We start from the raw sequence: 104,541 nt of genomic DNA on the forward strand, positions 1-104,541 counted from the left end.
CCACCGCCCCACCCCGCCCCAGGTCCACGCCTGAAGTGCAGTTTCAATTGAAACTGCGCGCCTAGGACTCCGGTCTGCAGTTTCAATTGAAACTCGGGCCGGGGCCTCAGCCCGTGATCACGCAACGCAGTTGATGGAGTAGACGAACACCCGATGGTGAACCTGGTCAATCTGGAATCGGTCAGCAAGAGCTATGGCGTGCGCCCGCTGCTGGACGGCGTTTCGCTCGGGGTCTCGGCGGGGGAGCGCATCGGGGTCGTCGGCCTCAACGGCGGCGGCAAGACCACGCTGCTGGAGGTGCTCGCCGGCCTCGCGGAGCCCGACAGCGGCCGGGCCAGCCAGAGCCGCGACCTGCGGATGGCCGTCGTCACGCAGCGCACCGAGCTGCCCGCTGACTCCACGGTGCGCAACGCGGTGCTCGACCCGCACGGCTTCAGCGCCGAGCACGAATGGGCCGCCGACCCGCAGGTGCGCTCGGTGCTCAGCGGCCTCGGCATGACCCGCCTCGGCCTGGACACCCCGGTCACCGACTTCTCCGGCGGCGAGCGCCGCCGCGTCGCGCTGGCCGCCGCGCTGGTGCGCGACCTGGACCTGCTGGTGCTGGACGAGCCGACCAACCACCTGGACGTCGAGGGCGTGCACTGGCTGGCCGATCACCTGCTGGAGCGCAAGTGCGCGCTGGTGATCGTCACCCACGACCGCTGGTTCCTGGACACCGTCTGCAACCGCACCTGGGAGGTCGTCCAGGGCCGCGTGGAGCAGTACGAAGGCGGCTACGCCGACTGGATCTTCGCCCGCGCCGAACGCGCCCGCATCGCCCAGCAGGCGGAGGAGAAGCGGCAGAACCTCGCGCGCAAGGAACTCGCGTGGCTGCAGCGCGGCGCGAAGGCCCGCACCTCCAAGCCCCGGTACCGGATGGAGGCGGCCGAGGCGCTGATCGCCGACGTGCCGCCGCCGCGCGACACCGTCGAGCTGGTGGCGTTCGCCAAGCGCCGCCTCGGGAAGACGGTGCTGGAGCTGGAGGACGTCGACCTCCGGATCGCCGACCGCACGCTGATGGAGGGCGTCACCTGGCGCATCGGCCCCGGCGACCGGATCGGCCTGGTCGGCGTCAACGGCTCCGGCAAGACGACGCTGCTGAAACTGCTCGCCGGCGAACGCGAAGCCGACGCGGGCAAGCGCATTGAGGGCAAGACGGTGCGGCTGGCGCACCTGACCCAGGAACTGCACGACCTGCCGGGGCACTGGCGGGTGCTGGAGGCGATCGAGAACGTCGCCGAGCGGGTCACCCTCGGCAAGTACGAGCTGTCCGCATCGCAGCTCGGCGAGCGCTTCGGCTTCGGCAAGGGACGGCAGTGGACGCCCGTCGAGGACCTCTCCGGCGGCGAGCGCCGCCGCCTGCAGCTGGCCCGGCTGCTGATGGCCGAGCCGAACGTGCTGATCCTCGACGAGCCCACCAACGACCTCGACATCGACACCCTGCAGCAGCTCGAAGACCTGCTCGACACCTGGCCGGGCACGCTGGTGGTCGTCTCCCACGACCGCTACCTGGTGGAGCGCGTGTGCGACAGCGTGCACGCGCTGTTCGGCGACGGCGGCCTCACGCACCTGCCGGGCGGCATCGACGAATACTTGCAGCGGCGTCAGTCGCTGCTGGAAGCGGCCGAAGGCAGCGTCGGCAAGCAGGCGACCGACGCGGCGAAGCCGCGAGGGCTCTCCGGGGCGGAGGAGCACGCGGCGCGCAAGGACCTTGCGCGCTGCGAGCGTCAGCTCGACAAGCTCGCGGAGCGCGAAGCGCGGCTGCACGAGAAGCTCGCGGAGGCCGCGACAGCGCCGGAGCGGCTGGCGGAGCTGAACGCGGAGCTGCGCGGGCTCCAGCAGGAGAAGGACGAGGTCGAAGCGCGCTGGATGGAGCTCGCCGACCAGCTCGGCTGACCTGGAGGTGTCCAATTTTGCCTAAAATTGGACACCTTCCCCACGTCCCGGGAGGCGCGGTGCGAGCCCCGAGATAGCTCCCGATTTTGCCTAAAATTGGACACCTTCCCCACGTCCCGGGGGGCGCGGTGCGAGCCCCGAGATAGCTCCCGATTTTGCCTAAAATTGGGAGCTCCGCCGTCGCGCGGTGCTTCGGGACGCTCGATGAGCTGGGCATTGTGGCGAAACCTGTGCGCGCGATCACCGTGCTCGTAAGCTGCGTCACATGAGTCGGTTCGTGGAGACATTGGTGGCGTCCGCGCGGGAGAACTCCGGTCCGCAGGCGCGGGGGCTCACGACGGGCGAGCCCGAGCAGCCGTGGTTCCGGACGTGGGCGGAGGTGCACGCCGACGCGCTGCGGATGGCCGGGGCGCTGGGCGACGACCTCGGGACCGGGCGGGTCGTCGCGATCCTCGCCGCCGATCCCGGCCTGATCGCTCCCGCCGTGCAGGCCGTGTGGCTCGGCGGCGGCAGCGTGACGATGCTGCACCAGCCGACGCCGCGCACCGACCTCGCGCACTGGGCCGAGGACACCGTCCGGGTGCTCAAGATGATCGGCGCCAGGCTGGTGCTGCTGGGCGCACCGTTCGAGGACTTGGCCGGTGTGCTGGAGGAGAACGCGATCGGCTGCCGGAACCTGGCCGGGCTCACCGACGGCGAACCGCTCGCCGAGCCGGTCGACGTCGACGAGGACGCGACCGCGCTGCTGCAGCTGACCAGCGGCTCCACCGCCGACCCCAAGGCCGTGCGGATCACCCACGGCAACCTCTACGCCAACCTGCTGGCGATGGTCAGCGCCGCCCAGCTCGATCCCGCGCACGACGTCGCGGTGTCCTGGCTGCCGCTGTTCCACGACATGGGGATGGTCGGCTGCCTGACGGTGCCGATGGCGATCGGCATGTCGGCGGTCAAGGTCACCCCGGCCGACTTCCTGACCCGGCCGCTGCTCTGGCCCGAGCTGATCAGCCGCTACCGGGGGACCGTGACCGCCGCGCCGAACTTCGCCTACGCGATCGTCGGTCGCCGGATGGCCCGCGCCGACGACGGCGATTTCGACCTGTCGAGCCTGCGGTTCACGCTCAACGGCGCCGAACCGATCGATCCGGCGGCGGCGCAGGCGTTCACCGACGCGGGGGCCAGGTTCGGGCTGAGCCCGGACTGCATGGTGTGCGCGTTCGGGATGGCCGAGGCCACGCTCGCGGTGTCGTTCGCGCCGCTGGGGCGCGGGCTGGAGGTCGACACCGTCGACGCGGATGCGCTGGAGCAGCAGCGGCGGGCCGAACCCGCATCGCCGGACGCCGAGCGGGCGCGGCGGTTCGCGTTGCTGGGAAACCCGTTGCCGGGCTTGGAGGTCGACGTCGTCGACGACTCGGGCCGGCGGCTGGAGGAGCGGCAGGTGGGGCGGCTGCGGATCCGGGGCGAGGCGGTGACGCCGGGCTACCTGACGATGGACGGTCCGCTGTCCACGCAGGACGATGACGGCTGGCTGGACACCGGGGACGAGGGCTACCTGGTCGACGGCCAGGTGGTGATCTGCGGGCGCCGCAAGGACGTGATCATCATGGGCGGCCGCAACATCTACCCGGTGGACATCGAGCGGGCCGCCTGCCAGGTCGAGGGCGTGCGCGCGGGCAACGCCGCCGCGGTCCGGCAGGACGCCGGGAGCCGGCGCGAGCGGTTCGCGGTGGTGCTGGAGTCGCGCCTGGCGGGCGACGAGTCCGCGGAGAAGGCGCTGCGCAAGGAGGTCGCGGCGCGCATCGTCGACGCGGTGGGCGTGCGCCCGTCGGCGGTCGTCGTGCTGCGGCCGGGCTCGTTGCCCAAGACCCCGTCGGGGAAGCTCAGACGAGCTGCCACCGCGTCCCTGGTCCCCAACGGCTGACCAATCTGGACGGTCGCGCCGATCTGATGGTCACCTGGGCGGGGTCAGTGGAAGCGGTTCTGGGCGGCTTCGAGGCCGTCGGTGACCAGGGCCTCCACCGCGTCCGCGCAGAGGTCGATGAAGTACGCGAGCTCCTTGCGCTCGGCGCCGGAGAAGTCCTTGAGGACGTAGTCGGCCGGATCCATCCGGCCGGGCGGACGGCCGATGCCGAAGCGGACCCGCAGGTAGTCGCGGGTGCCGATGGACTTGCTGATCGAACGCAGCCCGTTGTGGCCGTTCTCGCCGCCGCCGCGCTTGAGCCGGATGGTGCCGAACGGCAGGTCGAGCTCGTCGTGGATCACGATCACGGATTCCGGCGGCGCCTTGTAGAACTTCACCGCGCCGGCCACCGGCCCGCCGGAGAGGTTCATGAACGAGCGCGGTTTCACCAGCACGGCGCGCGCGCCGGCCAGCCGCCCCTCGACGACGTCGGCACCGGCCTTGTGCGCCTTGAACTTCCCACCGATCCGGTCGGCGAGCTCGTCGGCGACCAGGAAACCGATGTTGTGCCGGTTCCCCTCGTAGCGCGGCCCGGGATTGCCGAGTCCGACGATCAGAGCGACCGAGTCCGGAGTGCTCACGGGAAGAAGTCTCCTGCTCTGAGGACTGTGTCGAAGGTGGCTTGGGCGGCCCCCTGCGGGATTGCGGCCGCCTTCTCACTGCGGGATCCCCGACGCCGATTCACCACGTCGGGGCGCCGCTTGTGGAACAGGCCTGGATGACACGCAGCGCGCCGCCCCGATCGGATGGATCGGGACGGCGCGCGGTGCGCCCGACGTCGGAGGCTCAGGCCTCTTCGGCGGTCTCGCCTTCGGCGGCCTCGGCGGCTTCCTCGGCCATCGAAGCCGCGGCCTCGCTGACGTTGACGACCAGCGCCTCGGGGTCGGCCTGCAGGGTGACGCCCGCGGGCAGCTGGATGTCGGAGGCGTGGAGCTGGGTGCCGATCTCGGCACCGGCGATCGACAGCTCCAGCTGCTCGGGGATGTGCAGGGCCTCGGCCTCGATCTCGACCTCGGTGATCTCCTGGCTGACCAGGCCGCCGGGGCCGGCCTCGCCGACCAGCACGACCGGCACCGCGACGGTGACCTTCTCACCGCGCTTGACCAGCAGCAGGTCGACGTGCTCGATGTAGTTCTTGATCGGGTGCGTGGTGATGGTCTTGGTGAGGGCGAGCTCGCTGTCGCCACCGGACACATCAAGCGTCAGCACCGCGTTGTGCCCGTTCTCGCGGATCGCGCGGGCGAACTCCACGGAGGGCAGGGACAGGTGCTTCGGGTCGGAGCCATGACCGTAGAGCACCGCGGGGATCTTGCCGGCGCGGCGGGTGCGGCGGGCCGCTCCCTTGCCGAACTCGGTGCGCTGCTCGACGGCGATACGTACCTCGGACACGGTGGTGCACTCCTCATGACGTCGGGCGGAACGTGAATTGGTCGCTGGCCTGCGGCGGTGGGGCGCGCTACTGGCGTGATTACGACGCGGTGCCGAACGGGCACCCGGGGTGTGAGCGACATCAGTGCGCCAACCAAAGTGGTCGGCGGCCACCGTGCCACCGCGCCGATCACGCCGGGCGAACGTCCCGACCTCGCCGAGGCAACCCGAATAGTCTAAACGGTGCTTGCATAGTCGTTTTCGCACGGGTGACCCCACCCGGTTCCGGTCGTGCTCGCCCAATGGTTACCCGCAGGAACTCAGCGCACGTTGAAGTCACCGGTAACCGCTGGTTAGCGTCGGTGACCAGCACATAAGGAGGATGCGATGCGACTGGTCCTGTTCGGCGCGACCGGCTACGCCGGCGGCGCGATCCTGCGGGAGGCGAAGCGGCGCGGCCACGAGGTGATCGGCGTGGCCCGGAGTGCCGAGTCGCTGGCCGAGCCCGGGAAAGCGGGTTCGCTGCACGACGAGCAGTTCGTGCTCGACGTTACGGCGGGAGCGGACGCGCTGCTGGTGGCCATCCCGGCCCGGCCGATGCCCGACGGCACGAAGCTGCTCGACGCGGTGCCCACGCTGTTCGCGGCGGCAGAGCGGCACGGCCTGCGGATCGGCGTGGTCGGTGGCGCGGGGAGCCTCCGCGTGTCCGAGGACGGCCCGCGGGTGATCGACACGCCCGGGTTCCCGGACGAGTTCAAGCCGGAGGCCGGCGCGCACGCCGAGGTGCTCGCGGCGTTCCAGCAGGCGCCTGCCGGGGTGGACTGGTTCTACCTCAGCCCGGCGGGGACGTTCGGGGCCTACGCTCCGGGCGAGCGGACCGGCTCCTACCGGCTCGGCGGCGACGTGCTGGTGACCGACGCCGACGGGAACTCCGCGATCGGCGGCGAGGACTACGCGATCGCGTTCGTCGACGAGCTGGAGAAGCCCGCGCACCGGCGGCGGCGCTTCACGGTGGGCTACTGACCGCCCGTGAGGCCGGTCACAGCGAGCCGGTCCCGGAATATTTGAAAGCTCAAACAATGTTGAGATGGAGGATCCGCCCGCACCCGGTGCGCGCGCGATCCCCGGAATCCCGACCGCTCCAGGAGTGAGTTCATGACCGCGATCGACCAGACCGAGCAGCTGGTGCTCGGCGCGGACGCCCAGAACCTGCTGTTCCGCGATGCCCGCACCGCCAACAGCTTCAGCGACGAGCCGGTCACCGACGAGCAGATCCAGGCCGTCTACGACCTGGTCAAGTGGGCCCCGACGTCGATGAACCAGCAGCCGCTGCGCATCGTGCTGGTGCGCTCCGACGAGGGCAAGCAGCGCCTGCTGCCGCACCTGATGGAGGGCAACCGGGCCAAGACCGAGAAGGCCCCGCTGGTGGCGATCCTGGCCGCCGACACCGACTTCCACGAGCACCTGCCGCGGGTGTTCCCGCACGCGGAGGGCGTCCGGGAGATGTTCGCCGGCAACGACGACCTCCGGCTGACCAACGCGAAGCTCAACGCGAGCCTGCAGATCGCGTACTTCATCCTCGGCGTGCGCGCCGCCGGGCTGGCGGCCGGTCCGATGACCGGTTTCGACAAGGCGGGCCTCGACGCGGAGTTCTTCCCGGGCGGCAAGCAGCAGGCGCTGGTCGTGGTCAACATCGGCAAGCCGGGCGAGAACCCCTGGTTCGACCGCCTGCCCCGCCTCGACTACGACGAGGTCGTCACCACCGTCTGATCCCACACGCGGTCCGCTGCGCGGTCCCCACGAGTGGTCCGCAATTTCCATTGAAATCGAAGATCCAATTTCAATGGAAATTGCGGACCATCGGCGTGTCGGGCTCCGACACGCCGATGCCTGTGGACAACTCCCGCAATTTCAATGGAAATCAGAGGTTCGATTTCCATTGAAATTGCGGAACCTCGAACCTGGAACCTGGAACCTCGAACCTCGAACCTCGAACCTCGAACGGCCCCGGTCCGAAGTGGACCGGGGCCGTTCGAGGTTCGTGGCCGTTCGAGCGGGGGCGCCCCGATGTGGATCAGGCGCGGCCGTCGAAGAGGCTGGTGACCGAGCCGTCCTCGAAGACCTGGTGGATCGCCTCGGCGACCAGCGGGGCGATCGACAGGACCGTCAGGTTCGGGAACCGGCGCTCCTCCGGGATCGGCAGCGTGTTGGTCAGCACGACCTCCTTCGCGCCGCAGGACGACAGCCGCTCCACCGCCGGGCCGGACAGCACCGCGTGGGTGGCCGCGATGATGACGTCCTTCGCGCCCGCCGCCAGCAGCTGCTCGGTGGCCTTGGTGATCGTGCCGCCGGTGTCGATCATGTCGTCGACCAGCACGCACAGCCGGCCCTCGACGTCACCGACGACGCGGTTGGCGACCACCTGGTTGGGCTTGCTGGGGTCGCGGGTCTTGTGGATGAACGCCAGCGGCGTGCCGCCGAGGTCGTCGGCCCACTTCTCCGCCACCCGGACCCGGCCCGAGTCGGGGGAGACCACGGTGATCTGCTCGCCCGCGTAGGTGTCGCGCATGTAGCTGGCCAGCAGCTTCTGGGCCATCAGGTGGTCCACCGGGCCGTCGAAGAAGCCCTGGATCTGATCGGTGTGCAGGTCCACCGCCATGATCCGGTCCGCGCCGGCGGTCTTGAACAGGTCCGCCATCAGCCGCGCCGAGATCGGCTCGCGGCCCTTGTGCTTCTTGTCCTGGCGGGCGTAGCCGTAGAACGGCATGACCACGGTGATGCGCTTGGCGCTGGCGCGCTTGAGCGCGTCCACCATGATCAGCTGTTCCATGATCGCGTCGTTGAGCGGGTTGCAGTGCGACTGGATGACGAACGCGTCGCACCCGCGAACCGACTCGTCGTAGCGCACGAAGATCTCGCCGTTGGCGAACTTGTAGGCAGCCTGGGGCGTGACCGTTACGTCGAGCTGCTTGGCCACCTCCTCGGCAAGTTCCGGGTGACTGCTGCCGGAGAAGAGCTTCAGGCTCTTCTTCGGAGTCGCAGACATCGCACTCACGGTCATCGTCCCTCCCCGTAAGACGCCCGTCATTGGGCGCCATTCGTCGGATTGGTGGTTGGTTCTTTCGACAAAGCCTGTTGTGCGGCCTGGTCTGCGGCGGTACCGGGGCGGCGTCTGGCGACCCAGCCTTCGATGTTGCTCTGCTTCCCGCGGGCGACCGCCATCGCGCCGGGCGGGACATCCTGGGTGATCACCGAGCCGGCGGCGGTGTAGGCGCCGTCGCCGATCTCCACCGGGGCGACGAACATGTTGTCCGCGCCGGTCCGGGCGTGTGATCCGATCACGGTGTGGTGCTTGGCCACCCCGTCGTAGTTGACGAAGACCGTGGCGGCGCCGATGTTGCTCTGCTCGCCGATCGTCGCGTCGCCGACGTAGGTCAGGTGCGGCACCTTGGTGCCGTCGCCGATCTCGGCGTTCTTGGTCTCGACGAAGGTGCCGATCTTGCCCTTGGTGCCGAGCCGGGTGCCGGGGCGCAGGAACGCGAACGGCCCGACCTTGGCGTCCGGCCCGATCTCGGCGCCCTCGCCGTGGGTGCGCACGACCGACGCGCCGGGGTGGATCACGCAGTCGGTGAGCGTGGTGTCCGGGCCGACGACCGCGCCCTCGCCGACCTTGGTGCCGCCGCGCAGCTGCACGCCCGGCTCCAGCAGGACGTCGCGGTCCAGCTCCACGTCGCAGTCCAGCCACACCGATTTCGGGTCGATGATCGTGACACCGGCGTGCATCCAGCGCAGCAGCAGCCGGCGGTTGAGCTCGGCGCCGAGGCGGGCCAGTTGCACCCGGTCGTTCACGCCCTCGACCAGCCACGGGTCGGTGCAGATCAGCGCGCCGACCGGGCGGCCGTCCCCGCGCGCGATCGACAGCACGTCGGTCAGGTAGAGCTCGCCCTGGGCGTTGTCGGTGGACAGCCGCTTGAGCGCGTCGGCGAGCACTTCCGCGTCGAAGGCGTAGACGCCGGAGTTGATCTCGGTGATCGCCGCCTGCTCGGGGGTGGCGTCCTTCTGCTCGACGATCCCGGTCACCTGGCCGTCGGCATCGCGCAGCATCCGGCCGTAGCCGGTCGGCTCGTCGACGACCGCGGTCAGCACGGTGACGGCGTTGCCGGCTTCGCGGTGTTCGGAGAGCAGGGCGCGCAGCGCTTCGCTGTCGAGCAGCGGCACGTCGCCGTAGCTGACCAGCACCGTGCCCGTGAGGCCGGCCGGCAGCTCGGAAAGCCCGCAGGAGACAGCGTGTCCGGTGCCGAGCTGCTCCTCCTGCACCGCCGTGACGACCGTGCGGTCCAGGGCGTCGGCCAGGCCGGTCAAGTGCTCGGCCACGGCGTCGCGGCCGTGTCCCAGCACGACCACCAGCGAGTCGGGGTCGAGACCGGCCGCGGCGCGCACGGCGTGTTCGACCAGGGGCCTGCCCGCAAGCTGGTGCAGGACCTTCGGCGTCGCCGATCGCATCCGAGTGCCCTCGCCCGCGGCGAGCACGATCGTGCTGACGGTTTCCGAAGACGCATCGCTGCGGGAGGAGGGCTGGGCGGTGTCGCCCTGGAGCATCAGCGCTCTCCCTTGATCTCTAGATGCGGCTCGGCGGCGTGGTTCAGCCGTCGGGCCGACGGTGCCTGTTGCGTCCAAGCGGGTGAAGAGTAACCGGCCCGGTACCCCCACGGCTCCGGTGCCCCTGCGCGCCTGTCCGGCGGATGTGATGGTACCGCCGACCGGCCCTAATACGTGCTCGAAGCCAGCCTTCTAGCTGCGGTTATGTGATCTTCGATGCACTCGGCGCGGTCCGCGGCGGGCATCGCTGTGGCCGATCACACGGGTGTTTCCGCGCCGACCGAACGGCAGGTCCGGCGGGCGCTGCCCGGCGGGGGAGGCCGCCGGGCAGCACCTGATCGGGTTAGAGAGCGTCCGGGGGAATCCACACCGAGTGATCCGCCGGGCCCTCGGCCGGCGGGTTGCTCGGCGGCGCGGCGGTCACGCCGGAGAACGCCGAGACGCGGTTGCCGCCGCCGCGCTTGGCCTGGTACATCGCGGCATCCGCGCGAGCCAGCACCTGCGCGGCCGATTCCTGCGGGCGCATCGCGACGACGCCGATCGACAGGGTCACCCCGTACGAGACCTCGCTCGGCAGGCTGTCGACGGCCTCGGTGGTGCGCTGCAACGCCGCCTCGGCGGCGCCGAGCGTCGCGCCCGGCAGCAGCACGACGAACTCGTCACCGCCGTAGCGGGCCACGAAGTCGTCGACTCGCAACGTGTCGCGCAAGGTCATCGCGACCGTGCGCAGCACGTCGTCGCCTTCCGCGTGCGAGCAGCGGTCGTTGACGCCCTTGAACCCGTCGAGGTCTACCAGCGCCACCGCCAGCGGCTGGGCGTCGGGCGCGTTGAGCATCGTCTCCAGCCGGTCGTCCAGCGCGCGGCGGTTGGACAGGCCGGTGAGCGGATCTTGCAGCGCCTGCCGGGTGATCGCGTCGTGCTTGTGGGTCAGCCGCGAGTTTTCCAGCCTGATGACCAAAGTGGACAGCCGGGCCTGGCGCATCGCCCACAGCTCGGTCTCCAACTCCAGCGCGTAGTCCCGCAGCGCGGCGGGGCGGCCGCCGGGGTCGACCAGCTGCGCGTGCTCCCGGGCCAGCGAGATCCGCAGCGTCGGCTCCGAAGTGTCGGTCTCCATGTCGGCGCGGGCATCGGACAGCACCTGCACCGCCTCGTCGCTGCGATCCGCGCGGGTCAGGCATCGGGACAGCGCGATCGCGACGATGATCTCCTCCCGCGGGTGGATCGCCCGGTCCAGGCTGCGCAGCACCTCCAGCCGCTCGATGTACTCGATGTGCGGCTGGGCCAGCGCGTGGGCGGCACCGAGCACCGGGACCTGTTCGGCGGCGGGGCGGTCGGACACGCGGGGGAACAGCGACTCCCGCCACGGGCCCTCCACCGCGACGGCGATCTGCGAGGCGGTGTCGAACCGGGTGTTCGCCTCTTCGTACTGCCCGATGCGCTCCAGCCGCAGGCCCCAACCGAGCAGCATCCGGCACCGGTTGATCATGTGCACCGCGATCTCGTGCGGGCCGCCGCTCTCCCGGATCCGCTGGTGGGCGCGGGTCATCACCTCGTCGGCCGTCTCGTAGACGCCGAGCTGGGTGAGCACCAGGCCGATGTCGATCAGCGAGGTGGCCAGCAGCCGCTCCCACGACCGGCGGCCCAGCGTGCGGTCCGGGACCAGCTCGTCGTCGAGCATCGCCAGGCCGTGCGCCACCTCGGTCAGCGCGCTGTCCTCGCTGCCGCCGATCAGCGCGCGCCGGCTGCGCAGCGCGTGCGCGTCGGCTTCCAGGACCCTCAGCCCGTGCCGACGGGTGTGCATGAGGAGTTCGTCGAGCAGCGGATCGGCGCTGTCGACCAGGCCGGGTGTCGCCAGCCGCATCGAGGCGCAATGCCGCAGGAGCTGGCCGACGATGCGCGGCTCGCCGCGCCGCTGGGCCTCGGCGAGCAGGTCGTCCGCCTCGCGGATGGTGCTTCGCTGGCCGGACGCATCGCTGTGCTGGCCGACTGCGTTGAGTTCGCGTGCGCGCCCCACCAGCCAGGCGTCGGACACCTCGCTCAGCGTGGTCATCGGGTCTTCGCGCACGGCGGTCGTGTCGTCGCGCAGCGGCGCACACCCCCTGTTCACCATCGCTCCCCGGCGGCCCGGGCGGCGCGCTGGGCCTCACGAGGGGCTGCGCGCCGCGCCGGGTCCGGGAGGACCGCTCGCTCCGCCGCCAGGATTCGAACCTGGACCATCGGAACCAAAATCCGAGGTGCTGCCTTTACACCACGGCGGATCGGGCGCTGTCTGCCCGCGATGCCGGTTTGTGATCCCCGGCACCGCGGCCCGAGCTTACCGGCCCGGGCCGACAGGCGGTGGTACCCGGCCGACATCGTGACATGCCCCGGCCGCCGGGTCGGCGTCGGGCTTGCGGGTCCTCGGGCTTCCTCGCGCGCTGGCACGTGAATGGGACGTACACCGGCATCCACCGGTTGCGTACAAGATCGCCGCTGTTCGGGTGAACAAGGGCGATTCGGACACGCCCGGAGGCACGCGACACGCCGCAATGTTGCCGCTCGGGGGTGACGATTCGGCATCGAATAACTTACGCTTGCGTAGGTTACGGTCCCGTAGGGTGGAGGTGTTGCGGGGCCGTGCTCTCCCGGCGCTGACCGCAGTTTTCCCACCTCCCCAACGCTATTCGAGGTAGTGAGTATGACCGCAGCAACCGAGCGCGTGGCCACGTCAGAGGCCCGCGCCGAGTCCGGGCCGAAGCCCCTGATCGCGGGTAGCCGACCGTGGGTGGCGCAGCTGTCGGTGTATGTGTTCGTCCTGGTGCCGTTCCTTGCCCTCGTGCTGGCGGTGCCGGCCGCCTGGGGCTGGGGCCTGGGCTGGGTCGACATCACCTTGGCGCTGGTCTTCTACTTCGCGTCGGGGCTGGGTGTGACGGTCGGCTTCCACCGGTACTTCACGCACGGCTCGTTCAAGGCCAAGCGCGGGGTCAAGATCGCGTTGGCCATCTTCGGCATGATGGCCGTGCAGGGACCGGCGATCACGTGGGTCGCCGACCACCGCCGGCACCACGCCTTCTCCGACCGCGAGGGCGACCCGCACTCGCCGTGGCGCTTCGGCAGCTCGCCCGCCGCGCTGGCGAAGGGCTTCTGGCACGCGCACATGGGCTGGCTGTTCGAGCGCGATCTGACCAACGAGGACCGCTTCGCGCCGGACCTGCTCAAGGACGCGGAACTGGTGAAGGTCAACCGGCTGTTCCCGCTGTGGACGGCCCTCAGCCTCGTGCTGCCCGCCGTGCTGGGCGGGCTGCTCACCTGGTCGCTGTGGGGCGCATTCACCGCGTTCTTCTGGGCCGGGCTGGTCCGGGTGTCCTTCCTGCACCACGTGACCTGGTCGGTGAACTCGATCTGCCACATGATCGGCGAGCGGCCGTTCAAGAGCCGGGACAAGGCGGCGAACTTCTGGCCGCTGGCGATCCTGTCCTTCGGCGAGTCGTGGCACAACCTGCACCACGCCGACCCGACCTGCGCCCGGCACGGCGTGCTGCGCGGCCAGATCGACATCTCGGCGCGCGTCATCTGGATCTTCGAGAAGCTCGGCTGGGCCTGGAACGTCCGCTGGTCCAACGAGAAGCGGCTCGCCCGGATCTCGGTCACCGAGTACAAGGGCTGATCCCCACCCGGTTCGAGGTGCCCGCGCGGCGAGATCGCGCGGGCACTTTTTCATCAGGCCTGGACATGCGTGTCGGGCCAGCACCTTAGGGTTGTGCGAGTGGTATCACGGCGACGCGGGCGGACTGCGCCCGAACCCGAGGCGCGGCCGAAAGGGCGCACCGCACGGGTCAGGATGACGGGCAAGGAACGTCGGCAGCAGCTGCTGGACGTCGCTAGGGCGCTGTTCGCGGAGAAGGGCTTCGACGGCACGTCCATCGAGGAGATCGCGCACCGCGCCGGGGTGTCGAAGCCGGTCGTCTACGAGCACTTCGGCGGCAAGGAAGGCGTCTACGCGGTGGTGGTCGACCGCGAGATGCGCAACCTGCTGGACCTGGTCGTCTCCGCCCTGTCGGCGGGGCATCCGCGGGACCTCCTGGAGCAGGCGGCGCGGGCGCTGCTGGACTACATCGACAACAACACCGACGGTTTCCGGGTGCTGGTGCGCGATTCGCCGGTGGCCAGCAACAGCGGCACCTTCTCCAGCCTGCTCAACGACATCGCGAGCCAGGTCGAGCACATCCTCGCCCTGCAGTTCAGCGCGCGGGGCTACGACGCGAAGCTCGCCCCGCTGTACAGCCAGGCGCTGGTCGGCATGGTCGCGCTGACCGGCCAGTGGTGGCTGGAGGCGCGCAAGCCGAAGAAGGAGGAGGTGGCCGCGCACCTGGTCAACCTCGCCTGGAACGGCCTCTCCCACCTGGAGCACAAGCCCCGCCTGTCCACGAAGTGACGCAAGTTCCATTGAAATCGAACCTTCGATTTCAATGGAACTTGCGGGTTGTCCACACCATCCCCGCGTGTCGGGCGACGACACGCCGGAGGAGTGTGGATGAGCTCTTCGATTTCAATGGAAATCAGAGGTTCGATTTCCATTGAACTTGCGGGTCACCGGGTGGTCAGGTCGTGGTGATGCGGAGGACCTTGTCGTCGGTTCCGTTGGACGTCGTCACGTAGAGGGCTCCGCCGGGGCCTTGGCGGGCCGCCCGGAGCCGGCCGTGGGTGTCGTTCAGCTCCGGCGGGATCGCCACCTCGTCGATCGTGCCGTCCGGTCGCACCTCGAAGAGCAGCAGCTTGCTGCCCTTGAGCGCGGTGACCGCGAGCATCCCGTCGAAGCGGCCCCACTGCGAGCCGGTCAGGAACGCTGCCGCGCTGATCGCCTCGGTGCGATCGCCGGACGACCAGACCGCCTTGGCCGCGTCCGGGAAGCGGTGCAGGTCGGTCATCGGCACCGACTCGTCGTAGCTGTGTTCGGCCCCGCCGCGCGACGGGTCCCAGCCGTAGTTCCCGCCCGGCCGCAGCAGGTTGATCTCGTCGTCGACGTCCGGCCCGTGCTCCGCGACGAACACCTGACCGCCCGGCCGCGGCGCGACGCCCTGCGGGTTGCGGTGCCCGTAGGTGTACAGCAGCCGCTCGCGCGGGTTCGGCGAAGCGATGAACGGGTTGTCCGGCAGGGGAGCGCCGGTGTCGATGTTCATCCGCAGGACCTTCCCGCCGAGCGAGCCGCGGTCCTGCGCGATCGCGGGCCGTGCCGTGTCCCCGGTGCTCACCAGCAGCGCGCCGTCCTCGGCCACCGCCAGCCGGCAGCCGGAGTGCCGCCCGCTGGGATTCACCGGCAGCCCGGTGAGCAGGTCGCCGACGCGGTCCGCGCGCGAGCCGTCCTCGGCCAGCCGCCAGGTGATCAGCCGGACGTCGACCGCGGCGCCGTTCTCCTGGTGCGTCTGGCAGGTGATGAACCGCCGGTTGTCGGCGAACGACGGGTGCACCAGCAGGCCCATCAGCCCGCCTTCGCCCTCCGCGAGCACGTCCCCGAGGCCCGCCTGCACCGGCCGCACCAGCGCGCCTGGCCGGTGATCGGCGAGCAGGGCCAGCCGGCCCGGGCGCTGCCCGACCAGCGCGGTGCCGTCCGGCAGGAACCCGATGTCCCAGGGGTGTTCCAGCCCGGCCGCTACGACCTCGACGCGCAGCGTCGACGGCCCCGGGTCGGCCGTGCTGACCGGTGCGGGCCGATCATCGCTGCTCGCCATGGTGCAGCCGGTCAAGGCCCCGATCAGCGGGAGAAGCAGGATGATCGCGGCGAACCGGCGCATGGGCATGCGCACAGTGTGACACCGGCCATGCGGTGCGTTCGGGTCGTCGCATTCGTGTCGCACCGGAGTCGTAGTCTGGAACGCGTCGCCCCTGCGGTCTCGGCGTTCGTCCCGGGCAGGGGTGTGCCCGCATTCGCCATGTCTTGCTGCGAGGTAGCTCCATGAGCCAGGCCGGTCCCCTGCGCGGACTGCTCGAAATCGTGCTGCGCGATCCCGCCATCCGGCAGGTCGTGGCGGCGGCCGGGCGTCCGCGCCTGGTGCTGGAAGGCCCTGTCGCGGCCCGGTCGCTGACCGCCGGCGCGCTGGCCGCCGAGGGTGGTGCCGGGCGGCCGGTGCTGCTGGTCACCGCCACCGGTCGGGAGGCGGAGGAGGCCGCGGCGGCGCTGTCGGACCTGCTCGGCCCGGTCGGCATCGAGGTGTTCCCGTCCTGGGAAACCCTGCCACACGAACGACTTTCGCCCCGCGCCGACACCGTGGGCCGGCGGCTTTCGGTGCTGCGCCGCCTCGCGCATCCCGAGGAGCACGCGCACGGCGCCGTCCAGGTGCTGGTGACCACGGTGCGCAGCCTGATCCAGCCGATCGCGCCCGGGCTCGGCGAGCTGGCGCCGGTGCGGCTCGCGGTCGGCGTCGAGCACGACTTCGAGGAACTCGTCGAGCGGCTCGCGTCGCTGGCCTACGACCGGGTCGACATGGTCGAGAAGCGCGGCGAGTTCGCGGTGCGCGGCGGCATCGTCGACGTGTTCCCGCCGACCGAGGAACACCCGCTGCGGGTGGAGTTCTGGGGCGACGAGGTCACCGAGATCCGCCCGTTCGCCGTCGCCGACCAGCGCTCGCTCGCGGACTCGCAGAGCACCGAGCTGTTCGCCCCGGCCTGCCGGGAGCTGCTGATCACCGAGCAGGTCGCCGAGCGCGCCGCGAAGCTCGCCGAGCAGCACCAGACCGACACGCACCTCGCCGAGATGCTGGAGAAGATCGCCGGCGGTGCCCCGGTGGAGGGCATGGAGGCGCTGATCCCGGCGCTGTGCGAAGGCGAGATGCGGCTGCTGACCGACCTGGTCCCGGCGGGCACGCACGTGCTGCTCGCCGACCCCGAGAAGATCCACGCCCGCGCCGCCGACCTGGTGCGCACCGGCCAGGAGTTCCTGGAGGCCTCCTGGATGGTCGCCGCCGACGGCGGCAAGGCGCCGATCGACCTGGGCGCCTCGGCCTACCGCAGCCTCGCGGAGGTCGCCGAGCACACCCGCTCGCTCGACCTGCCGTGGTGGCCGCTGACCCAGCTGACCAGCGAGGAGGGCGAGGACGACGACGAGGTCATCCGGCTCGTCCTGAAGCAGGTCGACGCCTACCGCGGTGAGATCGAGCGAGCCTTCGCCGACCTGCGGGCGCACACCGCCGCCGGCGGCGCGGCGGTGCTGGTGCTGGCCGGTGCGGGCACCGCCCAGCGCGCGGTGCAGCAGCTGCGCGAAGCGGAGCTGCCCGCGCGGCTGGCCGAGGACGGCCTGGCGGCGGAGCCGGAAGCCGGCGTGGTGACGGTGGTGCGCGGCGGGCTGGAGGACGGCTTCGCGGCGCCCGGGATCGCGCTGGTGGTGCTCACCGAGGCCGACCTGACCGGCGGCCGGGGCGGCACCTCCACGAAGGACATGCGCCGGATGCCGTCGCGGCGGCGCAACGCGGTCGACCCGCTGGCGCTCAAGAACGGCGACTTCGTGGTGCACGACCAGCACGGCATCGGCAAGTACGTGGAGATGGTGCAGCGCACCGTCGCCGGTGCGACCCGCGAGTACCTGGTGCTGGAGTACGCGGCGAGCAAGCGCGGCCAGCCCGGCGACCGGCTGTTCGTGCCGACCGACCAGCTCGACGAGGTCACCCGCTACGTCGGCGGCGAGGCGCCGGCGCTGAGCAGGCTCGGCGGCTCGGACTGGAAGAACACCAAGGCCAAGGCGCGCAAGGCGGTCAAGGAGATCGCCGCCGAGCTGGTGCAGCTGTACGCGGCCCGGCAGTCCTCGCCCGGGCACGCCTTCGGCGGGGACACGCCGTGGCAGCGGGAGCTGGAGGACGCCTTCCCCTACACCGAGACCGGCGACCAGCTGGCCGCCATCGACGAGGTGAAGGCCGACATGCAGCGCCCGGTGCCGATGGACCGGGTGATCTGCGGCGACGTCGGTTACGGCAAGACCGAGATCGCGGTGCGCGCGGCGTTCAAGGCGGTGCAGGACGGCAAGCAGGTCGCCGTGCTGGTGCCGACGACGCTGCTCGCCCAGCAGCACCTGAACACCTTCACCGACCGGATGCGGTCGTTCCCGGTGGCGGTCAAGGGCCTGTCCCGGTTCACCGACCCGATGGAGTCCGAGGAGACCATCAAGGGCCTGGCCGACGGCGCGGTCGACATCGTGATCGGCACGCACCGGCTGCTGCAGACCGGGATCCGCTACAAGGACCTGGGCCTGGTGATCGTCGACGAGGAGCAGCGCTTCGGCGTCGAGCACAAGGAGCACATCAAGGCCCTGCGGACGCACGTGGACGTGCTGACCATGTCGGCGACGCCGATCCCGCGGACGCTGGAGATGAGCATGGCGGGCATCCGGGAGATGTCGACCATCCTCACCCCGCCGGAGGAGCGGCACCCGATCCTGACCTACGTCGGCGCCTACGACCAGAAGCAGGTCGCCGCCGCGATCCGGCGCGAGCTGCTGCGCGACGGCCAGGTGTTCTTCGTGCACAACCGGGTGCACGACATCGAGAAGGTCGCGCGCCAGCTGCGGGAACTGGTGCCGGAGGCGCGGATCGTCACGGCGCACGGGCAGATGAACGAGGACCGGCTGGAGAAGATCATCCAGGGGTTCTGGGAGCGCGAGCACGACGTGCTGGTGTGCACCACGATCGTCGAGACCGGCCTGGACATCTCCAACGCGAACACGCTGATCGTGGACCGCTCCGACCTGCTCGGCCTCGCCCAGCTGCACCAGCTGCGCGGCCGCGTCGGGCGGGCGCGGGAGCGCGGCTACGCCTACTTCCTGTACCCGCCGGAGAAGCCGCTGACCGACACGGCGCACGACCGGCTGGCGACCATCGCGCAGAACTCCGAGCTCGGCGCGGGCATGGCGGTCGCGATGAAGGACCTGGAGATCCGCGGCGCGGGCAACATCCTCGGCGCCGAGCAGTCCGGGCACATCGCGGGCGTCGGCTTCGACCTGTACGTGCGGCTGGTCGGCGAGGCCGTGGAGAGTTACAGGGCCGCGTTCTCGAAAGACTCCGGTGCGGAGCCGGGCGAGGCGGAGGAGGAGCTCACCGAGGTCCGGGTCGACCTGCCCATCGACGCGCACATCCCGCACGACTACGTGCCGGGGGAGCGGCTGCGGCTGGAGGCGTATCGCAAGCTCGCGGCGGCGGTCGACGTCGAGGCGCTGGAGGCGGTGCGAGCGGAGCTCGTCGACCGGTACGGGCAGCTGCCCGAGCCGGTGGAGCGGCTGCTGAAGGTGGCGCGGTTCCGGCAGGCCTGCCGCGAGCACGGGGTCCGCGAGGTGACCCTGCAGGGCGCGTCGCTGCGGCTGGCGCCGCTGGAGCTGCCCGACTCGAAGCAGGTGCGGCTCAAGCGCCTCTACCCGAAGGCGGTGTACAAGCCGACGGTCCGCACGGTGTCGGTGCCGAGGCCGACGGAGGGCGCGGCGGGCGGCCGGATCGGCGCGCCGCAGCTGCGCGACGAGGCGCTGCTGGACTGGTGCACCAAGTTCCTGGAGGACCTCACCACCGCCCCGGCCCCGGTCGCCTGAGCCCGAGGCCGGTGTCCTCCCGATTTTGCCTAAAATTGGAAGACACCGGCGCTGACCTGGCCTTTCGTGGCTGGTCGCGGGCTTCCGATTTTGCCTAAAATTGGGAGCACTCCGCGCTGGACCGGCGCCTTCCGCCCTCGGGAGTTCCGGGATTTCGCCGGGCGACTCATCGCGCGCGCTTTCGGTCGTCGTGGCGGCCCAAAGCTCGCGGCGCTTGGCGCGCAGGGACGCCGTGCTTCTGAGTTGCCGGGATCCCGCCCTGGCGTGACGGTTGATCCGGCTTCGCAGGGCGTCACGAGGAGGCGCGGCATCATGACCAGGAAGTCCTCGGAACCGAAGAAGGCGGGCAGCGGCATTCCGCAGTCCCCCGCCGCGTTCGCCGTCGAGCAGGCGCCCCGCACCGATTTCGTCGTCTTCGGGGTCACCGCCGCGATCACCGTCGTCTTCGTCTGCTGGGGCGTGTTCTCCACCGAATCGCTGGCGCGGATGTCGTCCGCCGCGCTGTCCTGGCTGGTCATCAACATCGGCTGGGGCTTCGTGCTCGCCGCCACCGGGTTCGTGGCGTTCGCGCTGTGGCTGGCGATCAGCCGCTACGGCGCGATCCCGCTCGGGCAGGACGACGAGCAGCCGGAATTCCACACCGTGTCGTGGATCGCGATGATGTTCAGCGCCGGCATGGGCATCGGCCTGATGTTCTTCGGCGTCGCCGAGCCGCTGGCGCACTTCGTCAAGCCGCCGCCGGGCACGGTGCCGCCGCTGAGCGAGGAGGCGGTGGATACCGCGATGGCGACGTCGCTGTTCCACTGGACGCTGCACCCGTGGTCGATCTACGCGGTCGTCGGGCTGGCCATCGCCTACGGCAGCTTCCGGCGCGGCCGCAAGCAGCTGATCAGCGCGGCGTTCACGCCGCTGCTCGGCAGGCGCAACGCGGAGGGGTGGGTCGGCAAGCTGATCGACATCCTCGCGCTGTTCGCGACGCTGTTCGGTTCCGCCGCGTCGCTGGGGCTGGGGACGCTGCAGATCCAGAGCGGCATGCAGTCGGCCGGCTGGATCGCCGGCGTTGGCACCACGGTCCTGGTGCTGATCATCGTGGTGCTGACGATCTGCTTCATCGTCTCGGCGGTGACGGGCGTGGCCAAGGGCATCCAGTGGCTGTCCAACATCAACATGGTGCTGGCCGCGCTGCTCGCGATCTTCGTGTTCGTGGTCGGCCCGACGGTGTTCATCCTCGACCTGCTGCCCACCACGATCGGCGTCTACCTGCGCGACTTCGGCGAGATGGCCTCCCGGTCCGGCGCCACCGGCGGCGCGGCGATGAACGACTGGCTGTCCAGCTGGACGATCTTCTACTGGGCCTGGTGGATCTCGTGGACGCCGTTCGTGGGCATGTTCATCGCCCGCATCAGCCGCGGCCGCACCATCCGGCAGTTCGTGGCCGGCGTGATCCTGGTGCCCAGCGCGGTGAGCCTGGTGTGGTTCGCGATCTTCGGCGGCAGCGCGATCCGGGTGCAGCAGAGCGGTGTCGACGTGTACCGCAGCGGCGGCGAGGAGGCGCAGACGTTCGCCGTGCTGGACACGCTGCCGCTGTCGGCGATCACCACGGTGCTGGTGATGATCCTGGTGGCGATCTTCTTCGTCTCCGGCGCCGACGCGGCGTCAGTGGTGATGGGCACGCTGTCGCAGCGCGGTTCGATCGAGCCGAAGCGGTGGATGGTGGTCTTCTGGGGCTCGGCGACGGGAGCGGTGGCCGCGATCATGCTCATCGTCGGCGGCGAGAACGCGCTCAGCGGCATCCAGAACCTGACCTTCCTGGCGTCGGCGCCGTTCGCGGTGGTGATGGTGCTGCTGTGCGTCGCGCTGATGAAGGACCTGCGCGAGGACCCGATGATGCAGCGCGGCGTGAAGGGCGCGCAGGTGCTGGAGCAGGCGGTCATCCACGGAACGGAGCGCCACGGCGGGGACTTCCAGCTGGAAGTGGGTCCGGCCGAAGACGGTTCGAAGGAGTCCTGATCGTCCCCTGTGGATGGTCCACTGAGGATTTCTGGTCGCTGGTCCCCGGTTCGGTGGATCGCGCGCCAGATGTCCGGAAGATCAGTTCGGTGCGATGCGGAACCTCCCGCGCCGGGGTGCGTCTATGGGAGAAAGGCTTTCCTGGCGAGAGGTTCTGACGATGTCGTTGCGCAGCAAGCTGGTTCTGGCGACCGGTTCGATCGCGCTGTCCGTGCTGGCGTTGACCGGATGCGCCGCGGGCGCCGAGACGCCGGCCCCCGCGCCCTCGGCCGGTGGTTCCGCGCCGGTCGGCGGCGTGTCCAACCTGACGTCGTCGGCCGCCAAGCCGGAGATCCGCGCCGGTGTGCACGGCGGCGAGGAGCGGGTGGTGTTCGACTTCAGCAAGCTCCCGAACGCTTCGGGCCTGAAGGTGATGAAGCACGAGATCAACTCGCAGTCGCCGGCCTGGGGCGGCTCCGGCGAGCCGGTCGAGGGCATGACCGGCAAGGCGTTCCTGCACATCTACGTGGAGATCGCCGACCAGGACCGCAGCACCGCCGGGCCGGAGCAGCTCGGCCAGAAGCTGGCGAAGAGCGCGGTCGTCAACGACAACTCGCACGGCACCGGCGAGCTGACCATCGGGCTTTCCCAGGGCGTCGACTACGAGGTGCTGGTCGAGGGCGAGAAGGTGATCGTCAACATGGCCGAGGGTCCGTTGGGCCGTTGAGTCCAACCGGTGTCACGAGCGTCGACTTCGGACTGTGTCGAGGCTTCACCGGAACGTGACTTCGTGAGAGGGTGCCCGCTGTGAGGTTCCGCATGCCGCGCCACGGGCGCCTTCTCGCATCGATCGCCGCAGCCGGCCTGCTGCTCGCCGGTTGCGGCTCCGGCCCCAGCCAGGTCGGTGCCGCCGCCATCGTCGGCGAAACCCGAATCCCGGTCTCCGAAGTCCAGTCCTGGTTCGGCGAGGTGCTCGCGAAGGAGCCGGACCTCAAACCGCAGCTGCAGCAGCAGGGGAACCTCGACGAGCTCGGCAGGCAGCTGGCCGCGCAGCTCGTCCGGCAGGAGTTGGTCGACCAGGCGGCCCGCGACGAGCGGCTGACCGTCACCGATCAGCAGATCACCGACCGGATCAACCGGATGGGCGGTCCGCAGGCGGCGACCGAGGGCAAGATCTACACCCCGCAGAACCTCCGCGACGTGGTCCGGACCCAGCTGCTGACGACGGAACTCGGCCGCAAGTACTTCGACCGGCTGGAGATCACCTTCGACTACACCCAGGCGACCACGCGCGGCGAGGCGGAGGAGAAGGCGCGCCGCATGGCGCAGGGCCCGGCGGGGGCCGCCGCGGTCGTCAACGAGGCGGCCAGGGCGGGCGTCCCGGCCGCGCTCGACCAGAAGTTGCGCGCCACCGACAGCCCGCAGCTCGCGGCCTCGACGCCGCTGTTCGGCGCGCAGCCCGGCACGGTCCTGGCCTTCGAGCCGGAGCAGAACTCCGGCCAGTGGCTGATCGCGCGGATCAAGGAGCGCCGCACCGACGTGCCGCCGATGCCGGCTGCGGGCGGCGCGGACGAGGAGACGCTGCAAGGCGTCGGCGCGTACCTGCTCGGCATCACCGCGGACCGCGTCGGGGTGCGGCTCAGCCCGCGCTACGGCACGTGGGACCCGGTGGGCCTGACCGCGGTCCCGAGCGAGGGCGAAACCACCGGATTCCGCCTCACCGGCCGGCCCGCGGCCGGCTGACCTCGGGGCCTGCGGTTTCAATTGAAACTGCCGACCTCGTGTCCGCGGACCGCAATTTCCATTGAAATCGAAGATCCAATTTCAATGGAAATTGCGGACCGTCGGCGTGTCGGACCCCGACACGCCGACGCCTGTGGACAACTCCCGCAATTTCAATGGAAATCGAAGGTCCGATTTCCATGGGAACCGCAGGCCGGGGCATGGTGACCAACGCCTCTGCACCTGCGCCCACGGCGCGGGTTGCGGCTGGGACAATCGCAGCATGAGGGAGGTCCGAGTGGCGGAAGGTTCTGCGGTCGTCCTGGTCGACGACCGGCTTGGCGAAGTCCTACCGGCCGCGGCGTTGCCGCTGCTGCGCAGCGCGGCCGCCGTCTACGCCGAGCCTGGTCTTGCGCCCGCTACGCGCGCGGCGCTCGACGCTCCCGCCCCGCCTCCCGTCGCGGACCTGCTGGCGCAGGCCGCCCGGGAACCGGTCGTGCTGGTCGCCGGCGAGCTCGACTCCGCCGAGGCCGACGGCTTGCGCGCCGCTGGTGCGCGGGTGATCGCCGCCCCGGCGCCGGCCGGGATCGAGCTGCTGGACGCGGTGACGGTGATGGACCGGCTGCGCTCGCCAGGCGGCTGCCCGTGGGACGCCGAGCAGGACCACGACACGCTGCGCAAATACCTCGTCGAGGAGACCTACGAGCTGCTCGACGCGATCGACCTCCGCGATCGGGAGGCGCTGCGCGAGGAGCTGGGCGACGTGCTGCTGCAGGTCCTGTTCCACGCGCGGGTGGCGACCGAGGATGCGGCCGATCCGTTCGACATCGACGCCGTTGCCGCGGGCCTGGTCAGCAAGCTCGTGTCCCGGCACCCGCACGTCTTCGCGGGCGACCCGGAGCTGCTGGACGCCGAGTCGCAGCACGCCCGCTGGGAAGAGCTGAAGCAGCGGGAGAAGCAGCGCGAATCCATTGTGGATGGTGTGGCGCTGGGGCAGCCCGCGGTGGCCCTGGCCGCCAAGCTGGTGCAGCGCGCGGACCGCGCCGGGATCCCGGCGGACGCGATGCCGCGCGGCGAAGCGCCCGGCGAGGCGCTGTTCGGCATCGCCGCGCAGGCGAAGCTCGCCGGTCGCGATCCGGAGGACGAGCTGCGCGCGGTCGCGCTGGCCTTCGCCGAGCGCATCCGGGCGGCCGAGCGGCGGGCTCGCGAGTCCGGCCGGGAGCCGGCGGCGCTCTCGGTGGCCGACTGGCGGGAGCTCATGTCTGATTTGCCGGACCCTGCGGGTGTGCGCTCGGAGTAGTGACGCACACTGATCGCGGGCGCATCGGCTGACGAAACGGCGACTCGCGGCGATATCTCTCGATGGGGCATGCCTGCTGGATCGGAGCCCCGTGCATCTGGGTGCGTTGAGGAGGTTGGTCTTGCCGCGTCGGTTATGGCTGCTGCTGGCTCCCGTGATCACGTTGTTGGCGTCTTGCGCGCCGCAGGTTCCGACGTCGTCGACGCGGAGCAGCGGCGAGTTCACGCTGCCGTCCGCGGTCGCGCCGCCCGACCCGGGCGTCGATCCGCCGTCGGTGCGGCTGCTCGCACCGGGCGGGCCGCCGCTGCCGGTGAGCGCCCGGCCGCAGGGGCAGCTGGCCGGCTGGGCCGAGTCGATGGCCGACGAGCTCAACATCCCGCGCGCCGCGCTCCAGGCCTACGGCTACGCGCAGCAGCTCATCGGGGAGAACTCGCCGAACTGCGGCCTGAGCTGGTCGGTGCTCGCCGGGATCGGCGCGGTGGAATCCAGCCACGGCCGCTACGGAGGGGCGCGGCTGGACGAGACCGGGCGGCCGAGCATCCCGGTCGTCGGGCTGCCGCTGGACGGCAGCACCGGGGTCAAGCGCATCCCGGACACCGACGGCGCCGAGTTCGACGGCGACCGGGTGTGGGATCGCGCGGTGGGGCCGCTGCAGTTCATCCCGAGCACCTGGCGCGACTGGCAGTACGACGCGGACGGCGACGGAGTCGCGGATCCGCAGGACATCGACGACGCGGCCGTCGCGGCCGGCAACTACCTGTGCAGCGTGGGCGGCGACCTGCGCGATCCGGAGCGGTTCTGGAAAGCGCTGCTGACCTACAACGAGAGCCGCAGCTACGGCCAGGAAGTGCTGGACTACGCCGACTACTACGGCAAGGCGAGCCGCCGCATCCCGATCGAGGGCTGAGCACTGCGACCCTGGGCAACGCCCCGCCTGGGCATCCCGCAGTTTCAATTGAAACTGCGCATCTCCGGAACGGAACCTCTCCGGTGCGGTCTGCGAGGAGGTCCCGACGCACTTCGGGCCGTCCGGAGCGGGGTGGCGATTTCGCGCGAAATCGGCGCGCGCGACGAGTCCCGGACGGACTGATGCGGCCGTGAACGGGAAACCCGGGTCTGGTCGGTGCCGTCGTGGGGTGGCGCGCGGTCCGGGGCGTGGAACGACTGATCGGACGCTGGAGGTCCGGGGCTACTAGCAAGTAGCCTGGGCGGCGTGATCAAGACCACCTCGCCGCTGTCGGCCGCCTCCGGGCGGCTCGCGGTCGCGGTCGGGCTGCTGGCCGCGATGGTCGGCGGGGTCGGGCTGGTCAGCGCGTTCGCCGAGCCGCAGGCCGCCCCGGTGGCCGCACCGCCGCCCGAGCAGCAGGAGGTCGAGCCCGCACAGGTGGCGCCCGGCTCGGTCGCGCCCCCGATCGAGGAACCCCTCCCGCAGCCCGGCCCCGACCTCGACCCGGTGCGCGCCGACCCGGTGCGGGAGTGGGCCGACGAGGTGTCGGCGGTGGTGGACATCCCGGCCCGCGCGATCGTCTCCTACGTCAACGCCGACCTGGCGATGCGCCGGTACCAGCCCGGCTGCCGGATCTCCTGGGCGACCCTCGCGGGCATCGGGCGCATCGAATCCAACCACGGCCGCTTCGCCGGCCGGCAGCTGCGCGAGGACGGTCGCCCGTCGAACCCGATCATCGGGGTGCCGCTCGACGGCGGGCCGGGCATCCGGCTGATCCCGGACACCGACGGCGGCGCGTTCGACGGCGACACCGTGCACGACCGCGCGGTCGGCCCGATGCAGTTCATCCCGTCCACGTGGCGGAGGTGGGCGACCGACGGCAACGGCGACGGCCTCGGCGATCCGCAGAGCCTCGACGACGCCGCGATGGCCGCGGCCCGCTACCTGTGCGCGGGCGGCCGGGACATGACCACCGGCTCGGGCTGGTGGGCCGGGGTCTTTTCGTACAACAACTCGGTGGAGTACGGCCAGAAGGTGTTCGCGCTGGCGGAGTCCTACGCCGAAGCGGGCAACCGCCGCCGCTGACCGGCCCGGTCGTGCCGGCGATTTCGCGCGAAATCGCCAGCCGCCAGGCGTGGCGAACGCCGATTTCGCGCGAAATCGCCCCGGGGTCAGATGTCGCGGGTGGCGATGTGGGCGTTGATCTCGCCCAACGCTTCCTGGTAAGCGGGCACCGGGTGCATCGTGGCGGCCAGCCTGATCTGGGCGCGCGCCTCGTTCAGGCGGCCCAGGCGCTGCAGCGTTCGGCCCAGCACCAGGCGCGCGTAGTGGTCCGACGGATCGAACTCCAGCACGCGCAGGAACGCCCGCTCTGCACGGCGCAGCTGGGCCGAGAAGTAGTAAGCCCGCCCGAGCAGCAGCTGCACGCTCGGCTTGTCGGCGGCGACGTCGAGCACGGGTTCTAGGACGCGGATGGCTTCCAATGGACGGCGTTGCGCGAGCAGTTCCTCCGCTCGGCGGAACGCTTCGACGGTGCCTTCGGTCGTCATGGCGGGGACAACGTTACGTGTCGATCGGCTGTTCCGAGACGTCCGTCCGGATGGTCTTCCGGTGTCTTCGATGCGAACGCGGGCCGAACGCCGGCTTGCCGGCCGGGGGCGAAATGTCCGGCCGGGGGCGAAGGCGAGCGAGCCTGCGGCGGCGGCTCTACCGGCCCGGTTAGGCTCGTAGGCGGTCGTCGGGCGTTCGGCCGATTCGCTGCGTGCGGGAACGCCGGGGCGGCCCGCTTCGTCCATAGTTCAAAGGCTGGTTAGGAGCACACGTGGCGATCATCGAGCAGGTAGGCGCCCGCGAGATCCTGGACTCCCGCGGGAATCCCACCGTCGAGGTCGAAGTGGCATTGGAGGACGGCACGCTGACCCGCGCTGCGGTCCCCTCGGGTGCCTCGACCGGCGAGCACGAAGCCGTCGAGCTGCGCGACGGCGACGCCGGCCGCTACGGCGGCAAGGGCGTTGAGAACGCAGTCGCGGCGGTGCTGGACGAGATCGGCCCGGAGCTGGCCGGGCTGGACGCCACCGAGCAGCGCGTCGTCGACCAGAAGCTGGTCGACCTGGACGGCACGCCGGACAAGTCCCGGCTGGGCGCCAACGCGATCCTCGGCGTCTCGCTGGCGGTGGCCAAGGCCGCCGCGGAGACCTCCGGGCTGGAGCTGTTCCGCTACGTCGGAGGCCCGAACGCGCACGTGCTGCCGGTGCCGATGATGAACATCCTCAACGGTGGTGCGCACGCCGACACCGGCGTCGACATCCAGGAGTTCATGATCGCGCCGATCGGTGCGGACACCTTCTCCGAGGCGCTGCGCTGGGGCGCCGAGACCTACCACGCGCTGAAGTCGGTGCTGAAGGCCAAGGGCCTGGCCACCGGCCTAGGCGACGAGGGCGGCTTCGCCCCGGACCTGCCGAACAACCGCGAGGCGCTGGACCTGATCGCCTCGGCGGTGGAGAAGGCCGGTTACAAGCTGGGCCGCGATATCGTGCTGGCCCTGGACGTCGCCGCGACCGAGTTCTTCAGCGAGGGCACCTACAACTTCGAGGGTTCCAAGCGCACGGCCGAGCAGATGGCGGCGTACTACCAGGAACTGCTCGGCGCCTACCCGCTGGTGTCCATCGAGGACCCGCTGGCCGAGGACGACTGGGACGGCTGGGTGAGCCTGACCGAGCAGGTCGGTGGCCAGGTGCAGCTGGTCGGAGACGACCTGTTCGTCACCAACCCGGAGCGCCTGGAGGACGGCATCAGCCGGGGCGCGGCGAACGCGCTGCTGGTCAAGGTCAACCAGATCGGCACGCTGTCGGAGACCCTGGACGCGGTCAGCCTGGCCACCTCGTGCGGCTACAAGAGCATGATGAGCCACCGCTCCGGCGAGACCGAGGACACCACCATCGCCGACCTGGCGGTGGCCACCGGCTGCGGCCAGATCAAGACCGGTGCCCCGGCCCGCAGCGAGCGCGTCGCCAAGTACAACCAGCTGCTGCGCATCGAGGAAGCCCTCGGTGACGCGGCCCGCTACGCGGGCGAGCTGGCCTTCCCGCGGTTCACCCCGGAGAGCTGAGCCATGCCGGTCGGGCGCGCATCCGATCCACAGCGGCGAAACCGCCGGGGGGACTCCCCGGCGGAGCGCCGCAGTGAGCGCGCCCGCCGGGACGGGACCAAGACCTCGGGCCGGAGACCGGGGCGGCCGACGCCGACCCGGTCCCGCCCGAAGTCCAGCACCGGGGGAGCGTTCAAGCTCTCCTCGACCAGGCGGGCCGCCGGCCTGGCGATGCTGGTCTGCGTGATGGCGCTGAGCGTGTCGGTGCCGCTGCGCACCTACCTGAGCCAGCGCGCGGAGCTGGCGGCGCAGGAACAGCAGCAGATCGAGCTGTCCCGGCAGGTCCAGGAGCTGGAGCAGCGCAAGGAGGAGCTCTCCGACCCGGCGCAGCTGGAAGCGGAAGCGCGGGCCCGGCTGGGCTACGTCCGGCCGGGCGAGACGCCGTACATCGTGGAGGTGCCGGCCGCGCCGCCACCGCCGCCTCCGGTCACGTCCTCCGACGACGGCGTGCCGTGGTACGAAGAATTCTGGAATTCGGTGATGGGAAAGGGATCTTGACGGTGAACTCGGGCGTGCCGGCGATCAGCGATGCGGATCGGGAGTGCATCCGGCGGCAGCTCGGTCGGCCGCCGCGCGGGCTGCACGCGATCGCGGCGCGGGACACGGCCGGAGATCCCACGGTGGTGCAGACCTGGCCCCGGCTGGAGGACGGCACCCCGTTCCCGACGCTGTACTACTTGACCGCGCCGCAGCTGGTGGCGCACGCCTCCACCTTCGAGGCCGAAGGCCTGATGCGGGAGATGGCCGACCGGCTCACCACCGACCCGGACCTGGCGGAGCGCTACCGCCGGGCGCACGAGTCCTACCTCGCGGAGCGCAACGCGCTCGAATCGCTGGGCACCGAGGTCAGCGCGGGCGGCATGCCGGACCGGGTCAAGTGCCTCCACGTGCACATCGCCCACGCCCTGGCGAAGGGCCCCGGGGTGAACCCGTTCGGCGACGAGGCGGTCGACCTGATCGCCGAGCGCTGGCCCGAACACCGCTACCTGCTCAACCGCTGACCCGGCCTGGAGCGCCGGCCCGGAGGTTCGGCGGCTCGGAGGTCCGCAATTTCAATGGAAATCAGAGGTTCGATTTCCATTGAAATTGCGGGTAGTCGTCCACAGGCGTCGGCGTGTCGGGGTGCGGCATGCCGATGATCCGCAAGTTCCATTGAAATCGAACCTTCGATTTCAATGGAACTTGGAGTGTCACCGCATCGGAGCGATCCGGTCGAGGAGGGCGCGGGCGCCCGGGATCGACGTCGCACCGAAGGTGCGCCCCGCGGCGCCGAGCCGCGTAGCGGCGAACGCCTCCGCGACGTGCGACGGCGCGTAGCGCAGGAGCAGCGACGCCTGGAGCGTCAGCGACAGGAGCTCCGCGAGGCCGCGCGCCCGTTCGGGCGCCGGCGCGGCGAGCTCGCCGCGGAGCGTGCGCAGCGCAGCGTCGTAGTCGGCGTGGCCGCCGGAGGCGGCTTCGAGCTCCGCGAGGACGGCGTCCAGTGTGGACGGTTGCTTTTCCAGGGCGCGCAGGAGGTCCAGGGCGGTCACGTTGCCCGAGCCTTCCCAGATCGAGCTCAGCGGTGCTTCCCGGTACAGGCGCGGCATTCCCGATTCTTCGACGTAACCGTTGCCGCCCAGGCACTCCAGTGCTTCCGCCACCACCGCCGGGGCTCGCTTGCAGACGTAGTACTTCGCCGCCGGTAGCGCCAGGCGCAGCAGGTCGTTCTCGCCCTGCTCGACCGCCGCCGCCAGGCGCATCGCCAGCGTCGTCGCCGCTTCCGATTCCAGCGCCAGGTCCGCCACCACGTTCTGCATCAGCGGCTGGTCCGCGAGCCGGTGGCCGAACGCGCTGCGGTGCCGCACGTGGTGGGCCGCCTCCGACAGGGCGATCCGGACGTTCGCTGCCGAGCCGAGCACGCAGTCGAGCCTGGTCATCGACACCATCTCGATGATGCAGCGGACCCCGCGCCCCTCCTCTCCGATCAGGTGGCCCAGCGCTCCCGCGTACTCGATCTCGGCCGATGCGTTGGACTTGTTGCCCAGCTTGTCCTTCAGCCGCTGCAGGCGGATCTCGTTGCGGGTGCCGTCCGGCAGAACCCGCGGCACCAGGAAGCAGCTCAGCCCGCCGGGCGCCTGCGCCAGGGTCAGGAACAGGTCGTTCATCGGCGCCGAGGTGAACCACTTGTGCCCGACGAGCCGGTAGGTGCCGTCCGCGAGGGGTTCGGCGGTGGTGGTGTTGGCCCGCACGTCCGAGCCGCCCTGCTTCTCCGTCATCGACATGCCCGCCAGCAGCGCCGACTTCTCGTGCGGCGGGCGCAGCCCGAACTCGTAGGCGGAAGCCGCCAGCTTCGGCTCGTACTCGCCGGCCAGCCCCGGCGCGTACCGCAGCGCGGGCACGGCGGAGTACGTCATGGAGATCGGGCAGCCGTGCCCGGCCTCGACCTGCGACCAGAGGTAGAAACCCGCCGCGCGGCGCAGGTGCGCGCCCGGCCCCAGCGACCACGGCGCCGCGTGCAGGCCGTGGTCGATCGCGCGCGACATCAGCCAGTGCCAGGACGGGTGGAAGTCGACCTCGTCGACCCGGTTGCCATAGCGGTCGTGGGTGCGCAGCACCGGCGGGTGCTCGTTGGCCAGCCGACCGTGCTCGCGCGCCTCGGCCGAGCCCGCCTCCAGCGCCAGCGCGGTGAGATCGCCGACGGCGTAGCGGGTGAGCGCTGCGCCCAGGGCCGGGTCGCAGGCGAGCGGGTCGAACCCGGCCAGCGGCGGCGGCTGGTTGGCCACGCGGTGGGTGGTGAACGCGGTCGGCTCGTCGATGAGCGTCATGCTCGGAGAGTAGGCGCAAACCCCCTCCGGACAGCACGGGTTCGGGTGATCATTTCCGCCCGCACGGAGCAATGGGTCGGTTGGCCGGGGCCGCCGCCAGTCGTACGGGTGATGTGCCCGCCCGCCATCCGGCGTTCCTCGAACCGGTGGTGTATCCAGGGACCCGTCTCGGTTTTTCCGGTGATGTTCGGTCTGGGGATGGAGCTAGTGACGGCTCGCAATAAACGCCACGGCAAGCACGAGTGGAAGTCGGTGCCGCGGCTCGGCGCCGCAGCGCGGCGGAGGGCGCGGAGGTGGGTCGCGCTGACGGCCCTGGCTCCCGTGCTGCTGGTGCCGACCACGTTGATGGCGGCGTCGAGTTCGTTCCTGGCCGAGCCGCGCCATCCGGTCCTGGGGGATCCGGACTCGCGCGAACTGGGCGTCAGCGGGAACCTCCCGCAGGCCCCGCTGCTCAGCCCCGAGGTGCTGGAGCGGGCGGCCGATCCGCAGCGGCTCGCCGCCGAGGCGGAACAGCTGGTGGAGCTGCCGACCGGGCCGCTGGGCATCCCGGAGTCGATGCTGGCCGCGTACGTCAAGGCCGCGCGCCAGGTGGAGCGCGGCTGCGGCCTGCACTGGTCCGTGCTCGCGTCGATCGGCCGGATCGAATCGGGCCACGCGCGTTCCGGCAGCGTCGACGTGCTCGGCACGACGGTCCGGGCGGTCCTCGGCCCGCGGCTGTCCGGTGGGCCGGGCATCGCGGCGATCCCGGACACCGACGCGGGCCGCTACGACGGCGACCCGGTGTGGGACCGGGCGGTCGGGCCGATGCAGTTCATCCCGTCGACGTGGAACAAGTTCGCCGTCGACGGGAACGACGACGGCGTCACCAGCCCGCACAACATCCACGACGCGAGCCTCGCGGCGGCACGCTACCTCTGCAGTGGCGGCGGTGACCTGCGCGAACCGCAGAGCCTCGCGGCGGCGGTGTTCCGCTACAACCACTCCGACAGCTACGTGCGGACGGTGCTGATCTGGGCGGTGGCGTACGCGAAGGGCGTGACGCCGACGCCGTCGGAGCTGGCACCGGAGGTCGGCGACGTGCTCGACGGCGAGCGCCTCCCGGACGGCCCGCAGGTGCTGGCGATGGCCCCGCCGGCCCCGGCGCCCGCACAAGCACCGGCCCCGGCGTCTGCGCCGCCTGCCGCACCCGCGCCGACCGGCCCGCCGCCGCCCGCGCCGGAATCCCGTCCCGCGGAGTCGCAGATCAGCATCACGCCGCCGGAGATCGCGCGGCCGTCCGCACCGGATCTCAACCCGCCGGTCGCGACCCCGCCGAACTCGACGCAACCGGGCCACCTGCCCATGCCCCACCCGGCACCGCCGGGCGCGACGCAGCCTGGTCCGCCGCCGAGCACGACGCAGCCCGGTCCGCCGCCGACGGCGCCCCAGCCCGGCCCGCCGCCGAGCGGGACGCAGCCGAGCCCGCCGCCGACGGCGCCCCAGCCCGGTCCGCCGCCGAGCGGGACGCAGCCGAGCCCGCCGCCGACGGCGCCCCAGCCCGGTCCGCCGCCGAGCGGGACTCAGCCGGGTCCGCCGCCGGGCGCGACGCAGCCGGGTCCGCCGCCGAGTGGGACTCAGCCCGGCCCACCGCCGGACGGGACTCAGCCGGGTCCGCCGCCGGGCGCGACGCAGCCGGGTCCGCCGTCGACGCAGCCTGGCCCGCCGCCGACGGTGCCCCAGCCTGGCCCACCGCCGAGCGGGACTCAGCCGGGTTCGCCGCCCGACTCGTCCCAGCCCGGCCCGCCGCCTCCGGCGGAGCAGCCCGCGGCTCCGCCGCCGGAACCGACGAGCCCGCCCTCGTCGACGCCGGACGAGGCGCCGAAGGCTTGCGATCCGACGGTTCTCGCCAACGGCGGGTTCGCCACGTCGCCGGGCGCGGTCCCCGGCGCGAGCGATCCGCACAGCGCGGTGCCGGGCCAGACCGTCTACGTCGATCAGGGAACGGCGGGTCAGCTCGAACCCTGCGTCGTCCCGGACGGCTTCGCCGCCCCGCCTCGGTGAGCCTTCGGGGCTGCGGCAAGGACTGTCGGAGCCTCGTTCTGCGCCGGTTTCGCGCGAAAACGGCGTTCGCCATGCCTGCCGGATGATGGTTTCGCGCGAAACCGGCGCCTCACGCCGCGCGGCCACCGGGCGGCATAGCCACGTCTGGAACAGCCTTCGCAGCGGGCCGAAGGGCTCGTGGCCACCGCATGTCGGGGTCGTCCGGGGTGCTCGGGGTGGCCGGTAGCGTTAGCGGTGGGTGCGCGGTGGGCGGCCCCGGCGAGCGAGGAGGACGCGGATGTCACGGGTGGCGGCTATCGACTGCGGGACCAATTCGATCCGCCTGCTGGTGGCAGACGTGACTGTGCATGACGACGGCCGGCGCGACCTGCGCGACATCTACCGCACGATGAAGATCGTCCGGCTGGGGCAGGGCGTGGACGCCACCGGGCGGCTGGCCGACGAGGCGCTGGAGCGCACCCGGGCGGCGCTGGTCGACTACGCCGCGATCGCCGTCCGCAAGGGCGTCGAGCGGATCCGCATGGTCGCCACCTCGGCCACCCGGGACGCGTCCAACCGCGAGGACTTCTTCGCCATGGTGCGGGAAACGCTCGGCGTCGACGCCGAGGTGATCACCGGCGACGAGGAGGCGCGGCTGTCGTTCACCGGCGCGGTCGGCGACCTCGCCCCGGAGGACGGGCCGTTCGTGGTGACCGACATCGGCGGTGGCTCCACCGAGCTGGTCGTGGGCACCTGGGACGGCGTGCGCGCGGACATCACCGCGGCGCATTCCGCCGACGTCGGCTGCGTGCGGCTGACCGAGCGCTGCCTGCACAGCGATCCGCCCACCGACGAGGAGGTGCGGGAGGCGGAGAAGGTGACCCGGCAGATCCTCGACGACGCGTTCGCTGCCGTGGACTGCTCGGGGGCGCGAACTTGGGTCGGGGTGGCCGGCACGGTCACCACTTTGTCCGCCATCGCGCAGGAACTGCCCGAATACGATCCGGTGGCAATTCATCTTTCCCATGTTTCCCAGAAAAGAGTCGAACAAATCACCGAGGAGCTGCTCGGGAAGTCGCACGACGAGCGCGCCGCGATCGGTTCCATGCATCCGGGGCGGGTAGACGTGATCGGCGGAGGTGCGCTGGTCGTGAAGGTGTTGGCGGAGGAATTGGCGGAGCGCGCGGGCATTTCCGCCATGACTGTCAGTGAGCATGACATTCTCGACGGTATAGCCCTGTCTATCAGCTAGTTCCCGGGATGTGGACACCACATTCCACCTTTTGGGTGAAGAATCGACTACACCGATTCAGAAAGTGACGGCTTTGTGACAGGGCATTGCCGTGAACGGGTTCTCACTTATGTTTACGCTCGTCTGACGCGGCGGTGAATGATCCGCCGCGCGTGATGACCCCGGAAATCACTGCTGGGGCACGCGTGGAAGCGGGAGGACCTACATGCGAAAGGGACGTTTGGCCGCAATGGTCGCGGCCCCGCTGGCGGTGGCGATGCTCGCCACTGCTTGCGGTGGCGGCGGCAGCGGCTCCGGAGAGGACGGCATCATCACCCTCGACTGGGGTGAGCCGGAGAATCCTCTGGTCCCGGCGAACACCACCGAAGAGAACGGTGGCTTCATCGTCAACGCCATGTTCACCGGCCTGGTCGACTACCGGGCCAGTGATCTGAAGGTGGAGAACGCGGTCGCGGAGTCGATCGAGTCCACAGACCACCAGAACTACACGATCAAGCTGAAGCCGGGCTGGACGTTCCACGACGGGACCCCGGTCAAGGCCAAGAACTTCGTGGACGCCTGGAACTACAACGCATACGGTCCGAATGGCCTCCAGGGCGCGAGCTTCTTCGAGCAGATCGACGGCTACGACCAGATGCAGTCCGAGGACCCGGACGAGGACGGGCCGGCGCAGGCCCCGGAGCCGGCGGCCAAGGAGCTGTCCGGTCTCAAGGTGGTCGACGACAACACCTTCACCGTCAGGCTGAAGGCGCCGTTCACGATCTTCCCGGTCGTGCTGGGCTACTCCTCTTACATGCCGCTGCCCGACTCGTTCTTCAAGGACCCGAAGGCCTTCGAGGCTCACCCGATCGGCAACGGGCCGTTCAAGTTCGAGTCCCGCGTTCCGAACCAGGAGCTCAACCTCGCCGCGTACGAGAACTACGCGGGTGCGGACAAGCCGACCATCAAGGGCGCCAAGTTCAAGGTCTACGAGCAGCTCGACGGCGCCTACCAGGACCTGGTCTCGGGCAACCTGGACTTCCTGCGTGCCATCCCGGTCTCCGCGCTGGTCGGCGACAAGTGGAAGCAGGACCTCGGCGAGCGCGCGAAGCAGAAGCCGGGCCTGCTGACCCAGACGATGGGCTTCCCGATCTACGACGAGAAGTTCAAGAACCCCTTGCTGCGCAAGGCGATCTCGATGTCGGTCGACCGCAAGACGATCACCCAGCAGGTGTTCGCCGGTGGTCGTGACCCGATGGACGGCTGGGCCACCCCGGCCGTCGAGGGCTACCGCCCGAACCAGTGCGGCGAGGCCTGCGAGTTCAACCCGGAGAAGGCCAAGCAGTACCTGCAGCAGGCGGGTGGCTTCCAGGGCGTGCTGACCGTCGAGACCAACGGCGACGGCGGCCACAACGAGTGGGCGCAGGCCGTGGCCGCGAGCATCAAGCAGAACCTCGGCATCGAGACCCAGTTCGTCCCGGTCCCGACGTTCGGCGAGTTCCGCCAGAAGGCCAACGCGTTCAAGTTCACCGGCCTGTTCCGGACCGGTTGGAAGGCCGACTACCCGAACATCGAGACCTTCCTGACCCAGCTGTACCGCACGAACGCGTCGTCGAACGACTACAAGTACGACAACCCGGCGTTCAACGCGGCGCTCGACAAGGCGAACGCGGCTCCGACCATCGAGGCCGCCACCGCCGCCTACGCCGATGCGGAGAAGCTGCTGGCCGAGGACCTGCCGCTGATCCCGCTGTGGTCGCAGCCGGTGCAGTACGGCTTCTCGGAGCGGATCGCTGAAGGTGAGGTCAAGGCTTACCGTGAGCTTGACCTGACCACGGTGCGCCTGAAGTAAGAACCGAGCCGGAGCCCGGCCCGCCGTGATCCGGCGGGCCGGGCCCTGCATTGGCTGTGATTAGGAGGCCCGAATGGGTCGCTACGTGTTGCGGCGGCTGCTGCAACTGATCCCGGTGTTCATCGGGACAACTCTGATCATCTACTTGCTCGTCTGGGCGATTCCGGGTGACCCGTTCGCGGGAAAGTGCGGCGACCGCGGCTGTCCGCCCGCCTACATCGCCGAGATGCACGAGAAGTACAACCTGGACGACCCGCTGGTCATCCAGTACTTCAAATACTTGGGGAAGCTCCTCACCGGTGACTTCGGGGAGACCTACGCGGGCGTGGAGATCAGCACGCTGATCCAGAACGCCTACCCGACCACCATCAAGCTCGCCGTCGTCGCGCTGATCATCGAGGGTGTCATCGGCCTGGCGGCCGGCATCCTGACCGGCCTGCGCGGCCGCGGCTTCCTGGACAACCTGGTCCTGGTGTCCACCCTGTTCCTGATCTCGCTGCCGGTGTTCGTCACCGGTTTCGTGCTGCAGATCACCCTGGGCAGCGAACTCGGCATCATCAAGCCGACGGTCAGCTCGGACCCGTCGATCGGGGAGCTGATCGTGCCCGGCTTCGTGCTCGGCTCGCTGTCCATGGCCTACGTGGCGCGGCTGACCAGGACCAGCATGATGGAGAACCGCCACGCGGACTTCGTCCGGACCGCGACGGCCAAGGGCCTGGAGCCCAGGCGCGTGGTCGGCGTGCACCTGCTGCGGAACTCGCTGATCCCGGTGATCACCTTCCTGGGGACCGACCTCGGCACGCTGATGGGTGGCGCGATCGTCACCGAGGGCGTGTTCAACATCCGCGGTATCGGCGGCCTGGTCTTCAAGTCGATCCTGACCAAGGAAGGCGCCACGGTGACCGGGATCGTCACCCTGCTGGTGCTGGTTTACCTGCTGATGAACCTGCTCGTGGACATCCTCTACGCGGTTCTCGACCCGAGGATCCGATATGACTGACCCAAGTTCTGGCACCTCCGGGCTGGTGAGCGCGGCGAGCGCGTCCGCGGCGGGTGGAGCGGCCGCCGAGATCGCGGAGAAAGCCCCGCGGAACAAGAACGAGAAGCCCCGCGGCCTCTGGGGCGACGCGTGGCTGGACCTGCGGCGCCGCCCGCTGTTCATCGCGGCGTCGCTGATCATCCTGGTGCTGCTGTTCATCGCCGCGTTCCCGAGCGTGTTCACCTCGGCCGACCCGGCCTTCCAGGACCTCTCCAAGGTGCGGCAGACCCCGTCCGCGGAGGCCTGGTTCGGCTACGACAACCTCGGCCGTGACATCTTCGCGCGGGCCGTCTACGGCACCCGTGCGTCGATCGCGGTGGGTCTGCTGGCCACGCTGCTGACCGTGGTGCTCGGCGGCACCGTCGGCATCATCGCCGGCTACTTCGGCGGCTGGGTGGACAACCTGCTGTCCCGGTTCTCCGAGATCTTCCTGGGCCTGCCGTTCGTGCTGGGCGCGATCGTCATCCTGACCACCTTCAACGCCGAGGTGGTCATCCCCAGCTCGACGCGGATCATCGCCCAGGTGGTGCTGACGATCGCCGTGCTGTCGTGGCCGATCTCGATGCGCATCATGCGGTCGGCGGCGATCTCGGCGAAGCAGCAGGACTACGTGAAGGCGGCTCGGGCGCTCGGCGCCAGCGCGCCGCGGATCATCATGCGGCACATGCTGCCGAACTGCCTCGCGCCGGTCCTGGTGTACTCCACGATCGCGCTGGGCGGCTTCATCGGTGCCGAGGCGACGCTGTCGTTCCTGGGCATCGGGTTGCGCGACCCGGTCGTGTCGTGGGGCGTGATGATCGCCGAGTCGCGGAACTACATCCAGGCGGCGCCGCACCTGCTGTTCTTCCCGGCCGGGTTCCTGGTCGTCACGGTGCTGGCGTTCGTGATGCTCGGTGACGCCGTGCGCGACGCGCTCGACCCGAAGCAGAAGTAGGAGAAACCGCTTTGTCTACTGTGGACAACAAGGCCCCGGCGGAGCGGCTGCTGGAGGTCGAGGACCTGCACGTGGAGTTCCGCACCCGGGACGGCGTCGCCAAGGTCCTCAACGGCGTCAGCTACCACGTCGACGCCGGTGAGACCCTCGCGGTGCTGGGCGAATCCGGCTCGGGCAAGAGCGTCACCGCGCAGACCATCATGGGCATCCTGGACATCCCGCCGGGTGCGATCACCGGCGGCTCGATCAAGTACCGGGGCGAGGACCTGCTCGCCGCGTCGGACCGCCGCCGGCGGGAGCTGCGCGGCGAGTCGATGGCGATGATCTTCCAGGACGCGCTGTCCGCGCTGAACCCGGTCTACACCGTCGGGTTCCAGATCGCCGAGCAGCTGCGGACCCGCCGCGGCATGTCCCGCAAGGACGCCACGATCAGGGCCGTCGAGCTGCTGGACCAGGTGAAGATCCCGAACGCGAAGCAGCGCGTGAAGGAGTACCCGCACCAGTTCTCCGGCGGCATGCGGCAGCGCGCGATGATCGCGATGTCGCTGGCGCTGGACCCGGACCTGCTCATCGCCGACGAGCCGACCACGGCGCTGGACGTCACGGTGCAGGCCCAGATCATGGACCTGCTCGACGAGCTGCGCCGGGACCGCGGCATGGGCCTCATCCTGATCACCCACGACCTGGGTGTGGTCGCCGAAGTCGCGGACCGGATCGTGGTGATGTACGCGGGCCGGATCGTGGAGAGCGCGGACGCGTACTCGCTCTACAAGCAGCCGGGTCACCCTTACACCGAGGGCCTGATGCGGTCGATCCCGCGCCTGGACCTCAAGGGGCAGGAGCTGGAGACCATCAAGGGGCTGCCGCCGAACCTGCTCGCGGTGCCCTCGGGCTGCCCGTTCCACCCGCGCTGCGCGCGCGCCGTGGAACGCTGCAGCCAGGAGGTCCCGACCTACCACCAGCTGGGCCTGGGGCGGGCCAGTGCCTGCCACTTCGCCGAGGAGTTGATTACCCGTGGCTGAGCCGATCCTCCAGGTGCGGGACCTGGTCAAGCACTTCCCGGTGACCCAGGGGGTGCTGTTCAAGCGCACGATCGGCCACGTGCGTGCCGTCGACGGCGTGTCGTTCGACCTCAACCGCGGCGAAACGCTCGGCGTGGTGGGCGAGTCCGGTTGCGGCAAGTCGACCCTGGCGCAGGTGCTGATGCGGCTGGAGAAGCCGACCAGCGGCAGCGCGCTGTTCGAGGGTCGCGACATGTTCAAGATGCACGGCGCCGAGCTGCGCAAGCTGCGGCGCGATCTGCAGATCGTGCTGCAGGACCCGTACACCTCGCTGAACCCGCGGCGCACCGTCGGCGACATCATCGGGGAGCCGTTCGAGATCCACCCCGAGGTGGCGCCGAAGGGCGAGCGGCGGCGGAAGGTGCAGGAACTGCTGGAGGTGGTCGGGCTCAACCCGGAGCACATCCAGCGCTACCCGCACCAGTTCTCCGGCGGTCAGCGGCAGCGCATCGGCATCGCGCGGGCGCTGGCGCTGCGGCCGAAGGTGATCATCTGCGACGAGCCGGTGTCGGCGCTGGACGTGTCGATCCAGGCGCAGGTGATGAACCTGCTCGGCGACCTGCAGCAGGAGTTCGGGCTGTCGTACGTGTTCATCGCCCACGACCTCGGCGTGGTCCGCCACCTGTCGGACCGCGTGGCGGTGATGTACCTGGGCAAGGTCGTGGAGATCGGCTCCGACGAGCAGATCTACGAGCACCCGCAGCACCCGTACACGCAGGCGCTGCTGTCGTCGGTGCCGGTGCCGGACCCGACGCTGCGCGGCAAGCGCGAGGTGATTCGCCTGACCGGCGACGTGCCGAGCCCGGCGAACCCGCCCTCGGGCTGCCGCTTCCGCACCCGCTGCTGGAAGGCGCAGGACATCTGCGCGGAGCAGGTCCCGGAGCTGGAGGTCCGCCTGGGCAGCCACCCGTCGGCCTGCCACTTCGCGGAGGAACGGCCCCGCGTGGTGTCCTGACGGGAGAGTTTCGAGGCGGAGGGCGCCTTCGAGCCGCTGGCTCGGAGGCGCCTTTCGCTTGTCCGATGGCCCGGGTCGGAGTCGTGAGCGGTTTGGATCGCTGTGGCGCTCCAAAGTGCTCACGAGCCAGGGGGTCCGCCGAGCGGGCGGAGGCCTGCGTAGAGGACCGCCAGTTCGCTGGCCGGGCGTTGTTCGGCGACCGCTCGGCGGTACATGTTCAGGCCCCCCACGATCAGCGATCGCAGCTCCGCCGTCGTCAGGTCCGCGCGTACCGCGCTCGCCTGCTGCGCGCGTTCCAGGAGGGTGCCGATGGCGTCGTTGAAGTCGGTTTCCAGGCAGGCCGTTTTCGGTGGCTGCCCGGTCGATTCCAGCGCGTCGCAGATGTCCTTGTTCAGCGCGGCGTACTCGATGACGCGCTGGAAGTAGTCGAAGAACGCGCGGCCGGGATCGCCGGACTCCGCCTGGTCGCGGGCTTCGTCGACCATCGCCCGGATCCGTTCCGCCACGACGGCCTCGAAAAGCGCTTCCTTGGTGGGGAAGTGGCGGTAGACGGTGCCGGGGCCGACGCCGGCGCGGCGGGCGATGTCGTCCAGCGGGACGGCCAGTCCTTCGGCGGCGAACAGCTCCTGGGCCGCGGCGAGGACCCGTTCGCGGTTGCGCTGGGCGTCCGCGCGCAGCCGTTTTCCGGGGGCGTTCTCGGTCGTCACGGGTCGAGCCTACCGCTTTCGTGGACAACCGGGGCGCACGTTCCGTATCGTACGAACCGGGGCGCGCGTTCCGGTTGTGCCCATCGATGCGGAGGCCTAAGTGTCCAAACCAGAAGGAATCGTGCTCGTCGTCGGAGCCACCGGGCAGCAGGGCGGCGCCACGGCCGCCAAGCTGCTCGCCCGCGGCTGGCGCGTTCGAGCACTCACCCGCAACGCCACCGGAGCCGCCGCGCGGCGGCTGGCCGAGGCCGGCGCGGAACTGGTCCAAGGCGACATGGACGACCAGGAAGCGCTCCATGCCGCGATGCGGGGCGTGCACGGCGTTTTCAGCGTCCAGCCGACCTTCATCACGCCCGAGCTGTCCCCGGGCATCAGCCACGAGGACGAACGCCGCTGGGGCAAGAACGTCGCGGACGCTGCGAAAGGCGCCGGCGTGCAGCACCTCGTCTACGCCTCGGCGGTCAACGCGGATCGGCGCACCGGCGTCGTCACGCTGGAGAACAAGAGGGAGATCGAGGAGCACATACGCGCGCTGGGAATTCCGGCCACGATGCTGCGGCCGGTGTCGTTCATGGAGAACTACGTGGCGATGATGCCCGGCCAGGCCGCCGCGGGCGACGAGCTGGTGAGCGCGGTCCGGGCCGACGTGTCGCAGCCGCTGATCGCGCTCGACGACATCGGCGAGTTCGCCGCGCTGGCCTTCGAGAATCCCGGCGACTACATCGGCCGGGCGGTGGAGATCGCCGGGGATTCGCTGACACCGCCGGAGATCGCGGACGCGCTGTCCCGCGCGACCGGTCGGCGGCTCCGCCACGTCGAGCTGCCGCTGGAGCCGCTGCGCGAGCAGAACCCCGACCTCCACCGCGCCTACACGGCGATCAACGAGCTCGACATGACGGTGGACATCCCGGCCCTGCGCCGCCGCCACCCGGGCCTGATGACCTTCGAAACCTGGCTGACGACCCGGGGCCGGGCCCTGCTCGGTGCCTGAATGAGTCGTGAGTGCTGGGTCCGGTAAGAACCGGACTCAGCACTCACGAGCCGGCTCAGGCGGAGCGTTCTCCCGTGCCGATGCGGGGGAAGGGGTGGATGGAGAACACCACTTCGACCGGCACCTCGAAGTGCTCCGCGATGCGCAACGCCAGGTGCAGGCTCGGGCTGTACTCGCCGCGCTCCAGGTAGCCGATGGTCTGGTAGTGCACGCCGAGCGCTTCGGAGAGCTGCCGGCGGCTGATCCCGCGTTCGGCCCGCAGCATCGCGATGCGGTTGTAGATCGTCTCGCTCATGTTCTCCTCCGCCACATCAGCGAATTCGCTGGATGGCCTTCTCGCGACGCGCGGCCACGCTCGACCCCGACTCGCGCCGCGCCATCCGGCGCAGCACCACAGGAGCCACCACCAGCCCGATCACGGCCCACAGGCCGAGCACCCCGACAGTCTCCAGGTGTCGCCAGGACTCGCCGATCTCGGCCGCCGCCATCGCGTCCGGCAGCAGCGCCGAGCGCATGCCCAGCCCCAGCCAGTACATCGGGAACGCCTGCGCGATCCACTGCAGCCACTCCGGGTACTCGGTGATGGGGTAGAAGATCCCGGAGATCGCGATCAGCCCCATCATCGGCACGATGACCAGGCCCAGGCTCCGCGGGCTGGAGAACAGCGAGCCGATGATCGCCCCGATCGGCATCGTCGCGACCAGCCCCAGCACCAGCACCCACGCGAGGGTCAGCCAGGTGTCGGCGCCGGTGGCGAGGCCGTCGAACATCACCAGGCCGGGCACCAGCAGGATCAGCAGGCTGACCAGCGACATGCAGCCGACCATCGTGATCTTGCCGATCAGGTAGCCGAGCATCCCGTCGGGGGTCGCCTTGGCGCGCAGCAGGGTGCCGTCCTCGCGCTCGACGGTCAGCTGCTGGGCGATGTTGATCAGCCCGGCGAACCCGATGCCCATGCCGAGCACCCCGGGCAGCGTCATCGCGCCCAGCGAGAAACCGGCCACAGTGGACCCGCTCTGGAACGACATCACGACCAGCAGGATCACGGTGGGGAACAGGTAGCCCCACAGGTCCTGCGCGGTGGTCAGGGTCTGGCGGAATTCGATCCAGCCGCGCTGCAGGCCGGCTCGTGCTGCGGTCGCCTTCACCGGTTCGCCTCCTCGGTGCTGCCGTTGTTCTCCGCGGAGAAGGTCAGCGCGACGTTCTCGCCCCGCCCGGATTCGTGGGCGCGCACCATCGCCATGTAGGTGTCCTCCAGGGTCGCCCGGCGCACCTCCAGTTCGGTGATCTCGTCGCCGTGCTGCGCGAACAGGTCCCGGACGAACCGGGTGGCGTCGGCGGTCGGGTGCACGAAGCGCCGGCCGTTGCGGGTCCACTTCACCTCAGACTCGGCGGCCACCTGCCGGGACAGCTCGTCGGCGGAGCCGTCGGCGACGATCCGGCCGCCGGCCAGGATCAGGATGCGGTCGGCCAGCTTCTCGGCCTCGTCCAGGTCGTGCGTGGTGAGCAGGATGCCGGTGTTGTCGTCGTCGGCGAGCCGGTGCACGAGGTCGTGGAACTCGCGGCGGGCCTGCGGGTCGAAGCCGACCGTGGGCTCGTCCAGGAACAGCAGTTCCGGGCGCCCGACGATGCCGATCGCCACGTCGAGCCGGCGGCGCTGGCCGCCGGAGAGCTGCCCGGCCCGCTTGTTCGCGTGCTCGGACAGGCCGACCGCCGCGACGAGTTCGTCGACGTCCCAGGGGCGGGTGATCCGGTCCGTGGAGTACGGCGCGTAGTAGGTCCCCAGGTGCGCCAGCAGTTCCCGGACCCGCCACTTGCTGTGGTCGCGCCAGGACTGCAGCACGACGCCGAGCCGGGCCCGCCAGCGCTCGTCGCCGTGCGCCGGGTCGGCGCCGAGCACCTGGACGTCGCCGCCGGAGCGCATCCGGAAGCCCTCCAGGATCTCGATCGTCGTGGTCTTGCCCGCCCCGTTCGGCCCCAGCAGCGCGACCACCTCGCCGCGGCGCGCGGTGAGGTCGACGCCCTTGAGGACATCGGTCGTGCCGTAGCGCATCCGCAGGTTGCGGACGTCGAGCACGGTGTCCGCGTCCGGTAACCGCACCGGCGGCGGTGGCGCCTCCGATTCATTCGCGACTGTCATAACCCCAGTGCCTCTCGTAGCAGTGATAGCCCTGCATGTAGCACACATACTACATACCGAAGGATCATTGCTTCGTCGAAGTGGGGATCGGATCGGCCGTCGTTCAGGGGGAGATCGCCCGGCGGGCGGCGGCGATCAGCGCCTCGGCGGTGGCCCGGTCCAGCGGTTCGCCGGTGCTCAGCCAGTGGTAGACCAGCGACCCGAACAACAGGTCCCGGATGGTCTCCGCGGCGAGGTCCGGGTGGAGCGCTCCTTGCTGCCGGGCGCGTTCGATCGCCTCGGTGATCGCCGCGTCGCGCGGCTTCAGGTAGCGGTCGCGCAGCGGCTCCGCGAGCTGCGCGCGACGGCCGCTTTCGGCGTGCACGCCGAGCACGACGCGGCCGAGCGGTGACTCGGAGAGCTGGAGCACGAACGAGATCGCCAGTTCGCAGAGGTCGCCCAAGGCGTCGCTGGTGTCCGGCAGGTCGAGCGGTCGCACCGCGTGGGCGAGCGCGTGGACCGCGAGGTCGTCCTTGGTCTTACGAGCCGCTCCGGGCGTGGCTGAGCGAATCGCGGCCCCGCTCCGATCCGAGCGGGGCCGCGATTCGCACCGGCGCTACGGGCGGGTGTTCACGAACGCCGCGAGGTCCGCCGACTGCTGGATCCGGGACTCCTCGTGGACGTACATCATGTGGCCCGCCGGGTAGTAGCGGACGTCGATGTTCTCCCGCAGCCGCTCCGGGATCGGCACCTGCGCCAGCACGTGCTCGGCGGCGAAGTACGGGGTCGCGCCGTCGGTGTAGCCGCAGCCGACGTGGACCCGCAGGTGCGGGTTGGCCTGGAACGCCGCGCCGAGTTTGTCCACAACGGACACGCTCGCGCCCTCGAACTCCTTGTACGACCAGGGATGCACCCGGCTGGACAGCGTCTCGTACGGCAGATCGCTGGCGTAGTCGAGCTCTTCGCGCAGGTAGTGGTTGATCGCCGCCGAGTAGGCGCCGCGGATGCCGGAGATGCTCGGGTCGTCGGTGAAGTGCTCCCCGGCGGCATCCCGCTCCCAGCCGGTGAACCGGCCGTCCATCCGCCCCACGGTCTCCCGCCGGTCGCGCAGCAGCTCGGTGAAGAACCGGATGTGCTCGATGCGCAGGTTCGCGCGGTCCACGTAGTCCTCGGACAGCCCGGACAGCGAGGCGACCCGCCGCACGATGTCCTCGCGCTCGGACGCGCTCAAGCGCGCGCCGCGCGCCAGCGCCCACGGGTAATCCTCGGCGGCGAACTTCTCCGCCTCGTCCAGCACCTCGCGCAGCGGCCGGTCGCCGTGCTTGCCGTGGTAGTGCGCGATCGCCGCGTACGTCGGCAGGAACAGCGAGTACGGCAGGTCGTTGCCCTCGGTGAACCGGATCGTCCCCATGTCCAGCACGGACGAGATCAGCAGCAGGCCGTTCGGGTAGAGGCCGTGCCGCGACTGGAGGTGCTCGGCGAGCGCGGCCGCGCGCAGCGTGCCGTAGGACTCGCCGGCGAGGTACTTCGGCGACATCCAGCGGCCGTTGCGGGTGGTCCACAGCCGGATCACCTCGGCGATGGACTCGATGTCCTTCTGGTATCCGTGGAAATCGCCGGGCGTGCCGCCCTCGACCGCCCGCGAGTATCCGGTGGACACCGGGTCGATGAACACCAGATCACTGTGCCGCAGAAGGGTTTCCGGGTTGTCGGCCAGCCCGTACGGCGGCGGCGCGAGGTCGCCGGCGTCACCGGAGACGACCCGCCGCGGGCCGAGCAGCCCGACGTGCAGCCACACGCTGGAGGAGCCAGGACCACCGTTGAACGCGAACGTCACCGGGCGGCTGCCGGGTTCGCCGTCGGCCACGTACGAGGTCAGGAAGACCTCGGCCTTCGGCTTGAAGCCCTCGAACTTGCCGTCGGCGTGGACCTCCTCGCGCAGCACGATGCGGCCCGTCGTCGCGGTGTAGGCCAGTTCCGCGCCGTCGGCGGTGATGGTGTGGTGGGTGCTCACCAGATCGTCGACCGGCTCGGCCGGGGTGGTGGATTCCTGCTTCGCCTCGTCGGCCTTGTCCTCGCTGGCTGCCATGCCGCCCACATTACGTGCCGTCGAACGGGTTTTCTGCCACTTTTGGGAGGTGCCAGAAACGACCTCCCGGCTGATCGACAACCCCATCGACGACCCCTCCGCCGCGGCCCCGGGGGCCGCCGACCTGGCCGGCCTGGACGAGCTGGTCACCCGCTGCACGGCCTGCCCGCGGCTGGTCGAGTGGCGGGAGGAGGTCGCGCGGGTCAAGCGCGCGGCGTTCCGCGACCAGGAGTACTGGGGCCGGCCGGTGCCCGGCTTCGGCCCGCCGGACGCGGCGATCGCGATCGTCGGGCTGGCGCCGGCGGCGCACGGCGGCAACCGGACGGGCCGGATCTTCACCGGCGACCGCTCCGGCGACGTCCTCTTCCAGGCGCTCTACGACGTCGGCCTGGCGTCCCAGCCCGAGGCGTGGCACATCGACGACGGTTTGACGTTGCACAGCACCAGGATCACGGCGCCGGTGCACTGCGCCCCGCCCGCCAACAAGCCGACGCCGGCGGAGCGCGACACCTGCCGCCCGTGGCTGGTCCGCGAGCTCGACCTGCTGCGCCCGACGCTGCGAGCGGTCGTGGTGCTGGGCGCGTTCGGCTGGCAGGCCCTGCTGCCGGTGCTGGCGGACGCGGCCTGGCAGGTCCCGAAGCCGCGCCCTAAGTTCGGCCACGACGCCCACGCGGAACTCCCGGCCACGGACGGAGGAGCACCCCTCCACCTCCTCGGCTCCTACCACGTCAGCCAGCAGAACACTTTTACGGGCAGGCTCACCCCGGCGATGCTGCGGGCGGTGCTGGAGCGGGCGAAGGGGCTGGCGGAGCTTCGGTGAATGGGGTCATGGCGAGTGCAGCAACTCATCCTCAAGTTCCGTGTCCTGCGCACGTGACCCATCGGACTGGCTCTAGTAGGTCTTCAAGCCAAGGTTCTTCTGCAGTGCCCCTGCCTGCTCAGCAGTGGCGAGGACCATTGTGTCGTCGTAGATGCCGTGGTTCTCGCGTTTGAAGCTGACGCGGCGGAACGCGCGATGGCGTTGCAGGCTGCCGCCGGGTCGTAGTAGTCATCCGAGAGGTGTTCGGCCGGGATCGATACGAGCTGGCCGTTCCGTTCGAACTCCAGGACGTCGTAGCGGGATCCGTCGACGAATTCGCCTTCATGCAGCCGGACGCTGGTGACGGTGACTGCGCCGCGGGTGAGTGCGGCTGCCGCTTCCAGGAGGTCTTCGTAGCCTTCTTCCAGGTAGTCGATGTCTTCGGCGTGGACCGAGACCGCCACGTCGAAGGTTTCGAGGGCGCATGCGACGTTGTAGGGCGTCAGTTCGTCGTGCGCATAGTCGACGTATTCATCAAGGACGGTCTGCGCCTTTTCCTGCGGCACCATGCCGATCTCCTGAAGGACCATGACTACACGTTCGTATGTCATCGATGAAGCGTTCGACATGGAGGCATCTTGTCAGCCGAGGGACTTCTTCGTGGCTGCATCCGAGAAATCGCCCCGCCGGCACGGGAAAACGTTCATCCCCCGGCGAGCTCGCCACGATCTCCTGCACACCCGGCAGATCCGGGTGTGCAGGTAGCCGCCCAGCCCATCCGGCTCGGTCATCACATCCACCTCGGCACCCAGGTGCCGCAGCCGGCAAAACGTACAGACTGGGGGCTCACCTGCGATGTTGCCGGATTTCCCCGGGCGAGCGAAGGCGGTGGCAGGACTTCCGTAAATCCGTTCACTTCAGCCAGCAGAACACTTTCACGGGAAAGCTCACGCCCGCGATGCTGCGGGACGTGCTGGAGCGGGCGAAGAAGCTGGCGGGGTATCTGACGCCTCACCGATGCGCTGCCGCGTCGAACCCTGATGGCCTAATTCGCGTACCAGGGATTCACGAGTTCGATGCCCGTCTCTTCGAAATCCTTGGTATTGCGAGTGGCCAGTGTTGCCCGGCGTGCACGGCAGATCGCTGCGATTTGCGCATCAGCGGCGCTGATGGGGCGGCCGAGCCTCTCGCGTTCGCTGACCACGACGGCGTACTCGGCGGCAGCAGGCGCATCGAACGGCTCGACCCGCCCGTGGAAATCGTCGTTGATCAGCGCGTGAACTGCTGCGTTCAGCGACGTTTTCCGGTGTCCGTCGGGCAGTCGTGTCACGCCGTACAGCAGCTCGGCGGCAGTGATCGCTGTCGTTGCGACCTCTGCCGCAGGGAGCGAGTCAAGCCATGCCAGTACGTCGGCGTCTGGCGCTTGGCGAGTGACTTCTGACAGGACGTTGGTGTCGAGAATGATCACGAGTCGAAATCCGCCGCACGAGGAGGTTCGCTACGGGTGGGGAGTTCAAGTTCGGGCTCGCCGAGGCCAGCGAACCGGGCGTGGATGCGACTGCCCAGACCGCGGGAGGGCGGGGGCGGTGCCACGGCGGCTTGCAGGATCGCCCGGACCTCGGCTTCCATCGAGTGCCCGTGTTGCGCCGCTTGGACACGGAGTCGTGCGTGTGTCTCGTCGTCCAGACCGCGAATCGTCAAGGTCGACACGATGACTACCTCCTCCCAGTGCTGTCGTTGACTGCAATGCTAGCACTCGTGGGCGTCTCGGCGTACCTGCCACATCAAGGGTTTTGGCGGGGTTACGTGACCCGTTGCGGTTGATCCGGGCGCCATGGAGCGGCCTCTGGCATCACCAGATCACTCGTCGTCCGGCTCCGGATCAGCGAAGAACTCAAGGTGAGAACACTTGCGACAACGGAATGCGGCAATCGGCAGCCGCCTCCTTCTCCGCAACTTGATCCCGCCGAACAGGGCGTGCTCCACAGGGCCCTCGACCCAGTGCGCCTGTCGATGCGATGCAACGTCCACGCTGTTCGGCAAGAAGCCTTGCTCCAGGTCGTTTGCCCCGCAGAAGGTGCATTTCAGATCCGTTGCCATCCTGGAGAGGCTAGTGCCCGCCCGTACCACCCGGAGCATGAACGCCGCAATCGCGCGCTCGTCGGCGGATCCGTGAATCCGTTCACGTCAGCCAGCAGAACACCTTCACGGGAAGGCTGACCCCGGCGATGCTGCGCGGCGTTCTGGAGCACGCGAAGGAACTCGCGAGGGTGGGGCGAGGTCCAGCATCTCCCAGGGCATAACGCTTGCCGTTATTAACGTGCTACGTTAAGCTGATGCTGCGATCTTTCGCTGACAAGGAGACCGAGCGTGTATGGCAACGGCGTCGTTCGCGGGTCCTCGACCCAAATGTCCAGCGGGCGGCTCTGCGCAAGCTCGCCATCCTTGACGCGGCGGAGACCGTGGAGGACCTGCGGGTCCCTCCGGGGAACCGGCTGGAGAAGCTGAATGGAGATCGAGCCGGTAAGTACAGCATTCGGATCAACCAGCAGTGGCGCATTTGCTTCGAGTGGACGCCGGCTGGTCCGGAGAACGTTGAGATCGTGGACTACCACTGAAGGGAACGAGGATGTCTGACGAGTTCGTCATGCCTCCGGTTCACCCGGGGGAGGTCCTAGCTGAGGAGTACCTCGAACCACTTGGTGTCACTCAACATCGACTGGCCGTCGCGATTGGGGTTCCGCCCCGTCGTATCAACGAGATCGTGCACGGCAAGCGTGGAATCTCGGCTGACACCGCATTGCGGCTGGCGCGCTTCTTCGGTACGTCCGAGCGATTTTGGCTCAACCTCCAGTCGCGTTACGACCTGGAGCGGGAGAAGAATGCGCTCGCCGACACGCTGGCTCGCATTCAGCCACTGTCTGCCTGACGTGAAGATGAGCCCGCCGCTGGCCGCGGGTCCGCCACGACCGGCGCTCTCCGCTCCGCCGCGTCGCTACCATCTGCCGATGGTCCGCAGCAGGAAGAAGGCTCGACGCCTCGTGATCGATGACGTGACCTTCTTGTGGTCGGTGCGTCACCAGCACCACGTCGAGCAGGACCGGGGCCAGGTCTGCCGCGAGGTCCTCGCGATCGGCCGTGCCGGAGCGCCTGGGCGAGTCCGGATCGTCTTCCAGGGAGGCGCCGGGCGGCTGGTCCCCGATGGCCTGCTGCACTCCGGAGGCGTTGGCACCGGGGGAAGTTGGCTCAACCTGCACGAGCCGGGCACCGTGCGAGCCCTGCTCGACGAGGCTTTGGCCGGCGGGTGGGACCCGACCGATCCGTCGACCGAGCAGATCGACGGCTGGCTCCTGTTCGACGCGGTGTCTGCGCTCCGGAACGCGCCCCAGTCCGTCTGACCGTGCCCTGGCGAACGGTTCTGTGAAGACCTCGTTACGCGTCGAGGCCGGTCGGCCGGTTCCTGACAGCATGTCGGGATGGCCGCGAAATTGGTGGTCCGGGACGCCGAAGCCGGTGACGCGGAAGCGATCGGCGAGCTGTTCCGGAGGTACGTCGAGACAACGGTGACGACTTTCGAGGAAGTGCCGCCGACGGCGCAGGACTGGCGGGGCAAGATCGGCGCGATAGCGCGAGACGGCTGGCCGTTCCTGGTGGCAACGCTGGAAGACGATCTGGTCGGTTACGCCTACGTGTCCCCGTGGCGACCCAAACCCGCCTACCGCCACACCGTCGAGAACACGATCTACCTGCACCCGGGCCACGTCGGGCGCGGCATCGGCCGCCACCTGCTCGGCGAACTCCTGCGGCGCGCGGCAGCGGCGGGCGCGCACCAGGTCATCGCGGTGATCGCGGATACCGGCAACCCGGCATCGGAGGCACTGCACCGCAAAGCGGGGTTCGAGGTCGTCGGGAAGCTGAACGAGGTCGGCCGCAAGAAGGGGAAGTGGATCGACACGACCCTGATGCAACTCGACCTGACGACCCAGAACGCCGGCTGACCGGCTTCCGGAGGCGTTCCGGTGACTCGAACGGGTGGACCTCCATTCAGTCATCGCCGCAGGTGGATATGCGTTTACCACTGGCGGTAGCATTGCTGCATGAATGCCGTGCCGCATGAGCCTGCAGGTGGGCTTCCGGGTAGAGATGCCGACTTCGCCGAGCGGTTGGCCTGGCTGTTGAGCCAGTACCGCGAACTCGACTCGAGAACGGCTGGGCCCGAAGGTGCTCCGGATCTCGACTCCGCGCGCAACGTGCGGTCGCTCGGGCGGGCTCGCAAGGTCAGCGTGTCCATGCCGGAGGACCTGACCTCGGCCGTCCAGCATCGGGTGGGGCGGGGAGCGTTCAGCCAGTACGTCACCGACGCGGTAGCCAAGCAGCTCGAGCTCGATCTCGTGGCCGAACTCGCCGAGCTGCTCGAGGCGGAGCACGGGCCGGTGCCGGAGGAGTACTTGGCGGAGGCAGGGGCGGCATGGCCGGACGCCGAGTAGCCGCAGGCGGGGCGCTCGTTCTCGACAGCGAGGGCCTGTCGAAGCTCGCCACCGGGGATGGCCGTGCCCGCGCGTACCTCGAGACTGCGCGGCTTCGGCGCTCCAGGGTTGTGGTCAGTGCGATCACGCTGACCGAGGTGCTTCGCGGCTGCGCGCGAGATGCCCTGGTGCACCGCGTGCTGTCCCGGGTCTCGGTCGTTCCCGTGACGCCCGAACTCGCCCGCGCCGCCGGAGAACTCCTTGGTACGACTGGATTGTCGGGGCATCGCTGCGCGATCGATGCGGTGGTGGCCGCCACCGCGATGGAGCTCGCGCGGCCGGTGGTGCTGCTGACGAGCGATCCCGACGGTCTGAGCAAGCTCGTCGAAGAGCCTGCGCGCCCGAAGCCTGAGCGGGTGGTCGTGGTGCACGTGTGAGCTCGGGCCGTGGTCGGAGCTCGTACGTTCGGTCCGGTGGGGGCGATCTTCCCGGAAGAATTTTCGCGGGCGTGGGCATCGGCGCTCAAGATTCGGTAGGGTGGCCTGAACCAGCCTCCATGACACCTCGGTGATGTCAGTCTGACGTCACCCGCCGCCGCCCCTGCGGTGCGCGTACGCAGCGCGTTTGTTCGTGCACAACGCGTTGACCGTGATCGATGCCACCCGCGACTGGCGTCACATTAAGGGGGGTCGGCGCAGCGCGAATACGGTCAGTGGTGCGACCATGAAGGCATGGCTGGTAAATCCGATCCCACGCGGATTCTCATCCTCGGCGGCGGTTACGTCGGCATGTACACGGCACTTCAGCTGCAGAAGAAGCTGGGTCGCCGCGAGGCCTCCGTGACGGTCGTCGATCCTCAGCCGCACATGACCTACCAGCCCTTCCTCCCGGAAGCGGCCGCGGGTTCGGTCGAACCCCGGCACGTGGTAGCGCCACTGCGACGAGTGTTGAAGCGGTGCCATGTGGTCACCGCCGCTGTCACCGAGATCAAGCACGACGAGAAGGTCGTGACGGTCGAGAACCCGCAGACCGGTTCCGAGGACATCGCCTACGACGTGCTGGTCGTGGCGCTCGGTTCGGTTTCGCGGCTGCTGCCGATCCCCGGCCTCGCCGAGGAGGGCATCTCGCTGAAGACCGTTGGCGAAGCCACCTACCTGCGCAACCACGTGCTGGGCAAGATGGACGCCGCGGCCAACACCGACGACCCCGAGCTGCGCAACCGGCTGCTGACGTTCACCTTCGTCGGCGGCGGCTTCGCAGGCGTCGAGGCGCTGGCGGAGCTGGAGGACATGGCCCGCTACGCCACGCGCTACTACGACAACATCAAGCCCGACGACATGTCCTGGGCGCTCGTCGAGGCCGCCGGCCGGGTGATGCCCGAGGTCAGCGAGAAGATGGGCGTCTACGTCGTCAAGGCCCTCGAAGAGCGCGGCATCAAGGTCTACCTGAACACCTTCCTGAAGTCCGTCGAGGGCGGCCACGCGATGCTCTCCGACGGCACGGAGTTCGACACCGACACCCTGGTGTGGAACGCGGGTGTGAAGGCCAACCCGGTGCTGAAGAACAGCGACCTGCCGCTGGACGAGCGCGGCCGGGTCAAGGCCACCGCGCACCTGCAGGTCGAGGGTCTGCCCGGCGTGTGGGCGGCCGGTGACTGCGCTGCGGTCCCGGACCTGTCCAAGACCGAGGAGAACCCCGGCGCCACCTGCGCGCCTTCCGCGCAGCACGCGGTGCGGCAGGCCAACCAGCTGGCCAAGAACATGCTGGCCTCGCTGCGCGGCAAGTCGACCAAGGAGTACCGCCACGCCTACGCCGGCTCGGTCGCCGGCATGGGGCTGTACAAGGGCGTCGCCGACGTCTACGGCTTCAAGGCCAAGGGCTTCATCGCGTGGTTCATGCACCGCTCGTACCACGTGAGCCGGATGCCCACGTTCAACCGCAAGCTGCGCATCATCATCGACTGGACGCTGGCGTTCCTGTTCAAGCGCGAAGTCGTGTCGATGGGTCAGATCGAGAACCCGCGGGCCGCGTTCGAGCGGGCCGCCGAGAGCTGACCGGCGCCGAAGGACCGGGCACTCGCAGCTACGGGGCCGCGTGCCGGAATGGGCACGCGGCCTTCTCGTCCCCGACGCCGTGCTCCGTGCGGGCTATCTGGAGGGCGGCTAACCTTGACAATCCGTAGCGGGAAATCGAAGACTATAGCGAGTTCGTCACCTGAAAGGATGCGTCACACGGGGGAAGGGGTGAATCCCTTGACGCTGAAAGAACTTGCCGCCCTACTGCGGAGCGGTGCTGTTGAGGAAGGTCCGCTCGCAGACTTCGCGGAGGACTACCAGGAAGCAGCTCGGGTCTTCTGGAAGAAGGACGACTGAGCATGGACGAGGCCGAGGGACGGCCCGCCGACCTCGGAAACCCGCCCGGGGCGGCCGCCCAGCCGTTCCTCCGCCCGACCCCGATGCTGTTGCAGGGGCAGGACTACTTCTTCCGCTCGCCGGACACGCTGCTGGACTTCCAGGAGCGGATGTTCGGCGCGGACCTCGTCGCCGATGAGCCCGGCGACCCGGTGCCGTGCGTGCTGGTGCTGGCGCGCGCCGCCGACATGGAGATGAACGAGCTGTCGCTGGCGCTGGCCGAGCACGACATCCGCATGGTGCGCATCGATGCCGACCGCAGCCTGGACCTCGCCCTCACCATCTACACGGACACGCCGCTGATCGAGTTCCAGCGCTGGCTGCTGCGGCCGGTCCTGGTCTGGCGGCGGCACTTCGACATCAGCGCAATCCCGGTGGACCCGACCACGGTGCACGGCGCCTACGTCCGCGAGCAGTGGAGCGCGGTGGCGAACTGGCTCGCCTGCCGGGGTGACTGGGATCAGGTGAACTCGGTGCGCTCCACCGAACACCTCGACCGGCTGACGCAGCTGCAGGGCGCGTCGGCGGTCGGCCTGCGGGTGCCCCGGACCGCGGTGACCACCATGCCCGGGCGGAGCCGTCCGGGCGGCGGCCGGTGCATCGTCAAGGCGGCCGGGCACCACCTGCTCGAACCCGAGCCGGGCGCGCTGCGCGGCCTCTTCCCGCGCCCCCTGGACATCCGGCTCACCGGCGAGGCTCGCGAGCCGGCGCCGGTGCTGGTCCAGCAGTACCTCGACGCGGATCACGAGCTGCGCGTGTTCGTCATCGGCGATCGGGCGATCGGCTTCCGGGTGCAGAAGCTGGACCCGGCGCAGCTGTGGGTCGATCCTGATTCGGTAGTGGTGGAACGCGTGGAGGTGCCCGAGGACCTGGTCCAGCGGCTGTTGGCGCTGTGCCGGCAGTGGCGGCTGGACGTGGCCGGCTTCGACTTACTCGGCGTCGGCGGCGAATGGGTGTTCCTCGAGGTCAACGTGAACTGCGACTGGCGCTGGTTCGAGCACCGGGCCGACTGCGCGGACGTCTCGACCGCCGTGCACGACTGGGTGCGGAGCCGCTTCACCGAGCTCTCGACCGCGAAGAACGGCTGGGGGAGCTGGTGACCCAGCGCCCGCCGGCACACCGAGGTGTCCTTCGGCGGTTCGAGGGAACCGAGCGAAGCGCCACTGCGTCGTAACGTGTGCGGCACCCGCCGCGACGAGCAGTGCTGACCGCCCCCGTAGCCCAACTGGCAGAGGCAGACGACTTAAAATCGTCCAAGTGTCGGTTCGAACCCGACCGGGGGCACTAGTCCTCGCAGGTCAGTGACCTGGAGAGGCGTTTTCGGGGCTAGCGGGACGGTGGAGGTATCCATCGTCTACTCATCGCTTTGGTCCTCGGCAAGGGAGTCGGAGATGGGTCGACCGCCCCTCCAGATCGGCACTCGCGGCAAGATCAACACGACGCGGTTGGACGGTTGGACGACGTCGCCTGGCGGGCGCGCACGCGGTTCCGGGCCTTCGACGGCAAGACGCGGCTCGTCGAGCGCTCCGGCCCGACGGAGAAGCGAGCCGTCGAACGGTTGGAGTCGGCGATCGAGCAGCTGCAGAAGTCCAGGGCTCGGCTGACCGTCGACTTTAAATTCCGTGACGTGGCGGGGGTATGGCTTGAGAAGGTCGCGCAGCGCCGGGCGGAGACGACCCGCGACAACTATGAGCAGACCCTGAAGAGGATTGTGCTCGACCGGATCGGTGATCTGCGTCTGCGGGAGATCAGCGTTCCGGTCCTCGAGGAGTTCTTCGAGAAGCTGGAAGCGGACGGGTATTCGGCGGGCTACCGGCGATCGCTGTCAGCCTCCAGCGCACTGGACAGGGAAACGCCGCATCGTTTGCCATCCCTACGAATGGCGACACGACTTCCAGAACGTTGGCTTGGACTTGGATGAGCAACTACGAGCCAAAGTCGCCGTCCGTCAGCACCTCAACGGTCCAGGCGCAGCTGCAACGTGTAACATCCAACAGCAGAAGCTTCAGATCGTGCGCGCTCCTCAAATCCACTGGCGCAGAGCCTGAAACCGCCTGTGGCTGACAGTCATTGGAAGCGCAGCAATGACAGCCCAACATCACAGAGTGTGACTATCTCTGTTGTGGTGACCGAGATCCGAATGGGCCGCTCTGGGATGGCGCTGTCGCCCCGATCTTGAGGCCGGGTATAGCTGACTCGCCGATATCTGTGAACAGCATGATGTCTTTGCTGACGATGGCAAAAGGGTGAATCTATCAGTGCCTCAGGGCGTAGGCCTTGTCTAGCCCGTTCCGGGCTGACAACATGATCTCGAGCTGCGCGGACGCATTCTTGGCACTGACTGGGCAGATGCTGAAGAAATAGGAGAATTGATGGAAGCGGATCCATTGGGAACGGCATGGAAAATGCATGCTGCACTTGTGGAATGGACAGGTAAAGCGGACCTTAAAGCATCATTCTCCTTGACTGTGCAGTCGGTGACGCTGGTTCTTATGGGGATTCTTACCAGTTCCGGTCGGTTAGCCATGGGATCCGGGTCTGGGGCTTCGCAGATCTTGCTGTGGGCAGGATTCCTACTCATGGCAGGGGGAGCTTCGTGTGCTGCGGTTACGATATCTCCCAATCTGCGCAAAGAGCGGAGAGGGCCGAATAAGAATGATGATTTCCTCTTCTTCGGCCACCTGCGCACCTGGGAACCAGGAGAGCTAGAGGCTGTATTGCGGGAGACGGACCCTTTGCCAGCGTTGTCCCGGCAGTTGGTAGTCATGAGTGAAATTGCCTGGGTCAAACACCGCTGGGTGCAGTGGTCCTTCATCTTAGCAGTCGTCGGAGCTGCGACGCTCGGTGTCGGTGCTGTAGTTAGATAAGGCGGTAGCCAGAGAGGCTGGCAGGGTGAACTTTCGAGAAAAAGTTCCCGATCAGGTTTGGCAAGATCTAATTCAGCGTAGCCAACGGCGGCTTTATCGGCGCGGCGTACCACTTCTGCGGCAGGGAGAATCGTCGACCTCGGTAATAGCCTTGACCGAGGGAACGGTGAAGGTAGTCCAATCCGTAGAGAGCGGTGAGACTCTTACGCTGATGCTCCGCGGCCCCGGAGAGGTTCTGGGGGAAATGGGAGCCATTTTGGATAGGCCTCGATCGGCTACGGTTAGCGCGGTCTCCGCGTGCGTTGGCCACGTAATGCCGGCTCATGCTTTCCGTGGGTTCATGGAGCGCCATCGGCTAGCGGATACGGTCTACCAGTTGGCAGTGGATCGCATGCAGGAGATTGAACGGCTACGCGCTGATCTTGTGAGCCTGACACCAGCTGCGCGAATAGCGCGGGTGGTGCTCCACCTGGCTATGGAAATCGGGCGTCCGGGCAATGACGGAATTCTCGTGGAACTGGGAATTCCGCGCGATGAGTTGGCCGTAATGGCGGCGATGAGCCGCTCAGTTGCGGTTCCTCTGCTGAGCCAACTGCAAGGAGCGGGCATTCTGGGCCTCGGTCGTGGCCGCATCACAGTTAGAGACCTGGGCCGCCTCCGGATAGCTGCTACAGGCCGAGTAGAGCCAGATTACCCAGTGATGTGACGTTCCTCACTGCCGAAGCGTCCGGTTCTAGACGGAAAGGCCTGCCAAGACACGCCAAGGTATCCGCAGATCGGACTGGGAGCCACAGTCAAGTAAAGGGGAACTGACCATGACGCCATCCTGGGAGACGCTATGGCCCTACCGCGCGGTGCTGGCAGTGGACGCGCGAGGTTTCAGCGCGCACACCAGCAAGACGATGCAGCAACTGAACGCAGACATCCAGCAGGTGCTGGCTCAGACGCTGTCTGCCATTGGCATGAGCGGCCGTTGGGAGCAGCGGATGTTCGGGCAGCACACGGGCGATGGGTACGTCGCCGGTCTTGAGCCGGAAGTTCTCCCTGGTCTGGTCGGATGTTTTCCGGAAGCTCTGCGACAGGTCTTGTCGGCATGGCGGAACGGCCATCCTGGCCAGCCCCCGCTACAGCTCCGGGTCAGCATCCATGTTGGCCCATTGCCAACCACTGGACTGGGTGTCCCTATGGTCCATACACATCGCCTACTGGACGATCAGGCTCTGAGAGATCTGCTGGCGCGGGCCAATCCGGAAGTCACCAATACGGTGATGATCATCTCCCAGCGAGTGTACGAGGACGTATTCCAAAGTGGCTGCGCGACCGGAGACACCCTCTCTAGCAACTTTTCCCGCCGCCTGGCAAGGGTCAAGACCTTTGAACAGCCGGCCTGGCTTCATGTGCCGGGCTTGGATTGGCGGCTCGCGGACCCTGCCATCTTCGAGACGCCCGATGCCGAACCTGCCTCTGAGGCCTTGCCGGCGCCTTCGGCTTCAGTGAGTGCGACTGCCGCTCCGGGCAGTGTGACTTTCACTCAGCACGGTCCCTACAGCATTTCGGGCTACTCGCAGAACATCAACAACACCTTCGGGGGGAATGGCAGGTGAACAGCGGTAACTACCGTGACGAGACTACGGGGAACACGCCTTTAGAAGGGCAGCAGCTGGAGGCTGGCACGAAAGGTGACGGCGATCGGTTTCGAAATAGCTGGTGGCCGCTGAAACGGAACCAATCCTTCCGTGATGCTCCAGAGCATTCCGATCAGCAGCCCGTGCCGCAGCGTTCAGAGATCGGCGCATCGGGCCTGGAGGGTTCGTACCCGAGGGGCGACTTTCCTGCCACGCCGAACGAGCATCCCCAAGCGCTGACCTCCGCATCGCACAACACCATTGGGGAGGACGACGACCTCACCGCCTTCGGTGTGCATGCGGCACAGCCAGCACAATCTCAGGAAGAGGCTGCTTCCGATCCTGGGAACGAAAGGCCAACGCATGGCCCTCATTGGGCTCCGAACCGGGCATTCAGTGCCGAGAGAGCTGACTGGTCAGATTCACGGCATTTTAGCCCGCTTGAGCCGGCAGAAGATGGCGAGAAGCGAAACCCATCGCAGCCTTCCGTAGCCATGGAAAATGGTCTCGCATCGGTCGGCCCGGAGATATCTCTGGGAAACTCCGGACAAGGTGAGTCGTGCTCGGCTGATCAAGCCAGCGGGCAAGTCAACGCCCAACAAGATGTTGAGGGCCGCCCATCAAAGGTGCCGACACATGTCTCATTTTTTTCCCAAGGAAATGGTTCGGGTCCCACTCATCAGGCCTTCAATCAGAACGTCAACAACTACTGGAAAGCGGATTTCGTCAGGAAGATTCCCGTTCCGGCCGCCGGCCTCGAAGCATGCTCCGATCGGCGCTTTGTGGAGCCGCGACAGGCTGGCCAGCTGGCAGACGCGGCCAGGGCTCTTGAGCTTCACGGCGTAGTAGTCCTTAAGGCGCCACCTGGCAATGGTCGTCGTACGGCGGCGCTGAGACTGCTGGCGACTCTGCGATCCGTCCGTGAGCCGCTGGCGCTTTTCGATCTTGAGCCCGAATGGTCCAAGCCCAGTGTCGAGTTGCTACCCAAGACCGTGGGTGAGGGCTACGTGCTCGATCTTTCGGAGTTCCCAGAGGGCGAGCCGGACGATCGCTTCGGTCGCGACTTGGCCAACTACGGCGCTGACGATAACCAAAAGGGCTGGTTCCTGGTAGTCCTCGCGAGCCCACAACATTGGAAGGGTTCTTGGTTCGAACCTACTTCCAATTTAACAGTGAGCCTGTCGTCGCCGGACGCGAAGCCGCTGGTTGAGCGCGAACTGTCGGCACGATCGTGCTTCGATCGCGTGGAGTGGCTTGCGCAGCCTGCCTTTGAGGAGATTTGGCGATCCAACCCGTCCGCCCAGGAGGCCCGCCGCCTCGGACGCATCATCGCCAACGCGGATCACCAGAACCTGCAAAAAATCGTAGATGAGTTCAAAGGCTGGCACGATCACATCGAAATGCTCCTGAATAAAGAGCCTAAAGGCCAAGGGCATCCCAGCCTTCTCTCTACCCGAGCCACGGTGTGGGCTGGTGCGCTGCTCCACGGAGGACAGTCCCGATCAGTCCTCAAGGCTGCGGACGCGTTGCTGGAGACACTGGAAATTTCGCGCACGCCGGCAGAGGTACTGGCGGACGCCACGTCGTCGCGCCGTCTGCAGGCCGCCAGCCTGAGCCTACGGGGCGACCAGGCGTTCCATCAGGAGGACAAACACGACCTCGCACATGCCATTCTGCAGAATCTCTGGGAGGAGTTTCCCACCCAACGTGAGCTTCTTCGTTCGTGGGCGGTATCGGTAGCAGCGGACCCGTCGATCCCCGATGAGGACGCCGAACTGATCACAAAGATGTTGCTGCGCCTCTCGACAGCCCGTCGCGATGGCGACATCTTGGATAGCATTGGCTCAGGGATTGTCGGTCGACGCCGTCCCTTGGCTGTCGAGGCTTTGACCGATGCGGCGCTCGATCCGCAGATCGGTGCCTATGTCAGAAATCGTCTCTATTTGTGGGCTAAGCAGGGCAAAGAGGAGAGTGAGACGCTCAAACTTGTCGCAGAGGTCTGTGGCGGGCGGTTAGGCGAGGAACTCCCTGAGATAGCCTTGACGCGACTCCGTTGGGTCGCGGGACGCGCTCCTCTCGGGTCCCGGACGGTCGCTGATGCGTTCAGCTGCCTCGTGACGACCCGGCCCGATGAAGTCCGCAAGGCAATGGATACCTGGTTTGACAACGACAAGCTGAAGTGGCAAGCGTTTGTCGTGTTTCTTGCGCTCGCATCCAGTGATCCCGGCATCGAATTTCTTCTCCAAGGTGTCGAGGATGCAAATGGTCGTCGGCGCTTCGTCGCGGGATGGCAATGGCTACTGGCCCAGGAAGCGGATAGGGAGGTTGTGAATCGCCAACTGGACAAGTGGGAGAAGCGCGCGGAACAGGGGAGTCTGTCGCGAGAGCTGCTGATCGATTTGTTTGCTGATGTGTACGAACCGGAGATTTACCGTGGCGGGCTCAACCGATTCTTCTCCGACACCCGCGACTTTTTCAGGTCTTTCTGGGGTCAGGTTCTGGACGAGGCAATTTATCGCAACCGTCGTCGTCGTGAAGGGTGAGCAGAGCACCAATGTGGAACCTGCGGCGCTATCCGTGGACGCGCGTTGCGTGCACATGGCAGTCCAACCTTCCGGGAGTCCGTTTCGTTGCCACGGGCAGACTGGCGTACGCGCCCTCAGCGGAGCTGCGTGAGAAAGGCCGCGCTGCAGGGCGGGCGGCTGCAAGGTTGGCACTCGACGCTGCCGCCAGTGCTATCACTTCTCGACACTCACCGGCCCAGTTTCAGGTAGCTCAAGAGGAGTTGGCGCTGGCTTTCGCGCGATGGACCGAAGTCGATGGCCACCCCCACCTGAAGGTGAAGGCCCGTATCGCCCTGGGCCTCACCCCGGACGATCGCGCTCGTGCACAATCGTTTGAGGATGCACGGCGTGAGGAACGTCTTCGACAAGAAATCCATCGCGAGCGGCTGATACACCTTCGCGATGCTGTGTTCGCCGACCCAGTCCTGGCACGATCCTGGTGGCTTGATCGCCAGAGAAATGCGCTCATCCAGATGTCTTGGAGGGACTTCAACGAGAAGGTTCTTTCGTCGGTTGGGGCTGTGGATGACACCCACTCCCGGGCGATGCGAGTTGCTCACGTGCTGGCCGGGGTCATGGAAGACCTCGGAACCGACCCAGGGCGGCAGAAGCAGTTCATCGCGACCGCCCGCGTGGTCCTGGAACAGATGGGTTGGAATTCCACTGCGGAGAAGCTGCCGCAGGATTAGTCACCGTCCCGCGGCCGAGTCGAGGTCTGCCAGGGCAGCCTCCAGCGGACGTAGGCCGGGGATGCTGAGCACTGATGGCGTCAGCGGCGAAGGTATCTGGTGAGCTTGGGAAGTCCGGATTATGTCGACGACAACCATCGCTTATCCATGGTTTATGGCCCGCTGCCCGGCGTGGTGAGCCGCGATGAGTCACATGGCGAGATTGGTATCGCCGCAGCTCAGCGCGATCAGGTACGCTGCAGCACGGCAAGCTCTGGAATCGAGCAGCTGCAGAAGTCCCGGGCTCGACTGACCGTCGACTTCAGGTTCCGTGACGTGGCTGAGGTATGGCTGGGCAAGGTCGCGCAGCGCCGAGCGGCGACGACCCGCGACACCTATGAGCAGACCTTGAAGAGCGTCGTGCTCGACCGGATCGGCGACCTGCGTCTGCGGGAGATCAGCATTCCGGTCCTAGAAGAGTTTTTCGAGAAGCTCGAAGCGGACGGGTATTCGGCGAGCTACCGGCGATCGGTCCGCACGACCGTCCGGGGCACCCTCCAGGTGGCCGTTCGCTATGGGCTGCTGGGCAGCAATCCGGTGCGGGAGGTCAGCCCGATCGAGGGCCGTCCGCGGAAGGTCCGCACGCTCACCACGGACGAGAGGCGTCGGCTGTTCGAGGGCATGGACAGGTTCGTCGTCGAGAGCTGCTACTCCAGCGGGTCGGATCTCCCGGACCTCGTCCGGTTCCTGCTTGGGACCGGCTGCCGCATCGGAGGAGCCGTGGCGGTGCGGTGGAAGGATGTCAATCTCACCGACAAACCCGTGGTCGTTGATGGCACGGAAATTCCGCCATGCTCAGTCTGGATCAACGGCAACATCGTCAACGTCAAGGGCAAGGGTTTGGTCCGGCACAACGGCAAGACGGAGAACGCCGTCCGCATGGTTGCCCTGCCCGAGTTCGTTGTCACGATGCTGACGGTGCGGTGGCTCATTGTGTGATCGGCAGCCCAGGCGGAGCGGCTCCGTGTGGACCCGCGCGGGACGCTCGACCAGGCGGACAGGCAGGAGCATCCGGCTGGGGGAGCGGAGGGCACTGTTCAGGTCGAGCGCGGCCAGGCGTTCATGGCCGACCGTCTCGAGGAGTCTGTGTTCCCGTCCCGAACGCTGGGGTGGAAGAACCCGAACAACGTGCGGCGCGGCTGGCGAGTGATCCGGGAGGCGATCGGTCTCGGGTGGGTCACGCCGCACGTGTTCCGGAGGACGGCTGCCACTCTGCTCGATGATGCGAAGCTGACCGCACGTCAGATCGCCGACGTCTTGGGCCATTCCCGGCCGTCGATGACCCAGGACCACTACTTGGGGCGTGGATCGGTCCATCCGGCAGCTGCAGCTGCCCTAGACTCCGCCTTCCGGCAAGCGAGCAGGATGCCGCTGTGACGTCGGGTTCGCCTTGCGTCGCGACAAAGCCCTTTTCTCGCCACAACCCTCTCAGCCCACACCCGTTCAGGCGGTTAGGCAAACCCGTAGAGACTCCGGCGGCTCGACGTGACGCCCTCGCGACTTTGGAAGCCCGACTTGGGTGTCACGGTGGTCAGTACCGACACTTTGCCGTGAGCAGGGTGTCCCAGCGTTGGTCGTGGGCGCGAACAGCCTGCCCGCGGCCAACGCTCTGCAGACACAGCCCGCGTCACTGACGGTATGCGGTGGTGGTTCCGGTGGTGGCGTTCCATTCGATGTAGCCGCCTTGGAAGTCGATTCGGCGTCCGGCGGGCACCGGGTATTCGTTGCTGGTGGGGTAACCCAGCCAGGACGTTTCCCAGCCAAGAGCGCTCCAGCGCTCCCGGATGGCTCCGTAGACGAGGTGGGCGCCGGTGGTGGGTGTCCAGTAGATGGAGGCGTTCTTGGTGAAGTGGTTGTAGCGGCCGAGTCCGTCGGGTGTGCCCAGTTCGTCGGTGGCGGGGTAGCCGGCGGGGCCTGTTTCCCAGCCGCTGGCGGCCCAGGCGTTGCGGATGGCTCCGTGGACGGCGTGCGCGCCGGTGTCCGGCGTCCAGTAGATCGAGGCGTCATGGGTGAAGTGGTTGAAACGGCCGATCGTGTCCGGCGTGGCCAGTTCGTCGGTGGTGGGGTAGACGCCCGCGGTCGGTCCGCCGAGCCGGTGGTAGGTGGCGTGGATGTCGCCCTTGACCCAGTGCGCTGCGAGGTCGCTGCGCCAGGCGATGGTGGAGAAGCCGCTACCGAACACCGTGGCTCGGCCGCCCTCAGGCCAGTTGGTTTCCACAGCGTAGACCGGGCCTGCCGCGTTCTCGCCACCGACTGTTTGCCATTTCTGGTGGATTGGCCCGCTGCGCCAGTCCCCGGCCAGTTGCGCGGCGCGGTCGCGGACCGATCCGAGGGAGTTGTAGCCGAAGTTGCCGGGGCAGCTGGTTCGTCCGACGTCGCGGTGGGCGAAGATGGTGGGCAGCGTGACCGGCGTTCCTGCGGCGTACTTCGAGGTGCCACCGCCGGCGCTGACGAGTGTGACGCTGCCGAGCGGATCGACGTAGCTGTTGGCGATCTTCCACGCGATCATTTGTGACACGGATTCCAACATCTCCGTGCTGGGCGAGACCGCGTCGTAGTCACCGATCATCGAGATGCCGAAGACGTGCCGGTTGAATCCACCGGTGTGGGCGCCGATGGCAGGCAGGTGCAGGCCGCCGGTGCGGCCTTCGAAGATGGTGCCGCACTTGTCGACCAGCGCGTTGTAGCCGATGTCGCCCCATCCGTTGGTCACCGAGTGGTAGTAGTAGATGCCGCGCACCAGTGCTGGGGATTGGTCGCAGGTGTAGTCGTTGCTGTCGGCGGTGTGGTGCAGCGCGGCGGCCTTGACCGTGGTCGCGTATTCCGGGGCCCAGGTCATCAGTGATTCATCGGCACCCCACTGCGCGCGCGTGACGACCGTCGGCATGGTGGAGACGCTGCTGCCCGCGGCGGAGAGCTGGCTGATCTGGGTGTCGTTGGTTGAGGTCCCCGGGTCGATGGCGACCAAGGTCAGCTCGTCGGTGGCCGGTCTGCCCGCCCGCACGGCGCGGACCTGAACGCGGGTGGCGGGCCCGGTCCACAGCGGTTCAGTCGTCTTCGGCGACTGGCGGCGGTCCGGACCACCGTCCTGCTGGTCCAGGGTCTGCCAAGAGCTCCACGAACCGCGCACCGACCGGGTGCGGAGTTCGATCGAGTCGGGCTCCGCGCCCTGCCAGGTCAGGCCGACGAGCGAGAACTGCCGCCGTGGCGCGGCTTCCCGCATGTCAGCCGGGGCTCCCGGTGGCCGCTCCGCATCGGCCAGCGGGACCTTCTCCGCTCTCGGGGTGACCGGGTTGGCAGCGGGCAGCGCCGCCGGATGAACGGTTTTCTCCGCGAGTACGGCTGGAGTCGCCTGGGCTTGGGGAAGGCCACGGACCGACAACGCCAAGACGATGGCGAAGAGGGCGATTCTCGGGCGACGATTCGTCGTCATTGCTACCTCGGCAGGTCAGAACCAAAGAACAGCAGTATTTTTCGCGAGCGACTACCTCAGAACCGCTGTGGCTCAGTCGGTTCGGGTGGCGGTAAGGGCGAGTGCCGGGCCGTGGGGGTGATCGGGGGTGTCGAAGCCGATGTTGGTGACCGTCCAGCCGAAGTGTTCGAGGGCGGCGAGCAGGTCGGCACGGGTGAGCCAGTTGCTGTAAGGGGCGCTGCCGCCGCAGAACCCGTTGCGGTGCAGGGCTTCTGCGTAGTCGAAACGGTGCAGGGTGTGTGTGAAGCCCTGGTGGGTGGCCGGTTCGTGGCTGGGGAAGCGTGGTGCGAGCAGTTCGCTGCGGGTGATGACGTCTTCGTCGTAGACGTGGGTCCACAGGAAGAGCTTGGTGGCGACTTTCGCGGTGAGCGCGATGGTTTCGACGGGGTTGCGCATGTGGTAGAGCACGCCGCTGGCGAAGCAGATGTCGAAGCGCTCATCGGTGTCGCGGAGGTACGGTGTGAAGTCACCCAGCAGGAACCGGGCCCGGGGCATGCCGAGCAGTTCCTTGGCGATGAGGCATTTCAGGTAGGCGCGGCCCTGCGCCTCGACAGCGACGATGTCGGCACCGGCGGTGTGGAGCTGGTAGGTGTGCCCACCTTCGAGCGGTCCGAGTTCGAGCACGCGACTGCCTGCCACACCACCGAAGCACTCGATGGCCCAGGAGACGCGGGCGTCGTCGAACAGCGGAAGGGGGCCCGCCTGGACGTGCTGCAGCGGCGCGGGCAGCTGGGAAGACCACTCGCCGGTAAACACGTCGACGGCGTTCTGCGGTGAGGGCGCACTGGTCACGTACTCGTCCAGGATCGACGGCGCGGCCAACACCGGGGCTTCCGGTGACGGTGGCGTGGATGTGCGAGACCTGCGAATGAGCGAACGCACGGCCTGGCCCTTTCTGCTCCTGGTCAGCAGCGGCCAGGTATGCGGTTGTCGTTCGGTGCTGCCATGGCACCGAAAACTGGGGTGTCGCGGCCTCTATCGACGCGACCGCATCGGGCGTTACTCGAAAAACCCTCTCCTGCAGGATCTTTCGTTTTCGACACATGCGTGGCCGTCCACGATGGCCGTTACGTAACGCGTCGGCGACGTCGCTGTCAGCTATCACCCTTTTGTCGTATTGGTGTTCCGATGGTCAGCTGGTGAAGATTTGAGCGCTTTCTTGGCGCGGGCTGTGGGGTCTGCACCGATTCTTCGAGGAGTTTCGGAATGGTCCCTGCTCGTCCTGGTGCTGACGCGCGCTCTCGTGTCCGCCGGTACTTTTCTCGTTGGCTTGCCGTTCTTCTCGTGTTCGCGGTCGGTGTCTCGATCGTCGAGGTCGTAGTGCCGCCTGCGGTGGCGTCGGCCGCGCCGGATCCTGCACGCGATCCGCGAGAGAATCCGATGCTGCCCGGGCATCCTGCGGTTAACGAAATTTCTCCTGGCGGGACCGATGCCGACTTCGGACCGTTGACCGGGCGCGATGGATACGCGGGGTCCCGGTTCGATCCGGCGCGATCGAAACCGGTGTCGCGGTCGATGTTTCTCGAGGAGTGGGAGAACCCGGACGGGACCCGGACGGTGCGGCAGTCGACGGTGCCGCTGAACGTCCAGGACGCGGCGGGGCAGTGGCAGCCGGTGGACACCACCCTGCAGCGCGACCAGCGATCGACACGGGCACACGCGCAGCGGCATGTGCTGCATCCCTCGGTGGCAGCCAAGGCCAACGACCCGGCAGTGGTCGCCGTAGAGGTCGAGGGTAAGAAGGCGTCGTTATCGCTGGAACAGGCCGCGGACCGACCGGCGCGACTCGACCGGGACACCGCGACGTTCTCCGATGTCCAGCCGGACACGGACCTGACCTACGAGATCACGCCAGGCGCTGTGAAAGAGACCATCGTCCTCAAACGTCAGGGCAGGTCGTCGTGGCGTTTCCGCCTGAATACCGAGGGTCTCACGCCTGAGCTGGATGCTGTCGGTGGTGTGTTACTCAAGGACACCGGTGGTGTGGTGAAGGTGGTCCTGCCGCCGATCGAGGTGTGGGATTCCTCCGGCAGCGGCGACAAGGCACCCGCGATGACCGGCGGTCGCTACGAGCTGAGCCAGGACGGGCCGCAGTGGTTCCTCACCGTCGTGGTCGATGAGAAGTGGCTGCAAGCGCCGCAGCGGCAGTACCCGGTGTTCGTGGACCCGACGATGTCGTTCGGTGTGATCGATTCGCGTGCTTACCGCTCTGATGGGGATGAGTGCGTCAACTGCGGGCTGCGTATCGGTAACAGTCAGGCGGCGGGGGATACCTACAACCGCAGCGTGTTCAAAGTGGACTACTCGCCGCTGTTCGGCAAGACGGTGGTGGGTTCGCGCCTGGACGTCTGGAAGGTGCCCGGCTACGTCGGGTCGGTGAAGTCGTGGAACACCGACCTCTACCATGCCTCCGGTTTCGACTTCAACGGCGTGGGCGGCTACGTCGCCAGCACCTACGTGGGCGACACCGGCCAGTTCTCCGGGGAGGGCCTGACCGGGTTCATCCGCTACCTCGTGGAGCGGGGAGACCCGACCGCATGGTTCATGCTCATCGGCCACGAGCAGGCCGGGGTGTGGACCTACAAGCACCTCGACGCGACACTGCTCGTTGATGTGGGATCGGCGCCGCCGGCCGCCCCGCTGGTCGCACCGGCGGACAACGCGACGGTGACGACTACGACTCCGACCTTGCAGGTGGGGGCCGTGTCGGATGCCGATGGGGAGGCGGTGAAGTACTGCTTCCGCGTCGCCACAGGCCCGGACGCCAAGACCGGAGTGGTGGTCGAGTCCGGCTGCCTGGACACACCACAATGGACGATACCGCCGGGGGTGTTGCAGGACGGTGTGGCCTACACCTGGCAGGTCACCACAGTGGCGAACCTGACCAGCACGACCTCGTCCTGGGTGGGGCATGTCAAGGTCGATCTGCGCATCGGTGACCACGGCCCGTCCCCGACCGACGATGTCGGACCGGTCGAAGTGGACCTGGCCAACGGCAACGTTTCCACCCAGGCGTCGTCGCCGACGTTCACCACGGTCGGCGGCACCGCGGGTGTGTCGTTCTCCTATAACTCGCAGCAGACCGATCCGAAGGGGCTGCGCGCGTCGTACTTCAAGGATCTCAACCGCAACACGGTGATCGACGACGGCGTGCAACCGACGCTGATGCGCACCGAACCGCAGGTCAACGTCGACTGGGGCACGGCCTCACCGTTCGCCCCGGCGCTACCGGCGGATGACTTCATCGTCCAGTGGAACGGCTTCTTCCAAGCGCCGGCGACCGGCAGCTACCTGTTCGCCGGGGTACACGATGACAAGACCACGGTGTGGATCAACGGTACCCAGGTGTATCTCGGTGAGGGCCCCAGCGATGTGAACTGGGCCCAGGCCACGGGTGTGTCGTTGACGGCGGGGCAGCGGGTGCCGATCAAGGCCGAGCTCGCGGAGAAAGCCGGTTCGGCGCGGTTGCGCTTGTTCGTCAAGACCGCCGACGACGTGACGGTGCCGTCGCAGATCGTGCGCTCGGACTGGCTCTACACCGAAGACCTCCCGGCGCTGTCAGAGGGCTGGACGCTGTCGGCCGATTTGGATGGCAACGGCGGCAGCTACGTCTCCGCGCAGGTCGCCGACCAGACGGTCGTCCTGACTGACGCGACGGGTGCCAAGCACACCTGGACCAAGGCCGCCACCGGCGGCTACACCCCACCCGCCGGGGAAGACGGCGTCCTCTCGTTGGACACCGCCGGGCGCGTCACCCTGACCGACGGCGGTGAGGTGTTCGTCTTCCGCGCCGACGGGAAGCTGGAGTCGCAGAACTCCGTCGCAGACTCCCGCAAACCCGCTGCGCTGCAGAACATCTACGACGGCAGCCCGGTGCGCCTGCGGGAGATCAAGGACCCGGTCTCGGGGCGCTCCCACGTGCTGCACTACAACCGGCCCGGCGACGACTGCTACGGCGGAACACCAGTGCCGCCTGGCGGGGACGCGTTGCCGCCGGCGCAGATGCTATGCCGCATCACCTACTGGGACGGCACCGAAACCCGCCTGTGGTACGTGGCCGGAAAGCTCTCCCGAATCGAAGACCCCGGCAGCGAACTCAAGACTTCGGCTACAGCCCCACAGCCGGCAAGATCGACGTGATCCGTGATCCGCTTGCCAACGACTGGATCGCCGTGGACCCCGCGACGCGCGAGTCGAGCACCGAGGTGTTCACCGCCATCAACTACGACACCGCTACGGGCAAACCGAAAGCCACGTCGGTGACCCAACCTGCACCCGCATCCGGCCAGGCCCGGCCCGCGCACACCTACCGCTATGTCAACGGCGGTGAGACTCAGGTTGATGTCGCCGGGCTGGCTCCGGCGTCGGGCTTTGCGCGGAAGGTCACCTTCGACGCCGGGTACCGGAAGCTGACCGACACCGACGCGACCGGCAAGACCAGTCGGCAGGAGTGGAACGTCAAGGACCAGGTTGTCGCCGCGATCGATCCGGCGGGCCGCAAGACGACGACGATCTACGACCACGCCGACCGGCCCACCGACACCTACGGGCCCGCGCCCGAATCCTGTTTCAACGGCCTGGCCCCCACGGCGGCGTGCGCCTCCACTGTGGACCACAACCGCACCGAATACGACGGCGGAATCAACAGCCTCGCGGTGTCTCTCTATGACAACCGTGAACTCGCCGGAGCGCCCAAGGTCTACGTCACCGGAATCGGCACCGCGGATGGGAGTTTCGCCCGCAACCTCGGCAGTGAGGCACCCGTGCCGGGGTTCCCGGCCGACCACTTCTCCCTGCGTGCCACGGGCGAGATCGTCTTCCCGCAGGCCGGGACGTACACGCTGCGGGTGCTGGCCGATGACGGGGTGCGGCTGTGGGTGGACGACCAGATCGTCATCGACGACTGGCGCAACACCACCGCAGCCTGGCGGCAAGGCAACGTCACCAGCCCGACCGCGGGCGCGATCAAGCGCATTCGTGTGGAGCACTACGAGTACGACCTCACCGCGCAGTTGGAGCTGCACTGGACCACGCCGTCCGGTCTCCAGCAGGTCGTGCCCGGCACCCAACTCCGTCCGCGCTACGGGCTGACTACCTCGGCCACCGAGGACGAATCAGGCGGGGTGCCCAACAAGGTCGCCACTACCCGCTACAACGACAACGGCGTGGACCCCATCTACGGGCTGGCCACCGCCACCGTCGCCGACCCGGGTGGGTTGAACCTGACCGCTGGGGCGGCCTATGAAACTCCCGGCACCGGGTATTTGCGGCGCACCAGCAAAACCATGCCCAGCGGCGTGCAAAGCGGAACAGTCTACTATGGAGACGCCGAGGCACGGGACAACCCGTGTACCCCCGCGGTTGACCTAGCCAACCAGGGCGGCCTGCCGAAGCTCACTACGTTGCCGGCACCAGCGACCGGCCCCGCCCGGGTGGACGAGCAGGTCTACGACGCCTCCGGCCGCACCGTCGCCGAAGCGGTCAACGGCACGTGGATCTGCACCCGCTACGACGCCCGTGACCGGGTCATCGAGAAGACCTACCCCGCCAACCCCGCGGCTGCGGCGCGCGCCGTCACCACCAACTACGCCGCTGGCGGCGACCCGCAAACCACCACGGTCACGGATTCCACGGGAACCATCACCGCCCGCGTGGACCTGGTGGGCCGCACCGTGCTCTACGTCGATGTGCACGGCACCCGCACCGAAACCAGATACGACCAAGCAGGCCGCGTCACCAGCGAGATCGTCACACCACCCGATATCGCCGACTCGCCGCAGACCACGGAGTACCGCTACGACGACGCGGGCCGCGTTCTGGAAGTCAAGCTGCTGGCCACGGTCAACGGAGCCCCCACCACCACGGTGCTGGCGATGCCGGGCTACGACGCCGCCGGCGAGCTGGCCTCGGTCAACTACGGCAGTGGCACCTCCCTGACCGCGATCGGCAAAGACCAAGCCGGCCGGGGCACGTCGTTGACCTGGCGCAAGCCCGACGCCACCCAGGTCGTCTCCACGGTGACCCGCAGTCGAGCGGGCACCATCACCGACGAAACCCTCGCCGGAGTCGATGCCCGACCCACTGGCCCGAACTACCTCTACGACGCCGTCGGACGCCTCACCGACGCGTGGGTGACCGGACACCACTACACCTATGACTTCACCACCGCACCCACCGGCTGCCCGACCGGAACCCAACCCAACGCCGGTACCAACACCAACCGGCTACGTCTGATCGATGCCACGGGTACCGGCACGACCGAGACCGGCTACTGCTACGACGCCGCCGACCGCATCCTGGCCACGACCGGTGCAAATCCGGTCACCGGCATCACCTACGACGACCACGGCAACACCACCCAACACATCCAGGGCGCGGTCACCACTCAGCTCGGTTGGGACAGCGCCGACCGAAACCTCACCGCCAGCACCACCAGCACGAACCCCGCTGACGTGGCGCAGGTGACCTACGGCCGCGACGCCACCGACCGCATCACCCGCCGCGACACCACACAAGGCGACACCCCCGCCGCGGTGCTCTACAGCTACACCGCCGACGGCGACACCGCAGACCTCGTCCTCGACGCCAACAAGCGGGCTGTCTCCCGCACCATCTCCCTGCCGGGCGGTGTGCTGTGGACCGCCACCCTCGACGCCCAGGGCAACACCACCGCGCGCTACGACCACCCCACCGTCCGCGGCGACCTCACCTTGAGCACCGACGCCGCGGGTGTCCAACTCGGCGACCTGCGCACCTACACTCCCTTCGGCGAACCGTTGACAGCGGCGGGTGTTGTCGATCCGGACAACGTGCCGGACAACCAAACCGGGCAACTCGACTACGGCTGGCTTGGCCAGCACCAACGCCCCTACGAACACGCAGGAGCGTTGTCCCTGGTCCAGATGGGAGCCCGTCCCTACTCGCCCCTGCTCAGCCGGTTCCTCTCCGTCGACCCCGTCGAAGGCGGCTCCGCCAACGACTACGACTACACCAACGCCAACCCCATCAACACCACCGACCTCGACGGCCGCTGCCCCCCGTGCGCGGCCGCGGCTGCGGCCGCAGGCGCCATCCCAGCCAGTGCCTTCATCGCTGTCGGCGCGATCGTCGTCGGTGCCTTCGGCGTAGCGATGGCGAGCCGGCACTCCTTCGCGATGCCCGCAAGGTGGACAAGCAACCGCCGCTCGCTCAGCTTCAAAGGCCGCTCCTACGGATACCGGATCACCTACGGTAACGGCAAGACGTGGAAGTACGGCATTACTTCCGGTAGCAACCCCTACGCGAGGCCAAATAGGCAGCTGAGGACTTGCATGCGTCAAATGCGCTCGGAGTGTAAGGTGGGACGCCTGAAAGGCCCCTTCCCAACCAAGTGGCAGGCCAGAATGTGGGAACACGCCCGGATCATGCACTACAAGCGGATCCACGGTGTTTGCCCGCCTGGCCAACGGAAGAGTTGTCGATGAGTGAAATCAGTGAGATTGCGGTAGTCAACGGCATTCCTGGACTACGTGAGGGGGAGAAATGGTCCGATGCGTGGTGGACGGGAAACATGTCGGGCGGTCTCCCCTATCCGGTTCTCAACGCTGTCTCGCGGGCACTGAACACCAGTGTCGATGTCCGTTCCTGGATGGGGAAGTACTACGGGAAGGGCGACATTACCATCATTCTGGACTTTCCGTGGCGTGAAGAGAATCCTGACTTCATCGTGCCAGATGGCGCTCTGGGAAGAGATGAATACGGATACTCGTGTAATGTTCACGTCCCCCCGGAGATGGCTGCCGAGTCTGATCCCGGGACTGTTTTCGCGTGGCTGTACTCGAAAGGCTTGGAGGCGCTTGAACACATAGGGAAAAAAACCAGACTGGGAAGGCCTCTGTACGGGGCTCACATGGATCTTCCGTTGGAATTCGCGCCCGAATCCGGTGCTGTCAGGCTCGTCGCACTTCCTCGGCTGGTGAAGAAGATCGCTAACCTGGACGACGAGCAGAAAGCTGTTCTTGTTCCTGTCGACAAAATGCGCGGGGCTGATGCTTGGGCGGTAGACCTGGGCGCGGTTTCTGCGGTCGTTCCGCGGTCTGTACGTGGCCGAGCAGAGTTCGTCGAGCCAAGAGTCAGGGCGAGCGGTGTGTTGCCAAAGGAGCAGGGAACCTGGGGGCATTTCCGGATCAACTCAGAAGGCTTGAGCTACCGATCTGTTGTGAAGGACCTCAAGCTTCTGGAACGCTGGGCGATCTATCAGCTGTCCTGCGAGGTCGTTGATGTGGGCCGCGTCAACCACGTGTACTGGATGACAATCGCACCAAGCCGGGAGCCGCGTCCACGAAAGAACGTCTCCTCCGAGCTAAGCAGATCCCAGGACGTCTAGGGTACGGAGTGTCTGCACAGTACGTGCGCGGGCGAGTCTGCTGCCGGCCTCGTCCCAGCTTCGAGGCATTGCAACGTGCAGTGGAGCATGGGGCTGGGTCCTGAGCTCGAGGCCTCCTCCTCCCTACTCATGGCCATGGCTGGCCGCTGCCACGGCAGCCGGTCGGAGATCCGGTACATGGCCAACCGTGCTTCGAGCTCCTGCGAAGCCATGACTTATCCATGGTTTATGATCCGCCGCGTGGCATGCTGAACTGCGGTGAACCACGTGTCGGCGTCGGTATAACCGCAGCTCAGCGCGATCAGCTACACTCCAGCACGGCTAGCGGTCAAAACGTCCAAGTGTCGGTTCGAACCCGACCGGGGGCACTCATCATCCCAGGTCAGAGCCCTGTGGATGGTTCGGGACCAGCGTGGCGGTGGAGGTATCGATCGCTTTGGTCCTCGGCAGGGGAGTCGGAGTCGGGTCGACCGCCCCTCCGGATCAGCACTCACGGCGAGATCAACGCGACGCGCCTGGATCCCTGCCTCGCTGTTCATGTCTGTGACTCTCCCTGGTCTCCCAATGTCAAGCATTGCCGACCGGGCCGCTCGATCAAAGCAAAGCAGCGGAGGATTGCCCGTAAAGCAGCGGGAACTGCCTTTTCGTGCACTCGAAACGCAGGTCAGTCCGGGACATCGTCACCTCGTGCTGCGGGCGCCGACGAGTTCGGCGAGCAGTGACAGTCCACGGTGGACTTCGGCGAAGCTGGTGCCCAGTGGTGCCAGGCCGATGCGGATGCCGTCGGGAGCGCGGAAGTCCGGGATGACGCCGCGTTGCCAGAGCCGGTCGTTGATCTCGCGGAAGTCCTCTCGGCGCAGCGTGATGTGGCCACCTCGGCGTTCGGGGTCGCGCGGCGAGGCCAGTGCCACGCCGTGGTCGAGGAGCCAGGCGTCGACGAGTTCGAGGGCGTAGTCGGTCAGCCGGAGCGATTTGGCGCGGACCGCTTCGATGCCGGCCTCTTCGAGCATGTCGAGGCCGGTCAGCAGCGGCAGCATGCCCAGGATCGGGGGAGTGCCGCTGAGCATGCTGCGCACGCCGTCGACGGGTTGGTAGCCGGGGCCCATCGCGAGCGGGTCGCGGTGTCCGATCCAGCCCCAGATGGGTTGTCGCGCGTGACCGTGGTGGCGCCGGTTGAGGTAGCCGAACGCGGGGGATCCGGGGCCGCCGTTGAGGTACTTGTAGGTGCAGCCGACGGCGAAGTCGGCGTTCCAGGAGTCGAGGTGGACGGGGACGGCGCCGACGGAGTGGCTGAGGTCCCAGAGCACCAGAGCGCCCGCGTCCTGGGCGGTGCGGGTGATCGCTTCGGCGTCGGCCACGTACCCGGATCGGTAGGCGACGTGGCTGAACACGACGAGTGCGGTGTTCGGGCCGACCGCGCCCGCGACCTGTTCGGCGGTGATGCCCTCGGCGGGGTCGGTGTCGATCCACCTGAGGTTCAGGCCTCGTTCGGCGGCGATGCCTTCGAGGACGTAGCGGTCGGTGGGGAAGTTGTCGGTGTCGATGACGATCTCGTCGCGGCCGGGCCGGGCATCCACGGCGGCGCGGGCGAGCTTGTAGAGCAGCACGGTGGTCGAGTCGGCGACCAGGACCTGGCCGGGCGCTGCGCCGAGGGCCACCCGGCCGAGGCGGTTGCCGATCTCTTCGGGCCAGTCGAACCAGCCGTCGGTCCAGCCGCGGATCAGCTGCCGCCCCCACTGCTCGCGGATGAAGCGGTCCATCCGCTCGGCGGTGGCCAGGGCGGGGCGTCCCAAGGAGTTGCCGTCGAAGTAGGCGACGACATCGCTGTCCTCCGGGATCAGGAACCGGTCCCGGAAGCCGCGCAGCGGATCGGTTTCGTCCAGAACGTGCGCCTTCTCCAGGAGATCGGCGTGGCTGAGCATGTGTTCCTCACCTTCCGATGACGGATCAGGCGGGGAGGTCCGGTGCGACCGGATCCACTACCTGTGCGGAGCTGAGCGAGTCGGCGAAGCGCGAGGGGGTCGGGTCGAGTCCGCCGGGAACCCAGCACGGCGGGACCGGACTGCGCAGATCGGTCATGGCGGTGAGCACGTCGTCGGGCGTGAGCCCGGCGGCCAGCAGCGCGGTGACCTCGCGGGGGTTGACACCCTGCGGCAGCGGCCCGTTGCCCAGGTCCGTTCCGTAGTGGATGGTTCCGCCGTGCTCGACGAAGCGCCGCAGGTTGTCCGTCGCCGTGCGCAGCTGCGGGGTGTCGGTGCCGAAGCCGTGGATGTCCAGGGTGCTGATCCAGCTCATCCGCTGTGCCGCATCGGCGAGGAGCCCTTCGTCGACGCGTTCTGTCCACGGGGTGTGCGCCAGCCGGTCGATGCCGTTGTCGTAGGCCTGCCGCAGGGTGCCTTCGCCTTCGACGTGCGCGATGACGGGGAGACCGGCGGCATGTGCGGCGGCGACGATCGCCGCGAGCACGGAGTCCCGAAGCACGGGGCCCGCGTCGGAGTTCAGCGCGACCTTGATGGCATGTGCGCCGACCTGCTGCTGCTCGCCCACAGCGGCCTCGGCGTCGAGCGGGGAAAGCACTTCGCGGAAACTCCCGGCAGCGGCCCAGGACCTGTCACTGGGATAGCCGCGCGGAGCCGTCAGGAAAGCACCGACCACCCGCGCCCTCGGCAAGGTCGGGTCGTCGACGCGCAGGGCCTCCAGCACATCGGGGGCGCTGCCGAGATCGTGCACTTCGGCGATCCCCCCGGAGCGAACCGAACGGAGGTCCACCAGCCCGGAGTGCACGTGCGCATCGCGCAGTCCAGGAAGGACAGTTCCACCGAGTCGTCTCGTCCGGGCGCCGGCCGGAACATCTTCGGGGGCGACAGGCGTGGAACCGGCGGGTTCGCCGTTGCGGAGGCGCAGGGCGCACCGGCCGAACCAGCGGCGGACGCCCCACCAGGCGGAGTCGGCCAACAGCCATTCCTCTGCGATGTCCATGTTCTCCAGCCCTATCCCCGTGCGCGTCGCGAAAGCAGGTCGATTTGCGTCACGCCGCGCTTCTCGCGGGAGTGGTGTGCAGCTGGAGCCGCCGCAGCAGCGGTCCCGTGACCGCCGTGGTCACCAGCGCCATGCAGGTCAGCATGGTGAACAGGCGAGGCGACAGGACCCCGAGGGACAGCCCGATCTGCAACACGATCAACTCGGTGACGCCTCGGCAGTTCATCATCAGCCCCAGGCCGGCCGACGACCGCCAGTCGTGGCCGAGCAGCCGGGCGAAGATCGCGACGCCGGCGATCTTGCCCACCGCCGCGACGACGATGATCAGCGCGAGGATCCCCCAGTCCGCGGGCCCGCCGATGCTCGCGAGATCCAGCTTGAGCCCGACCACCGCGAAGAACAGGGGGAGCAGCAGCCACATCGTCAAGCCCTCGATCTTGCCGAGCACCTCGCGGACCGTGGCCGAGTCGCGCGGCAGGATCAGACCGGCCAGGACCGCACCGAAGATCGCATGGGCACCGATCGAATCGGTGATCCACGCGGAGGCGAACACGCAGCACAACAGGAACGCGGCCACCGCCGTGTGACCGGACCGCTCGAACGCCGCCACCAGCCGGGGCATCGCGGGACGCACGAAGGCGATCAGAGCGCCGCCGTAACCGATCACCAGCGCGCAGGCGACGAACGCAGACAGGAGCGATCCATTGCCGATCACCGCGCTGACGACCATGAGCAGGCACCACGCGATGGCGTCTCCCGCTCCTGCCGTGGCCAGACCGAGCGTGCCGACCGGCGTGTCCGCCAGCTTCTGCTCGTGCAGGATCCGCGCCAGCACTGGGAAAGCCGTGATCGCGAAGGCCACGCCGACGAAGAGCACCAGCGCCAGCAGAGGCGTGCCGTTCGTCCGGTAGTCGCCCAGCGCCCAGGCCGCGAGCAGTGCGCCGAACAGGAAGGGGATGACGGTGCTCACCTGTGCCAGCGCCAGCGCGGTGCCACCGCTGCGGCGGAGCAGGTCGATCGGCATCTCCCTGCCGACCAGGAACATGAACAGGATGACGCCGAACTGCGACAGCGTTTCCAGCGAGGGCACCACATCAGCGGGGAACAGCCACGCCGTTGCCTCTGGGAGCAGCAGCCCGAGGACGGAGGGGCCGAGGATGATCCCCGCGGTGATCTCGCCGACCACGCTCGGCTGGCCGACCAGCCGCAGCAACGCGCCAAACAGCCTGGTCACGGCGAGGATGACCGCGATGGCCAGCAGCAGACGGTGCCCGCTGGACACGATCGAATCCGCTCCCGGCAGCGCGGCGACACCGTTGTTCCCCAACGACTGGACCAGCGCGACGACCGCGACGAGGGGCAGCACCACCAGGAACAGGTAGCCGGGCAGGTAGCGGGTGCCGACCGACAGCCGGGGCGACAGGGGAGTTTCTTCGTTGTTCACGCGGTGGGTCCTTCACTGCGGGATGCTGCTCGGCTGGTTGTTCGCGGCCAGGGGCAGGACGGCGAGGACGAATGCCGAGGGCGCCGCCCGGTCCGGTCGGCTCAGTCGCCTTCCTCGTCGCCGACTTCGCGCAGCACCACCAGGGACAGGTCCTGGACGGTTCCGTTCATGAATTCGGACATGGGGAGGGAGACCCCGTAGTCCCGTTCGACGTCGTGGCGCAGCCTGATCATGCGCACCGACTCCATGCCCAAGCCGATCAGCGGCTTGTCGTCGGGCAGCGCCTGCCAGCTCACACCCAGCGCGGAGGCGATCCGCTTGCGCAGCTCCGTGGTGACGGCGGAAGCCCGGACCTCGGGCGGCAACGCGAGCAACAGGTCGCCCATGGCCGACCTGGCGGCGGTGGGTTCGGCGGCAGGCGCCACCCACGTGCTCGTCGCCAGCGGTACGAGCTCGCCGTTGAGGTAGGACTCCCGGCAGCCGCGCCTCCGGACCTTTCCGCTCTGCGTGCGCGGGACCGCCGCCGGTTCGACGAGGACGACCTCGTACACCTCGACCTGGTGCGCGCTCGTGACCCGCAAGCGGATTCGCTCGGCGAGGTCGGCCAAGTCGGCGTCGGCGCTCGACTCCACCGCCTGCACGACGATGAGCCGTTCCCCGTCCTCCGAGTCGACCGAGAAGGCCGCGACCGGGAGGCTCGCCAGCGAGGGGGAGACCTGCTGGGCCGCGCCCTCGATGTCCTGCGGGTACAGGTTGCGGCCGTTGATGATGATCAGTTCCTTGAGCCGGCCGCAGGGCACGAGGTCGCCGTCGTGGAAGAACGCGAGATCGCCGGTCCGGACGAACGGGCCGTCCCCGTCGGCCAGGGTGCCGCCGAAGGTCTCGGCCGTCTCCGTCGGCCGGTTCCAGTACTCCTGGCAGACGACCGGGCCGCTCACCCAGACCTCGCCCACCTGGCCGGCGGCGCACTCGGTGCGGGACTCGGGGTCCACGACGAGCACGCGCCCGAACGGCCCGGCGCCCCCGCACCCCACGAGTTCTTGCGCACGCGTGGAGCCCTCCGCCGGCACCAGCTCGGCGCGACCCCGCTCCAGCTCGGTGGCATCGACCGCAACGCTGAGCGCGTCGGGTTTGCGCTTGCCCACGACGATCTGCATGGTCTCGGTGAGGCCGTACGCCGGGAACAACGAAGTGCGCCGGAAACCGGCCGGCCCGAAGGAGCTGACGAACCGTTCGAGGGTGGCTTCCTGAACTCGCTCGCCGCCGATGAGCGCGACCTCCCAGCCGGACAGGTCGAGCTCGGCCCGCTGGTCCTCGCCGATCAAACTGCAGCACCGCTCGTACGCGAAGTTCGGGCCTCCGCTGAACACCGGTCCCTCGGTCGCCGAGATCGCCGCCAGCCACCGGAAGGGATCGGCGACGAAGTCCTCCGGCGTCATCAGCACGGCCTCGCCGCCCGCCAGCTGCGCGAGCAGCACCTGTCCGAGCCCGAGCGCGTGGAGGGACGACATCCAGCACACGACGTTGCCGCCCGCCGGGAGGTCGGTGAGCGCCCGGAAGTTGGCGATCTGGGCCGCGAGGTTGCCGACCGACACCGCCACGCCCTTCGGCCGGCCGGTCGATCCCGAGGTGTACTGCAGCAGCGCCAGGTCATCAGCGACGGCCCGGGGCGGAACCCAGAGCCGTGCGTGGTCCTCGCCCAGTGCATCGACGTTGAACCACACCCCGGGGGGTGCGAGGTCCCCCCACCTGTCGCGCAACGCCGGCGCGAGATCTTCGGTGGTGAGCACCGCTGCCACGTCGGCGTCCGCTGCCATGGCGATCAACCGGTCGGCTGCTTCTTGCGTGGCGTCGCCGGTGTCCGGTGAGCACGGCACGGCCGCTACGCCCGCGTACAGGCATCCGAGGAATCCAGCGAGGAAATGCGGGCCGGGCGGCAGCAGCAGCAGTACCCGCGCGCCTGCGATGCCCTCCTGCTGCAGCGCCGCCGCGACGGAGCGCGCCCGCAGGTCCAGCTCCCCGCGGCTGAGGACCACGCCGCGCTCGCCTGGCGCGTGACCGGGAGGTAGGAACCGGAGAGCCGTGGCACCCGGCGCGCGCTCGGCGTTGTCCCGGAGCACCTCGAACAGCGAATCGATCCGGGCGTCCAGGCGGCGCGCGGCGAGATCGGTCATGCCCAGGCTCCTGTCCATCGGTTGCGTGCCACGTGGCATGCCGAGGATCACCAGCGCGGGAGGATCTGACCAACCCCGGAAGGAGCCGCCGAACGACTACGGGTGGGGTAGCCGTTCGGTGATGCTCCATTGGAATACACCGGCCGGGGACTCCCCTGTGGTGCCGCCGCACCAGCACTTCGGTGCCCTTCGCGCGACTTCCCAATTGAGCGTCTTTTATCCTGGTCGGCCCGCAGTCGCGGGTCGCAAAGCTGCACGTCGATGGGGTGCCGCATGCGCCGCAGGCGCATAACCCACCTACGACACCTGCACCGCCGCGGGTTCACTGTGCCCGTGCCCCTGGGGCACTCCTGGGCGGGACGGCCCTGACGCCGTGTATTGGACATACATAAGTCAGGGCACCCACAGACCAGGGAGCCTCTGAGGTTCCGCTACCCGCACCGCCACGCAAATTGAGGTTGGAAAAACCTCATTAATGCCCATCTCGGGGGGCGCCGTTTAGGCACTCGCGGACTCCGCGCGGCTCTATATCGTCTTGATCGGCAGTCCGTCAGGGCGAGTGGACCGACGACCGAAGGGACCCACCTGATGCCAGACAGCGTGCCGGCCAGTGCCCTCGACAGCCCGGTGCAGCAGGACGCGGCAGCGTTCAAGGAACTGATGAGCGCGTTCCCCAGCGGCGTCGCCGTGGTCACCGTCACGGACCGCACCGGCGAACCCCACGGATTCACCTGCTCATCGCTCTGCAGCGTCGGCCTGGCGCCACCGACGCTCTTGATCTGCGTTTCCAACCGCAGCGGAACCCTCGCCATCATCCGGGACCGGGGTCGATTCGCGGTCAACCTGCTCCACAGCCAGGGACGTCACGCCGCAGAGGTCTTCTCCTCGGGCGCCCCCGACCGGTTCTCCTCGCTGCCCTGGGCGCCGACCCAGCGGTTGGGTCTTCCCCATCTCGTGGAGCACGCCCATGCCATTGCCGAGTGCGAGGTCACCAAGACCACGGTCGCCAGCGACCACGTGATCGTGCTGGGCGAAGTCGCGGCTGTGACGTACCGCCAGGAGCCGCCGCTGCTGTACGGCCTGCGGCAGTACGCCACCTGGCCTTCGGGTGCGTGAGGGGGCACTGCTGCTGGTGCCCCCTCACACACCGCGTTCGGCACCAGCACGACGCCCTCCGCCGCGGATGTCGATCCGGTGCACCGAGTGCACGTGATCAGCGCAGACCTCCTCCGTTGACCTCATCGGCTGCCGAGCAGGCGGGGAAGGCTCGGCCGGGTCACGCTCTGAGCGAAAGTGGGCGGGTTCGGCGTTCCGCGCCGCGCATGTTGGTTAGGGTTGGTCACGTAATGTCGCAAGATCAGTCAGTCCTGACCGGGCGGCATGCGGTACGGGCGACGAGAAGGTAGGTAGACGTGACGCACGACCACAAACTGAGCATGCGGACCGGTGGTCTCAACCTGACCGACTCGGTGTACGAGCGACTGCTCCAGGAACGCATCGTCGTGCTCAATTCCCAGGTTGACGACGACGCGGCGGGCCGGATCACCGCACAGCTGCTGCTGCTGGCGGCCGAGGACCCGAAGTCCGACATCCGGTTCTACATCAACTCGCCGGGCGGTGCGGTGTCGGCCGCGTTCGCCATGTACGACACGATGCAGCTCATCGAGCCGGACGTGGCGACCTTCGCGCTGGGCATGGCGGCTTCCGCGGGCCAGTTCCTGCTCTCCTCGGGGACGCCGGGCAAGCGGTACTCGTTGCCGCACGCGCGCATCCTGATGCACCAGCCGTTGGCCGGCGTCGGTGGTACCGCGTCCGACATCGCCATCCAGGCCGACCTGTTCGTCAAGCAGAAGCACGAACTGGCCCGGCTCACCGCGGAGCAGACCGGCCAGCCCATCGAGAAGATCCTCGCGGACGCCGACCGGGACCGCTGGTTCACCGCGACCGAGGCCCAGGAGTACGGCCTCGTCGACCACGTGGTGAGCCGCGTGTCGATGTCCGGGGCGGCGAAGGCGGACAGCTGAGCCTCGATCGTTGAGCATGAACTGCGCCTTCCCCCCGCAGGCCGGCGTCGGCACGACCACGCTGCATTGGGCGAGCTGAGACCGCTTTCGGGTGGTCGCCGGGGTCGGCGTGCGGGGTCGGCGTGGGGCATGCCCGTACGAAGCGGGCGTGAGGTCTGCTGGTAGCGGGAATCCGGCCAGAGATATCTCAATCCGGTTGAGGACCCCACGTGCTCGTGAGCGAGCCGCGCTCGATGCGCGGTGGTTCGCAGCGGGCTGCTCACGGCTCGGTTCTCCCGGGTCCTGAATCCGGCCGACTCCCTCCATCCGATGTGGACTGCACGGCTGGGCCGGCGAGCGATGATCCCGCTCGGTACGCGGTCGACCTCGCCGTGCCGGGCGAGGGACCCGCGCCGACGCAACGTCCTGCCCGTGACGACCGGTCCGTTCCGGTGCGACCGGCTGCTGATATCTCACGAGGTCGTCGACGTGCCGCCGACCAGGCCCCGGAACCGCACGACGTCCGGTGCCGGATGGCGGCCCCGCATATCTGATCCGGGCGGAAATCATTCGCCTCCGGCCTCGTCGATCACATGGCGAACTCCGCATTCGGTGCCGAACGCGTTGAGTGGCCGTGCTGAAAACCGGTATCGAAATCAACGTGCCGCCATGCTGTTTCATTGAGCGCTTCTCATCTTGGTCGGCCCGCAGTCGCGGGTCGCAAAGCTGCACGTCGATGGGGTGTCGCATGCGCCGCAGGCGCATAACCCACCTACGACACTTGCACCGCCGCGGGTTCACTGTGCCCGTGCCCCTGGGGCACTCCTGGGCGGGACGGCCCTGACGCCGTGTATTGGACATACATAAGTCAGGGACCCCACAGACCAGGGAGCCTCTGAGGTTCCGCTACCCGCACCGCCACGCAAATCGAGGTTGGAAAAACCTCAATTCCGTTTCAAAGAGGGCGACGGCGTGGGTGGCCATACGGGCACCCCTGAAGGACACGCCACCGAGGCGGTGTCGCCCTCCCTGGAATCTGTCAGCATCGGTGGGTACGGCAGCCAGCCCAGCGCGGTTTCTTCCAGAAAGGGCACTCATGCCTTCCAGTCGCCTACCTGAGAACAGGTCCGGAGGTGCCGGCGGCAACCCGGCCGTACGGGCGGAGGATCTGCCTACCGCGTCTGATGGGCAAGTTGGCATGCCACTTCGTGAAATCGTTCAGCGGTACGACGAGGGTACGCTTTCGACAACGGATTTGCTCACCGAGTTGGTGGAGCACGCAAAACGTCCCCTGTCGGAAGGGCAGCGCGGTTTGTGGGCGCTGCACAAGATGGAACCGGACACGTATTCGTACAACGTGCCGGTATGCCTATCGTGCGAGCACGTCGACCAAGCCGCTCTTGAGGACGCATTCCGCGATACGGTGTCGCGGTACCCGATTCTTTCGGCAGCCGTCCGGGAAGGGGACGGCGGGCCTTCTTTGTCGCCTGGTGGCGCCGATCGTTTCCAGGTCGAATATGCGGACATCTCGGATGTTCCCGCCGATGACGTGCTCGAGCACCTGAAGCGGAGAGCGCAACGGCCGTTCGACCTGGCCGGCGAGCCCCTGATCCGGCTGTCCGTGCTGCGCCGTGCCGAGTCCGAGGTGTACGTCCTCGTGGTCGTCCACCACATCATTCTCGACGGGCCGTCGCTGTGCCTCGTGCTCGACACCTTCCTGCGCGCCTACCAGGCACGGGTCGGTGGCCGGGAACCGTCGTCCCAGCCCGGTGCTGCGGAGTTCGGCGAATTCGTCGCGTGGGAGGACGAGTACCTCGGTGATGCTCGCGCCGAGCGCGACCGGGATTTCTGGCAGCGGGAACTCGCCGGCAGAATTCCGCTCACCGGTTTGCCCACCGAGGCGACGCTGGCTCCTGACGCGCCGCACGAAGGCGAGGTGTGCACTCGGCGGTTGTCGAAGGAGCAGGCCGATGTCATTTCCTCGTTCGCCGCGTCGAACGGGATCATTCCCGGCGTTTTCCTGCTCGCCGTCTTCAAGACATTGCTCCACCGGTACACGGGGCAGGAGGACATCGTCATCGGAATGCCGGTGTCCGGGCGCCCGTCGGAACGCTTCGACTCGTCGGTCGGCTATTTCATCAACGCCCTGCCCATTCGAAGCAAACCGGTCGCATCGGACGAATTCGCGCTGTTCGCCCAGCGGCTGCAATCAACGGTTTTCGAGGCGATCGACCACGCGGCCTATCCATTCCCCCGCATCGTGCGAGATCTCGGTGATCGCGATGCGGACCTCCGGTCGCCGGTATTCCAGGTCGCCTACAACTACCAGAACTTCTCCCTGGTCGGGACTTTGCAGAACCTGGCGGACGAGCTCCGCGACACCTGGCCGTTCCGGGTGGTGGAAGGTCTGCACCAACTCGGTGAGTACGACCTAACGCTGGACGTGGTTCCCGGTGACGGATTCGAACTCATCTGGAAATACCACCCCGCCGCTTTTTCCGCCGCCACCATTGCGCGGATGGCCGACCACTTCGTCAACCTGATCGATGACGTCGTGGCTTCGGGCGGCCATGCCGAACTCGGCCGCCTGAACCTCCTGGACACGGCTGAGCGACGACTCCTCCTCGACGAGTGGAACCGCACGGACGTCGACCATCCCGAGGACCGGACGGTCTGGGATCTCTTCGCGGAGCGGGCGGAATCGGGGCCGGACGCGCCTGCGGTGACCTGCGGGGAGCAGACCCTGACCTACCGCGAACTCGCCGATCGCAGCTCGGCGCTGGCCGATGCGCTGCTGCGCCGAGGCGTCGGGGCCGGGGACAACGTGGGTGTCTGCTTCGAGCGTTCGCTCGATCTGATCGTGGGTCTGCTCGCGATCATGAAGCGGGGCGCGGCGTACGTGCCGTTGGATCCCGACTTCCCGGCCGAGCGCCTCTCGTACATGATCCGGGACAGCGGGGCCGAGCTCGTCGTCTGCCACGAGGCCGTGATGGGCGCGTTGTCCGCGGTGGAGACGCACGGGGCGAGGCTCTACGTGACGGACCGCCCCGACGACGGTGACGAGGTGCGGGAACCGCGGGCCGCGCATCCCGAGTCGACGCCTGGTGTTGCGTACACCATCTACACCTCGGGCAGCACTGGACAGCCCAAGGGAGTGGTGGTTCCGCATCGGGCGCTGACCAATTTCCTGCTGGCCATGGCCGGAATCTTCGAGGCGACCGCGAGCGACCGGTTGTTGGCCGTCACCACGTACAGCTTCGACATCGCCGGCTTGGAGCTCTACCTGCCGCTGATCACCGGCGGACATTGCCGCATCTGCGATTCGACGACGGCCAAGGACGCCACCTTGCTCGCGGCGGAGGTGGACGCGTGGCGGCCCACTCTCATGCAGGCCACCCCTGCTACCTGGGCCATGCTGCTGCGCGTGGGGTGGCAGAACGCCTGCGGGGCCAAGATCCTCTGCGGTGGGGAGGCGTTGCCGGAGAACCTCAAGGACCAGCTCGTATCCCGTGGTGAGGCTTGGAACCTGTACGGGCCGACGGAGACCACGATCTGGTCGACGGTGCGGCGGTTGCGCCGCGACGAGCCGGTGACCATCGGAACGCCGATCGCGAACACGCGGTTGTACGTCCTCGACGAGAACATGCAGCCGGTGCCCGTTGGGGTGCCGGGTGAACTGTGTATTTCGGGCCGTGGTGTCGCGCTGGGATACCACGGGAAGCAGGACCTGACGGAGCAGCGCTTCGTCGAGAGCCCGTTCGTCGGCGGCGAGCGCCTCTACCGGACCGGCGACGTCGCGCGTCGGCTGCCCAATGGCGAAATCGTCTTGCTCGGGCGGATGGACAACCAGATCAAGCTCCGCGGTTACCGCATCGAGCTCGGTGAGATCGAGGCCGTGCTCAACGGCCATCCGGACGTCGCGAACAGCGTTGTCGTGGTGGAGCGCAAAGGCCGATCGGAGCGGCTCGCCGCGTATTTCACGGTGCACGGCGACAGTCGGCGTGCCATCGACACCAAGGCGCTGCGCGCGCATCTGGAGAAGTCCCTCCCGGCCTACATGGTGCCGAGTGCGTTCGTGACGCTGGAATCCTTCCCGCTCACGGCCAACGGCAAGATCGATCGGGCGCGGCTGCGCGACTCCGGTGAGCAGGCGCCGGCCGTGCGGTCCACCTCCGATGCCGCCGCGGGTGCGGCCCGCGTCGAGCGGAGTGTGCGCAAGATCTTCGGCGAGGTGCTCGGCCGCGAGGACGTCGACCGCGACGAAGGGTTCTTCGAAGCGGGCGGCGACTCCTTCTCGGCCATCGAAGTGGTGGAGGAGATCAACCGGACCTTCGGGTGCCGGCTGCGGCCGGTGGCGCTGTTCTCGAACCCGTCGATCGCGGCGATGGCTCGGCATCTGGCCGGGCTGCTGCCATCGGAAGCGGCGTCCCCGGCGCAAGCAGCAGCGCAGAGTGCGCCCCGGCAGCTCGATCCGCTTCCCGACGGGCGTGCGGCCGAGCCTGCCATCGACGGCGGATACCTCGACGACTCGATCGCAGTGGTCGGCATGTCGTGCCACTTTCCCGGGGCCGAGAACCCCCGGGAGTTCTGGCGCAATCTTCAGGAAGGCAATGGCGGCAGCACGTTCTGGTCGCCCGAGGAGCTGCGTGCGCTCGGGGTGCCGGACGAACTGATCGGTCGGCCCGGGTACGTACCGCAGCGGGCGGTCATCGAGGGCAAAGCGGAGTTCGATCCGGCGTTCTTCGGGATCTCGCCGCGCGACGCCGAGCTCATGGACCCGCAGGGACGGCTCCTGCTGCTGCACGCGTGGAAGGCGTTGGAGGACGCCGGATACCGCCCGGAGGACGTTCCCAACACCAGCGTCTTCACGTCGACGAGCAACAACTTCTACCAGGCGCTGTTGCCGAGCCTGATGGAGAACGCGGCGGGCGCGCGAGTTCTGGCCAGCAATGAGGGGTACGTGGCCTGGCTGCTCTCGCAGGGCGGCAGCGTGCCCACGATGATCTCGAGCAAGTTGGGGCTGAGCGGCCCCAGCATGGCTGTGAGCACCAACTGCTCCTCGGCGTTGAGCGGACTCCACCTCGCGTGCCAGGGATTGCTCGCCAGCGAGGTCGATCAGGCGCTGGTCGGCGCGGCCAGCCTCTACTCCACGATGGAGCTGGGCTACGTGCACCAGCCGGGCCTGAACTTCTCGAGCGACGGGCGTTGCAAACCGTTCGACGACACGGCCGACGGCATGACCGGCGGTGAAGGGGTGGGCGTCGTCGTTCTCAAGCGCGCCCGCGATGCGTTCGCCGATGGCGACCACGTCTACTGCCTGATCCGCGGGGTGGCGGTCAACAACGACGGCGGTGACAAGGCCGGGTTCTACGCCCCGAGCGTGCGAGGCCAGGTCGAGGTCATCCGCAAGGCGCTGGACAAGTCGGGCGTGGACCCCGAGTCGATCCGCTACGTCGAAGCGCACGGCACGGGCACCAAGCTGGGCGATCCCATCGAGGTCGCGGCGTTGACCGAGGCGTACCGGCACTTCACGGATCGGAGCCGGTACTGCGGGATCGGGTCGGTCAAGAGCAACATCGGCCATCTCGACGCCGCCGCCGGGATCGCCGGTCTGATCAAGCTGGCCCTGAGCCTCCACCACGGCGAGGTCCCGAGATCCCTGAACTGCGACGTGCCGAACACGCAGATCGATTGGGAGAACTCCCCGTTCTTCGTGGTCGACCAGAACCTGCCGCTGAGCAGGACGGGCTCCGAGCCTCCCCGGGCGGGGCTGAGCTCGTTCGGCGTCGGCGGCACCAATGTGCACGTGGTGCTCGAGCAGGCGGCCCCGCGTTCGCGTGCGGTGCCTTCCGCCGAGAGGAGCCCGAGCGAGCATCTGGTCGTCCTCTCGGCACGGGACGGCGAACGCCTCGAAGCCCTCGCCCGGGACCTCCTGGCGTTCCTGCCGGAGTACCGGGGTGCAGGCGGGGACCTGGCGTCGCTGGCGTACACGCTGCAGACCGGACGGCGGGAGATGGCCAGCCGGATGGCGTTCATCGCCGCCGACTTCGAGACATTGGCCGCGCAGCTCGGCGCCTACGTCGAAGGGAGCGTGCCGGAAGCGGCTTTCGCCGGCACCGTCCGGCGCCAGGACGACGAACTGGTATCGCTGTTCGCCCGAACCGAGCAGCTCCAGGAGCTCGCGGCGGAATGGTTCGAGCGCGGCGAGTGGGAGAAGGTCGCACCCCTGTGGGTCAGCGGCATCGACGTCGCCTGGAACTCGTACTACGGCGCGCAGGTGCCGGGACGGGTGAGCCTGCCGACGTACCCGTTCGACACGAAGCCGTTCTGGCCGACCGCGGCAGCGGAACCGGTGAGGCAGAGGCAGCCCGCGCAAGCGGCCGTGCCCCACGAGAGCGTGCCGGTCGACGCTGATGCTCTGCTCGGGGCCGGAGCCGGTGGAGTCGAACAGTTCCTGGCGCGGCACCAGCAGAGCATGGCCGAGATGAACGGGATCCTGCGGCAGCTCATGCTCGCGCAGCTGTCGACGATCGGGCTCTTCCGCGAGCCCGCGCGGTACGAGCAAGCCGGGGCGGGCGTGATCGCGCCCGGCTTCGCGAAATGGCTCGGTCACAGCGTGAACGTGCTGGTGGAGGGCGGTGAGCTCGTCCGCGAGGGCGACTTCCTGCGGACGCGGGACGGCGCGCCGGACGCCGAGCAGGCATGGCGCACGTGGCGTGCGTGGAAGGACGGGCGCGGCAGCGATCCGGAGCTGGCAGCCAAGACCGCGCTGGTCGAGCGCATGATCGAGGCCATGCCGGCGATCCTGACGGGAGAGCTGCCGGCCACGAGCATCATGTTCCCCGGTGGGACGCTGGACCTCGTCGAGGCGGTCTACCGGCGGAATGCGACCGCCGACTACTTCAACGCGATGACGGCCGGCGCGGTGCGTTCCGAGGTGGCGGAGCTCCTTCGCGGAGCGCGATCCGAGATCCGGCTGCTGGAGATCGGCGCCGGCACCGGGAGCGCCAGTGATCGCGTGTTCGAGCAGCTGGAGAGCTTCGAGCGCGATATCGCGGAGTACTGCTACACCGACATTTCCAAGGCGTTCCTGATCGAAGCGGAAAAGCGGTTCTCGCCACGCGTTCCGTATCTGACGTGCAGGACGTTCAACGTGGAACTGCCTCCCGGCGAGCAGGGATTCGCGGCAGGGCACTACGACATCGTCATCGCCAACAACGTGCTGCACGCGACCAAGGACGTCGTGGAATCCGTCGAGCACGCCCGGGCGCTGCTGCGCCCTGGTGGTGTTCTCCTGCTCAACGAGCTCGCCGAGAACGAGTTGTGGTCGCACCTGACCTTCGGATTCCTCGACGGCTGGTGGCGCTACACGGACGGCTGGCGCATCGATGGTGGCCCTGCGTTGTCGTCGGCCTCGTGGCGAGACGTGCTCCGCGACAAGGGATTCGACGCGGTGCACTTCCCAGCCGAGCGGGCCCGGTCGTTGGGACTGCAGACCGTGGTGGCGCGGGTTGGTGCGCGGGCGTCGCTTCCCGCCCCGAGGAAGGTCGATCGGGAACTCTCGCTCGAAACGCACGTCGAAGAGGCCCTCGTCCGGAGCCTGATGGCTTCGTTGAAGCTCCGCCGGGAAGAACTGGAGGACGACAAGCCGTTCGCCGACTACGGGCTGGATTCGCTCACGGGCGTCAACCTGGTGCAGCAGCTCAACGAATCGCTGGGCACCGACCTGGATCCCAGCGTCCTGTTCGACAATCCCTCCATCCGGCGCCTGGTGAGATTCGTTCTGGCGGAGCACGGCGACGCGATCACCGCCGACGAGGAACCGGAGACGAGCCCGCTCCCCGCTCCGGTCGAACCTGCGCGCGTGGAGGCGCCACGGACCATCGAGGCGCCACGCACCGTCGAGGCGCCACGGACCATCGAGGCGCCACGGACCATCGAGGCGCCACGCGTCACCGAGGCGCCACGGGCCACCGAAGCGCCTCGGGGGAGCGACCCCATTGCCATCATCGGCATGAGCGGCCGGTTCCCGGGTGCGCGGAACGTCGATGAGTTCTGGCGCCAGTTGGTCGAGGGCCATGATCCGGTGACTCCTGCATCCCGCTGGGACCTGTCGTCCCTCCGGAGCCGGTGCGCGGACGGCGGATTCATGGACGGCATCTACGAGTTCGATCCGCTGTTCTTCGGGATTTCCGGGGTGGAAGCCTCCTACATGGAGCCGCAGCAGCGGTTGTTCCTCCAGGAGGTGTGGAAGGCGCTCGAGGACGCGGGCCACGCGGGCGAGTCGCTCGACCGCGAGCGTTGTGGGATCTACGTCGGTTGCGGCGCCGGTGACTACTTCGACCTGACGACTTCGTCCGATTACCCGGCGCAGGCGTTCTGGGGAAACATGAGCTCGCTCGTGCCGTCCAGGATGGCGTACTACCTGGACCTGCACGGACCGGCGATGGCCGTCGACACCGCGTGCTCCAGTTCGCTGGTGTCCATGTACCTGGCGTGCCAGGGATTGTGGGCGGGGGAGGCCGATCTGGCCATCGCCGGCGGTGTCTTCGTCCAGTGCTCGCCCCGGCTCTACATCGCGGGATCGCGCGCCGGGATGCTGTCCCCGACCGGAAGGTGCCACACGTTCGACCAGGCCGCCGACGGATTCGTCCCGGCCGAAGGCGTCGGAGCGCTGGTCCTGAAGCGGCTTTCGGATGCCGAGGCAGACGGGGACCACATCTACGGCGTGGTGCGCGGGATCGGCATCAACCAGGACGGCACGACCAACGGGATCACCGCGCCGAACGGGAATTCCCAGGAGAAGTTGATCCGGCAGATCTACCGGGACTTCGAGATCGACCCCGAGGGGATCCAACTGGTCGAGGCGCACGGCACCGGCACGAAGCTCGGCGATCCGGTGGAGTTCAACGCGCTCGTACGGGCGTTCCGGGCCCACACGAGCGAGGAGCACTTCTGCTCGCTGGGGTCGAGCAAGGCCAACATCGGCCACGCCCAAGCCGCGGCCGGCGTGATCGGGATCATCAAGACGCTCCTGGCCATGAAGCACGAGACGATGCCCGGGCTCCTGCACTACCGGACGACCAATCCCGGCATCGCGCTGGAGGGCAGCCCGTTCTACGTGCACGCGGAGCCGAAGGAGTGGGTCGTTCCGCAAGGCGGCAAGCGGCGCGCTGCGATCACGTCGCTCGGCGCCAGCGGGACGAACGCGCACGTCGTCATCGAGGAGGCACCGGCATCGCCCCGGCGGAGCAGGCCGGGAGGCCTCCGGCTGATCGCGCTGTCGGCGCGAACGGGGGAGGCCCTGCGCCAGCAGGTGGCCGATCTCGCGCGTGCATGCCGGGAGCGCCGGGATCTGGATCTCGGCGATGTGAGCTACACGCTTCTGCTCGGGCGGACGCACTTCGAGCACCGGTGGGCCCGCGTGGTCGACGATGTGGTCGAGCTGGAACGCGCGCTCACCGCTTGGCTTTCCGGAGATTCCACGGAGACTGCAGTCGGGACGGCCGGGCGGCCGCACGACCTCGCCGCGGAGTACCTCGACGGACGGACGCCCGATTTCGGCGAGTTGTTCCGGGACGGGCGCTACGGGCGCGTGCCGCTGCCGGTCTATCCCTTCGACCGGACCCAGTACGAATTGCCGAGCGATGTATCGCCCAATGGCGCGCTGCTGAGCGGCATATCGCCGAGCGGCGCATCGCCGAGCCACGACCGCCAGCCGGACCGCACGACGCTCACCGGTGACGAGTTCTACCTGCGCGAGCACCGGGTGCAGGGAACCGCCATCGTGCCGGGAGCGATGTACCTGCAGTGGGCCTACGCGGCCGCCCGGCAAAACGCCGGTGCCTCGGACGGGGACGCGGTTTGCTTGCAGGACATCGTCTTCCTGCGTCCCCTCGGCGTGGCGGAGGGGCCACGCGCGGTGCAGGTGGAGCTTCGTCCGGAAGGCAGCGGGACCCGCTTCGAGGTGCATTCCGCGGCAGCGGGTGCTGCGAACGCCGACGGTGGGTCGGTGATTCATTGCCAGGGCGGGGTTTCGCGCCTCGAGCGGTCGGCGCAGCCGGTGATCGACCTGTCCGGGATGCTCCGGGACTTCCGGCGCACCGCGACGGGACCCGAACGCTTCTACGCGGAGTACCGGGAGCTCGGGATCGAGTACGGTCCGGCGTTCCAGGGCCGCGGCGCGGTGTACGAGGCGGAAGGGGCGGTGCTCGCGGAGCTGAACCTGCCGGACGTGGTGAGGGACACCGCGCGCAGCTTCGCGCTGCACCCGGCGCTGGTGGATTCGGCGATGCAGTGCATGAGGCTGCTCGTCGGATCCGGCGACGAGGACCGCGACGTCGGGTTGGTCTTCTCCATCAAGAAGGCGGAGATCTTCGCGCCGTGCTCCGAGAAGATGTGGGCCTGGGTTCGCTGGAGCGACGACGCCCGGGACGCCGGACGAATCGACATCGACCTGGCCGACGATCGCGGCAAGGTGTGCCTCGTGCTCCGGGGGATCACGGGCCGCCGCACCGCGCGCACCGCCGCCCCCGACGAGGAGGCCGTCGCACTGCTCCCCACGTGGGACCAGGCCCGCGAGGCCGAGACCGAGGCCTGGCCGCGGACTGCCGAATCGGTCGGCATCATCGCGGCGACGCAGGACGCGCGCGACGCCCTGGTCGCGAGGTACCCGTCGGCGCACGTGCTGGCCGTTCCAACGCACGGTTCGCAGCACGACATCGAAACCGCCATTCGGTCCGCTCCCGAGCTCGACCACCTGATCTGGGTGGCACCCGAGTACGCGGAGGCGGCATCCGGTGAGGGCATCGTCGACGGCCAATCCGCTGGAACGCTGCAGGTCTTCCGCACGGTGAAAGCGCTGATCGGGGCCGGCTACGGCAACCGCTCCCTGGGGTGGACCGTGATCACGAACCGCGCGCACCAGGTGCACGAGGCCGAGCCGATCGATCCGACCAACGCCGGCGTAGCGGGCCTGGCCGGCTCGGTGGCGAAGGAGTACCCGAACTGGAAGATGCGGGTGGTGGACGTGGACGCGTACGACACCGCGTCGTTGTCCGCCGTGCTGAGCCTGCCCGCCGATCCGGACGGCAACATGCGGATTCGCCGGGGCAGCACGTGGTTCCGGCAGCACCTGACGACCGTTCGCCCCAGTGCGCCGACGTCATCTCGGCTGCGGGAAGGCGGGACCTACGTCATCGTCGGCGGGGCTGGTGGATTGGGAACGGCCATCAGCGAGTACTTGATCCGCCAGTACGGCGCGCAGGTGGTGTGGCTCGGGCGAAGCCCGCGGGACGCGCGCATCGACGCCGCCATCGCCGCAGCAGCGGGCTCCGGCGGACCTGAACCGCTTTACCTGCAGGCCGATGCCACCAGCACCGAGTCCCTCCGGCAGGCGCGGGACGAGATCGAACGGCGCTTCGAGAGCGTGCACGGCGTCATCCACTCCGGACTGGTCTTCTCGGGTGCGACCCTGGCCAAGATGACCGAGGCGGAATTCCACGACGTGCTTCGGGGCAAGGTCGACGCGAGCGTGCGGCTGCTGGACGTGTTCGGCGGCGACTCGCTGGAGGTCGCGCTCTTCCTCTCGTCCATCAACTCGTACCTCAAGGCCATCAAGCAGGCGAACTACGCCGCCGCCTGCACGTTCGTGGATTCCTTCGCGCACGCGGTGGAACGCCGCTACGGATTCGCCGCCAAGGTGCTCAACCTCGGTTACTGCTTCAACAACGCGGTGGCGGAGAACGACCGTGCCGCGGTGGTGGGCGCCGGCGTTCCGCTCATCCAGGCGAGCGAGCTCATGGCGGCGATCGAGCTGCTGTGCGCGGGGCCGGTGGACCAGCTGAGCCTGATGAAGTTCAGCCCCGCCTTGAACACCCGGGGAATCACCGTGGGAGATGACGAAGTCGTTCTCCACTGGGACGAGCCTTCGTCGTCGTTGGCCGCGGTCCACTCCGACCACCGGGAGCTGCGAGATGCGTTCGACGACCTCGAGCGGCTGCGTGCACGAACCAAGGAACTGAACGCGCTCGTGATCTGAACGCGCAATTTCGGAGGGACCGATCATGAAACGGCTGCTGTGCGACTTCCTGTGGTCTCACCTGCGTGTTCTCGGGGCGTTCAGCCGATCCGAGCAGACGTTGGGTGCGGCGCGGGAAGCGGCCGGTCTGCTGCCGGTGTACGACTTGTGGTTCGCCGAGTGCGTTCGCGTCCTCGAGGTCGAGGGCTACCTCGAGCGCCGGGACGACAGCATCCTGGTCGGCGAAGCCCGGGGGCACCGGCCGCTCGATGAGCTGTGGCGCGAGTGGGAGGCGGAAAAGCCGCACTGGCAGGGGAATCCCGACCTGGCCGCCACCCATCTGCTGGTGGAGACGACGCTCCGGGTCCTGCCCGACATCGTCACCGGGAAGCGGCGTGCCACGGAGGTCATGTTCCCGGGTGCGTCGGTGGAGCTGGTCGAGAACGCGTACAAGTCCAACCCGGCATCGATCTACTTCAGCACGGCACTCGCCGCCAAGCTGGTCGCCCACCTGCGGCGCCGGGCTGATGCCGAGGCCGGTTTCGAGCCGAGGATCCTGGAGATCGGCGCAGGAACCGGTGCGACGAGCGCCATCGTCCTGGACGCCATCCGGGCCGAGGGCCTGGCGGTGCGGGAGTACCGCTACACGGATCTCTCCCGGGCGTTCCTGGAACACGCCGAGCGGTCCTACGGGCCGACCAGCCCGTTCCTGACCTACGGCATCCTGGACATCGAGCACGCGGTGGCCGAGCAGGGAATCCCCGTCGGCGAGTACGACGTGGTCATCGCCGCCAACGTGCTGCACGCCACCCGGAACATCCGGAACACGTTGCGAAACGCCAAGGCGCCCCTGAAAAGGGGCGGAATCCTGCTGCTCAACGAGGTGACGGCGAACAACTTCCTCAACGCGTTCACCTTCGGTCTGCTCGAAGGGTGGTGGCTCTACGACGACGCGGAGTCGCGGATCCCGGGCAGCCCGCTCCTGTCGGTCGAAGGCTGGCAGCGCGTCCTCGCCGAGGAGGGGTACGGGCCGGTCACCCTGCCGCTGCGGGAAGCCACTGATCTCGGTCAGCAGATCATCGTGGCCGAGAGCGACGGAGTCGTGCGGCAGGCGAGCACGGCGGCGCGCGAGTCCGTGCCGGATCAAGCGCCGGAGTCGGTTGAGAGGGCGCCGGTACGCGAAAACCCGGCCCCGGTCAGCCAGAGCGGTGAGTCCGCGCCCGCGGATCGCCTGCTCGACCACGTTGCGGGGACAGTGCTCGACGTGCTGGCGGAATCGCTGCGCATCGACCGCTCCCGCATCGCGCGTGACGAGCCGTTCTCGAACTACGGTCTCGATTCCATCTTCGCGGTGAACGTGGCCCGTGCCGTCGGTGAGCAGCTCGACATCGACCTGGACATCACGGTGCTCTTCGAGCACGGGACCGTAGCGGAGCTCAGCGAGTTCATCGTCACCGAGTACGCCTCCGAGATCCAAGCTCCGCTCCAGCCCGAAACCCCGGGCCCCAGCGGAGAAAGCGCCGGAGGCGCTCCCCCGGAAGTGAGCGCACCTGCTGGCGCGGTGCCGATCGGGGAGGAGGCCGAGCCCGAGGCGATGGCCATCGTGGGGATGTCCGCGAGGTTCCCCCAGGCCAACGACATCGAGGAGTTCTGGCGAGTCGTCGAACAGGGCGTACGCTGCATCACCAGCCCGCCGATGCGGCGCGCTGACTGGGCCCTCCAGGGCGACGGCGTGGACACGGCCGCGATCCGGGGCGGGTTCATGGACGAGATCCACGAATTCGACCCGCTCTTCTTCGGCATGTCGATGACCGAGGCGCGGCAGGTGACCCCCGAGCTCCGCTTGATGTTGATGGCGGCGTGGAACGCCATCGAGGACGCGGGTTATCAGCCTGCAGAGCTGCGGACGCGGCCCACGGGGGTGTTCGTCGCCGCCACCGCCAGCGAGTACGAGCCCGGAGCGCCGGACGCCGACGGCGGGCCGAGCCTGATGAGCTCGCCGGCGCCCGCGCTGATCCCCAATCGCATTTCCTACGTGTTCGACCTGCACGGTCCGAGCGAGCAGTGCGACACGACGTGCTCGTCGTCGCTGGTGGCCCTGCACCGCGCCATCCGGTCCATCCGCGACGGGGAATGCGACCAGGCCCTCGTCGGCGGCGTGAACCTGATCATGTCACCGGCCCGCTTCGCCGGAATGCGGGCGGCGGGGATGCTCAGCCCCAGCGGGGACGTGCGCCCGTTCCAGCAGGACGCCGACGGCACCGTGCGCAGCGAGGGTGCCGGCGCCGTGCTGATCAAGCCGCTCAGCAGGGCGATCGACGACGGGGACACCATCTACGGCGTGGTGCGCGGCACCGGCGTCGCCCACGGCGGCAAGGGCGTGTCGTTCACGGCGCCGAACGTCCGCGGCATGAAGTCCGCCATCGCACGCGCCTACGCCGACGCGGGTATCGACCCCGGCACCGTCTCCTACGTCGAAGCCCACGGCATGAGCTCGATGCTGGCGGACAGCGCGGAGATCGCGGCGCTCCGCGCGAGCCTGGGAGGCGACACCGCGGCGCCGGACGGCGAAGACTCCGCCATCTACCTCGGCAGCGTGAAGCCGTCCATCGGGCACACCGAGGTGTTCTCGGGTCTGGCAGCGCTGGTGAAAACCGTCCAGGCCGTGCGACGCGGCGTGGTCCCGGCGATTCCCGGCTTCGGGCGTCTGCACGAGAACATCTCCCTGGCGGGAACCCGGCTCCGGGTGGCCGCGGAGACCGTCCCGTGGCCCGTCCGCACCGGCGACGACGGCCGTGCGCTCCCGCGTCGTGCGAGCATCAACAGCTTCGGGATCGGGGGCGTGAACGCGCACGCGGTGCTCGAACAGCACCTGCCCGTCCACGGCGAGGACGCGCAGGAGAGCACGCATTCGCCGCAGATCCTCGTGCTCTCGGCCAAGACCGGGAACGCCCTCCGCGAACGGGCGAGGCAGTTCGTCGACTGGTCGACGAACGCGGTCCCGGAGAATTGGGCGGACGTCGCATACACCCTGCAGGTCGGGCGCGAGGCGATGGACTGCAGGCTGGCGCTGATCGCGGCCACCGCTGACGAGGCGGCCGAGGTGCTCCGCGGATGGCTCGACGACGACCCGGAGATGCGCGCGCGGGTGGCCGTCGCCGACGGTGCGCAGCGCGACCGCGGCATCGTCGACTCGTCCGCCGACACCGACGAGTTCCTCCGTTCCCTCGTGTCGCAGCGGCGCATGGATCTCCTGGCCGACCGCTGGGTGGCGGGCGCGTCCGTGGATTGGAGCCTGCTGCACCAGGGGGCGCGACGCCGGAGGATTCCGCTGCCGGGCTACCCGTTCGAACGGCGGATGTGCTTCGACATGCAGTCCCCGGGCCGGTCGGTCCCCGCACCGGCGGCCGTCGGTGAACGCGTCGGCGCGGTGGGGCCGGAGGACTTCGTCACCGGTCTCGTGGCGTCGGTGCTGGGCCTCGAAAAGCACGAGGTCGACGGCTCGAAGGCGCTGGCCGACTACGGTCTCAACTCGCTGCTCCTGGTGGCGGTGCTGGGCCGCCTCCGCGGCGCGTTCCCGGCGTTCCAGCCGGATTGGCTGCAGCCGAACGACACCCTGGACGACGTGGTCGCCCGGCTGTCGACCGTGGCCGCGGACGGCAGCCTGCCCGAGGGCCCGCAGTTCCCGGAGCTCGTGCACTTGAACGGCGTGACCGAGGGCAGGCCGGTGTTCTGGATCCACGGCGCGTTGGCCAGCGTCGAGACGTACCGCACGATCGCCGCGAAGATCGACCGCCCGTTCTACGGAATCCAGGCCCGTGGCTTCATGACGGAACACGCGCCCGTCGAAGGCATTCCGAAGATGGCCGAGTACTACACCGAGATCATCCGCGCGGTGCAGCCCGAGGGCCCCTACGACGTCGGCGGGTTCTGCCTGGGCGGAATCGTCTCCTACGAGATCACCCGCCTGCTCCAGCAGCAGGGGCACGCGGTGAACTCGCTGATCATGGTGGACTCGCCGGACGGCACCGGCCTGGCGAAGTCGAACGCCAGCGGGTCCGCGACGGCCCGGAGCGCGGCCATGCAGGTGGTGAACTCGTTGCTCTGGCCGGCCGGGGAGAAGGACCTCGCCGAGGTGACGCGACTGCTGATCCACCAGGACGAGGTCGACGCCACGGTGGACGAGGCCGAACTCGTGCGGCGGCTCGCCGATCTCGCCGTCGAGCGGGGCCTGTCCATGAGCCGCGAGCAGATCGTGGACTTCACCCTCCGCAACATCGGGGTGCAGCTCGCCTACGGGCTCGCCGACTACGAGGTCCGGCCGCTGGTGGACCCGACGGCCGTGGACTGCACGTACTTCCGGAACCGCCGGGGGCTCTTCCTCGGTGATCTCGAACCGTACTTCCAAGTGGCCAGCGAGACCTTCTCCCTGGACCACGTCAACTACCGGCAGGACTGGGAGCGCGAGCTCCCGGCGCTGCGAGTGGTGGACATCGACGCGGCCAACCACATGACCATCCTGCACGACGACGGTCCGCTCGCCGCGATCGAGCAGACGTGCGTGGAGACCTACGTCGAAGGCGGCGCCGCCTGATGAGCCTTTTTCATCCCGCTGCGACCGTAGCCGCGACGCTTGAGCGCCCAGCAAGTGCGAGTTCTCGCAAGCGCGAAGCGCTTAGCCCACTCTCGCAACCGGCACCGCCGCGGGTTCTCAGAGCTTTCCTGGCGAGGACGGCCCCTCCGCCGTGTATTGGACATACATCAGGAGGGGCACCCACAGACCAGGGAAGCTCTGAGGTTCCGCTACCCGCACCGCTATGCAAAACGAGGTTGGAAAACCCTCATTTTCGATGCGAGGTCAGCTGATGCGATCCTACGTCTTCCCGGGTCAGGGAGTGCAGAAGAAGGGAATGGGCAAGGGCCTGTTCGAGCACTTCCCGGAGCTGTGCCGGCAAGCCGACGAGGTGCTCGGGTATTCGATCGAGGCGCTGTGCCTGGAAAATCCCGACCGGCAGCTGAGCAGAACCACGTACGCGCAGCCCGCGATCTACGTCGTGAACGCGCTGCACTACCTGACGGCGCGCCGGCAGGACGCGGCGCCCGCGGATTACCTGGCAGGCCACAGCCTCGGCGAGTACAACGCGCTTTTCGCGGCAGGCGCCTTCGATTTCGAAACCGGCTTGCGGCTGGTGAAGCGTCGCGCGGAGCTGATGGGCCAGGCCGACGGCGGCGGGATGGCGGCGGTGGTCGGCGTGTCCGGGGAAACCATCGCGGAGACGCTGGAAGCGCATGGCGTCGCTGGGGTCGTCATCGCCAACTACAACGCTCCCGAGCAGCACGTGCTGTCCGGGAGCAAGGAAGAATTGGAGCGGATCAAGCCGGTCTTCGAAAAGCTGGACGGCGTCCGGGGATTTGTTCCGCTCCGGGTCAGCGGGGCCTTCCACTCGCCGTGGATGGCGACGGCCGCCGAGGAGTTCCGGGCGTTCCTGGACACGGTCGAGTTCGGTGAGATCCGGACGCCGGTCGTCTCCAACGTGACCGGCCTGCCCTTCGGATCGGGCGCGCAAGCCATCCGGGAAACGCTGGCCGATCAGATAACCCACGCGGTCCGATGGGTGGAGTGCGTGCGGTACATGCGAAAAGCCGGCGTGTCGACCTTCGAGGAACTGGGCGGGAGCAAGGTCCTGACGTCCCTCATCGACCAGATCCCGGCGGAGGAGCCGAAAGACGCCGCGCCCTGGCGCGAATATCGCGACGAGCGCGTATTGGCACTGCTTCGCGGTTGCGCGAACGGAACCCTCAGCGTCGACGAAGTTATTGCAACGATCCGCGCCGGCGGAACGTCTCATCGGTGAGCGACCGAGCCTGCCGGGCTCGACCCCGTCGCTGAAGCGCACATCTCGCAGCAATGGAGTTCTTCCAGTCATGATGTTCATCGATTACCTCGACCGAGGTTCCAGCATCAACCCCCAGGCGCCGTGCATGGTCGATCCCGACGGCACCGTGTTGATGACGCACGAGGAGTTCACCTCGGTCAGCCACCGGGTCGCGGTGGGGCTGTTGAAAGAGGGCTTAGAGCAGGGCGAACGCGTGTCGATACTGAGCCCGCCCGACGCGTACGCGTTCGCCTGCGCGGTCGGCGTGATCCGCGCCGGCGGCATCTGGATGGCGGGGCACGCGGCCAGCGCGGCGGACGACCTCGTCGACTTCCTCAACCTCGCGAAGTGCACCCGGCTGATCTACCACGGTTCTCAGGCCGAGCTCGCCGCAACGCTCATCGAGCGCGTCCCCACCCTGCGGACGACGGTTTCGATCGGCCCCGGCCGCGAGGGCGACCCGGAACTGACCACGTGGATGGCACCGGAAGGCGCGACGGCGCCGCTGCTCCCGGTGGATTCCAGCCAGAACATGCTGTTCATCAGAACCGGTGGCACCACCGGCAAACCGAAGATCGTGCCGATCAACAACCGGCAGGCGCACCTGATGTACGTCGCGGTGAGCGCGCACGCCGCCGAACCCGAGCCGCCCCGCTACATCTGCGCGACGCCGCTGGCCCACGCCGGCGGTTCGTTCGCCTTCCCGGCGATCGGCGCAGGGGGATCGGTCATCATCCACCGGGAAGCGGTGCCCGAGGAGATCCTGACCTCCATCGAGCGCAACCGGGTGACCCGTCTTTTCCTGCCGCCCTCGAACCTGTACGAGCTCCTGGCACATCCGTCGGTCCGCGACCACGACTACTCCTCGCTGCGCCACTTCTTCCTGACGGCATCGCCCGTCGCCCCCGAGCGAATGGCCGAGGCCGTGGACGTGTTCGGGCCGGTCATGACCCAGTTCTACTCGCAGTCCGAGGCGCCGCTGGCCCTCACGGTGCTCACCGCCGAGGACGCCGCACGGGCCGTGGCCCCGGACGGTGACCGCAGGCTACTGGCCTCCTGCGGCAAGCCGACGGTCGTCGCCCGCGTCGAGATCATCGACGACGACGGCAACGTCCTGCCGCCCGAGCGGACCGGCGAGATCGCCGTCCGCTCCGACCTGGTGTTCCCCGGCTACTGGGAGAACCCGGAGGCGACCGCCGAAACCCGGCGGCCGGGCGGCTGGCACGGCACCGGCGACATCGGCCTGCGCGACGCGGACGGCTACATCTACATCGTCGACCGTAAGAAGGACCTGATCGTCACCCGCGGCGGGCTCAACGTCTTCTCCTCGGAGGTGGAGGCGGTGATCCACACCTTCCCCGAGGTCCACGACTGCGCGGTGATCGGCCTGCCGGACGACGAGTGGGGCGAGGCGGTCACCGCGGTCGTCGAGCCGAAGCCGGGTCGGGACATCGATGCCGAGGCGATCATCCGGACCTGCGAGGAGCGGCTCGGCCCGGTGAAGGCGCCCAAGTCGATCCTGGTCCGCGGCCTGCCCCGGTCGCCCGCCGGCAAGGTGCTCAAGCGCGAGCTGCGCGACGAGTACTGGAACGCCCAGGCGCGGAAGGTGTGATGGCGGCAGTGCGTCAGGACCCGCCGGCGGCGGACTTCCGCCCGGCCTGGCGGTGGAAGTCGAAGTACGTCGCCAGGAGGAATCAATGAGTGAAACAGTGGGGGGCAGGCTCGGCCGCGATCAGGTGGCCGGGCCCGGTGCCGAGATCCTGCGCGGCTGGCGGCCGTTGACCGCCGCCACGATCGGCATCGGTCTCGGGATCGCGTCGCTGCCGTTCTACACCTTCGGGTTGTTCATCCCGGAGCTAGAGGCGGAGTTCGGCTGGAGCCGCAGCCAGATCTCGTCGGTGCTGTTCATCGGCTCCATCATCAACATCATCCTGTCGCCCCTGATCGGTTTGGTCGTCGACCGCTACGGCGTGCGGATCCCGTCGGCGCTGTCGCTCGCCGCGCTCGGCGGGATATTCATGGCGCTCTCGGCAGTCGGGCAGCCCTTCACGAGCTTCCTGCTGCTGTCGGCCCTGATGTACGTGCTGGCGGCGGCCTCTTCGCCGGTCTCGTTCACCCGCGCGGTCAACGAGCGGTTCGACCGGGCTCGCGGGATCGCACTCGGCATCGCCTTGGCAGGTGCGGGGCTCGTCGCGTTCCTCGCACCACAGATCCTCGGTGCGCAGATCGCGGAGGACTGGCGCGCTGTCTACCGCATCCTGGGGATCGTGGTGCTGGTGGGCGCGGTGGTCGTCGGCGTGCTGATGCCGCGCTCGCGCGGGCTCGCTCGCGCGGCAGCCCGCAAGGAGGTGTCCGCCGCCCCGCGGCTCGCGCCGCTGCTGCGCACCGCGCTTTTCGGCCGCCTCGCGGTGACTTTCCTCCTCCTCGCGCTCGCCCTCGGCGGCATGTCGGTGCACTTGGTCCCGCTGTTGCGCGACGCCGGTGTGTCGGCCGCTTCCGCGGCGGGAACGGCCAGCCTCGTCGGTGTGGCGCTGATCGTCGGGCGGCTGGTGGTGGGTCTGCTCGTCGACCGCTTCTTCGCGCCGAAGGTCGCCGCCATCGTGCTCGCCGTCGCCGCGGCCGGGTTCCTCGCCCTGCTGCTCGGCGGCCCCGACCTCGCCGTCGTGGCCGCGATCGGCCTCGGCCTGTCGCTGGGCGGCGAGGTGGACGTCATGGGGTACCTCACCGCCCGCTACTACGACCTGGCCTGCTACGGCCGCCTGTTCGGCGTGCTGTACGCGATCTTCGTGGTCGGGATCGGTGCAAGCCCGTTGCTGATCTCGTGGCTGCGCAGCGCGACCGGTGGTTACGACATCGCCCTCGTCGCGTCCGTGGGGCTTCTCGCCGTCGCGAGCGTTCTGCTGCTGACTGCACCGCGGTTCCCGGACAAGAGCACGGCAGAGCGGGAGGAAGTGAGCGTGTGAAGCAGCCTCCTGAGGTCTGCTCATCGCGATCTCGTTGATGACGCCTTCTGCGGCGCCGTCCCGTCGGGCAGGGTGAGCCCGGCGGTGACGGCGCCGCAGTCCTCGTGCGAGTCAGCGAGTCGAGGACGAGGGGAGCGTCACCGGCGAGGATCGCCTGCGCGGGAAACGCCGCAATCGCCACGCGTCGTGAACGTCGGGATCGGACAGGGCGAACACGGTCACTTCCTTCGCATCAGGCCGGTTTCGAGGTACTCCTCAGACTGGATAGCCGCGGTGCCGGAAAATGATGAAGCGCCCCGGCGGGCCTTAACGCGCTGGTAGCTCTGGAGGCCTTCAGCTCAGCGATTGTTGATCTCGACTTTCATGGGACGGGGTGCCAGCCTGGCCAGGGGCGTGTTCCGTGCTCACCGCGTAAACAGGCGAGGCGGTGGGCCAACTGAGGCTGGACCGTGGGGTTTGTGCTGGCTACTTGCGCTGCCATAGTGGTCATTCGAAGCTCGCGGATGTTTCGCAGGACCTCGAAGCCGTCCCAATCTGTGACGTCGTAGCCGTAGGTTTTGCAATAGGCTCGCCATTTTTCGGCGTCGATCATTTGCGTCGTGACGTACCCGACCGCGGTTGATACGAGGTCCCACTCAGGAGGACCGAACGCGCAGCGTTCAAAGTCGTGGAGAACTGGGCCGTCCGCTGTTAAGGCGACGTTGCCCCGCCATGCGTCCCCGTGGATAGCACGTCGGGGCATACCTTTCGGCAGGTCGGCGTACGCGCCTTCAAGCTCGGACAACCTTTGGCGCATCCACGCACGATCGTCCGGGGACAACGCGCGTGCTTCGTTGATCCGATCCGCGAGGCGGACGAACGGTGACAGTTCGGGAAGGTCGAACTTGGGCGCTGGCAGACTGTGAAAGTCCCGCAGCACCGCAGCGACGTCGGCGGTCGTGCCTTGTTGATGTGGTGGTAGCTCATGCCAGAACGTGACGGCGTGTCCGAGAGCAACAACCGGCTGCTCGACGTCGCGACGGGGACGCACGGCGGCTACTCCGTTGTCTTCTAACCAGGTCGCGACGTTGATTTCCTTTGCCGCTGCCGCATCTTGGCCGGTTCGAGCGATGCGTGCGACGACGCCATTTGGAAGGCGGTAGAGGGCATTTTCACCGAGCCGGATCACCTCGGCGCCGTCCGATCTCAGACCGACCCGACGGCTTGCCGCGTTGAGCACTGCTATTAATGATGAGCTGTTCATGCGGTCACTACTGCCGAGCCGATCCGATTGCATAGTTCGGCGACCTCGTCGAGGCGCGCATGTGGTCGGCTAGCACGGCGGAGCTCTCTAAGGGTTCCTAACAAAGGGTCTTGATGTGTCGGTAGCAGATGATGCAGGTGGCCAGGCCGAGGAACGCTTCGTGGATGTCGTCGCGGCGTTCCCAGCGGATGCGGAGGCGTCGCATGCCGTGGTACCAGGCGATTGTGCGCTCGACGA

General features: G+C 68.4%; 78 protein-coding genes, 2 tRNA genes and 3 pseudogenes. 54 read left to right on the forward strand and 29 right to left on the reverse strand.

The window, feature by feature from the left end; all coding sequences use genetic code 11:
* Window positions 1–153: 153 nt before the first annotated feature.
* Together E1288_RS23675 and E1288_RS23680 are read left to right on the forward strand one after the other, a co-directional pair.
* Complete coding sequence (locus tag E1288_RS23675; protein ID WP_132488590.1) at window positions 154–1,935, forward strand: ABC-F family ATP-binding cassette domain-containing protein; 1,782 nt, start codon at window positions 154–156, stop codon at window positions 1,933–1,935.
* A 265-nt stretch (window positions 1,936–2,200) separates the two neighbouring features.
* Entirely contained in the window at window positions 2,201–3,853 is a 1,653-nt protein-coding gene (locus E1288_RS23680) for a fatty acyl-AMP ligase (protein ID WP_132488592.1), read from the forward strand.
* 44 nt (window positions 3,854–3,897) lie between these two features.
* On the opposite strand, the gene pth is transcribed toward E1288_RS23680, so the two are convergent.
* Entirely contained in the window at window positions 3,898–4,473 is a 576-nt protein-coding gene (gene pth, locus E1288_RS23685) for an aminoacyl-tRNA hydrolase (RefSeq protein ID WP_132488594.1), read from the reverse strand.
* A gap of 205 nt (window positions 4,474–4,678) precedes the next feature.
* Entirely contained in the window at window positions 4,679–5,281 is a 603-nt protein-coding gene (locus E1288_RS23690) for a 50S ribosomal protein L25/general stress protein Ctc (protein WP_132488596.1), read from the reverse strand.
* A gap of 366 nt (window positions 5,282–5,647) precedes the next feature.
* On the opposite strand from E1288_RS23690, the gene E1288_RS23695 reads away from it, so the two are divergent.
* Both E1288_RS23695 and E1288_RS23700 read left to right on the forward strand, forming a co-directional pair.
* Window positions 5,648–6,283 (forward strand): NAD(P)-dependent oxidoreductase, encoded by a 636-nt coding sequence (locus E1288_RS23695; RefSeq protein WP_132488598.1) that lies wholly within the window; start codon window positions 5,648–5,650, stop codon window positions 6,281–6,283.
* Between the two features lie 132 nt (window positions 6,284–6,415).
* Window positions 6,416–7,030 (forward strand): malonic semialdehyde reductase, encoded by a 615-nt coding sequence (locus E1288_RS23700; protein ID WP_132488600.1) that lies wholly within the window; start codon window positions 6,416–6,418, stop codon window positions 7,028–7,030.
* 304 nt (window positions 7,031–7,334) lie between these two features.
* On the opposite strand, the gene E1288_RS23705 is transcribed toward E1288_RS23700, so the two are convergent.
* From E1288_RS23705 to E1288_RS23720, 4 genes are all read right to left on the reverse strand, one after another.
* Window positions 7,335–8,306 (reverse strand): ribose-phosphate diphosphokinase, encoded by a 972-nt coding sequence (locus tag E1288_RS23705; RefSeq protein WP_218157324.1) that lies wholly within the window; start codon window positions 8,304–8,306, stop codon window positions 7,335–7,337.
* A gap of 38 nt (window positions 8,307–8,344) precedes the next feature.
* Window positions 8,345–9,859 carry a bifunctional UDP-N-acetylglucosamine diphosphorylase/glucosamine-1-phosphate N-acetyltransferase GlmU gene (glmU, locus tag E1288_RS23710; RefSeq protein WP_132488602.1) on the reverse strand — a complete coding sequence of 505 codons (1,515 nt, stop codon included), beginning with the start codon at window positions 9,857–9,859 and terminating at the stop codon, window positions 8,345–8,347.
* Window positions 9,860–10,202: 343 nt separating this feature from the next.
* A complete protein-coding gene (locus E1288_RS23715) occupies window positions 10,203–11,909 on the reverse strand; it encodes a tetratricopeptide repeat-containing diguanylate cyclase (RefSeq protein WP_207954523.1) in 1,707 nt (568 codons plus the stop codon).
* A 137-nt stretch (window positions 11,910–12,046) separates the two neighbouring features.
* A tRNA-Gln gene (locus E1288_RS23720) sits at window positions 12,047–12,117 on the reverse strand.
* A gap of 419 nt (window positions 12,118–12,536) precedes the next feature.
* Here E1288_RS23720 and E1288_RS23725 point away from each other — a divergent pair.
* Complete coding sequence (locus E1288_RS23725; protein ID WP_132488604.1) at window positions 12,537–13,505, forward strand: acyl-CoA desaturase; 969 nt, start codon at window positions 12,537–12,539, stop codon at window positions 13,503–13,505.
* Window positions 13,506–13,679: 174 nt separating this feature from the next.
* A complete protein-coding gene (locus tag E1288_RS23730) occupies window positions 13,680–14,273 on the forward strand; it encodes a TetR/AcrR family transcriptional regulator (protein ID WP_093265895.1) in 594 nt (197 codons plus the stop codon).
* A gap of 166 nt (window positions 14,274–14,439) precedes the next feature.
* Here the strand turns inward: E1288_RS23730 and E1288_RS23735 are convergent, their stop codons facing one another.
* A complete protein-coding gene (locus tag E1288_RS23735) occupies window positions 14,440–15,636 on the reverse strand; it encodes a PQQ-dependent sugar dehydrogenase (protein WP_132488608.1) in 1,197 nt (398 codons plus the stop codon).
* Between the two features lie 155 nt (window positions 15,637–15,791).
* Here E1288_RS23735 and mfd point away from each other — a divergent pair, with 155 nt between their 5' ends.
* From mfd to E1288_RS23770, 7 genes are all read left to right on the forward strand, one after another.
* Complete coding sequence (gene mfd / locus E1288_RS23740) at window positions 15,792–19,400, forward strand: transcription-repair coupling factor (RefSeq protein WP_132488610.1); 3,609 nt, start codon at window positions 15,792–15,794, stop codon at window positions 19,398–19,400.
* 312 nt (window positions 19,401–19,712) lie between these two features.
* The gene (locus tag E1288_RS23745) at window positions 19,713–21,410 is read left to right on the forward strand and encodes a BCCT family transporter (RefSeq protein WP_235883764.1); all 1,698 of its coding nucleotides are present in this window, start codon (window positions 19,713–19,715) and stop codon (window positions 21,408–21,410) included.
* A 160-nt stretch (window positions 21,411–21,570) separates the two neighbouring features.
* Complete coding sequence (locus E1288_RS23750; protein ID WP_132488612.1) at window positions 21,571–22,116, forward strand: AMIN-like domain-containing (lipo)protein; 546 nt, start codon at window positions 21,571–21,573, stop codon at window positions 22,114–22,116.
* Window positions 22,117–22,208: 92 nt separating this feature from the next.
* Entirely contained in the window at window positions 22,209–23,132 is a 924-nt protein-coding gene (locus tag E1288_RS23755) for a SurA N-terminal domain-containing protein (protein WP_132488614.1), read from the forward strand.
* 262 nt (window positions 23,133–23,394) lie between these two features.
* Entirely contained in the window at window positions 23,395–24,411 is a 1,017-nt protein-coding gene (locus tag E1288_RS23760) for a MazG family protein (RefSeq protein ID WP_132488616.1), read from the forward strand.
* A gap of 121 nt (window positions 24,412–24,532) precedes the next feature.
* The gene (locus E1288_RS23765) at window positions 24,533–25,318 is read left to right on the forward strand and encodes a lytic transglycosylase domain-containing protein (protein WP_132488618.1); all 786 of its coding nucleotides are present in this window, start codon (window positions 24,533–24,535) and stop codon (window positions 25,316–25,318) included.
* Between the two features lie 306 nt (window positions 25,319–25,624).
* Complete coding sequence (locus E1288_RS23770) at window positions 25,625–26,443, forward strand: lytic transglycosylase domain-containing protein (RefSeq protein WP_235883765.1); 819 nt, start codon at window positions 25,625–25,627, stop codon at window positions 26,441–26,443.
* Window positions 26,444–26,529: 86 nt separating this feature from the next.
* Here E1288_RS23770 and E1288_RS23775 read toward each other — a convergent pair whose 3' ends face one another.
* Window positions 26,530–26,907, reverse strand: a complete 378-nt coding sequence (locus E1288_RS23775) for a tetratricopeptide repeat protein (protein WP_132488620.1) — start codon at window positions 26,905–26,907, stop codon at window positions 26,530–26,532.
* Window positions 26,908–27,179: 272 nt separating this feature from the next.
* Between E1288_RS23775 and eno the strand changes: the two genes are divergently transcribed.
* The 3 genes from eno to E1288_RS23790 are packed head-to-tail and all read left to right on the forward strand — an operon-like array spanning window position 27,180 to window position 29,506.
* The gene (eno, locus tag E1288_RS23780; RefSeq protein WP_132488622.1) at window positions 27,180–28,466 is read left to right on the forward strand and encodes a phosphopyruvate hydratase; all 1,287 of its coding nucleotides are present in this window, start codon (window positions 27,180–27,182) and stop codon (window positions 28,464–28,466) included.
* A gap of 3 nt (window positions 28,467–28,469) precedes the next feature.
* Window positions 28,470–29,003: an FtsB family cell division protein gene (locus E1288_RS23785; RefSeq protein ID WP_132488624.1), complete on the forward strand. Its 534-nt coding sequence runs from the start codon at window positions 28,470–28,472 to the stop codon at window positions 29,001–29,003.
* 2 nt (window positions 29,004–29,005) lie between these two features.
* Complete coding sequence (locus E1288_RS23790; RefSeq protein ID WP_132488626.1) at window positions 29,006–29,506, forward strand: DUF501 domain-containing protein; 501 nt, start codon at window positions 29,006–29,008, stop codon at window positions 29,504–29,506.
* A 189-nt stretch (window positions 29,507–29,695) separates the two neighbouring features.
* On the opposite strand, the gene E1288_RS23795 is transcribed toward E1288_RS23790, so the two are convergent.
* Window positions 29,696–31,309 carry an acyl-CoA dehydrogenase family protein gene (locus tag E1288_RS23795; protein ID WP_132488628.1) on the reverse strand — a complete coding sequence of 538 codons (1,614 nt, stop codon included), beginning with the start codon at window positions 31,307–31,309 and terminating at the stop codon, window positions 29,696–29,698.
* A 198-nt stretch (window positions 31,310–31,507) separates the two neighbouring features.
* Between E1288_RS23795 and E1288_RS49890 the strand changes: the two genes are divergently transcribed.
* From E1288_RS49890 to E1288_RS23830, 7 genes are all read left to right on the forward strand, one after another.
* Window positions 31,508–33,349, forward strand: coding sequence for a lytic transglycosylase domain-containing protein (locus E1288_RS49890; RefSeq protein ID WP_132488630.1), 1,842 nt, complete (start codon window positions 31,508–31,510; stop codon window positions 33,347–33,349).
* 277 nt (window positions 33,350–33,626) lie between these two features.
* Complete coding sequence (locus tag E1288_RS23805; protein ID WP_132488632.1) at window positions 33,627–34,580, forward strand: Ppx/GppA phosphatase family protein; 954 nt, start codon at window positions 33,627–33,629, stop codon at window positions 34,578–34,580.
* Between the two features lie 205 nt (window positions 34,581–34,785).
* Window positions 34,786–36,411, forward strand: a complete 1,626-nt coding sequence (locus E1288_RS23810; RefSeq protein ID WP_207954516.1) for a peptide ABC transporter substrate-binding protein — start codon at window positions 34,786–34,788, stop codon at window positions 36,409–36,411.
* 73 nt (window positions 36,412–36,484) lie between these two features.
* Window positions 36,485–37,411, forward strand: a complete 927-nt coding sequence (locus tag E1288_RS23815; protein WP_132488634.1) for an ABC transporter permease — start codon at window positions 36,485–36,487, stop codon at window positions 37,409–37,411.
* On the forward strand, window positions 37,404–38,384 hold the full coding sequence (locus E1288_RS23820; protein WP_132488636.1) for an ABC transporter permease: 981 nt from the start codon (window positions 37,404–37,406) through the stop codon (window positions 38,382–38,384). The genes E1288_RS23815 and E1288_RS23820 overlap by 8 nt, the downstream gene beginning before the upstream one ends.
* A gap of 11 nt (window positions 38,385–38,395) precedes the next feature.
* Window positions 38,396–39,406, forward strand: a complete 1,011-nt coding sequence (locus E1288_RS23825; RefSeq protein ID WP_408013795.1) for an ABC transporter ATP-binding protein — start codon at window positions 38,396–38,398, stop codon at window positions 39,404–39,406.
* Entirely contained in the window at window positions 39,399–40,400 is a 1,002-nt protein-coding gene (locus E1288_RS23830) for an ABC transporter ATP-binding protein (protein ID WP_132488638.1), read from the forward strand. Before E1288_RS23825 ends, E1288_RS23830 begins: the two co-directional genes overlap by 8 nt.
* A 119-nt stretch (window positions 40,401–40,519) precedes the next feature.
* Here E1288_RS23830 and E1288_RS23835 read toward each other — a convergent pair whose 3' ends face one another.
* On the reverse strand, window positions 40,520–41,107 hold the full coding sequence (locus E1288_RS23835) for a TetR/AcrR family transcriptional regulator (protein WP_132488640.1): 588 nt from the start codon (window positions 41,105–41,107) through the stop codon (window positions 40,520–40,522).
* Between the two features lie 100 nt (window positions 41,108–41,207).
* On the opposite strand from E1288_RS23835, the gene E1288_RS23840 reads away from it, so the two are divergent.
* On the forward strand, window positions 41,208–42,098 hold the full coding sequence (locus tag E1288_RS23840; RefSeq protein WP_132488642.1) for an NmrA/HSCARG family protein: 891 nt from the start codon (window positions 41,208–41,210) through the stop codon (window positions 42,096–42,098).
* 55 nt (window positions 42,099–42,153) lie between these two features.
* On the opposite strand, the gene E1288_RS23845 is transcribed toward E1288_RS23840, so the two are convergent.
* The 5 genes from E1288_RS23845 to E1288_RS23865 form a co-directional block, all read right to left on the reverse strand.
* Entirely contained in the window at window positions 42,154–42,393 is a 240-nt protein-coding gene (locus E1288_RS23845) for a helix-turn-helix transcriptional regulator (protein WP_132488644.1), read from the reverse strand.
* Window positions 42,394–42,409: 16 nt separating this feature from the next.
* Window positions 42,410–43,246, reverse strand: a complete 837-nt coding sequence (locus E1288_RS23850; protein ID WP_132488646.1) for an ABC transporter permease — start codon at window positions 43,244–43,246, stop codon at window positions 42,410–42,412.
* Window positions 43,243–44,151 carry an ABC transporter ATP-binding protein gene (locus E1288_RS23855; RefSeq protein ID WP_207954524.1) on the reverse strand — a complete coding sequence of 303 codons (909 nt, stop codon included), beginning with the start codon at window positions 44,149–44,151 and terminating at the stop codon, window positions 43,243–43,245. Before E1288_RS23855 ends, E1288_RS23850 begins: the two co-directional genes overlap by 4 nt.
* 190 nt (window positions 44,152–44,341) lie before the next feature.
* On the reverse strand, window positions 44,342–44,716 hold the full coding sequence (locus E1288_RS23860; RefSeq protein ID WP_165968223.1) for a TetR-like C-terminal domain-containing protein: 375 nt from the start codon (window positions 44,714–44,716) through the stop codon (window positions 44,342–44,344).
* A gap of 117 nt (window positions 44,717–44,833) precedes the next feature.
* Window positions 44,834–46,306 carry a S10 family peptidase gene (locus tag E1288_RS23865; RefSeq protein WP_132488652.1) on the reverse strand — a complete coding sequence of 491 codons (1,473 nt, stop codon included), beginning with the start codon at window positions 46,304–46,306 and terminating at the stop codon, window positions 44,834–44,836.
* Window positions 46,307–46,430: 124 nt separating this feature from the next.
* Here E1288_RS23865 and E1288_RS23870 point away from each other — a divergent pair, with 124 nt between their 5' ends.
* Window positions 46,431–47,126, forward strand: coding sequence for a uracil-DNA glycosylase (locus tag E1288_RS23870; protein WP_235883770.1), 696 nt, complete (start codon window positions 46,431–46,433; stop codon window positions 47,124–47,126).
* A gap of 83 nt (window positions 47,127–47,209) precedes the next feature.
* Here E1288_RS23870 and E1288_RS23875 read toward each other — a convergent pair whose 3' ends face one another.
* Complete coding sequence (locus E1288_RS23875; RefSeq protein ID WP_207954517.1) at window positions 47,210–47,716, reverse strand: hypothetical protein; 507 nt, start codon at window positions 47,714–47,716, stop codon at window positions 47,210–47,212.
* Between the two features lie 30 nt (window positions 47,717–47,746).
* Window positions 47,747–47,896: a hypothetical protein gene (locus E1288_RS47120; protein WP_165968224.1), complete on the reverse strand. Its 150-nt coding sequence runs from the start codon at window positions 47,894–47,896 to the stop codon at window positions 47,747–47,749.
* Between the two features lie 122 nt (window positions 47,897–48,018).
* Between E1288_RS47120 and E1288_RS48940 the strand changes: the two are divergent.
* Window positions 48,019–48,105 (forward strand): annotated as a pseudogene (locus tag E1288_RS48940) (uracil-DNA glycosylase); the annotation flags it as partial.
* Between the two features lie 45 nt (window positions 48,106–48,150).
* On the opposite strand, the gene E1288_RS23885 reads toward E1288_RS48940, so the two are convergent.
* The 3 genes from E1288_RS23885 to E1288_RS23895 form a co-directional block, all read right to left on the reverse strand.
* Window positions 48,151–48,573, reverse strand: a complete 423-nt coding sequence (locus E1288_RS23885; RefSeq protein ID WP_132488656.1) for a type II toxin-antitoxin system VapC family toxin — start codon at window positions 48,571–48,573, stop codon at window positions 48,151–48,153.
* A complete protein-coding gene (locus tag E1288_RS50430; RefSeq protein WP_132488658.1) occupies window positions 48,570–48,815 on the reverse strand; it encodes a FitA-like ribbon-helix-helix domain-containing protein in 246 nt (81 codons plus the stop codon). Before E1288_RS50430 ends, E1288_RS23885 begins: the two co-directional genes overlap by 4 nt.
* 150 nt (window positions 48,816–48,965) lie before the next feature.
* Window positions 48,966–49,205, reverse strand: a complete 240-nt coding sequence (locus E1288_RS23895) for a hypothetical protein (RefSeq protein ID WP_207954518.1) — start codon at window positions 49,203–49,205, stop codon at window positions 48,966–48,968.
* A gap of 236 nt (window positions 49,206–49,441) precedes the next feature.
* Between E1288_RS23895 and E1288_RS23900 the strand changes: the two genes are divergently transcribed.
* The 15 genes and pseudogenes from E1288_RS23900 to E1288_RS23965 all read left to right on the forward strand — a co-directional run bounded on the left by E1288_RS23900 (window position 49,442) and on the right by E1288_RS23965 (window position 61,017).
* The gene (locus tag E1288_RS23900; protein ID WP_132488660.1) at window positions 49,442–49,723 is read left to right on the forward strand and encodes a type II toxin-antitoxin system RelE/ParE family toxin; all 282 of its coding nucleotides are present in this window, start codon (window positions 49,442–49,444) and stop codon (window positions 49,721–49,723) included.
* Window positions 49,724–49,734: 11 nt separating this feature from the next.
* A complete protein-coding gene (locus E1288_RS23905; protein WP_132488662.1) occupies window positions 49,735–50,034 on the forward strand; it encodes a HigA family addiction module antitoxin in 300 nt (99 codons plus the stop codon).
* A gap of 79 nt (window positions 50,035–50,113) precedes the next feature.
* Complete coding sequence (locus tag E1288_RS23910) at window positions 50,114–50,503, forward strand: hypothetical protein (RefSeq protein ID WP_132488664.1); 390 nt, start codon at window positions 50,114–50,116, stop codon at window positions 50,501–50,503.
* Window positions 50,504–50,581: 78 nt separating this feature from the next.
* Window positions 50,582–51,103, forward strand: coding sequence for a GNAT family N-acetyltransferase (locus E1288_RS23915; RefSeq protein WP_132488666.1), 522 nt, complete (start codon window positions 50,582–50,584; stop codon window positions 51,101–51,103).
* Between the two features lie 99 nt (window positions 51,104–51,202).
* Window positions 51,203–51,592, forward strand: a complete 390-nt coding sequence (locus tag E1288_RS23920; RefSeq protein WP_132488668.1) for a hypothetical protein — start codon at window positions 51,203–51,205, stop codon at window positions 51,590–51,592.
* A complete protein-coding gene (locus E1288_RS23925; RefSeq protein ID WP_132488670.1) occupies window positions 51,574–52,008 on the forward strand; it encodes a type II toxin-antitoxin system VapC family toxin in 435 nt (144 codons plus the stop codon). Before E1288_RS23920 ends, E1288_RS23925 begins: the two co-directional genes overlap by 19 nt.
* 294 nt (window positions 52,009–52,302) lie before the next feature.
* Entirely contained in the window at window positions 52,303–53,625 is a 1,323-nt protein-coding gene (locus tag E1288_RS23930) for an NAD(P)/FAD-dependent oxidoreductase (protein WP_132488672.1), read from the forward strand.
* Between the two features lie 320 nt (window positions 53,626–53,945).
* Window positions 53,946–55,082, forward strand: a complete 1,137-nt coding sequence (locus E1288_RS23935; RefSeq protein WP_132488674.1) for an ATP-grasp domain-containing protein — start codon at window positions 53,946–53,948, stop codon at window positions 55,080–55,082.
* 110 nt (window positions 55,083–55,192) lie between these two features.
* Window positions 55,193–55,266: transfer RNA gene (locus E1288_RS23940), tRNA-Leu, on the forward strand.
* Window positions 55,267–55,435: 169 nt separating this feature from the next.
* Entirely contained in the window at window positions 55,436–55,903 is a 468-nt protein-coding gene (locus E1288_RS23945; protein WP_165968225.1) for a tyrosine-type recombinase/integrase, read from the forward strand.
* Between the two features lie 451 nt (window positions 55,904–56,354).
* A complete protein-coding gene (locus E1288_RS23950; RefSeq protein WP_132488678.1) occupies window positions 56,355–56,849 on the forward strand; it encodes a Pycsar system effector family protein in 495 nt (164 codons plus the stop codon).
* Window positions 56,850–56,874: 25 nt separating this feature from the next.
* Window positions 56,875–57,189: pseudogene (locus tag E1288_RS50435) on the forward strand (Crp/Fnr family transcriptional regulator); the annotation flags it as partial.
* Complete coding sequence (locus tag E1288_RS48945) at window positions 57,190–57,555, forward strand: helix-turn-helix domain-containing protein (protein WP_235883766.1); 366 nt, start codon at window positions 57,190–57,192, stop codon at window positions 57,553–57,555.
* Between the two features lie 109 nt (window positions 57,556–57,664).
* Entirely contained in the window at window positions 57,665–58,453 is a 789-nt protein-coding gene (locus E1288_RS23960; RefSeq protein WP_132488682.1) for a hypothetical protein, read from the forward strand.
* Window positions 58,450–61,017, forward strand: coding sequence for a hypothetical protein (locus E1288_RS23965; RefSeq protein ID WP_132488684.1), 2,568 nt, complete (start codon window positions 58,450–58,452; stop codon window positions 61,015–61,017). The genes E1288_RS23960 and E1288_RS23965 overlap by 4 nt, the downstream gene beginning before the upstream one ends.
* Before the next feature lie 209 nt (window positions 61,018–61,226).
* Here the strand turns inward: E1288_RS23965 and E1288_RS23970 are convergent, their stop codons facing one another.
* Window positions 61,227–61,574, reverse strand: coding sequence for a hypothetical protein (locus tag E1288_RS23970; RefSeq protein WP_132488686.1), 348 nt, complete (start codon window positions 61,572–61,574; stop codon window positions 61,227–61,229).
* A gap of 9 nt (window positions 61,575–61,583) precedes the next feature.
* Here E1288_RS23970 and E1288_RS47125 point away from each other — a divergent pair, with 9 nt between their 5' ends.
* The 3 genes from E1288_RS47125 (at window position 61,584) to E1288_RS23980 (ending at window position 63,143) form a co-directional block, all read left to right on the forward strand.
* A complete protein-coding gene (locus E1288_RS47125; protein ID WP_165968226.1) occupies window positions 61,584–61,727 on the forward strand; it encodes a hypothetical protein in 144 nt (47 codons plus the stop codon).
* A 99-nt stretch (window positions 61,728–61,826) separates the two neighbouring features.
* A complete protein-coding gene (locus E1288_RS23975; protein WP_132488688.1) occupies window positions 61,827–62,705 on the forward strand; it encodes a tyrosine-type recombinase/integrase in 879 nt (292 codons plus the stop codon).
* Window positions 62,706–62,732: 27 nt separating this feature from the next.
* On the forward strand, window positions 62,733–63,143 hold the full coding sequence (locus tag E1288_RS23980; RefSeq protein ID WP_235883767.1) for a tyrosine-type recombinase/integrase: 411 nt from the start codon (window positions 62,733–62,735) through the stop codon (window positions 63,141–63,143).
* A 250-nt stretch (window positions 63,144–63,393) separates the two neighbouring features.
* Here the strand turns inward: E1288_RS23980 and E1288_RS23985 are convergent, their stop codons facing one another.
* Together E1288_RS23985 and E1288_RS23990 are read right to left on the reverse strand one after the other, a co-directional pair.
* Window positions 63,394–65,199, reverse strand: a complete 1,806-nt coding sequence (locus E1288_RS23985; RefSeq protein ID WP_132488690.1) for an N-acetylmuramoyl-L-alanine amidase — start codon at window positions 65,197–65,199, stop codon at window positions 63,394–63,396.
* A 72-nt stretch (window positions 65,200–65,271) separates the two neighbouring features.
* A complete protein-coding gene (locus E1288_RS23990) occupies window positions 65,272–66,063 on the reverse strand; it encodes a class I SAM-dependent methyltransferase (RefSeq protein ID WP_207954519.1) in 792 nt (263 codons plus the stop codon).
* Between the two features lie 690 nt (window positions 66,064–66,753).
* Between E1288_RS23990 and E1288_RS48120 the strand changes: the two genes are divergently transcribed.
* From E1288_RS48120 to E1288_RS24005, 3 genes are read left to right on the forward strand one after another with little or no spacing between them, the layout of a single operon-like run.
* A complete protein-coding gene (locus E1288_RS48120) occupies window positions 66,754–69,378 on the forward strand; it encodes a PA14 domain-containing protein (protein ID WP_207954520.1) in 2,625 nt (874 codons plus the stop codon).
* A complete protein-coding gene (locus E1288_RS48125; RefSeq protein WP_207954521.1) occupies window positions 69,375–72,701 on the forward strand; it encodes a PA14 domain-containing protein in 3,327 nt (1,108 codons plus the stop codon). Before E1288_RS48120 ends, E1288_RS48125 begins: the two co-directional genes overlap by 4 nt.
* Window positions 72,698–73,603, forward strand: coding sequence for a hypothetical protein (locus E1288_RS24005; RefSeq protein WP_132488692.1), 906 nt, complete (start codon window positions 72,698–72,700; stop codon window positions 73,601–73,603). Before E1288_RS48125 ends, E1288_RS24005 begins: the two co-directional genes overlap by 4 nt.
* Before the next feature lie 680 nt (window positions 73,604–74,283).
* Here the strand turns inward: E1288_RS24005 and kynU are convergent.
* The 4 genes from kynU to E1288_RS24025 all read right to left on the reverse strand — a co-directional run bounded on the left by kynU (window position 74,284) and on the right by E1288_RS24025 (window position 80,200).
* On the reverse strand, window positions 74,284–75,525 hold the full coding sequence (kynU, locus tag E1288_RS24010) for a kynureninase (protein ID WP_132488694.1): 1,242 nt from the start codon (window positions 75,523–75,525) through the stop codon (window positions 74,284–74,286).
* 25 nt (window positions 75,526–75,550) lie between these two features.
* Complete coding sequence (locus tag E1288_RS24015) at window positions 75,551–76,582, reverse strand: amidohydrolase family protein (protein ID WP_132488696.1); 1,032 nt, start codon at window positions 76,580–76,582, stop codon at window positions 75,551–75,553.
* A 49-nt stretch (window positions 76,583–76,631) separates the two neighbouring features.
* Window positions 76,632–78,026, reverse strand: a complete 1,395-nt coding sequence (locus tag E1288_RS24020) for a cation:proton antiporter domain-containing protein (protein WP_132488698.1) — start codon at window positions 78,024–78,026, stop codon at window positions 76,632–76,634.
* Window positions 78,027–78,127: 101 nt separating this feature from the next.
* Window positions 78,128–80,200, reverse strand: a complete 2,073-nt coding sequence (locus tag E1288_RS24025; protein ID WP_165968227.1) for an AMP-binding protein — start codon at window positions 80,198–80,200, stop codon at window positions 78,128–78,130.
* 588 nt (window positions 80,201–80,788) lie between these two features.
* Between E1288_RS24025 and E1288_RS24030 the strand changes: the two genes are divergently transcribed.
* The 7 genes from E1288_RS24030 (at window position 80,789) to E1288_RS24060 (ending at window position 103,061) form a co-directional block, all read left to right on the forward strand.
* Window positions 80,789–81,316 carry a flavin reductase family protein gene (locus tag E1288_RS24030; protein ID WP_132488702.1) on the forward strand — a complete coding sequence of 176 codons (528 nt, stop codon included), beginning with the start codon at window positions 80,789–80,791 and terminating at the stop codon, window positions 81,314–81,316.
* 320 nt (window positions 81,317–81,636) lie between these two features.
* Window positions 81,637–82,224: a ClpP family protease gene (locus tag E1288_RS24035; protein WP_132488732.1), complete on the forward strand. Its 588-nt coding sequence runs from the start codon at window positions 81,637–81,639 to the stop codon at window positions 82,222–82,224.
* 1,177 nt (window positions 82,225–83,401) lie between these two features.
* A complete protein-coding gene (locus tag E1288_RS24040; RefSeq protein ID WP_132488704.1) occupies window positions 83,402–94,243 on the forward strand; it encodes a non-ribosomal peptide synthetase in 10,842 nt (3,613 codons plus the stop codon).
* A gap of 25 nt (window positions 94,244–94,268) precedes the next feature.
* On the forward strand, window positions 94,269–98,816 hold the full coding sequence (locus E1288_RS24045) for a beta-ketoacyl synthase N-terminal-like domain-containing protein (protein ID WP_132488706.1): 4,548 nt from the start codon (window positions 94,269–94,271) through the stop codon (window positions 98,814–98,816).
* 271 nt (window positions 98,817–99,087) lie between these two features.
* On the forward strand, window positions 99,088–100,077 hold the full coding sequence (gene fabD, locus E1288_RS24050; protein ID WP_132488708.1) for an ACP S-malonyltransferase: 990 nt from the start codon (window positions 99,088–99,090) through the stop codon (window positions 100,075–100,077).
* Window positions 100,078–100,147: 70 nt separating this feature from the next.
* On the forward strand, window positions 100,148–101,710 hold the full coding sequence (locus tag E1288_RS24055) for an AMP-binding protein (protein ID WP_132488710.1): 1,563 nt from the start codon (window positions 100,148–100,150) through the stop codon (window positions 101,708–101,710).
* Between the two features lie 85 nt (window positions 101,711–101,795).
* The gene (locus tag E1288_RS24060) at window positions 101,796–103,061 is read left to right on the forward strand and encodes an MFS transporter (protein ID WP_132488712.1); all 1,266 of its coding nucleotides are present in this window, start codon (window positions 101,796–101,798) and stop codon (window positions 103,059–103,061) included.
* 361 nt (window positions 103,062–103,422) lie between these two features.
* Here the strand turns inward: E1288_RS24060 and E1288_RS24065 are convergent, their stop codons facing one another.
* Together E1288_RS24065 and E1288_RS48950 are read right to left on the reverse strand one after the other, a co-directional pair.
* Window positions 103,423–104,280 carry a phosphotransferase enzyme family protein gene (locus E1288_RS24065; RefSeq protein WP_235883769.1) on the reverse strand — a complete coding sequence of 286 codons (858 nt, stop codon included), beginning with the start codon at window positions 104,278–104,280 and terminating at the stop codon, window positions 103,423–103,425.
* A 121-nt stretch (window positions 104,281–104,401) separates the two neighbouring features.
* Window positions 104,402–104,541 (reverse strand): annotated as a pseudogene (locus tag E1288_RS48950) (IS5/IS1182 family transposase); the annotation flags it as partial.

The sequence above is a fragment of the Saccharopolyspora elongata genome, from assembly GCF_004348985.1.
Lineage (GTDB): Bacteria > Actinomycetota > Actinomycetes > Mycobacteriales > Pseudonocardiaceae > Saccharopolyspora > Saccharopolyspora elongata.

Bases quoted from the DNA above. Each gene is read 5' to 3' on its own strand.
- E1288_RS48945 (WP_235883766.1), top strand. From the start codon at position 57,190: ATGGAGCGCCATCGGCTAGCGGATACGGTCTACCAGTTGGCAGTGGAT.
- glmU (WP_132488602.1), bottom strand. From the start codon at position 9,859: ATGCTCCAGGGCGACACCGCCCAGCCCTCCTCCCGCAGCGATGCGTCT.
- E1288_RS23960 (WP_132488682.1), top strand. From the start codon at position 57,665: ATGACGCCATCCTGGGAGACGCTATGGCCCTACCGCGCGGTGCTGGCA.
- E1288_RS23795 (WP_132488628.1), bottom strand. From the start codon at position 31,309: ATGACGCTCATCGACGAGCCGACCGCGTTCACCACCCACCGCGTGGCC.
- E1288_RS23705 (WP_218157324.1), bottom strand. From the start codon at position 8,306: ATGTCTGCGACTCCGAAGAAGAGCCTGAAGCTCTTCTCCGGCAGCAGT.
- E1288_RS23985 (WP_132488690.1), bottom strand. From the start codon at position 65,199: ATGACGACGAATCGTCGCCCGAGAATCGCCCTCTTCGCCATCGTCTTG.
- E1288_RS23750 (WP_132488612.1), top strand. From the start codon at position 21,571: ATGTCGTTGCGCAGCAAGCTGGTTCTGGCGACCGGTTCGATCGCGCTG.
- mfd (WP_132488610.1), top strand. From the start codon at position 15,792: ATGAGCCAGGCCGGTCCCCTGCGCGGACTGCTCGAAATCGTGCTGCGC.
- E1288_RS23855 (WP_207954524.1), bottom strand. From the start codon at position 44,151: ATGCGCTACGGCACGACCGATGTCCTCAAGGGCGTCGACCTCACCGCG.
- E1288_RS23810 (WP_207954516.1), top strand. From the start codon at position 34,786: ATGCGAAAGGGACGTTTGGCCGCAATGGTCGCGGCCCCGCTGGCGGTG.
- E1288_RS23925 (WP_132488670.1), top strand. From the start codon at position 51,574: ATGGCCGGACGCCGAGTAGCCGCAGGCGGGGCGCTCGTTCTCGACAGC.
- E1288_RS48120 (WP_207954520.1), top strand. From the start codon at position 66,754: ATGTTTCTCGAGGAGTGGGAGAACCCGGACGGGACCCGGACGGTGCGG.
- E1288_RS23785 (WP_132488624.1), top strand. From the start codon at position 28,470: ATGCCGGTCGGGCGCGCATCCGATCCACAGCGGCGAAACCGCCGGGGG.
- E1288_RS24005 (WP_132488692.1), top strand. From the start codon at position 72,698: ATGAGTGAAATCAGTGAGATTGCGGTAGTCAACGGCATTCCTGGACTA.
- E1288_RS49890 (WP_132488630.1), top strand. From the start codon at position 31,508: ATGGAGCTAGTGACGGCTCGCAATAAACGCCACGGCAAGCACGAGTGG.
- E1288_RS24055 (WP_132488710.1), top strand. From the start codon at position 100,148: ATGATGTTCATCGATTACCTCGACCGAGGTTCCAGCATCAACCCCCAG.
- E1288_RS23865 (WP_132488652.1), bottom strand. From the start codon at position 46,306: ATGGCAGCCAGCGAGGACAAGGCCGACGAGGCGAAGCAGGAATCCACC.
- E1288_RS23760 (WP_132488616.1), top strand. From the start codon at position 23,395: ATGAGGGAGGTCCGAGTGGCGGAAGGTTCTGCGGTCGTCCTGGTCGAC.
- E1288_RS47120 (WP_165968224.1), bottom strand. From the start codon at position 47,896: ATGACCGAGCCGGATGGGCTGGGCGGCTACCTGCACACCCGGATCTGC.
- E1288_RS23930 (WP_132488672.1), top strand. From the start codon at position 52,303: ATGGCTGGTAAATCCGATCCCACGCGGATTCTCATCCTCGGCGGCGGT.
- E1288_RS47125 (WP_165968226.1), top strand. From the start codon at position 61,584: ATGCGAGTTGCTCACGTGCTGGCCGGGGTCATGGAAGACCTCGGAACC.
- E1288_RS23715 (WP_207954523.1), bottom strand. From the start codon at position 11,909: ATGACCACGCTGAGCGAGGTGTCCGACGCCTGGCTGGTGGGGCGCGCA.
- E1288_RS23695 (WP_132488598.1), top strand. From the start codon at position 5,648: ATGCGACTGGTCCTGTTCGGCGCGACCGGCTACGCCGGCGGCGCGATC.
- fabD (WP_132488708.1), top strand. From the start codon at position 99,088: ATGCGATCCTACGTCTTCCCGGGTCAGGGAGTGCAGAAGAAGGGAATG.
- E1288_RS24060 (WP_132488712.1), top strand. From the start codon at position 101,796: ATGAGTGAAACAGTGGGGGGCAGGCTCGGCCGCGATCAGGTGGCCGGG.
- E1288_RS24040 (WP_132488704.1), top strand. From the start codon at position 83,402: ATGCCACTTCGTGAAATCGTTCAGCGGTACGACGAGGGTACGCTTTCG.
- E1288_RS23895 (WP_207954518.1), bottom strand. From the start codon at position 49,205: ATGGCAACGGATCTGAAATGCACCTTCTGCGGGGCAAACGACCTGGAG.
- E1288_RS24015 (WP_132488696.1), bottom strand. From the start codon at position 76,582: ATGGACATCGCAGAGGAATGGCTGTTGGCCGACTCCGCCTGGTGGGGC.
- E1288_RS24030 (WP_132488702.1), top strand. From the start codon at position 80,789: ATGCCAGACAGCGTGCCGGCCAGTGCCCTCGACAGCCCGGTGCAGCAG.
- E1288_RS23725 (WP_132488604.1), top strand. From the start codon at position 12,537: ATGACCGCAGCAACCGAGCGCGTGGCCACGTCAGAGGCCCGCGCCGAG.
- E1288_RS23755 (WP_132488614.1), top strand. From the start codon at position 22,209: ATGCCGCGCCACGGGCGCCTTCTCGCATCGATCGCCGCAGCCGGCCTG.
- E1288_RS23820 (WP_132488636.1), top strand. From the start codon at position 37,404: ATGACTGACCCAAGTTCTGGCACCTCCGGGCTGGTGAGCGCGGCGAGC.
- E1288_RS23900 (WP_132488660.1), top strand. From the start codon at position 49,442: ATGCTGCGATCTTTCGCTGACAAGGAGACCGAGCGTGTATGGCAACGG.
- E1288_RS23805 (WP_132488632.1), top strand. From the start codon at position 33,627: ATGTCACGGGTGGCGGCTATCGACTGCGGGACCAATTCGATCCGCCTG.
- E1288_RS23700 (WP_132488600.1), top strand. From the start codon at position 6,416: ATGACCGCGATCGACCAGACCGAGCAGCTGGTGCTCGGCGCGGACGCC.
- kynU (WP_132488694.1), bottom strand. From the start codon at position 75,525: ATGCTCAGCCACGCCGATCTCCTGGAGAAGGCGCACGTTCTGGACGAA.
- E1288_RS23730 (WP_093265895.1), top strand. From the start codon at position 13,680: ATGACGGGCAAGGAACGTCGGCAGCAGCTGCTGGACGTCGCTAGGGCG.
- E1288_RS23735 (WP_132488608.1), bottom strand. From the start codon at position 15,636: ATGCCCATGCGCCGGTTCGCCGCGATCATCCTGCTTCTCCCGCTGATC.
- E1288_RS23920 (WP_132488668.1), top strand. From the start codon at position 51,203: ATGAATGCCGTGCCGCATGAGCCTGCAGGTGGGCTTCCGGGTAGAGAT.
- E1288_RS24025 (WP_165968227.1), bottom strand. From the start codon at position 80,200: ATGACCGATCTCGCCGCGCGCCGCCTGGACGCCCGGATCGATTCGCTG.
- E1288_RS23950 (WP_132488678.1), top strand. From the start codon at position 56,355: ATGGAAGCGGATCCATTGGGAACGGCATGGAAAATGCATGCTGCACTT.
- E1288_RS23915 (WP_132488666.1), top strand. From the start codon at position 50,582: ATGGCCGCGAAATTGGTGGTCCGGGACGCCGAAGCCGGTGACGCGGAA.
- E1288_RS23875 (WP_207954517.1), bottom strand. From the start codon at position 47,716: ATGACATACGAACGTGTAGTCATGGTCCTTCAGGAGATCGGCATGGTG.
- E1288_RS23935 (WP_132488674.1), top strand. From the start codon at position 53,946: ATGGACGAGGCCGAGGGACGGCCCGCCGACCTCGGAAACCCGCCCGGG.
- E1288_RS24035 (WP_132488732.1), top strand. From the start codon at position 81,637: ATGCGGACCGGTGGTCTCAACCTGACCGACTCGGTGTACGAGCGACTG.
- E1288_RS23745 (WP_235883764.1), top strand. From the start codon at position 19,713: ATGACCAGGAAGTCCTCGGAACCGAAGAAGGCGGGCAGCGGCATTCCG.
- E1288_RS24045 (WP_132488706.1), top strand. From the start codon at position 94,269: ATGAAACGGCTGCTGTGCGACTTCCTGTGGTCTCACCTGCGTGTTCTC.
- E1288_RS23845 (WP_132488644.1), bottom strand. From the start codon at position 42,393: ATGAGCGAGACGATCTACAACCGCATCGCGATGCTGCGGGCCGAACGC.
- E1288_RS23815 (WP_132488634.1), top strand. From the start codon at position 36,485: ATGGGTCGCTACGTGTTGCGGCGGCTGCTGCAACTGATCCCGGTGTTC.
- E1288_RS23775 (WP_132488620.1), bottom strand. From the start codon at position 26,907: ATGACGACCGAAGGCACCGTCGAAGCGTTCCGCCGAGCGGAGGAACTG.
- E1288_RS23905 (WP_132488662.1), top strand. From the start codon at position 49,735: ATGTCTGACGAGTTCGTCATGCCTCCGGTTCACCCGGGGGAGGTCCTA.
- E1288_RS23675 (WP_132488590.1), top strand. From the start codon at position 154: ATGGTGAACCTGGTCAATCTGGAATCGGTCAGCAAGAGCTATGGCGTG.
- E1288_RS23910 (WP_132488664.1), top strand. From the start codon at position 50,114: ATGGTCCGCAGCAGGAAGAAGGCTCGACGCCTCGTGATCGATGACGTG.
- E1288_RS23680 (WP_132488592.1), top strand. From the start codon at position 2,201: ATGAGTCGGTTCGTGGAGACATTGGTGGCGTCCGCGCGGGAGAACTCC.